Annotated in this window: 113 protein-coding genes (2 of these 113 only partly in view); 43 read left to right on the top strand and 70 right to left on the bottom strand. The window is 40.5% G+C overall.

The features are described 5' to 3' along the window. On the bottom strand, positions 1 to 680 hold the 5' portion of the coding sequence (locus tag ACRRMM_RS09070; RefSeq protein WP_008348846.1) for a lipoate--protein ligase. 310 nt of this gene lie to the left of the window's left edge; 680 of the gene's 990 nt are visible here — the first part of the coding sequence; its start codon is at positions 678 to 680; its stop codon lies off the left edge, out of view. Positions 681 to 682: 2 nt separating this feature from the next. Continuing rightward, the gene (locus tag ACRRMM_RS09075; protein ID WP_057079741.1) at positions 683 to 1,426 is read right to left on the bottom strand and encodes an MBL fold metallo-hydrolase; all 744 of its coding nucleotides are present in this window, start codon (positions 1,424 to 1,426) and stop codon (positions 683 to 685) included. Positions 1,427 to 1,581: 155 nt separating this feature from the next. Here ACRRMM_RS09075 and yhfH point away from each other — a divergent pair, with 155 nt between their 5' ends. Together yhfH and ACRRMM_RS09085 are read left to right on the top strand one after the other, a co-directional pair. Then, entirely contained in the window at positions 1,582 to 1,719 is a 138-nt protein-coding gene (gene yhfH / locus ACRRMM_RS09080; protein WP_008359029.1) for a protein YhfH, read from the top strand. Between the two features lie 339 nt (positions 1,720 to 2,058). After that, a complete protein-coding gene (locus ACRRMM_RS09085) occupies positions 2,059 to 3,348 on the top strand; it encodes a cation:dicarboxylate symporter family transporter (RefSeq protein WP_008348850.1) in 1,290 nt (429 codons plus the stop codon). Between the two features lie 32 nt (positions 3,349 to 3,380). On the opposite strand, the gene ACRRMM_RS09090 is transcribed toward ACRRMM_RS09085, so the two are convergent. From ACRRMM_RS09090 to ACRRMM_RS09120, 7 genes are all read right to left on the bottom strand, one after another. Next, a complete protein-coding gene (locus ACRRMM_RS09090; protein ID WP_116306665.1) occupies positions 3,381 to 4,430 on the bottom strand; it encodes a M42 family metallopeptidase in 1,050 nt (349 codons plus the stop codon). A 143-nt stretch (positions 4,431 to 4,573) separates the two neighbouring features. Beyond that, positions 4,574 to 6,883, bottom strand: a complete 2,310-nt coding sequence (locus ACRRMM_RS09095) for a YhgE/Pip domain-containing protein (protein ID WP_144610754.1) — start codon at positions 6,881 to 6,883, stop codon at positions 4,574 to 4,576. Between the two features lie 64 nt (positions 6,884 to 6,947). Next, positions 6,948 to 7,526 carry a TetR/AcrR family transcriptional regulator gene (locus tag ACRRMM_RS09100; protein WP_007497184.1) on the bottom strand — a complete coding sequence of 193 codons (579 nt, stop codon included), beginning with the start codon at positions 7,524 to 7,526 and terminating at the stop codon, positions 6,948 to 6,950. A 175-nt stretch (positions 7,527 to 7,701) separates the two neighbouring features. Further along, positions 7,702 to 9,114 (bottom strand): protoporphyrinogen oxidase, encoded by a 1,413-nt coding sequence (gene hemY / locus ACRRMM_RS09105; RefSeq protein ID WP_345912186.1) that lies wholly within the window; start codon positions 9,112 to 9,114, stop codon positions 7,702 to 7,704. A 22-nt stretch (positions 9,115 to 9,136) separates the two neighbouring features. Continuing rightward, positions 9,137 to 10,075: a ferrochelatase gene (hemH, locus tag ACRRMM_RS09110; RefSeq protein ID WP_428828854.1), complete on the bottom strand. Its 939-nt coding sequence runs from the start codon at positions 10,073 to 10,075 to the stop codon at positions 9,137 to 9,139. 32 nt (positions 10,076 to 10,107) lie between these two features. Then, positions 10,108 to 11,166, bottom strand: coding sequence for a uroporphyrinogen decarboxylase (hemE, locus tag ACRRMM_RS09115; protein ID WP_008348864.1), 1,059 nt, complete (start codon positions 11,164 to 11,166; stop codon positions 10,108 to 10,110). Positions 11,167 to 11,290: 124 nt separating this feature from the next. Then, complete coding sequence (locus tag ACRRMM_RS09120) at positions 11,291 to 13,426, bottom strand: transglycosylase domain-containing protein (RefSeq protein ID WP_017360307.1); 2,136 nt, start codon at positions 13,424 to 13,426, stop codon at positions 11,291 to 11,293. 127 nt (positions 13,427 to 13,553) lie between these two features. On the opposite strand from ACRRMM_RS09120, the gene ACRRMM_RS09125 reads away from it, so the two are divergent. Next, on the top strand, positions 13,554 to 14,039 hold the full coding sequence (locus tag ACRRMM_RS09125; RefSeq protein WP_007497177.1) for an antibiotic biosynthesis monooxygenase family protein: 486 nt from the start codon (positions 13,554 to 13,556) through the stop codon (positions 14,037 to 14,039). Between the two features lie 255 nt (positions 14,040 to 14,294). Here ACRRMM_RS09125 and ACRRMM_RS09130 read toward each other — a convergent pair whose 3' ends face one another. Then, complete coding sequence (locus tag ACRRMM_RS09130; RefSeq protein WP_008348868.1) at positions 14,295 to 14,651, bottom strand: hypothetical protein; 357 nt, start codon at positions 14,649 to 14,651, stop codon at positions 14,295 to 14,297. Between the two features lie 80 nt (positions 14,652 to 14,731). On the opposite strand from ACRRMM_RS09130, the gene ACRRMM_RS09135 reads away from it, so the two are divergent. Further along, entirely contained in the window at positions 14,732 to 15,919 is a 1,188-nt protein-coding gene (locus tag ACRRMM_RS09135) for a M20 family metallopeptidase (protein WP_008348870.1), read from the top strand. A 28-nt stretch (positions 15,920 to 15,947) separates the two neighbouring features. On the opposite strand, the gene ACRRMM_RS09140 is transcribed toward ACRRMM_RS09135, so the two are convergent. From ACRRMM_RS09140 to ACRRMM_RS09150, 3 genes are read right to left on the bottom strand one after another with little or no spacing between them, the layout of a single operon-like run. Next, on the bottom strand, positions 15,948 to 16,655 hold the full coding sequence (locus tag ACRRMM_RS09140; protein WP_428828853.1) for an EcsC family protein: 708 nt from the start codon (positions 16,653 to 16,655) through the stop codon (positions 15,948 to 15,950). A 46-nt stretch (positions 16,656 to 16,701) separates the two neighbouring features. Continuing rightward, the gene (locus ACRRMM_RS09145) at positions 16,702 to 17,922 is read right to left on the bottom strand and encodes an ABC transporter permease (protein ID WP_428828852.1); all 1,221 of its coding nucleotides are present in this window, start codon (positions 17,920 to 17,922) and stop codon (positions 16,702 to 16,704) included. Then, a complete protein-coding gene (locus ACRRMM_RS09150) occupies positions 17,915 to 18,655 on the bottom strand; it encodes an ABC transporter ATP-binding protein (protein WP_008348877.1) in 741 nt (246 codons plus the stop codon). The genes ACRRMM_RS09145 and ACRRMM_RS09150 overlap by 8 nt, the downstream gene beginning before the upstream one ends. A 487-nt stretch (positions 18,656 to 19,142) precedes the next feature. Between ACRRMM_RS09150 and ACRRMM_RS09155 the strand changes: the two genes are divergently transcribed. From ACRRMM_RS09155 to ACRRMM_RS09165, 3 genes are all read left to right on the top strand, one after another. After that, positions 19,143 to 19,571: an HIT family protein gene (locus tag ACRRMM_RS09155; protein ID WP_008348883.1), complete on the top strand. Its 429-nt coding sequence runs from the start codon at positions 19,143 to 19,145 to the stop codon at positions 19,569 to 19,571. Between the two features lie 158 nt (positions 19,572 to 19,729). Beyond that, entirely contained in the window at positions 19,730 to 20,809 is a 1,080-nt protein-coding gene (gene serC, locus ACRRMM_RS09160; protein ID WP_428828851.1) for a 3-phosphoserine/phosphohydroxythreonine transaminase, read from the top strand. Between the two features lie 125 nt (positions 20,810 to 20,934). Beyond that, the gene (locus tag ACRRMM_RS09165; RefSeq protein WP_008348886.1) at positions 20,935 to 21,453 is read left to right on the top strand and encodes a tryptophan transporter; all 519 of its coding nucleotides are present in this window, start codon (positions 20,935 to 20,937) and stop codon (positions 21,451 to 21,453) included. Between the two features lie 47 nt (positions 21,454 to 21,500). Here ACRRMM_RS09165 and ACRRMM_RS09170 read toward each other — a convergent pair whose 3' ends face one another. Beyond that, positions 21,501 to 21,692: a hypothetical protein gene (locus ACRRMM_RS09170; RefSeq protein ID WP_008348888.1), complete on the bottom strand. Its 192-nt coding sequence runs from the start codon at positions 21,690 to 21,692 to the stop codon at positions 21,501 to 21,503. A 128-nt stretch (positions 21,693 to 21,820) separates the two neighbouring features. On the opposite strand from ACRRMM_RS09170, the gene ACRRMM_RS09175 reads away from it, so the two are divergent. Next, a complete protein-coding gene (locus ACRRMM_RS09175; RefSeq protein ID WP_007497160.1) occupies positions 21,821 to 22,177 on the top strand; it encodes a YtxH domain-containing protein in 357 nt (118 codons plus the stop codon). Between the two features lie 187 nt (positions 22,178 to 22,364). After that, positions 22,365 to 22,979 carry an HTH-type transcriptional regulator Hpr gene (locus ACRRMM_RS09180; RefSeq protein ID WP_008348891.1) on the top strand — a complete coding sequence of 205 codons (615 nt, stop codon included), beginning with the start codon at positions 22,365 to 22,367 and terminating at the stop codon, positions 22,977 to 22,979. Here ACRRMM_RS09180 and ACRRMM_RS09185 read toward each other — a convergent pair. After that, positions 22,957 to 23,301, bottom strand: coding sequence for a YhaI family protein (locus ACRRMM_RS09185; protein WP_007497157.1), 345 nt, complete (start codon positions 23,299 to 23,301; stop codon positions 22,957 to 22,959). The genes ACRRMM_RS09180 and ACRRMM_RS09185 overlap by 23 nt on opposite strands. A gap of 234 nt (positions 23,302 to 23,535) precedes the next feature. On the opposite strand from ACRRMM_RS09185, the gene ACRRMM_RS09190 reads away from it, so the two are divergent. Next, positions 23,536 to 24,054 carry a DUF3267 domain-containing protein gene (locus ACRRMM_RS09190; RefSeq protein ID WP_007497155.1) on the top strand — a complete coding sequence of 173 codons (519 nt, stop codon included), beginning with the start codon at positions 23,536 to 23,538 and terminating at the stop codon, positions 24,052 to 24,054. An 82-nt stretch (positions 24,055 to 24,136) separates the two neighbouring features. Beyond that, positions 24,137 to 24,322: a hypothetical protein gene (locus ACRRMM_RS09195; RefSeq protein ID WP_072368131.1), complete on the top strand. Its 186-nt coding sequence runs from the start codon at positions 24,137 to 24,139 to the stop codon at positions 24,320 to 24,322. A gap of 53 nt (positions 24,323 to 24,375) precedes the next feature. Here ACRRMM_RS09195 and ACRRMM_RS09200 read toward each other — a convergent pair whose 3' ends face one another. Together ACRRMM_RS09200 and ACRRMM_RS09205 are read right to left on the bottom strand one after the other, a co-directional pair. Further along, positions 24,376 to 24,465, bottom strand: coding sequence for a YjcZ family sporulation protein (locus tag ACRRMM_RS09200; protein WP_017360317.1), 90 nt, complete (start codon positions 24,463 to 24,465; stop codon positions 24,376 to 24,378). 145 nt (positions 24,466 to 24,610) lie between these two features. After that, positions 24,611 to 24,697 carry a YjcZ family sporulation protein gene (locus ACRRMM_RS09205; RefSeq protein WP_008361129.1) on the bottom strand — a complete coding sequence of 29 codons (87 nt, stop codon included), beginning with the start codon at positions 24,695 to 24,697 and terminating at the stop codon, positions 24,611 to 24,613. A 161-nt stretch (positions 24,698 to 24,858) separates the two neighbouring features. Between ACRRMM_RS09205 and ACRRMM_RS09210 the strand changes: the two genes are divergently transcribed. Further along, on the top strand, positions 24,859 to 25,734 hold the full coding sequence (locus ACRRMM_RS09210) for a peptidylprolyl isomerase (RefSeq protein WP_007497153.1): 876 nt from the start codon (positions 24,859 to 24,861) through the stop codon (positions 25,732 to 25,734). A 55-nt stretch (positions 25,735 to 25,789) separates the two neighbouring features. On the opposite strand, the gene ACRRMM_RS09215 is transcribed toward ACRRMM_RS09210, so the two are convergent. The 4 genes from ACRRMM_RS09215 to ACRRMM_RS09230 all read right to left on the bottom strand — a co-directional run bounded on the left by ACRRMM_RS09215 (position 25,790) and on the right by ACRRMM_RS09230 (position 31,162). Next, positions 25,790 to 26,020, bottom strand: a complete 231-nt coding sequence (locus ACRRMM_RS09215; RefSeq protein ID WP_017360318.1) for a sporulation YhaL family protein — start codon at positions 26,018 to 26,020, stop codon at positions 25,790 to 25,792. Between the two features lie 108 nt (positions 26,021 to 26,128). Then, positions 26,129 to 27,082, bottom strand: a complete 954-nt coding sequence (gene yhaM / locus ACRRMM_RS09220; protein ID WP_052321011.1) for a 3'-5' exoribonuclease YhaM — start codon at positions 27,080 to 27,082, stop codon at positions 26,129 to 26,131. A gap of 62 nt (positions 27,083 to 27,144) precedes the next feature. Next, on the bottom strand, positions 27,145 to 29,931 hold the full coding sequence (locus ACRRMM_RS09225; protein WP_057079746.1) for an ATP-binding protein: 2,787 nt from the start codon (positions 29,929 to 29,931) through the stop codon (positions 27,145 to 27,147). 16 nt (positions 29,932 to 29,947) lie between these two features. Continuing rightward, on the bottom strand, positions 29,948 to 31,162 hold the full coding sequence (locus tag ACRRMM_RS09230) for a metallophosphoesterase family protein (RefSeq protein ID WP_057079747.1): 1,215 nt from the start codon (positions 31,160 to 31,162) through the stop codon (positions 29,948 to 29,950). A gap of 173 nt (positions 31,163 to 31,335) precedes the next feature. On the opposite strand from ACRRMM_RS09230, the gene ACRRMM_RS09235 reads away from it, so the two are divergent. Beyond that, complete coding sequence (locus ACRRMM_RS09235) at positions 31,336 to 31,524, top strand: YhzD family protein (protein WP_024719988.1); 189 nt, start codon at positions 31,336 to 31,338, stop codon at positions 31,522 to 31,524. 35 nt (positions 31,525 to 31,559) lie between these two features. On the opposite strand, the gene ACRRMM_RS09240 is transcribed toward ACRRMM_RS09235, so the two are convergent. Then, the gene (locus ACRRMM_RS09240; RefSeq protein WP_428828850.1) at positions 31,560 to 32,375 is read right to left on the bottom strand and encodes an enoyl-CoA hydratase; all 816 of its coding nucleotides are present in this window, start codon (positions 32,373 to 32,375) and stop codon (positions 31,560 to 31,562) included. Positions 32,376 to 32,510: 135 nt separating this feature from the next. Between ACRRMM_RS09240 and ACRRMM_RS09245 the strand changes: the two genes are divergently transcribed. The 3 genes from ACRRMM_RS09245 (at position 32,511) to ACRRMM_RS09255 (ending at position 34,626) form a co-directional block, all read left to right on the top strand. Next, positions 32,511 to 32,837: a potassium:proton antiporter gene (locus ACRRMM_RS09245; protein ID WP_234710318.1), complete on the top strand. Its 327-nt coding sequence runs from the start codon at positions 32,511 to 32,513 to the stop codon at positions 32,835 to 32,837. 64 nt (positions 32,838 to 32,901) lie between these two features. Next, positions 32,902 to 33,399 carry a cation:proton antiporter regulatory subunit gene (locus tag ACRRMM_RS09250; protein ID WP_017366937.1) on the top strand — a complete coding sequence of 166 codons (498 nt, stop codon included), beginning with the start codon at positions 32,902 to 32,904 and terminating at the stop codon, positions 33,397 to 33,399. 3 nt (positions 33,400 to 33,402) lie between these two features. Beyond that, positions 33,403 to 34,626, top strand: coding sequence for a cation:proton antiporter (locus ACRRMM_RS09255; protein ID WP_007497140.1), 1,224 nt, complete (start codon positions 33,403 to 33,405; stop codon positions 34,624 to 34,626). Positions 34,627 to 34,663: 37 nt separating this feature from the next. On the opposite strand, the gene ACRRMM_RS09260 is transcribed toward ACRRMM_RS09255, so the two are convergent. From ACRRMM_RS09260 to ACRRMM_RS09280, 5 genes are all read right to left on the bottom strand, one after another. Next, on the bottom strand, positions 34,664 to 35,938 hold the full coding sequence (locus tag ACRRMM_RS09260; RefSeq protein WP_428828849.1) for a lysine N(6)-hydroxylase/L-ornithine N(5)-oxygenase family protein: 1,275 nt from the start codon (positions 35,936 to 35,938) through the stop codon (positions 34,664 to 34,666). Between the two features lie 75 nt (positions 35,939 to 36,013). Next, entirely contained in the window at positions 36,014 to 37,513 is a 1,500-nt protein-coding gene (locus tag ACRRMM_RS09265; protein ID WP_144740661.1) for a coproporphyrinogen III oxidase, read from the bottom strand. A gap of 113 nt (positions 37,514 to 37,626) precedes the next feature. After that, positions 37,627 to 38,493, bottom strand: coding sequence for a Cof-type HAD-IIB family hydrolase (locus ACRRMM_RS09270; RefSeq protein WP_008348923.1), 867 nt, complete (start codon positions 38,491 to 38,493; stop codon positions 37,627 to 37,629). 446 nt (positions 38,494 to 38,939) lie between these two features. Further along, on the bottom strand, positions 38,940 to 39,296 hold the full coding sequence (locus ACRRMM_RS09275; protein WP_008348927.1) for a YlbF family regulator: 357 nt from the start codon (positions 39,294 to 39,296) through the stop codon (positions 38,940 to 38,942). Between the two features lie 122 nt (positions 39,297 to 39,418). Next, complete coding sequence (locus ACRRMM_RS09280; RefSeq protein ID WP_428828848.1) at positions 39,419 to 40,552, bottom strand: DUF445 domain-containing protein; 1,134 nt, start codon at positions 40,550 to 40,552, stop codon at positions 39,419 to 39,421. Positions 40,553 to 40,766: 214 nt separating this feature from the next. Between ACRRMM_RS09280 and ACRRMM_RS09285 the strand changes: the two genes are divergently transcribed. The 7 genes from ACRRMM_RS09285 to ACRRMM_RS09315 all read left to right on the top strand — a co-directional run bounded on the left by ACRRMM_RS09285 (position 40,767) and on the right by ACRRMM_RS09315 (position 47,015). Then, positions 40,767 to 41,873: a YheC/YheD family protein gene (locus tag ACRRMM_RS09285; RefSeq protein WP_428828847.1), complete on the top strand. Its 1,107-nt coding sequence runs from the start codon at positions 40,767 to 40,769 to the stop codon at positions 41,871 to 41,873. Further along, on the top strand, positions 41,830 to 43,188 hold the full coding sequence (locus tag ACRRMM_RS09290) for a YheC/YheD family protein (RefSeq protein WP_428828846.1): 1,359 nt from the start codon (positions 41,830 to 41,832) through the stop codon (positions 43,186 to 43,188). The genes ACRRMM_RS09285 and ACRRMM_RS09290 overlap by 44 nt, the downstream gene beginning before the upstream one ends. A gap of 145 nt (positions 43,189 to 43,333) precedes the next feature. After that, on the top strand, positions 43,334 to 43,543 hold the full coding sequence (locus tag ACRRMM_RS09295) for a YheE family protein (RefSeq protein ID WP_008348933.1): 210 nt from the start codon (positions 43,334 to 43,336) through the stop codon (positions 43,541 to 43,543). Positions 43,544 to 43,563: 20 nt separating this feature from the next. After that, positions 43,564 to 44,439: a helix-turn-helix domain-containing protein gene (locus tag ACRRMM_RS09300; protein ID WP_017360327.1), complete on the top strand. Its 876-nt coding sequence runs from the start codon at positions 43,564 to 43,566 to the stop codon at positions 44,437 to 44,439. Between the two features lie 137 nt (positions 44,440 to 44,576). Then, complete coding sequence (locus ACRRMM_RS09305; protein ID WP_024719977.1) at positions 44,577 to 45,683, top strand: ABC transporter ATP-binding protein; 1,107 nt, start codon at positions 44,577 to 44,579, stop codon at positions 45,681 to 45,683. A 226-nt stretch (positions 45,684 to 45,909) separates the two neighbouring features. Further along, a complete protein-coding gene (locus ACRRMM_RS09310) occupies positions 45,910 to 46,113 on the top strand; it encodes an alpha/beta-type small acid-soluble spore protein (protein ID WP_008348940.1) in 204 nt (67 codons plus the stop codon). A 284-nt stretch (positions 46,114 to 46,397) separates the two neighbouring features. Then, positions 46,398 to 47,015 (top strand): NAD(P)-dependent oxidoreductase, encoded by a 618-nt coding sequence (locus ACRRMM_RS09315; protein WP_008348943.1) that lies wholly within the window; start codon positions 46,398 to 46,400, stop codon positions 47,013 to 47,015. Positions 47,016 to 47,141: 126 nt separating this feature from the next. On the opposite strand, the gene ACRRMM_RS09320 is transcribed toward ACRRMM_RS09315, so the two are convergent. Together ACRRMM_RS09320 and ACRRMM_RS09325 are read right to left on the bottom strand one after the other, a co-directional pair. Beyond that, complete coding sequence (locus ACRRMM_RS09320; RefSeq protein WP_060832207.1) at positions 47,142 to 49,157, bottom strand: ABC transporter ATP-binding protein; 2,016 nt, start codon at positions 49,155 to 49,157, stop codon at positions 47,142 to 47,144. After that, on the bottom strand, positions 49,154 to 50,911 hold the full coding sequence (locus tag ACRRMM_RS09325; protein ID WP_345912179.1) for an ABC transporter ATP-binding protein: 1,758 nt from the start codon (positions 50,909 to 50,911) through the stop codon (positions 49,154 to 49,156). The genes ACRRMM_RS09320 and ACRRMM_RS09325 overlap by 4 nt, the downstream gene beginning before the upstream one ends. A 559-nt stretch (positions 50,912 to 51,470) precedes the next feature. On the opposite strand from ACRRMM_RS09325, the gene ACRRMM_RS09330 reads away from it, so the two are divergent. Beyond that, the gene (locus tag ACRRMM_RS09330) at positions 51,471 to 51,977 is read left to right on the top strand and encodes a universal stress protein (RefSeq protein ID WP_212356599.1); all 507 of its coding nucleotides are present in this window, start codon (positions 51,471 to 51,473) and stop codon (positions 51,975 to 51,977) included. 48 nt (positions 51,978 to 52,025) lie between these two features. Here ACRRMM_RS09330 and dat read toward each other — a convergent pair whose 3' ends face one another. Then, on the bottom strand, positions 52,026 to 52,880 hold the full coding sequence (gene dat / locus ACRRMM_RS09335; RefSeq protein ID WP_224562585.1) for a D-amino-acid transaminase: 855 nt from the start codon (positions 52,878 to 52,880) through the stop codon (positions 52,026 to 52,028). A gap of 295 nt (positions 52,881 to 53,175) precedes the next feature. On the opposite strand from dat, the gene ACRRMM_RS09340 reads away from it, so the two are divergent. Next, positions 53,176 to 54,030 carry a polysaccharide deacetylase family protein gene (locus ACRRMM_RS09340; RefSeq protein ID WP_035703432.1) on the top strand — a complete coding sequence of 285 codons (855 nt, stop codon included), beginning with the start codon at positions 53,176 to 53,178 and terminating at the stop codon, positions 54,028 to 54,030. Positions 54,031 to 54,068: 38 nt separating this feature from the next. Here the strand turns inward: ACRRMM_RS09340 and ACRRMM_RS09345 are convergent, their stop codons facing one another. From ACRRMM_RS09345 to ACRRMM_RS09355, 3 genes are all read right to left on the bottom strand, one after another. Beyond that, positions 54,069 to 54,800, bottom strand: a complete 732-nt coding sequence (locus tag ACRRMM_RS09345; protein WP_373422531.1) for an NAD-dependent protein deacylase — start codon at positions 54,798 to 54,800, stop codon at positions 54,069 to 54,071. Between the two features lie 29 nt (positions 54,801 to 54,829). Then, positions 54,830 to 55,918 (bottom strand): mechanosensitive ion channel family protein, encoded by a 1,089-nt coding sequence (locus ACRRMM_RS09350; protein WP_017360337.1) that lies wholly within the window; start codon positions 55,916 to 55,918, stop codon positions 54,830 to 54,832. A gap of 164 nt (positions 55,919 to 56,082) precedes the next feature. Continuing rightward, positions 56,083 to 56,184: a YhdX family protein gene (locus ACRRMM_RS09355; RefSeq protein ID WP_017360338.1), complete on the bottom strand. Its 102-nt coding sequence runs from the start codon at positions 56,182 to 56,184 to the stop codon at positions 56,083 to 56,085. 306 nt (positions 56,185 to 56,490) lie between these two features. Between ACRRMM_RS09355 and ACRRMM_RS09360 the strand changes: the two genes are divergently transcribed. Genes ACRRMM_RS09360 through crcB (ACRRMM_RS09370) form a run of 3 tightly spaced genes read left to right on the top strand, consistent with a single transcriptional unit; the run spans position 56,491 to position 57,974 of the window. Continuing rightward, a complete protein-coding gene (locus tag ACRRMM_RS09360) occupies positions 56,491 to 57,207 on the top strand; it encodes a glycerophosphodiester phosphodiesterase (RefSeq protein ID WP_250027056.1) in 717 nt (238 codons plus the stop codon). Then, positions 57,207 to 57,608, top strand: coding sequence for a fluoride efflux transporter CrcB (gene crcB / locus ACRRMM_RS09365; protein ID WP_017366925.1), 402 nt, complete (start codon positions 57,207 to 57,209; stop codon positions 57,606 to 57,608). Before ACRRMM_RS09360 ends, crcB (ACRRMM_RS09365) begins: the two co-directional genes overlap by 1 nt. Then, the gene (gene crcB, locus ACRRMM_RS09370) at positions 57,609 to 57,974 is read left to right on the top strand and encodes a fluoride efflux transporter CrcB (protein ID WP_250027057.1); all 366 of its coding nucleotides are present in this window, start codon (positions 57,609 to 57,611) and stop codon (positions 57,972 to 57,974) included. On the opposite strand, the gene ACRRMM_RS09375 is transcribed toward crcB (ACRRMM_RS09370), so the two are convergent. Both ACRRMM_RS09375 and ACRRMM_RS09380 read right to left on the bottom strand, forming a co-directional pair. Then, the gene (locus ACRRMM_RS09375; RefSeq protein WP_024719967.1) at positions 57,971 to 58,363 is read right to left on the bottom strand and encodes a hypothetical protein; all 393 of its coding nucleotides are present in this window, start codon (positions 58,361 to 58,363) and stop codon (positions 57,971 to 57,973) included. The two genes, crcB (ACRRMM_RS09370) and ACRRMM_RS09375, sit on opposite strands and share 4 nt — an antisense overlap. A gap of 90 nt (positions 58,364 to 58,453) precedes the next feature. Further along, positions 58,454 to 59,836 carry a hemolysin family protein gene (locus ACRRMM_RS09380; protein WP_017360343.1) on the bottom strand — a complete coding sequence of 461 codons (1,383 nt, stop codon included), beginning with the start codon at positions 59,834 to 59,836 and terminating at the stop codon, positions 58,454 to 58,456. A 335-nt stretch (positions 59,837 to 60,171) separates the two neighbouring features. Here ACRRMM_RS09380 and ACRRMM_RS09385 point away from each other — a divergent pair, with 335 nt between their 5' ends. Together ACRRMM_RS09385 and ACRRMM_RS09390 are read left to right on the top strand one after the other, a co-directional pair. Next, positions 60,172 to 60,612: a MerR family transcriptional regulator gene (locus ACRRMM_RS09385; protein WP_072368112.1), complete on the top strand. Its 441-nt coding sequence runs from the start codon at positions 60,172 to 60,174 to the stop codon at positions 60,610 to 60,612. Between the two features lie 58 nt (positions 60,613 to 60,670). After that, entirely contained in the window at positions 60,671 to 62,002 is a 1,332-nt protein-coding gene (locus ACRRMM_RS09390) for a hemolysin family protein (RefSeq protein ID WP_350386485.1), read from the top strand. Between the two features lie 39 nt (positions 62,003 to 62,041). Here the strand turns inward: ACRRMM_RS09390 and ACRRMM_RS09395 are convergent, their stop codons facing one another. Further along, the gene (locus ACRRMM_RS09395) at positions 62,042 to 62,644 is read right to left on the bottom strand and encodes a lysophospholipid acyltransferase family protein (protein WP_017360344.1); all 603 of its coding nucleotides are present in this window, start codon (positions 62,642 to 62,644) and stop codon (positions 62,042 to 62,044) included. Between the two features lie 385 nt (positions 62,645 to 63,029). On the opposite strand from ACRRMM_RS09395, the gene ACRRMM_RS09400 reads away from it, so the two are divergent. The 3 genes from ACRRMM_RS09400 to ACRRMM_RS09410 are packed head-to-tail and all read left to right on the top strand — an operon-like array spanning position 63,030 to position 64,850. Next, positions 63,030 to 63,521: a sigma-70 family RNA polymerase sigma factor gene (locus tag ACRRMM_RS09400; protein ID WP_008348979.1), complete on the top strand. Its 492-nt coding sequence runs from the start codon at positions 63,030 to 63,032 to the stop codon at positions 63,519 to 63,521. Continuing rightward, complete coding sequence (locus tag ACRRMM_RS09405) at positions 63,514 to 64,572, top strand: anti-sigma factor (RefSeq protein ID WP_024719964.1); 1,059 nt, start codon at positions 63,514 to 63,516, stop codon at positions 64,570 to 64,572. Before ACRRMM_RS09400 ends, ACRRMM_RS09405 begins: the two co-directional genes overlap by 8 nt. Further along, entirely contained in the window at positions 64,560 to 64,850 is a 291-nt protein-coding gene (locus tag ACRRMM_RS09410) for a hypothetical protein (protein WP_008348984.1), read from the top strand. Before ACRRMM_RS09405 ends, ACRRMM_RS09410 begins: the two co-directional genes overlap by 13 nt. A 244-nt stretch (positions 64,851 to 65,094) precedes the next feature. Here the strand turns inward: ACRRMM_RS09410 and ACRRMM_RS09415 are convergent, their stop codons facing one another. Both ACRRMM_RS09415 and ACRRMM_RS09420 read right to left on the bottom strand, forming a co-directional pair. Next, complete coding sequence (locus tag ACRRMM_RS09415) at positions 65,095 to 66,495, bottom strand: amino acid permease (protein WP_008348986.1); 1,401 nt, start codon at positions 66,493 to 66,495, stop codon at positions 65,095 to 65,097. A 456-nt stretch (positions 66,496 to 66,951) separates the two neighbouring features. Then, complete coding sequence (locus ACRRMM_RS09420; protein ID WP_008348987.1) at positions 66,952 to 67,782, bottom strand: C40 family peptidase; 831 nt, start codon at positions 67,780 to 67,782, stop codon at positions 66,952 to 66,954. Between the two features lie 354 nt (positions 67,783 to 68,136). Between ACRRMM_RS09420 and ACRRMM_RS09425 the strand changes: the two genes are divergently transcribed. After that, positions 68,137 to 69,501: an alkaline phosphatase gene (locus ACRRMM_RS09425; protein WP_331832668.1), complete on the top strand. Its 1,365-nt coding sequence runs from the start codon at positions 68,137 to 68,139 to the stop codon at positions 69,499 to 69,501. 50 nt (positions 69,502 to 69,551) lie between these two features. On the opposite strand, the gene ACRRMM_RS09430 is transcribed toward ACRRMM_RS09425, so the two are convergent. Further along, on the bottom strand, positions 69,552 to 70,976 hold the full coding sequence (locus ACRRMM_RS09430) for a SpoVR family protein (protein WP_007497093.1): 1,425 nt from the start codon (positions 70,974 to 70,976) through the stop codon (positions 69,552 to 69,554). A 67-nt stretch (positions 70,977 to 71,043) separates the two neighbouring features. Beyond that, positions 71,044 to 72,243, bottom strand: a complete 1,200-nt coding sequence (locus tag ACRRMM_RS09435; protein WP_428828845.1) for a globin domain-containing protein — start codon at positions 72,241 to 72,243, stop codon at positions 71,044 to 71,046. A gap of 183 nt (positions 72,244 to 72,426) precedes the next feature. On the opposite strand from ACRRMM_RS09435, the gene ACRRMM_RS09440 reads away from it, so the two are divergent. Both ACRRMM_RS09440 and ACRRMM_RS09445 read left to right on the top strand, forming a co-directional pair. Next, a complete protein-coding gene (locus tag ACRRMM_RS09440) occupies positions 72,427 to 72,858 on the top strand; it encodes an Rrf2 family transcriptional regulator (protein ID WP_007497090.1) in 432 nt (143 codons plus the stop codon). Positions 72,859 to 73,018: 160 nt separating this feature from the next. Further along, positions 73,019 to 74,494 (top strand): catalase, encoded by a 1,476-nt coding sequence (locus tag ACRRMM_RS09445; RefSeq protein ID WP_008348997.1) that lies wholly within the window; start codon positions 73,019 to 73,021, stop codon positions 74,492 to 74,494. Positions 74,495 to 74,539: 45 nt separating this feature from the next. Here the strand turns inward: ACRRMM_RS09445 and ACRRMM_RS09450 are convergent, their stop codons facing one another. Then, positions 74,540 to 74,923, bottom strand: a complete 384-nt coding sequence (locus ACRRMM_RS09450; RefSeq protein ID WP_008348999.1) for a YqzG/YhdC family protein — start codon at positions 74,921 to 74,923, stop codon at positions 74,540 to 74,542. 128 nt (positions 74,924 to 75,051) lie between these two features. Here ACRRMM_RS09450 and ACRRMM_RS09455 point away from each other — a divergent pair, with 128 nt between their 5' ends. Then, positions 75,052 to 75,300 (top strand): YhdB family protein, encoded by a 249-nt coding sequence (locus tag ACRRMM_RS09455; protein ID WP_008349000.1) that lies wholly within the window; start codon positions 75,052 to 75,054, stop codon positions 75,298 to 75,300. Positions 75,301 to 75,458: 158 nt separating this feature from the next. Here the strand turns inward: ACRRMM_RS09455 and ACRRMM_RS09460 are convergent, their stop codons facing one another. The 11 genes from ACRRMM_RS09460 to ACRRMM_RS09510 form a co-directional block, all read right to left on the bottom strand. Further along, a complete protein-coding gene (locus ACRRMM_RS09460; protein WP_007497084.1) occupies positions 75,459 to 76,109 on the bottom strand; it encodes a response regulator in 651 nt (216 codons plus the stop codon). Then, the gene (locus ACRRMM_RS09465; RefSeq protein ID WP_368774960.1) at positions 76,106 to 77,251 is read right to left on the bottom strand and encodes a GAF domain-containing sensor histidine kinase; all 1,146 of its coding nucleotides are present in this window, start codon (positions 77,249 to 77,251) and stop codon (positions 76,106 to 76,108) included. The genes ACRRMM_RS09460 and ACRRMM_RS09465 overlap by 4 nt, the downstream gene beginning before the upstream one ends. A gap of 151 nt (positions 77,252 to 77,402) precedes the next feature. Beyond that, positions 77,403 to 79,148, bottom strand: a complete 1,746-nt coding sequence (locus tag ACRRMM_RS09470) for a phospho-sugar mutase (RefSeq protein ID WP_017366919.1) — start codon at positions 79,146 to 79,148, stop codon at positions 77,403 to 77,405. Between the two features lie 144 nt (positions 79,149 to 79,292). Beyond that, a complete protein-coding gene (gene glpD / locus ACRRMM_RS09475) occupies positions 79,293 to 80,954 on the bottom strand; it encodes a glycerol-3-phosphate dehydrogenase (RefSeq protein ID WP_428828844.1) in 1,662 nt (553 codons plus the stop codon). Between the two features lie 139 nt (positions 80,955 to 81,093). Continuing rightward, complete coding sequence (gene glpK / locus ACRRMM_RS09480) at positions 81,094 to 82,590, bottom strand: glycerol kinase GlpK (RefSeq protein ID WP_007497075.1); 1,497 nt, start codon at positions 82,588 to 82,590, stop codon at positions 81,094 to 81,096. Between the two features lie 15 nt (positions 82,591 to 82,605). After that, complete coding sequence (locus ACRRMM_RS09485; RefSeq protein WP_008349011.1) at positions 82,606 to 83,421, bottom strand: MIP/aquaporin family protein; 816 nt, start codon at positions 83,419 to 83,421, stop codon at positions 82,606 to 82,608. A 216-nt stretch (positions 83,422 to 83,637) separates the two neighbouring features. Beyond that, positions 83,638 to 84,195, bottom strand: coding sequence for a glycerol-3-phosphate responsive antiterminator (locus tag ACRRMM_RS09490; protein ID WP_017360356.1), 558 nt, complete (start codon positions 84,193 to 84,195; stop codon positions 83,638 to 83,640). A gap of 359 nt (positions 84,196 to 84,554) precedes the next feature. Further along, positions 84,555 to 85,892 carry an aspartate aminotransferase family protein gene (locus ACRRMM_RS09495; RefSeq protein WP_428828843.1) on the bottom strand — a complete coding sequence of 446 codons (1,338 nt, stop codon included), beginning with the start codon at positions 85,890 to 85,892 and terminating at the stop codon, positions 84,555 to 84,557. Positions 85,893 to 86,128: 236 nt separating this feature from the next. After that, positions 86,129 to 87,721: a PucR family transcriptional regulator gene (locus ACRRMM_RS09500; protein WP_125589175.1), complete on the bottom strand. Its 1,593-nt coding sequence runs from the start codon at positions 87,719 to 87,721 to the stop codon at positions 86,129 to 86,131. Between the two features lie 28 nt (positions 87,722 to 87,749). Next, positions 87,750 to 88,667, bottom strand: coding sequence for an AEC family transporter (locus tag ACRRMM_RS09505; RefSeq protein ID WP_125589177.1), 918 nt, complete (start codon positions 88,665 to 88,667; stop codon positions 87,750 to 87,752). A gap of 83 nt (positions 88,668 to 88,750) precedes the next feature. Continuing rightward, positions 88,751 to 89,167, bottom strand: a complete 417-nt coding sequence (locus ACRRMM_RS09510) for a VOC family protein (RefSeq protein ID WP_008349030.1) — start codon at positions 89,165 to 89,167, stop codon at positions 88,751 to 88,753. 166 nt (positions 89,168 to 89,333) lie between these two features. Between ACRRMM_RS09510 and ACRRMM_RS09515 the strand changes: the two genes are divergently transcribed. Continuing rightward, positions 89,334 to 89,750, top strand: a complete 417-nt coding sequence (locus ACRRMM_RS09515) for a hypothetical protein (RefSeq protein WP_007497062.1) — start codon at positions 89,334 to 89,336, stop codon at positions 89,748 to 89,750. Between the two features lie 45 nt (positions 89,751 to 89,795). Here the strand turns inward: ACRRMM_RS09515 and ACRRMM_RS09520 are convergent, their stop codons facing one another. The 3 genes from ACRRMM_RS09520 to ACRRMM_RS09530 form a co-directional block, all read right to left on the bottom strand. Continuing rightward, on the bottom strand, positions 89,796 to 91,334 hold the full coding sequence (locus ACRRMM_RS09520; RefSeq protein WP_007497061.1) for a bifunctional GNAT family N-acetyltransferase/carbon-nitrogen hydrolase family protein: 1,539 nt from the start codon (positions 91,332 to 91,334) through the stop codon (positions 89,796 to 89,798). 14 nt (positions 91,335 to 91,348) lie between these two features. Then, positions 91,349 to 92,014 (bottom strand): HAD family hydrolase, encoded by a 666-nt coding sequence (locus tag ACRRMM_RS09525; protein WP_125589179.1) that lies wholly within the window; start codon positions 92,012 to 92,014, stop codon positions 91,349 to 91,351. A 307-nt stretch (positions 92,015 to 92,321) separates the two neighbouring features. Next, positions 92,322 to 92,663 (bottom strand): DUF5365 family protein, encoded by a 342-nt coding sequence (locus tag ACRRMM_RS09530; protein WP_035392580.1) that lies wholly within the window; start codon positions 92,661 to 92,663, stop codon positions 92,322 to 92,324. 108 nt (positions 92,664 to 92,771) lie between these two features. On the opposite strand from ACRRMM_RS09530, the gene ACRRMM_RS09535 reads away from it, so the two are divergent. Continuing rightward, positions 92,772 to 93,674, top strand: a complete 903-nt coding sequence (locus ACRRMM_RS09535) for an RluA family pseudouridine synthase (protein ID WP_125589181.1) — start codon at positions 92,772 to 92,774, stop codon at positions 93,672 to 93,674. A 34-nt stretch (positions 93,675 to 93,708) separates the two neighbouring features. Here the strand turns inward: ACRRMM_RS09535 and ACRRMM_RS09540 are convergent, their stop codons facing one another. The 3 genes from ACRRMM_RS09540 to ACRRMM_RS09550 form a co-directional block, all read right to left on the bottom strand. Further along, positions 93,709 to 94,275: a class D sortase gene (locus tag ACRRMM_RS09540; RefSeq protein WP_025207002.1), complete on the bottom strand. Its 567-nt coding sequence runs from the start codon at positions 94,273 to 94,275 to the stop codon at positions 93,709 to 93,711. A gap of 32 nt (positions 94,276 to 94,307) precedes the next feature. After that, positions 94,308 to 97,214 carry a 5'-nucleotidase C-terminal domain-containing protein gene (locus ACRRMM_RS09545; protein ID WP_125589183.1) on the bottom strand — a complete coding sequence of 969 codons (2,907 nt, stop codon included), beginning with the start codon at positions 97,212 to 97,214 and terminating at the stop codon, positions 94,308 to 94,310. A gap of 82 nt (positions 97,215 to 97,296) precedes the next feature. After that, positions 97,297 to 100,659 (bottom strand): CheR family methyltransferase, encoded by a 3,363-nt coding sequence (locus ACRRMM_RS09550; protein WP_428828842.1) that lies wholly within the window; start codon positions 100,657 to 100,659, stop codon positions 97,297 to 97,299. A 143-nt stretch (positions 100,660 to 100,802) separates the two neighbouring features. On the opposite strand from ACRRMM_RS09550, the gene ACRRMM_RS09555 reads away from it, so the two are divergent. Beyond that, complete coding sequence (locus ACRRMM_RS09555; RefSeq protein ID WP_428828841.1) at positions 100,803 to 101,447, top strand: spore coat protein; 645 nt, start codon at positions 100,803 to 100,805, stop codon at positions 101,445 to 101,447. A 27-nt stretch (positions 101,448 to 101,474) separates the two neighbouring features. Here ACRRMM_RS09555 and ACRRMM_RS09560 read toward each other — a convergent pair whose 3' ends face one another. Beyond that, complete coding sequence (locus ACRRMM_RS09560; protein ID WP_411232440.1) at positions 101,475 to 102,350, bottom strand: hypothetical protein; 876 nt, start codon at positions 102,348 to 102,350, stop codon at positions 101,475 to 101,477. Positions 102,351 to 102,506: 156 nt separating this feature from the next. Next, positions 102,507 to 103,013, bottom strand: coding sequence for a YhcN/YlaJ family sporulation lipoprotein (locus ACRRMM_RS09565; protein ID WP_008349054.1), 507 nt, complete (start codon positions 103,011 to 103,013; stop codon positions 102,507 to 102,509). A gap of 153 nt (positions 103,014 to 103,166) precedes the next feature. Here ACRRMM_RS09565 and ACRRMM_RS09570 point away from each other — a divergent pair, with 153 nt between their 5' ends. Further along, positions 103,167 to 103,583 (top strand): spore coat protein, encoded by a 417-nt coding sequence (locus ACRRMM_RS09570; protein WP_193804194.1) that lies wholly within the window; start codon positions 103,167 to 103,169, stop codon positions 103,581 to 103,583. A gap of 35 nt (positions 103,584 to 103,618) precedes the next feature. On the opposite strand, the gene ACRRMM_RS09575 is transcribed toward ACRRMM_RS09570, so the two are convergent. After that, positions 103,619 to 103,999 carry a hypothetical protein gene (locus ACRRMM_RS09575; RefSeq protein WP_017366906.1) on the bottom strand — a complete coding sequence of 127 codons (381 nt, stop codon included), beginning with the start codon at positions 103,997 to 103,999 and terminating at the stop codon, positions 103,619 to 103,621. Between the two features lie 94 nt (positions 104,000 to 104,093). Between ACRRMM_RS09575 and ACRRMM_RS09580 the strand changes: the two genes are divergently transcribed. Both ACRRMM_RS09580 and cspB read left to right on the top strand, forming a co-directional pair. Further along, positions 104,094 to 105,185 (top strand): GGDEF domain-containing protein, encoded by a 1,092-nt coding sequence (locus ACRRMM_RS09580; RefSeq protein WP_428828840.1) that lies wholly within the window; start codon positions 104,094 to 104,096, stop codon positions 105,183 to 105,185. 211 nt (positions 105,186 to 105,396) lie between these two features. Further along, positions 105,397 to 105,597, top strand: a complete 201-nt coding sequence (cspB, locus tag ACRRMM_RS09585) for a cold shock-like protein CspB (protein WP_008349061.1) — start codon at positions 105,397 to 105,399, stop codon at positions 105,595 to 105,597. 112 nt (positions 105,598 to 105,709) lie between these two features. Here the strand turns inward: cspB and ACRRMM_RS09590 are convergent, their stop codons facing one another. The 9 genes from ACRRMM_RS09590 to queG all read right to left on the bottom strand — a co-directional run. Further along, positions 105,710 to 106,069: a hypothetical protein gene (locus tag ACRRMM_RS09590; RefSeq protein ID WP_017360371.1), complete on the bottom strand. Its 360-nt coding sequence runs from the start codon at positions 106,067 to 106,069 to the stop codon at positions 105,710 to 105,712. Positions 106,070 to 106,082: 13 nt separating this feature from the next. Continuing rightward, positions 106,083 to 106,607 carry a flavodoxin family protein gene (locus ACRRMM_RS09595; protein WP_007497041.1) on the bottom strand — a complete coding sequence of 175 codons (525 nt, stop codon included), beginning with the start codon at positions 106,605 to 106,607 and terminating at the stop codon, positions 106,083 to 106,085. Positions 106,608 to 106,624: 17 nt separating this feature from the next. Beyond that, positions 106,625 to 108,244: a DHA2 family efflux MFS transporter permease subunit gene (locus ACRRMM_RS09600; protein WP_017366903.1), complete on the bottom strand. Its 1,620-nt coding sequence runs from the start codon at positions 108,242 to 108,244 to the stop codon at positions 106,625 to 106,627. Positions 108,245 to 108,283: 39 nt separating this feature from the next. Then, entirely contained in the window at positions 108,284 to 108,916 is a 633-nt protein-coding gene (locus ACRRMM_RS09605; RefSeq protein WP_007497037.1) for an HlyD family efflux transporter periplasmic adaptor subunit, read from the bottom strand. Positions 108,917 to 109,279: 363 nt separating this feature from the next. Further along, positions 109,280 to 110,443, bottom strand: a complete 1,164-nt coding sequence (gene yhbH / locus ACRRMM_RS09610) for a sporulation protein YhbH (RefSeq protein WP_007497035.1) — start codon at positions 110,441 to 110,443, stop codon at positions 109,280 to 109,282. 140 nt (positions 110,444 to 110,583) lie between these two features. Continuing rightward, positions 110,584 to 112,479 (bottom strand): PrkA family serine protein kinase, encoded by a 1,896-nt coding sequence (locus ACRRMM_RS09615; RefSeq protein WP_428828839.1) that lies wholly within the window; start codon positions 112,477 to 112,479, stop codon positions 110,584 to 110,586. A 443-nt stretch (positions 112,480 to 112,922) separates the two neighbouring features. Beyond that, a complete protein-coding gene (trmL, locus tag ACRRMM_RS09620) occupies positions 112,923 to 113,396 on the bottom strand; it encodes a tRNA (uridine(34)/cytosine(34)/5-carboxymethylaminomethyluridine(34)-2'-O)-methyltransferase TrmL (protein ID WP_003211950.1) in 474 nt (157 codons plus the stop codon). A 43-nt stretch (positions 113,397 to 113,439) separates the two neighbouring features. Then, on the bottom strand, positions 113,440 to 114,342 hold the full coding sequence (locus ACRRMM_RS09625; protein ID WP_125589189.1) for an amidase domain-containing protein: 903 nt from the start codon (positions 114,340 to 114,342) through the stop codon (positions 113,440 to 113,442). Positions 114,343 to 114,403: 61 nt separating this feature from the next. Further along, positions 114,404 to 115,343: the 3' portion of a tRNA epoxyqueuosine(34) reductase QueG gene (gene queG / locus ACRRMM_RS09630; protein ID WP_026050065.1), read on the bottom strand. The gene runs 209 nt beyond the window's last position; only the last 940 of its 1,149 coding nucleotides appear in the window; its start codon lies off the right edge, out of view; the stop codon is at positions 114,404 to 114,406.

The raw sequence follows: 115,343 nt of genomic DNA on the forward strand, positions 1-115,343 counted from the left end.
TGAATCTTCTCCCAATCCTTTTCTGTCAGCTGATACTCAGGCACGTCTCCGTTCGTGTCAAAAATATAGCTTAAAAGAATTTTTCTAAATTCTTCTGTTGTCATCTTTTGATCCATCAGTTCACTAATATTCGCAACCCTGCTTCTAATGGATTTGATGCCTTTTGATTCGATCTTTTCTTTCTTCACATTTAATGCCGAGACAACATGTTCGATTTCTGAATCAAATAATAGGGTGCCATGACTGAAGATACGTCCTCGTGTAGCAAATTGAGCATTCCCCGAGATTTTACGTCCATCTGCCATGATGTCATTTCTGCCGCTTAATTCCGCTTTGACGCCAAGCTTTTCAAGCGCTTTGATGACTGGCTCGGTGAATTTTTTAAAGTTATGAAAGCTGTCCCCATCGTCTTTTGTAATAAAACTGAAGTTCAAGTTTCCTTTGTCATGGTAAACCGCACCACCGCCAGATAACCGGCGAACGACTTTGATGCCATTGTCTTCCACATATTTTGTGTTGATTTCTTCTATTGTATTTTGGTTCTTTCCAATAATAATAGACGGCTGGTTGATGTAAAACAGCAAATACGTTTCTTCTGGATCTAAATATTTTAAGCAATACTCTTCAATTGCTAAATTAATCATTGGGTCATAATGTTGCTCGTTATCGATAAACAGCATCTTTATCTTCCTTCCTTGTTCCATCTAAGCCCTGAATGGGCAAGCTGTATATTGCCAGTATATAACGCCTGTGCTTCATTGACTAGGTCTTTATGCCGACCGAAATGAGGCAGATGGGTGATGATGAGCTCCCCAACATTTGCTTCACTAGCCAGCTTCCCTACTTCAGTACTGTTCATATGTCCTGCACCCGATCCGTCTTGTCCGGCGTAAAAGTTGCTTTCGGCAATAAGTAAGTCTGTATCCTTGCTAAAAGGGATAAATGCATCTTGATAGCTGGAGTCAGCTGTATACACCACTACAGCCTCATTTGCCTGAATTCTCATCGCATAGCATTCTGCCGGATGAACCGTTTTCAAAAAATCAATTTGAAATGGTCCGATTTGAATGCCCTCTTCTGGGTGATAAGGTTTTGTCTTTGTATGTACATCATCAGAGAGCCGCTGAAATGCTGCTTGATCCCCGGTATGTCCGTAGATCGTCAGCGGACCACTGCTATTTCCTAAATGATAACCCACTAGCTTCGCATATTGGAGAGGTCCGATATCTGCAATATGATCGTGATGATAATGAGAAAGGAGTACAGCATCTAGTTCTTCTATATCAATGTATTGCTGAAGCTTTGACAGAACTCCACTCCCGCAGTCGACAAGCAGACGAAAACCATCTGATTCAAAAAGATAACCTGATGTGGCTTCACCAGCTGCTGGAAATCCTCCGTAGCAGCCAATCACGGTTAATTTCATCGTCATATTTCCTCCTTTTCAAAAAATCCCCTTCTTACAATATACCCATTTTTCATAAAAAAAGCATTCTTCTTGCCTATTGTTACAAAACAGATTGACAATTACCAATCTGTTATAATACAATGATAGCAATAAAACGTATTGGAGGATGACAAATGCTAGGAAAAATCACTGAGTTTTTTAGAAATTTGCCTTCAAAAAAATGCACAAAATGTGGAAATGATTTAATGGAACAGCACGAGTGTTACGGTAATGAATGTGAGGAATGCTCACAAGTAAGTTATCTTAAATAAGGAAATAAATAGAACAAAAAAGCACTTTTTTCCTCCTTCGTCAGTTGGAGTCAAAAGTGCTTTTTATTTTTTCTGAAAAATAGGTAAAAAGGTAAAACCCTTGGTACAGAAGGGTTTTTTAGTATTTTCATATGATGACTTTTAGTTCTGAAGGCACTTTTTATTGACTTAAAACAACGAAGGGGGTTCGAAGTGTCCATTTTTTCAAATAATTTTGTATTTTCTTAATATAATTTAATCGTGGACGAACCTCTTTAATTTTAGTTATACTTTAATTCATATATTAAAACTTAATATAATGGGAATATTCCTTTAATGAATATGTTAGGGAGGAAATCTATGAAAAAATTAAAATTTGGATTAGCTACTCAAATCCTAATCGGTCTTATTCTCGGTGTCGTGGTTGGTGCGATCTTTTTCGGTAACCCTGGTGTTGAGACATATTTAAAACCAATTGGAGACTTCTTCTTACGACTCATTAAGATGATTGTCATTCCGATTGTCGTATCTAGCTTAATTTTAGGTGTTGCAGGTGCGGGTGATGGTAAAAAAGTAGGGAAGCTTGGTTTTAGAACCATTCTTTATTTTGAAATTATCACAACGTTTGCGATCATCCTTGGTCTTGTGCTTGCGAACTTTGTTCAACCAGGTGCAGGCGTTGACTTTGGACATACAGAAAAACAGGATATTAGCCAGTATGTTGAAACGGAAAAAGAACAAAGCAGTAAATCAGTTGCTGATACGTTCCTTCATATCGTTCCGACGAACTTCTTCCAATCATTGGCGGAAGGTGATTTGCTTGCGATTATTTTCTTCACTGTATTATTCGCACTTGGCGTTTCAGCAATTGGTGAACGCGGCAAACCAGTGCTCGCCTTCTTTGAAGGTGTGTCACATGCGATGTTCCATGTCGTCAATGTTGTGATGAAAGCTGCACCATTTGGTGTGTTCGCGCTCATTGGTGTGACAGTATCAAAATTTGGTCTTGAATCTCTTGTTTCATTAGGTAAGCTCGTAGGTCTTGTTTATTTTGCGCTCGCTCTCTTCCTTATCGTTGTATTCGGAATTATTGGAAAGATGATTGGCGTCAATATTTTCAGATTTCTTGCTTACATGAAAGACGAAATGCTTCTCGCCTTTAGTACATCCAGCTCTGAAACAGTTTTACCGAGAGTCATGGATAAAATGGAGCGCATCGGGTGTCCAAAAGGAATTGTTTCTTTTGTTATCCCAATTGGTTATACGTTTAATCTAGACGGCTCCGTCTTGTATCAAGCCATTGCGGCGCTTTTCTTAGCGCAGGTATATGGCATTGACCTCACAATCGTACAGCAGCTCACACTAATCCTTGTACTGATGGTGACATCAAAAGGAATGGCTGCCGTTCCTGGTACATCCTTTGTTGTATTACTTGCAACACTTGGAACGATCGGTGTTCCTGCTGAAGGTCTAGCCTTTATTGCAGGTGTTGATCGTATCATGGATATGGCAAGAACCGTTGTCAACTTAACTGGTAATGCACTTGCAGCTGTCGTGATGTCTAAATGGGAAGGGCAATATGACCCTGAAAAAGGACACCGCGTGATGACTGGACAAGATGTACCTGAGCCAACACAACTTTCAAGCTAATCAAAAAGAACCCCGCGATGGGGGTTCTTTTTTTATACTGTGATTAATTTGCTTTGAACATAGTGGTACAGTAGATTGGCTGTATGAATCAATGAGTCTTCATGGGTTCTTTCAAAGGCATGCGAAGAGTCAATGCCAGGTCCAATCAGTCCATGAATGATATCATGCCCTGCTCGAATCGCTGCTGACGCATCTGAGCCATAATAAGGGTATATATCAAGGCGGTAATCGATTTTATTTGCCTCAGCTAATGCTGCTAGATGTTTGCGGAGACCATAGTGATAAGGACCGCTAGAATCCTTCACACATATCGACACACTGTATTCATCGGTTGATTGACCGTCACCGATGGCTCCCATATCAACGGCCAAATATTCCACCGTTTCTTCCGGGATATTCGAGTTCCCACCGTATCCGATTTCTTCATTATTTGAAATTAAGAAATGTGTCGTATGCGGCAATGTGATGTTCTCTGTTTGAATGCGGTGAATCAATCTCAGCAACAACGCCACACTTGCCTTATCATCAAGGTGTCTTGATTTAATAAAACCTGAAGACGTCACTTCCACTCTAGGATCAAATGAGATAAAGTCTCCTACTTGAATGCCGAGTGCTTGCACATCGTCTGCATTTTTCACTTTCTCATCTAAGCGAATCTCCATATTTTCTTGATTTCGCTTCGCTTTTCCAGCATCCTCATATACGTGAACGGACGTTTGATGCATCAGAATGGTACCTGTGTATGTACGGCCTATTACTGTTTCAATTTCACAATACTCGCCTTCTATCGAGTTATATTGAAAGCCTCCAATGAGTGCAAGACGCAGCCGGCCATTTGATTTAATTTCTTTGACCATCGCACCGAGCGTATCGACATGTGCTGTCAGCATGCGGTGTTCCTTGTCATCTGTTCCTTTTAGGGTGGCAATTAATCCGCCTTTTCGATTTCGCTTCGTTTCAATATGTAAATCTTGTAAAAAACGTTCGACAAAGCCAATCACTTTCTCAGTATTTCCTGATGGACTTGGGATTGACACAAGCTTTTGAATAAGCTGAACCGTTTCATTTACTTCCGTTGTCATTCGGCATATCCTCCTTCATCTAAAAGAAATTCTTTCCAAGCATGCCTTTTTTCAGCATCCTTCTTAAAATATATCGCTTCGGGTTCCTGATGTCTAATTTCTAATCAAAAAAACCTTTCTCATGGAAGAGAAAGGTTTTTCAATTAAGCTTCTTCTTGTTTCATTTTTCTTATGTTCCAAGCAAAGTATGCTGTTGTTGCAGCCATCATGATGATGGCTACTGTTCCAAGAATCGCTGCTTGGTGCCATAAATAACTGTTATCACCGCTTGCAATGATCGTTCTAAATCCGTTGATGGTATACGTCATTGGAAGCAGACTATGAATGACTTGGAAGAATTTTGGTACAAGCTCAAGCGGGAATGTACCCGCACTTGCTGCAAGCTGAAGAACCAAGATAATGACGGCAATGAAGCGACCTGGATTCCCCATCGTCGTCGCAAGAAGCTGAATGATCGCTAGGAATGTCAGACTGACGATGATCGCAAAGAGATAGAAGCGCCAGAGGCTTTCCACCTCAAGTCCAAGTCCAAAGATGAGCATGGAGCTTGCAATCACTGCCTGCAAGATACCGACTAAGAGGAGCACACTATATTTGCTGACAAACCATTCAAACGCATTTCTAGGGCGTCCTGCAGGATCTTTCATTGGGAATACAACAGTCAGCATAAGAGCTCCAACAAAGAGTCCCATTGATAAAATATATGGTGTGAGCCCTGTTCCATAGTTATCAATTTTTTTCGCTGTATCATTCTCTGTTTTGACTGGGCTTGCAATCATATTGTAATTGTCCTGCCCCGCATCAATGTCTCCTGTTTCATCTGCAGCGCTTTTTAGCTTATCAGAAAGCTTTCCAGTCCCACTTTTTAAGTCGCCTAATCCTTTATCAAGGGATTTTGACCCTTCAGCCAGTTTAGATGAGTTGCTTTGGATACTCGCTGATCCACTTTCTAGTTTATTCAATGCTGCACTAAGCTGGCTTGAACCGTTTGCCAGTTTATCCGCACCACTTTTCGCTGTATCAAGCTTTCCATTTGCTGTTTGCAGGCCATCTTGTAATTTCCCTTGACCCGTTTGAAGCTTCAGTGCACCTTGATACAATTTATTCGTACCGGATGTCATTTGATCAATCGCATTTTGTATGGCGACTGTTGATGTATACAGCTGTTCTGTTTTCTCTGGCAGCTGCTTGACTTGCTGTAGCTGTGCTTTTGCAGATGCAACCGCAGACTGAACTTCACTTGCGTCAGGCAGTTCCTGCAGCGCCGCTAAGCTTTGCTCAAGCCCAGACAAATCAGGCAGTTCGATTGTAGGAAGACTGTCTAGCTGATCCATTGCCGCCTTTTTCTCTTCATCTGTCATCGAGCTGTTTTGAATAATACTTTTTACTTTTGCATCTCGATTAGATAATGCTTCTTTTAAAGAAGCAAGTTTGTTACTAAACGTTTTTGCATCTTTTTTCACCTGATCAATCTTAGGCGCCATCTTTTCAAGATTCGCTAATTCAGGTGAAGACAATACTTTCTCCACAGCAGCGATTTTTTCTGAAAATGACTGTGCTTTATTGTTCAGCTGCTCAATGCCTGCTGTGAATTGCGGCATTTTAGAAGAAAGCTGCTCATGTCCTTCACGGCTTGTGTTTAACCCTTCGGTCAATGTATCAATTCCTGTGCCAAGTTCACCAAATTTCTGATCAATCGTTTGATAGCCTGTTAAGAGCTGACCAAGACCGCTATCAAGAGATTGAATTCCAGTGTTCAGTTCACCCATTTTTCCTGCAAACTGATGAACACCTTCGCTATACGTTAACGTTCCTTCTGCCAATTTCGCCAAATTGTCTTTTAACTTTTGGCTACCGTCTTTTGCGCTTTTTGTTCCGTCATCAATTTTCTTCGCTCCATCGCTTGCTTGATCTAATCCTTTTGCAATCGTTTTGAAGTTATCAAAGATGACCTCTGCATAATTTTCTGTGACTTCCTTTGAAACCGAATCTTTTAATTTGATAATGGCGTTATTCGCAATTTGAGACGCAGCATAGTTTGCGCCTGGATTCGTATAATATTTCAGATTCGATTTTTTCGGATGTTTGTCTAGTACTGTACTCGCATTTTTCGAGAAATCTTTCGGAATCTCGACGACGAGATAATAGTCTTCGTTATTTAACCCATTGATGGCCTTTTCTTCACTATCAACAAAATGCCATTTAAAACTATCGTTTTTCTTCAATTCCTTCACTAAATCATCGCCCACTTGAAGGGTTTTGCCGTCATAATGACTGCCTTCATCCAAGTTGACAACCGCTACAGGTAATTGATCAACTGTACCATATGGATCCCAGTAAGCTTTTAAAAATACACCACTATAAATCAGTGGAATAAATAAGACAGCTAAAATCGGGATCAGTAGTTTTTTGCTCGTCACAATGTCTTTCCATTGATTCCGAATTACATTCATTGCTGTTTTCCTCCCATTGGTGAATGACTAAATTAAGAATTCGGTCATTTGAACTTAAAAAAAATTATGTTGTTGCAGACAGTCCTTTTAGTACATAAAGCTCGAGCGATTCAGCGACCTCTTCTTTTGTTAAAGGCTCATATCGCTTTTCCCAGTCAAAAATAAGTGCAATATATAGTTTCACCATCACAAATGCCGTCAATTCAGGATCACAGGGCTTAATGTCGCCTTTTTCAATCGCTTCTTTTACTTTTGTTTTAATATAGCGAATGATCATCTGTTCCATTTTTTCAATCATTTCTTTCACTGCTGATGTGCCAAGCTCCGCATTTTCCTGAAAGATTTTAATTGTAAGCTGGTGGTTTTTTCGAAATTCTAATATTGCAAAGAGTGCTAAATGAAGGTTTTCTGAGAAACTATTCTTCTCATCTATTGCTTCATCTGCAATTTTCCTCATCTCCATTAACAGTGATGTGAAAATTTCATCGAACAGCTCTTCTTTGTTTTTGAAAAAAGTATAAATCGTTCCTTTTCCAACGTTGGCAAGCTTTGCTACAAGGTCCATTGTCGTGGCTTTATACCCGAACTGGGTAAATGCCTTTGTTGCTCCATCTAAAATCATTTGTCTCCTATCAACACTCATGATCTCACTCCCAAAATGACTATTTGAACGTTTCGGTCATTAAGTACAGAAAATAATATACCACATCTTTTTCCTCAGATGCAACAACTTTGTTCAATTTTATTATTCACCACTCTTTTCTAAACATACGAACATGAAAAACTCCCTTTCCATGACAGAAAAGGGAGTTTGTTTTTTATGAAAATAGATAAGATACAGCTTCTGAGATGGCAGCTTTTCCTTGATCAATACAATCAGGAATTCCAACACCTTCAAATGCAGCACCCGTGATATAAATACCAGGATATGATTGCTTAAACGTTTCTCTCATCGTCGAAATCTGTTTTTGATGACCCACATGATATTGCGGCATGCTTGTTTTCCAGCGAGTCACTGTCGTCAGCTCTGGATCTGCTTTAATATCCATGATTTTCTTCAAATCCTCCAGCACGATGCTCACGATTTGATGATCAGACTGTTCGACAATTGATTCATCGCCAGCTTTCCCAACATATGCACGAAGCAATGTTTTTCCTTTAGGTGCAGTGTGAGGCCATTTCTTATTTGTCCACGTACATGCTGTAATGGAGAAATCACTATTTCTTGAGATGACAAAACCAGTGCCATCATATTCATTGTGAACATCCTCTTCTTTAAATCCGAGTGCAACTGTTGCAACAGAAGTCGATGTCATGTCATGCAAGTACTCAAGCCCTGCTTCTTTTGGAAACATGGAATAGATCGATTGGTGAGGAGTTGTCACAATGGCAGAATCTGCAAAAAGCGTTTGACCGCTGTCTAATTGAACGCCATAACCTCCCTCGGCTTTTTCGATCTGGGTTACTTTTGTCCCTTTGTAAATCTTCGTCAGCTTGAGTTTACTTTCGACCGCTTCAACAAGTGCTTGCAGCCCTTGATTGATTGTCTGGAACTGTCCTTGCTTTTTCGCTGTCACTTGTTGCGCTTTAGCATGCTGCTGTGATTTTTTCATCCCAAGAATCAAACTGCGATGCTTCTGTTCTGTTTGATAGAACTGCGGGAAGGTAGACATTAAGCTCAGGCGATCAATGTCACCAGCATAAATGCCTGATAGTAGCGGTTCAATTAAATTCTCCACCACTTCATCACCCACACGTCTTCTAAAAAATTCCCCCAGAGACTGATCTTCTGTCTGTTTGCTTTTTGGCAAAACGAAATCCATCGCTGCACGTGCTTTTCCGACAACTGAAAAAAGCCCAGTTGTAATGAAAGGACTGATTTGAGTTGGAATGCCCATGACAGCGCCCTTTGGCATCGGATGAAGGGTTTCATTGACTAATACATACGCTTGCCCTGTTTCATTATTGACGAGCTGATCAGATAGGCCAACATCTTTTGCCAGCTGGGGTCCACTGACCTTTCTTTCTAAAAATGAATCGGGTCCACGTTCAATGATATAACCGTCTTTATATAATGTTTGAATTTTTCCACCTAGCCTAGGACTCGCTTCAATAAGAGATATTTGGATAGGAAGGCCTTTTTCTTCAATTTCCTTTTCCAAATAGAAGGCGGCGGCCAAACCTGTGATGCCACCGCCAATGATGACAAGGTGTTTTTGATTGTCATGCATAGGATCGCCTTCTTTTATATGATTACTTGCTTTCATTAAGCTTCTTTAATACGACTGCTGCCAGTGCATCAATAAATGCTGGTTTCGCATTTGGCATTTCTGGACGATAGTAAGCTGCACCAATTTCATCCGTGACGACTTTACATTCATAATCATTGTCGTATAACACTTCAAGGTGATCAGCGACAAAACCAACAGGCACGTATACAAATGTTTTATAGCCTTTTTGCTCAAATAGGTCACGCGTGAGATCCTGTACGTCTGGTCCAAGCCACGGATCAGGCGTATTGCCTTCACTTTGCCAGCCAATTTCATAATGCTCAATTCCTGCACCTTCAGCAATCATTTTTGCAGATTGTGCAAGCTGATCAGGGTATGGGTCCCCTGCTGCAATAATTTTTTCAGGAAGACTGTGTGCAGACACAATCAGCACTGCTGAATCTCTCTCTTCCTGACTCATGGATGCATACGTCTCTTTCACTTGTTTCACCCAATAGTCCACAAACTTCGGCTCATCGTACCAGCTTTCAACAGAAGTAATGTTCAGATGGCCAAGCTTTTCTGCTTCATCTTGTGCACGTTTGTTATACGATTTCACACTAAATGTGGAGAAGTGCGGTGCTAGGACAATACTCACCGCTTCTGTGATGCCATCTCGGTGCATATCAGCGACCGCATCTTCAATGAAAGGCTCGATGTGTTTTAAACCAATGTATACATGAAATTTAATCTCGTCTTGGATCTCATTCAAATGTTCACACAAGCCATTTGCCTGCTGTTCTGTAATTTTTGATAAAGGAGAAATGCCGCCAATTGCCTTGTAGCGGTCCTTTAAATCTTGCAGCATCTCCGGCTCTGGCTTTCTGCCTCTACGGATATGTGTATAGTAACGTTCAATGTCTTCTTCTTTATATGGGGTGCCATATGCCATGACAAGTAGCCCCATTTTCTTTTTCTCCACAACCAACACTCCTTCAGATCATTTGAAATCATTTAGATGGATGTCTTTTTATGTTTAGCTGAATAATCGTGAATAAAATCTGTCAGCTTCTTTAACGTGTCTGGTGAGACATCAGGAAATACCCCGTGACCTAAGTTAAAGATGAATTGATCTGATTTCATCCCTTGATCTAAAATCGCTGTTGCTCTTTCTTCAATCACTTCCCAAGGAGAAAGTAAAATCGTTGGATCAAGGTTTCCTTGTAACGTTTTTGTTAAGCCTTCTTTTCGCGCTTCGTCTATACTCATACGCCAATCCAGTCCAACGACATCAAGCGGCAAGTCATGCCAATCTTTCGCTAGATGGCTCGCACCGACACCATACATAATCATTGGTACGTTTTCAGACTTCAGCTCTGTGAAAATACGCTGCATGACAGGCTTAATGAAGGTCCGGTAATCTGCTGCATTTAAAGCGCCAACCCAAGAGTCGAAGATTTGAAATGCTCGGACGCCTGCTTTTACCTGAGCGCGTATGTATGTGATCGTCATATCGGCTAATTTATTCATCAAAAGCATCCATGTCTCTGGCTCACTGTACATGAGCGCCTTTGTTTTATGATAATTTTTAGATGGACCGCCTTCGATCATATAGCTTGCCATCGTAAAAGGTGCACCTGCGAAACCAATCAGCGGAACATTCAACTGCTCCTCTGTTAACAGCTTGATCGTATCAAGCACATACGGCAGGTCTTCTTCAGGATGAAGCTCTCCAAGACGCTGGATATCTGCCTTTGTCCGAATAGGCGAGTCAATCACTGGTCCAATTCCATTTTTAATTTCAACATCCACACCAATAGCTGGAAGCGGAGTCATAATATCTTTATATAAAATAGCGGCATCTACACCATATTGTTCTACAGGAAGTCTTGTTACGTAAGCACATAGCTCTGGCTGATGCGTAATTTCAAATAGCCCGTATTTTTCTTTAAGGGCACGATATTCAGGCTGCGAGCGTCCTGCCTGTCTCATATACCAAACCGGTACATGGTCTGTTTTTTCCCCTTTGCACGCCTTTAAGAACGTGTCATTAAAAGCCTTCGTTTTTCCCATTACCTTTCATTCCACCTTTCGCCTCACACTCTCTTTGTATAAGGCTCAAACACTGCTTTTACTATACCGCTTTTTCAGGGCTCGGTATACTAAAGCGGCTCAATGTTCAAAAAATCGCCGAATATTAACGTCCAAAAGCCTCTGGCTTGATATAAGCACTGCCTTCGCCTTCTTCTTGTGTTTGAGTATTGTATGGAACAACCTTATACTGCGCATCTGAAAACACATTCGCATACGGCATTGTGTAGCTGTTTGTTCCTGTTACAGAATCGATCAGGGTCTCGCTTCCATTTCTCTTTTCATAAATACGATATTCAACGCGTTTGTCTTCCTGTTCATCCCATGACAGCTCCAATGTAAAGAGCCCTTTGATTTTAAATGCATAACGTGCTTCAAAGCCTGACAGTCCTTCTAAATGGATTGGCGATTGAAGTTCTTTAATTCCCTCTGGTTTTTGGAATGTTTCATTGGTTATTTGGGCTGTCGTTAAAATATCTTTCATTAACTGCACTGGATACTGACTGCCGCCAGTTAAATAATGACTGTTATCCGTTTTGTCATACCCCATCCAGATTGCCCCTGTTGTACTAGGCGTGTAGCCAGCAAACCAAGCATCTTTCGTTGCCCCTTTGACACCGGAATACGTAGTTGTGCCTGTTTTACCAGCCAAATCTCCAGCGTATGATCCGCTCTGAGCGGTTCCGCCTTTGACGACCTGTTGAAGCATTCTTGTCATATTCCAAGCATTTTGTACGCTAAACACTCGTTCTTCTTTGTTTCGATTTTTTTCAACGGTTTCACCATCATCATTCGTGATTTTCTGAATGAAGAACGGCTTTTTATAGACGCCTTCATTTGCAAATGTATGAAATGCTCCAGCTATCTGCAACGGAGAAACCCCTTTTTCTAAACCGCCAAGCGCTATGGCAAGTCCTTTATCCGAAATATCCATTCCCATTTTCTCAAGATAGGATTTAGACGTATCGATGCCAAGCTGGCTTAACGTCCATACGGCAGATGTATTTTTACTTTTCATGAGAGCCTCTACCATCGTGACCCTGCCTTCGTACTGTCCATCGTAGTTCTTTGGAGAATAGCCGTCATAGCTTTTTTCCTTGTCCTCAAGCAGTGAATACGGTCTGAATTTTTTCTCCTGCATCGCTGGACCATATACTGCGATCGGCTTAAAGACAGAACCAGGCTGTCTAACAGCTGTGACTCTGTTATAGCCTCTTGCCTGATATTCTCGTCCGCCTATTGCTGCTTTTACACCACCAGATGCGTTGTCAATAAACACAGCGCTGCCTTCAGGTGACCCGCTTTTTCCCGGGAAATAACGATTGTTTTTCATCGCATCATAGGCAACTTTTTGCAAATTCATATCGATTGGTACCGTAATGGTATAGCCGCCTTGAAGCAATTGTTCATGCGAAATCGAATACTGTGATTCTGCTTCTTTAATCATGAGATCTACATAACTGTCCACCCAAGGGGTTTCTGATTTCTTTTTTAAATGAATACCAAGTGTTCTTCCTTTTGCTTCAACTGTTTCTGTAGAAGACAAATATCCTTGTTCATTCATTAAATTCAGGATGGTATCCCGTCTTTGTTTATTTTTATCTGGGTGTAGAACAGGGGAATACGTTGAAGGTGCCTTTGGCATGGCAGCAAGTGTAGCTCCTTCACTGACAGTGAGATCTTTTACATCTTTACTAAAATAGTAATTGGCCGCTGCTTGGATCCCATAGACGCCATGACCAAAGTAAAGCTGATTCAAATACATTTCAAGCAGCTTGTCCTTTGAATAATCTCTTTCTAAATTGATCGCAATAATGACTTCTTTTGTTTTTCGAAGAAACGTTTTATCATTTGTGAGAAAGATATTTTTGGCGAGCTGCTGGGTGATGGTACTGCCGCCTTCTACCTTTCCACCTGCTAATATATCTCGATAAACCGCCCTTGAAATCGATTGTGCATCAATTCCGTGGTGCTCATAAAAGCGCTTGTCCTCTACAGCAACAAAAGCTTTCGCCACTTTATCTGGGACCTCTTTTAATGACACAGGGTCCCGATTTTCTGAATACATGCTTGTGAGTTCTTTTCCATTCTGATCAATGATTTTCGAGGAAGCGTGAAAAACGAGCTTCTTCTCATCTATGACATAATGTCCTAAAAATAAAATGGTCAGATAGCCAATAAATGAAAGCACGATTGTACTTCCTGCAATGACTAATGGAATGATTATCTTCTTTTTCTTCAAATTAGGTCACCTCATTCCTTTATACGGATAGTATGGGATGTATTGCTTCATAATATGTTTTATGGATTGACTACCAAAGAATTATATATCATTCTTTTGTTATACTATCAAGCAGGAGGCGGTTTAGATGAATTTCTATATTACATATGGAACAGCAGACTTTTTGCAAAAAATCGCAAAAAAACATCATCTTGAAAATCTGCTTTATACGGTCGGTAAGGAACAAGCGGCTCTTTTTCATGAAACGGAGGGTGAGACAGTCTTTAAAGCCCCCCATGCCTATGATGTGATTTATACAAAAGGTGAGCTCGTCCAATCTGGCTTTGTCACGCTGAATCATATCCCTGTAAAGCTCGAAAGCAGAGCACTTTTTGAATCCACCTTTCAGAAAAAAACAAACATGTCAGAACACCAGCGCGGCTTTCAGGCGCTTCGTGTGTTAAGACCAAAAAAGGATGAAGAGGTGTACTTGATTTTGACACTTTGGGAATCTGAAGACTTATTTCAAGACTTTCAAGAGTCAGAAGCGTTCTTTCAGCCGCACGAGGATACTGGCTCCATCTTCTCTCGTCCTGCCTATCTGACATCCTATCATGCCGTCATAGACCATTAAGGAAGTGCTGCTCTTCGCACTTCTTAGATTGTTGACAAAGGGCTAAAATGTTGTTTATTTTAGCCCTTTGTCTTCTTTTCAGCGTGATAGAAAACCTTTGCAGTTTAGGAAGGACGAGTACTGGCGCGGAGCGAATTTCACATTCTTGAGCACCAGCACGCAGGACTGACAAAGAATGCGAGGGTTGGCTACACGCTGGGAAGTGCTGCTCTTCGCACTTCTTTTTTTCATAAAAAAAGCCCTTCTGCTGGGCTTTTAACGCTTTTCTCTAAGCTCGTACCGATGAATGATTGGCTGAAGTACATAAAAATTCAGCAAGATCCATCCTAATAAGATGGGCCATTTGAGCATAGGTGAAGCACCTTTCATCTGAATAAGTAGTACCAACAGTGGAATCAAACAAATCATCAAAAAGCTCATCTTTGAAACGAACGTTTCTTTGATTTGATGCCGGCAGCTTGGACAAAGCATCATTCTCGTATGCGATAAATGAAATTTTTCGACGAAAGAAAATGCTTTTGAACAATTTGGACAGCTTCCCAATGCCACTCCCCCTTTTTCAAGCTTCATACTTAACCTTCGACTTTTATGTAAAATGACCTTTTCTGTCATTCTCGACATCCTCTTCTGTTGAAAGATTCTAACAATTACCATACAATCAGTAAAAGAGCCTAAAGGAGGTTTTCGGATCAATGACAGTATCCACTTTACACAAAAGGATCAATGAACGTCTTGATGAACATTATGAGGAAATGGTTGAAATTAGACGCCATCTCCATATGAATCCAGAACTTTCTTTTCAGGAAGAGGAAACAGCTGCTTACATCGCTCAATATTATGACAGATTACATATCCCAACACGTACACATGTAGGCGGACATGGTGTACTCGCTTTTATTGAAGGAGCTTCCCCTGGACCGACCATTGCACTGAGAGCTGATTTTGATGCACTTCCCATTCATGATGAAAAGGATGTACCTTACCGTTCAACAAAACCTGGCGTCATGCACGCATGCGGTCACGATGGCCACACAGCAACACTTCTCGTCTTAGCGAAGATCTTACATGAGCACCGAGATCAATTAAAAGGAAAAATCGTCCTCATTCATCAACACGCTGAAGAATATGCCCCCGGCGGTGCGAAACCAATGATTGAAGATGGCTGTTTAGACGGTGTTGACGTCATTTTCGGCACCCACCTTTGGTCCTCAGAGCCATGCGGCACTGTTCTTTATAAAAGCGGGAACTTTATGGCAGCCGCCGATCGTTTCTCTATTCAAGTGCAAGGGAAAGGCGGACATGGCGCACAGCCGCACCTGACGAAAGATGCCGTACTCATCGGTTCACAAATTGTAGCCAATCTTCAGCAGGTCGTGGCCCGTAAAGTCAACCCGATTGATTCTGCGGTGGTATCTGTAGGGGGATTTGTCGCTGAAAATGCCTTTAACGTCATTGCAGATTCGGCCGTGCTAACAGGTACTGCACGTTCCTTTGAAGAGAGTGCACGCCATATCATTGAACGTGAAATTGAACAGGTGGTGAAAGGTGTCTGCCACATGCACGATGCCTCTTATACTTATGAATATGTAAGAGGCTATCCTGCAGTCAAAAATCACCCTGCACCAACTGAATATATAGCAGAAATAGCCAAACAGACAGAAGGAGTCACAGAAGTAAAAGAAGCCGAAACCCAAATGGGCGGAGAAGACTTTGCTTACTACCTTCAGCATGTTCCTGGTACTTTCTTCTACACAGGCGCTATGCCAGAAAACAGCCAAGATGTGTATCCACATCACCATCCGAAATTTGATATTAACGAAAACGCAATGCCTGTCGCAGCAAAGGTACTCGCTCATGCCGTCCTTTCCTACGATGAATAAAAAAAAGCCGCTGCCACCAGCGGCTTTTCTATTTCGATTCTTTCAACACTCTCAAGTGAAACACATGGCGTGCGACTTCACCAAGCTGTCCTGTCAGCTGATGATTTGCCACCCCGCCAACAGCGGCACCGACCACAGGCATTAATTGAAACAGCTTCACAAGGTCAATATAATCTCGATATTCCTGCTGAAAGCTATACCAATCCATTTCTTCCCGGGTTGTTTCCCATTCTTCAATGAGTTTCATCATTTTTTGACGGTGTGTACTGCTTGAAAAGGCGAGTTGAAAAATACAAAGCAAAAAGAGCCTTTCCTCTTTTTGAGACAAATCAAATCCATATATACAGGCAAGCTCATAAAGACATTTCATTTTAATACTCAAAAGTAGAGGGAAATCCGCCATTCCGAGAAACAATCCACCCGCACCTGTGCCAATTCCTTCAATCGCAGCGGCCTTTTGATAATATGTCACCTTTTCCTTTGCCAGCTCATTTCGCTCTACAAGAGACAATTGTTCATCAATGACTGTAAATGAAGTAAAATGGCTTCCTGATACGGTGGATTCAACCATTGTTTTCACCGCACTTGTGATGACTTGATGAAATCGAGCAGGGATTCGGCGATTCACTTGCTGCTGAAAACCTTTTGAAAACCGCTCGATCTTGGATGGTTTTCTTAAAAAACGCATTTGAAAAAAAATGGCCTCTTCATACAGTTCCCGTTCAGCTGCATTCATCCCAGTTCCCTCCTTGGTGACATCATACACACGCTGTAAAAAATGCTTATCTCATCTTTTTTAATCTGCTTTGTACGTAAGGCTTGAATAGGACAAGCACAAATACCAATGAAATGAGAAGAGCAAGTCCGCTTCCCTTCCATCCACCTGCTGGGAAAACGGCGGAGCTCAGTACAATTGACTGGATGATGAGTACATTTCGTACGAGAACAAAAAAGCTTCGATCTTTTTCTTGCTGAGACACAGGATAAAGTGCCTGTAACGACAGATGAGCAAAGTGCTTTGTTAACGGGACAAGCTGTACACCTGTGATAAAGACTGTAAACAAGACAAGTAATGCCCCCACCCAGCCTGCTGCACCTGTATACAAGAGGATGAGCACAAACACGACCGTTAACCTAAACACTAGACCAAAATAGTCATTTGAACGTAAAAACGCCCTCACATACATATAAGAAAAAGCTTTACGCTGTTCATAAGGGACAAATTGCAAGACCCAGTCCATATACGCCCTTCTTTTCACTTGTTTCTTTAAATGAGGGACATCCGTAAATAAGTTTGCCAAGCGGTAAAAACGCTGTTTTCGTTTTAACTCATCAGAAATATGCAATTCCCATTGAAAGGGCTGTTTTTTTACTGTATTTGTTAGATAAATGAGATAGACAGCATATAAAAGATAAAAGACGATGGCAATGGCATAAGCTGCTTGTAAAACGGTATACATTAACATTGTATTGAGCAGAAAACGAATCACTGCATCAATCCATCTCACATGTTTCCCTTGAAAATAAGTGATTCTCCACTGAATCGCTGTATTCAGACCTTTTATTAAGATCATTTGCGCCAAAATGAGCACATATAGCATCAGATCGCCTGAGGAGACAGTCGAATATAGCGGAAGTGCAATAATGGACACGGCAATCAAAGGAAATAACTGAGAAATGAAGCTAAAGTTAAACGCTTGTTTTAAATAAGGGTCCATCTTAGCTTCCAAAGGAAGCATAAACACAAGATCTGCCTCTTTGATCAACGTTCGCACGTAAGAACTAGTCAGTACCAATGAGAAAACAACTGCCATGACCCAATAGGATGGGAAGTGAGCTGGAATATGCTTCAGCCAATTACTGTACCAGCTCGCCCCGCCTGCAAGGAAAAAAATGAGCACAATCACAAGATGATCATTGAACATATATTTTAAATATTTTCTTGTTTCTTGTACGTGTTCTTCTAATCGTGATTTCCAAATGGTTTGCGTTGTTTTACTCATAGCTTTCTTCCTTTGTTAATTCCAAATAAAGATCATCGAGTGTCGCATCTCTCATGTTGAACTGTTCTCTTAGTTCTGTCAGTGTTCCTTTCGCTCTAATTTCCCCTTCATGCAAAATAATAAAGGAATCACAATAACGTTCCGCTGTGGCTAAAATATGCGTTGACATCAGAACACTTGCGCCGTTTTGTTTCGCCGCATTCATCCGTTCTAATAGTGCGTTGATCGCAAGCGGATCAAGCCCTAAAAACGGCTCATCGATAATATACAACTCTGGCTCCACAAGAAACGCACACATAATCATCACCTTCTGCTTCATCCCTTTAGAAAAATGAGCAGGGAACCATTTCAATCTCTTCTCCATTCGGAATTCCTTCAGCAAAGACGGCAGACGTTCTTCTAATTGTTCTTTTGAAAGGCCGTAAGCCATCGCTGTCAGCTCTAAATGCTCTTTTAACGTTAATTCTTCATATAAGACAGGTGTCTCTGGAATAAACGTAAATTGTGAACGATACGCCTCTTGATCTTCTTGAAGGGTTCGTCCATTCAGCTCAATGACCCCTTTATGAGGTTTCATTAATCCAATAATATGACGAATGGTTGTACTTTTTCCCGCCCCGTTTAAGCCAATGAGACCAACGATTTGGTTTCTTTCTAATTCAAATGAAATATTTTTCAGAACGGGATTCTTTGTATATCCACCCGTTACATCTTTTACAGTTAGAAGGGACATCAGTTCGTTCCTTTCTTTCTTTTTTCCTTTATAGTACCAAAAACGAAAGACAATTTGAAATGTTTACCTATAGACAACTCATGAATAAAACATCGGCATACTGGTCATCATAATGTATGTAGAAGAAATGAACTTGATGACCAATACGTAAATGAGGTGTTTGTTAAAGGCAATAACCGCATGACAAGTTGGTTTTTCATCTAAAAACCTTAGCTTCTGTTTTGCTTCACTGATTCTTGATTTTTGTGTCCTATACAAATATGTATACGACGAATCAAAACGTCAAATGAGGTGTTTACGGCAGAAATAGCAGGCATATGAATTCTTTATTTCAGTAAATAGAGAATTCAAAAGGCATATCAAATGAAAGCATCAGCATTTCTTCTGCAGGAGCAGGATGAGCGACCAAAGGAGTTCGCTTGTCCTGTTTTCTTTTTTGCTTCTTTTTGTGATACGATAAAGGAAAAATAATGAGGAGTGACATGGCGTGAGCGACTGCATTTTTTGCAAGATCATTGATGGAGACATTCCATGTGCAAAAGTATATGAAGACGAGCATGTATTGGCTTTTCTTGATATCAGCCAAGTAACAAAAGGACATACCCTTGTAATCCCGAAAATACATAAAGAAAACATTTATGACATGACACCAGAAGTGTCTAATCATTACTTCCAAGCGATTCCAAAAATCGCTAGAGCCATCAAACAAGAATTTGAACCAATTGGTTTAAACCTTCTGAACAACAACGGTGAAAAAGCCGGACAATCTGTGTTCCATTACCATATGCATATTATTCCGCGTTATGGCAAAGGCGACGGCTTTGGTGCCGTATGGAAATCTCACCAAGATCAATATACATCAGAGGATTTAAAAGACATTTCTTCTGCCATCCATACGCGCCTTACCTCATCTTAATTGATGAGGTTTTTCTTTTTTTCGCCTCTTTTCTGAGCTTATCCTCTGAATCGTAAGATATTTAGGACGATTCAAATTTTTTGTCCAAATGCTTCAAATTTGTGATAGGATGGTTTTATCTTTTGATCCATTAACGCGAGAAATAGGGAGAGATTGTGATGAAGCGAACGACGAATTTTAATGCTGGTCCGGCGGCGCTGCCGCTAGAAGTGCTTCAAAAAGCACAGGAAGAACTTGTTGATTTTAAACAAACCGGGATGTCTGTGATGGAACTTTCTCATCGCAGTAGTGAGTATGAAGAAGTCCACAATAAAGCGAAAGCACTCTTGGTAGAATTGATGGACATTCCAGAAGATTATGAGGTCCTCTTTTTACAAGGCGGGGCAAGTCTTCAATTTGCAATGATTCCGATGAACTTCTTACATGAAGGCGAAACGGCTCATTTCATCCAAACAGGTGCTTGGTCAGAGAAAGCCTTGTCAGAAGCAAAAGGGTTTGGTGAAACATCAGTGTTTGCCTCAAGTGAAGACGACAACTATTCGTATATTCCAGATGTAGATGCGTCCGTTTTAAATGACGGTGCTTACTTGCACATCACATCGAACAATACCATTTTCGGTACTCAGTGGAAAACGTTCCCGAACACGTCACTCCCGCTTATTGCCGACATGTCCAGTGATATTCTCAGCAAAAAAATAGACGTGTCTTCATTTGATTTCATTTATGCCGGGGCACAAAAAAATCTAGGGCCTTCTGGTATCACGATTGTGATCGCGCGCAAACGTTTATTAGAGAAAGAAAAAAGCGGCACACCTAAAATTTTAAAATATTCAACACATGCCAAAGCCAATTCTCTTTATCACACACCACCGACTTTTGCGATTTATATGCTGTCCCTTGTCCTGGAGTATGTGAAACAGGCGGGCGGCGTAGAAGCAGCAGAAAAACGCAATGAACAAAAAGCAGCGCTTCTGTATGACACGATTGATCAAAGCGGCGGTTTTTACAAAGGGCATGCACGTGCTGACAGCCGTTCGCATATGAATGTCACGTTTACCCTGCGTGATGATGCACTCACTGCATCCTTTGTGGAGAAAGCAAAACAAGAACAAATGGTTGGACTCGCCGGCCACCGTTCTGTTGGCGGATGCAGAGCCTCGATTTACAACGCCGTCTCTATAGAAGACTGCCAAAAGCTTGCGGACTTTATGAAAAAGTTCCAGCAAGAAAATGAGTAAAAAGGCTTTTCTATCGTGAAATAAATTTGTTATAATAACGAGAAATATAAAGTCATGACTCTTGCAATAAATGATCAGCCATATTATTGGAGAGTTCTAAGAGCTTAGCAGAGGAGAGCATAGAAATGAAAACAAAAGAATTAGTGATTATGTCATTGCTTGCAGCAATGGGAGCTGTTTTGCATACGATTTTCCCGCCCATCTTTTTCGGAATGAAACCTGATATGATGCTGGTCATGATGTTTTTAAGCATCATCCTTTTTCCGAAGGTACAGCATGTCGTTGTGATCGCCCTAGTCACGGGGGTCATTTCCGCTTTGACAACAGGTTTTCCAGGCGGACAAATTCCAAATATGATTGATAAACCGGTGACAGCCTTTATCTTCTTAGCCCTTTTCTTATCTTGCCAGAAGATCAAGAACAAAGTCGTTCTGACCGCTGTACTCACCGCTGTTGGGACCGTCGTATCGGGCGTGATTTTCCTATCTGCCGCTTTACTGATTACTGGACTGCCGGCTGCGTTACCAGCACTTCTTGTAGGTGTTGTCCTGCCAGCAACTGTGATCAATACGATAGCTATGGTATTTGTCTTCCCGATTGCTCAGTCCATATTAAAGCGCGCAAGAATGATTGAAGTCGCTTAACGAATAACTGAACCTCTTCATTAGATGAAGAGGTTTTTTTCATGCTTCTATAAAAGAAAAAGGGTAAGCAGCAAAATGGAGAGCGAAATCCCTGCACCTGCTGCACACACAATTGCTTTTTGTCTTAATACATGTTTTGGCGGATAAGACCCCGCATACCCAAGCTGCCTTACATAATGAATAGAACCACCTGCGAAAATCACACACATACACGTAAAAACGAACAGAAAGACAGACAACCTTCTCCCCTCCCTTTTCTTCAAAAGTATGCTAAAATAAAGCAAGCTATGTATGGAAGTTCAATGAAGCTGATCGTCAGCTCAGAGAGAACATGCGAATGTGTAAAATTTGACTAGAGGTGATTGGAATGGCTAGTGGACGTTCTTTATTAACAGGATTATTTGTAGGCGGTCTCCTCGGAGGTGCGGCAGTGCTCCTGACGACTCCCTCTTCTGGCAGAGATGTACGCGGAAAGATGAAAGACGGCTATGACAAATTCGAAGATACGCTGACAAGATTAAAAAGAGATGGACAAGCTTTAAAAGAGCAGATTGTTGAAACCGCAAAAGAAAGTGCTGAGGTCATTAAAGAGGTCGGAACTGAATTGCAAACATCCATTCAGCAATGGCGCGAGGAAATCAAACCTCATCAGCAGGACTTACAAAAGGAAATTCAGGAAATTGAGGAAAAGCTCAAACAACTGGAGAAAACCTTACAAAACTAATATACTCACAAAAAAATATTCGTTTACAAAAGTGTGCGGGGTGCGTATCCCGCACTTTTTTTGTTGAAAAAAGGTTATTTTGTCAATGTTTTTCATGACTTTTAAAAATTCTTGAATTTTCAGCTTTATTAATCTTTATTTTATTGGCATAATAGAATTACAAGAAAAAGAGAAGTAGGTGAAATGGATGAATCATTCGGAACAGCCTTTCGATGTAAAAGAAGCACTTTTATTCAGTCAAAGAATGGCCCAATTGAGCAAAGCTCTTTGGAAATCCATTGAAAAGGACTGGCAGCAGTGGATCAAACCGTATAACCTAAATATCAATGAACATCATATTTTGTGGATTGCGTATCAATTAAAAGGAGCTTCAATATCAGAAATTGCAAAGTTTGGCGTCATGCATGTATCAACGGCGTTTAACTTCTCTAAAAAATTAGAGGAAAGAGGATTTTTAAAATTTTCTAAAAAGTTAAACGATAAACGCAATACGTATATTGAACTAACGCCAAAAGGCGAAGAGACATTCCATAAACTACTCGAAGATTACGACCCGGCCCGAACTGGTATTGTCAAAGGCGCACAGCCGCTCCATGACATTTACGGAAAGTTCCCTGAAATTTTAGAAATGATGTGTATTATCCGAAACATTTATGGTGAGGATTTCATGGAGATTTTTGAGAAATCGTTTTCAAACATTGAGAAGGACTTTTTGAATGAACGTGGGAAAGTCACGAAAAAGCCTGAAGAACTTGAAGACTCAGCGGAGGAAAAAGCGGCTAAAGCAAATCAAATTGTTTAATGATCTTTATAAATTCATTCATTAACGGCTGAAACAGCCCTTGATCATGCAAAGCAAAAATCGTCTCATGAACATCCAGCTTTTCAATTAACTGTCCCGCAAACAGCGCAAGGAGATCGTCGAACATGACGTAGCCTTGTGCTTTTTGCTTGTCCATTTCATCTGAGAGCTCAGCACAAATACGCTCAATGTCCTTTGCCTCTTCTTTCGATACACGCTGCCGGATCAATAGCGCATAATATGGATAACGGCTCATATCTGTCGCCGTCAGTAACAGTTCCATATAATATTCGAGCTGGCTCATTCGTTCCTCAATACTCATGTACGTTCCCTCTTTCTCTTAGTCACTCTATTTTAGCCGAAATTACTCATTGACGAAAGAGACGAACCTCCCCCTTATGTCTTTTTTTCTTGAAAAACCCAAAGTTTCCTCTCTTTATTCCATATGAATGTAACAATTTATTTTTTTTCATGAAAACCATTGATTTTTATCCTCAGGAAGAGTAAATTATCTTGAGATATTCAATTAGTTTTTTTGAGATTGGAAGGATGAAAAATGAATTGTTGGAAGACCATTAATCTTGAAAAGGATTATGGTTATACGAGAATGATGATTTCAGCCATATGTCTTACTGTATTTTTTTTCATTATGGCATTTTTATGTTTTCAACTGACTCATCCTGAAACGAGACTCAGCAGTCACAATGCACCACTTTTTGTCGTGCTTTTACTTGCGACATTGCTTGTCCACCGCGTGGTTCACTTGATCCCAGTCATGAAACATAAGAAAAAAATGACGTTATTTAAACGAAATTGCTGGCAGCGCGTGCCTAAGAGAGTGATGCTTTTCTCACTGCTCAGCCCGTTTTGTGTCATCTCACCTGTTTACTTTGTTTTAGGAATGGCATTTCCAATGTACGCACACTATTTTATCATGATCGCAAGTATTCATGCAGGCTATTGTTTGCCTGACTTTTTATTTGCTTGGAAACTGCTCAAAGCGCCAAAATCATGCATCATTGATCAAGCCCAAGACGAGTTTGATATTTTAGTTGACCCAACTTCCTCATCATGAGGTTTTTAAAGCCAACTTCTATCTTTTTCATAAAAAATTTGGTAATGTAGTATGGGAATAGCATAGAGAGGGGGGATCTCCGATAGTTTTATTTTACTTCATCGTCTTTGCCGCGTTTATTGTGTATTCAATAAACAGGCTTACTAATACATTATGCCTTGTCAGAGAGATTCCTGAAGAACGGCAAGATAAGGTGTTTCGCTTTATCAATGTATCGATACTGATCTTACTGATCTCATCATTTGTTGAAATTACCATATCTATTTAAGATCAAAGCAAAAGCTGCCTGTTTGATGGCAGCTTTTTGTGTATGATGATCTATTAGCAAATCCAAGATGCACCGATAATGATCAATAAGATGAATAATACGACGACTAGTGCAAAACCGCCAGCAAAGACTTCTCCTCCCATGTGAAAACACCTCCTGCCAGTTCTTCCTCTGTTCTAAGCTCAGTGTATGCAGAAAATTTTAAAACGTTTAGGCACTTGTCATCGTTTTAAAAAAGAACCGCCCGCACGCATGGCAGGACGGCTCCTTTCTGTAACAGCGATTTAATTAATAAAGATATGCTGCACCAACGATGATCAGCAAAATGAATAGCACGACCAATAAAGCAAACCCATTAGAATATCCTGCTCCCATATAATTCAGCCTCCTTTTTGTGATCAATATATGTGTATGTTGGTCGCAAAAATTTGACTAGACGAATGCCCTCCCATTTGCATTTCTTTTTACAGCATGTCACAATATGTTATGATACAAGCAATGATAAATAAATTGGAAAGATTAGGAGTGTTTTTTGAATGAAAAAAATGGCTTTAGCAGCTGTAACAGCAGTAAGTGTTTTAACTCTTGGCGCATGCAGTAGCGGTGACAAAGAAGTGATCGCAACAACAAAATCAGGAGATGTCACAAAAGAAGAGCTTTACACAACACTTAAGAAACAAGCAGGTGGAGATGCTTTAAACCTACTTGTTCAACAAAAGGTTCTTGCTGACAAATACAAAGTATCAGATAAAGAAATTGATAAGAAATTGGAAGAATATAAAAAGACACTTGGTGAAGATCGTTTAAAACAACTTCAAGATGAATTCGGAAAAGATTACATCAAAGATCAAGTAAAATATGAGCTGCTGACTCAAAAGGCTGCCAAAGCTAACATCAAAATCACTGACAAAGAAGTAAAAGCGTATTACGATGACCTAAAAGGGAAAATCCGTGCAAGCCACATTTTAGTTGCTGACAAGAAAACAGCAGATGAAGTAGAAAAGAAATTAGATAAAGGCGAAAAATGGGATGACCTTGTATCTGAATATTCAACTGACACTGCTTCAGCAGCACAAGGCGGCGATGTAGGCTGGTTCGCAAAAGATGGCCAAATGGATGAGAACTTCAGTAAAGCTGCCTTCAAACTAAAAGTAAATGAAATCAGCAAACCAGTAAAATCTCAATTTGGTTACCATATCATTAAAAAGACCGAAGAACGCGGTAAATACGATGACATGAAAGCAGACTTGAAAAAAGAACTGCTTGATCAAAAACAAGCCGATAACAATGAAATTCAAACGATCTTAAACAAATTGGTGAAAGATGCTGATGTGAAAGTAAAAGATAAAGAACTTGAAAATACATTCAAAGAAAAATCTGAGCAAACCACACAACAAACAACAAACCAATAATGAACGAAAAACCCCTCTACATGAACTTGTAGAGGGGTTTTTTTATTCTTATTGATTATGCAATCGAATGGTCCTCATGCTTCGCCGTTTCCTGGGATCGTTTCATTTGCTGTCCTTGACGTCTACGCTCTCTCTCCTGCTCCATTCGTTCGATAAAGATTTCTCCCTCTTTTTCAATAAAGGATTGATCAATCTCTTGCTCCTCTTTGGCTGTCGTCATTAATTTATAGGCACAAAAGATAATACCAATGATACATGCATATACCCACCATGGAAAAAATAACATTGTCTTCCCCTCCTTTTTCAGGACTAATCTCTCTTCCTTTGTGTTACATGCTTATGCGAAAAGAAGACAAGTTATGAAAAAAAACGCCCGCATCAAACGGGCGTTTTATCATGATGATTCATTGTGAAAGGTTGGTTTATAAAACGAACGATTCTCTAGTGCAAAAATACGCTCTGTATATTCTCCTGGCTTCACATGCTCAAGCGCACGATCCATCATGTTCATTTTTGCATCTAAATTATCTATATAGTGGAGAATTTCGGCTTCCTTCACCATTGGTGGTTTAGGACTGCCCCACTCCCCTTTTCCATGATGACTCAGCACTAAATGCTGCAGAATCAGAATTTCCTCAGAATCAATGCCAAGCTCCTCTGCGGCTTTCGCAATTTCTGTCACCATAATAGAAATGTGGCCAATTAAGTTCCCTTCTACTGTATATGTGGTGGAGACAGGACCCGAAAGCTCTTTGACTTTCCCTAAATCATGTAGAATGATCCCTGAATATAAAAGATCTCGATCTAGTGATGGGTATAGATCAACAATGGATTTCGCTAAATGAAGCATCGATACCACGTGATAGGCAAGACCCGAAACAAACTCGTGATGGTTTTTCGTAGCTGCTGGGTAATCAGCGAATTCCTGTCCATATTTCTTCAGCAAATGTCTTGTGACACGCTGAATATTAGGGTTTTTCATATCAAAAATATATTGCATGATGGTATCCATCATATCGTGCTTTGGAATAGGAGCTGTTTCTAGAAAATCATCAATGCGGATTTGCTCGTTTTCAGCAACAGGACGTATATTCCTAAGCTTCAGCTGATTCCTTCCGCGATAATGATGAATATCACCTACTACCTTCACAATGGTTTGCGCAGCATATGTGATTTCATCATTCTGCTTTGCATCCCATAGCTTCGCCTCAATATCTCCACTTTGATCTTGAAGAATTAACGTTAAAAATGGTTTGCCATTACTCGCAATCCCTTTAGTAGATGATTTAATTAATAAATGCAGGTCAACTTGTTCGCCGACGTCATAGGTCATGATCCCTTTAGCCATTCAATAAATGCTCCTTCCATGTTTCTGCTCATATAAGTATAACATAAGTCATAATTTGTCAATCATTCCACTACTAAACTCGTAATCTGCCCGTCTTCCGCTGCTTGTTTCATATAATGATGACAAGTGAAATAAAACAGCTGTGTTTCAAAACGAGTGAGTTCACTCATCAGCTCCAGCACCCTGTCTAGACGGACATGATCAAAGTGAACGAAACTGTCATCCATCATAAATGGGAGCTGACAATCTTGCTGGTGGGACAAAGCAAGTGCAAAACGAATCGAGAGATAAATTTGCTCACATGTTGCTTGTGAAAGCTCCTCCGGGCGGAATAGGCGTCCATCCCTCCGTTTCACAATCAGACGGTCATCTTCGGCAGAAAATAAAATCACTTCATAACGATCATTCGTCAACGGCTGAATAAATCGGGAAGCTGTTTGGAGGAGTGCTGGTAGCCTCGTTTCTTTATGCTCATTGAGTTTCTCTCGAATGACGGAACGAACGAGCTGAATAGCCGCCCATTTTTTCGCTAGATGCTTTGCCTGCTCCTGCTCTACAGCAAGCTGATGAGTCAAATCAGACACCGTACCTGATGCTTCTATTTGGCGTATTTCTACTGCTAATTCTGCCAAGCGTTTTTTCATATTCGTCACATTCTCTTGCATGTCATTCAGACGCCTTTTTGCTTGTGCACACTGCTCCTCAAGGGTGCGTAAACCTTTACGGACAATGACCTCTTCCTCATCTATATAACCGCTTTTGTGCAGCTCTTGGTTCAGCTGCTGCAAATTGTACAGCCGCTCCCGGTATTCTTTTGATAGATGAGATAGGACATGATAATCTTCTTTTGACGCTGCTTCTACTTTTCGAAAAAGCTCGTCCGTTTGTTTTTCATAATATTGAACTTCTCCTTCTAATGTTGTCAGCTGCTGCTCTACATGTTGAATGGATACGTGCAATGTCTGACGTTCTTTTTCTCTTTTTTCCTCATCTTTCAATATCTCTTGAAAAGCTGAGATATTCTCTTGAATGGTCCCTTCTTTTCTTTGAAGGAGACTCATGAGCGCTGAAACTCTTTGCTCGTAGATCGATTGCTGCTGTGTGAGCATCTCTATTTCCTTGTTAAGCGCCTCATATGCCGCTGTATTCGCTTTTAATTGTTTCAAGATATGGAAAGCTTCCACAAGGAATGAGAGCTCTGAGGACAACCCCAGCTGCCTTCTCATACCTTCTACTTGCTGCTGTACAGGTTCCAGTTCCCGCTCCCAGTCTTCATATTGCTGTATCATTCTTTCGTATAAAAGCTCCTTTTGCTTCACTAGCGTTTCAGCTGAAGCTGTTTGAACTTGAAAAGAATGATAGGCGTTACTGTCGTTTGCTTCCTTCAGCTGAGTCTGTTTAAGCACTGGATAAATAGCAATCAAGATAAATACGGAAAATCCTGCAAACAGTAACGTCACCCAGCTCTCTGCTAAAACGAATAAGACCGTGAGAATGATAGCACATAGCACGAACATCAGCGGGAATAACCACACTCTGGAATGCTTCTGTTTCACTGTAGCCCTTGTGCCCCTGACATCTTCTGCATCTTGCTCTTTAACGGGCTGTTCCTTTAATCCTTTTAGAGCGGTTTCCGCTTCTTCCAGCTCATGTCTTGCATGATCAAACCGGTCATCGAGCTGTGTTTTCCTATCCATTAAACGAACGTATTGGCTCACAGCCTCTTTTAATTCCCACTCAAAGTCAAGTGAATCATCCAGCTGGTCAAGCTTGATTGGACGCTGCCACTTCAGCTTCGCTGATGCTTCTTCTATTTTTTGTTTCAAAGAATTCTGCTCTGTTTTCCCTTCTGCTAAGCGTTTCTTCACAAGTTCAGCATCAGATGATTCAGCTATGACTCGCTTCATCTCCAATACCGTATCCTTGTCATAGAGTGGCTGAACTTGCGTGAGCGACGTTTGCAAATGATCTAATTTTTGTTTCAGTGCCGTCACTTGCGCCTTTTTTGGGTGAAGGTGTGATTCTAATTTATCAAGTTCATGCGCGGTTTCCGGTCTAAACCGTTTGACTCGTTCTGGATAACTAGCCAAATCTTTTTTTAACTCTATCTTGTTTTCTATCATAGGATAAAGTCGAATATGTTCCGTCAAAAGCTGAATCTCTTCTTCAGTCTGTCTCATTTCATGCTGAAGCATTTCTACCTTTTCGGTTAATTCAGCTTGTTCTTTTTTCTTTGCGGTATAACGACTTTCTACCAATTTGGCCTGTTTCAACTTACCTGACAGCTCTTTTACATGATCAAGCTGCTGATTTAATTCAGGCTTACGTCCATTCGGTTTAAAAAGCTGCTCCTGCTGTTTTAGCAGCCTACTGTCCATTTTGGATGCCGCATCTGAGCCAAACAAACTTGAAAAGAGTAGAAATTCCCCTATTTGATCTTGATTTAATGCTTGTACATTTTGCAGACCAAACACGTCAAAAGAATAGATCGATTGGTATAATCTGCGATCCGTTCCCTTTAACATCGCATGTAGAAACGCTTCATCTTTCACTTCACCATTTGGCAGCAACACCTGAGCTTGGCCGCCATGATCAGATGTTCTTTCAATATGAATCACACCTAATTCCTCATCTAAACATATAAGAGAACCACCATAAAACGAGCCATGCTTTGGCTTATACATATGGCTTTTGGAAAAACCAAATAACATCGATTCAATAAACGCCTTCAATGTCGTTTTCCCCGATTCATTCAGGCCATAAACTAACTGAAAACCGTCATCAGAAAAGTGGAAGGTTTGATTGGAAAATTTCCCGAAATTCGCAATATGGAGTGAACGTATTTTCATCATGCCTCTCCTTTTCTCATAATTGCTTCAGCTGTTCTGCCAGCAGCCTTTGTGCCTCTTCTTTAATATCGATCTCGTCCTCTTTTGTAAGAGCTTTTCCTGCTTTTCTATAGGTTGGATGACGCTTGATCGGTAAAAGCAGCTCATCATACGCATCAAACTCGGCAATTTCTGCTGTTAGTTCTGTCAAAAAAGAATCTTCTGGATAGACGGCATCTTCATGTGTCCGGCAGTCAATCGACATCACCCAAACAAACAAGTCTTCATCTTCCTCCTGTTCATGAAGTACAGCCATCAGCTCCTCAAGCACTTCAAGCTGTGTGAGCTCCATATAAGCAGGAGCATCGCCAGTTAGTACGATTTTCACAAAATGAGGAACACCTCTCTCTTTCAGTCCACTCATCTTTTTGTCCACAAGTGTCACAAGATCGGTCATATGAGCGGTATGTGTGATATCTATTGTCAATGTCTCAAAGATGACATCTGAACAGCTCATAAACTCCGCTCTTTGAGCATCTTCAGATAGGTAAACGACATAACAGCCTTTCTCTCCTGTTTCTTTTATATGTCTTCCTTGTACGTTTCCAGGATAAATCACCATTGGGTCTTCATGCAGAAGAGCCCGCTTATGAATATGTCCAAGCGCCCAATAATCAAAATCCCGCGCTAGAAGCTGCTGTAGCTGAAATGGTGCATATGCATCATGCCCTTCTTGACCTGCTAAAGTGCCGTGAAGCATTGCAATATGATAGGGGGCATTTGTTGTTTTTTCATAATAAGGTGTCATATTTTCATGGACAGCTCGCTCTTTGTAGCTGAACCCGTAAATACTTGCCACAAGCTGACCTTCTCTATAAAAGGCTTGCTCACTTGGCGTACTGCTCAAAAAAACGTGAACATTCTCTGGCCACTCAATTGGTGTCCATTCACCACCTAAATGATCATGATTACCATAAATAATAAACACTTCAATCCCGTGTGATTGTAGCTTAAGAAACTGATTTCTTAAAAAAAGCTGTGCTTTTAGGCTACGGTTCGATTCGTCAAATATATCTCCGCTAAGCAGCATAAAGTCTACTTCTCGATCAATTGCAAGTTCAAACATGTTCTTGGCACTTTGAAATGTACTTTCTTTCAACCTCTTAAAAATTCGGTTCGGTATATTGGACATTCCCGCAAACGGACTATCTAAATGAAGATCTGCGGCATGAATAAAAGTGAGCTTCGTCAAACGTCTATCTCCTTGTACGTTACTGTAGTTGTCCATATTTTATCACGCCGTTTTTACGAATGCACGTTCTATCGCTCTCATTCTAAAAAACACATTTTTAGGGGTGAAAAAAGAGGTTTTAACTTCCTCCTTGTATAATTCATTAAAAAACAAGAAGGAAGGGAAGATCAGAGATGGAGAAAACCTACTATTTGACTGTATTTGATTCGTCAGGTGAAACCTTATTAAACGAAAAAATCACCACAGATAGTGATGAAAAAGCAAAAGAATTAGGACGTCATCGTTTAATCGAACAACAATACACAAAGCATTCTCACCGGCTCGTAAATGATGCAGGTAAACTTCTTTTATTTGAACGTTAAAAAAGCCGGCATCCGCCGGCCATTCAATCTTCTATTTAATGAAACACAGGACGTCTTTTTTCCAAAAACGCTTGAACACCCTCCTGATGATCACGGCTTTGTCTCAGTCTAGCTTGTGCAGCACGCTCTTTTTGAAGAACGGCTAACAGCTGTGATTCTGACTGCTGAAAATAAATCATCTTTGTTTCAACAAAGGCTTGAAGCGGCATATTTAAAAATGGCTTGACGCACGCTTTTTGATACGTATCCACCTCATCTTGAAACACGCCGTCTGCAAGGCGAAGCTTGAGCGCTTCTTCAGCCGGCAGCTTTTGTCCGCTCCAAATCAATTGTTTAGCGGTTTGTTCACTAACTCTTTTGGTGAGGAAAAAATGCCCTCCGCCATCTGGGATTAACCCGATTCCATTAAAGTTCATGGCAAGTTTAGCATCTTGATGCATAAACAAATAGTCACAGCTAAGGGCAAAGCTAAAAGCAAGACCAGCCGCTGCCCCGTGGACAAGTGCAATCGTCACTTTTTTCATACCGGCTAAAGAAAGTGTAATTCCCTCGATCAAATCCATCACGCGATGAAAATCTTCTTCACGATCTTGCTTTAGCATCATGCCAATATCTCCGCCTGCTGAAAACCCTTTGCCCATCCCCTTGAGTACAACAATTTTCGCACTGCTCTCACTCGCTGTATCACACGCTTCCTTCAATTCAGCAAACATGTCAACATGAAACGAATTATACGCTTCAGGTCTATTGAAAGCGATTTCAAAAATATCCCCATCTACCTGACAATTGATATATCTCATCATCCATTCCCCCTCTTTCTTTTCAAGCTCATGACTTACTTCAATTTCCATCAAGCAATTCCTTTTCCTCTACACAAAAAATTTCAAGATCAACTGATACTAAAATAAGCATAATTGTTGAAACGAGAAATATATTTTTATATAGTAAAATAAGAAATAAAACATCATATGAAAGGGGGAGAATGGTTGATAAGAAGTTCCATATGTATATTGATTAGCTGCATCGTCATGTTTTCTCCCTTTTCAAATGTCGTTTTTGCTTCACAAGCAGAAGCGAGCACACCGAGCCTGATTTCTCCATCGATTTATGATGAAGAAATCAACGCTGTGAAGACACCTCCATTTTCAAAAAAACATGCATCATCTCTTCTGTTAAAACAGAGGTTATCAATGGGCGCTTCAAAAGCTTTTCTTGTAAAGCTTGCACCAGCCACTGCGTTATCCATTGATTTATGTTTTTTAGAAATGAAGTGTGCAATCCCCATTATGTACCAATCAAATTACCTCGACTGATTCATTTTATTTCATCCGTACTCACTATATGAAAAACAAAACCTATCATATTCGGAGGGATAAAATGAACATTAAAGAAAATGATCTTCCTGGGATTGGAAAGAAATTTGAAATTGAAACGAGAAATAGAGAAAAGATGACGATTGTGATTCATGATGATGGCAGACGGGAGATTTATCGTTTCGACGATGAAGATCCAGATGAAGTACTGTCCACCATTTCTCTCGATGATGCTGAAGCCCGGCAAATTGCTGCCATTATTGGCGGTATGGTGTATAAGCCGCAAGCACTTGAAACGATTGAAATGGCGTTCAATGATTTGATCATTGAATGGTTTAAGGTAGAAAAAGACGCAAAAGCGGTTGGACATACACTCGGCGATTTAGATGTGAGACAAAATTATGAAGTCACCGTCATTGCGATCATTAAACATACAAATGAAAAATTACTCAACCCCGGTGCCGATTCGATTATTCAAGCAAATGATACGATGGTCATTTCAGGCGAAAGAAAACACTTGAAGCGATTGATACGTGATTTTCTTTCTAGAGGGGGAGAGTGATGAATGGATCATTTAGTCTTTGAAGTTGGAACGGCGCTTATTCTCATCGCCATTGCCAGCTTAATCGCCAATAAAATTAAATTTTCTATCATTCCTTTTCTCATTGTCCTCGGGATGATTGTTGGTCCGCATGCACCAACCATCGGGATCATTGATTTGAAGTTTATCGAGAGCACCGAGATTATTTCATTTTTTGGTAGAATGGGTGTCCTGTTCCTTCTATTCTACCTTGGGCTTGAGTTCTCTGTCGGCAAACTCATAAAATCGGGTAAATCCATTGCAGTCGGCGGATCTATTTATATTTTGATCAACTTTAGCTTAGGATTGCTTTATGGGTTTATCACAGGCTTTGGATTCCTTGAAGTTCTCATTATGGCAGGCGTTATCACCATTTCATCCAGCGCCATTGTCGCCAAAGTCCTTGTCGATTTAAAACGGACAGCGAACCCTGAAACAGAGTTAATTCTTGGGATTATTATGTTTGAGGATATTTTTCTCGCCGTCTATTTATCTGTTGTATCCGGTCTTGTCCTTGGAGATGCCACGTCCGTTGGCGGTGCCTTATTATCTATTTTAATCGCTTTTGGTTACATGATGATTTTCTTTATCATCGCACGTAAGCTGCCAAAACTATTAAACAAACTATTCGATATCCGTTCAAATGAAGTATTTATCATTGTCATTTTTGCCGCTTTGTTCTTCGTGGCTGGTTTTTCAGAGACGATTCATGTCGCAGAGGCCATTGGCGCTCTCTTACTCGGTCTTGTGTTTTCAGAAACAGAGCACTCAGACCGCATTGAACATCTCGTTGTTCCTTTTAGAGATTTCTTTGGCGCCATGTTCTTCTTCAGCTTCGGATTGAGTATTGATCCATTTACATTAGGAGATGCCTTCTGGCTTGCGATCGGTGCTGTCATTCTCACCTTGATCGGGAACTTTACCGCCGGGATGTTTGCTGGAAGAAGAGCCGGTTTCTCTCATAAAGCCTCTTCTAATATTGGATTAACCATCGTATCAAGAGGAGAGTTTTCCATCATTGTAGCCGAACTTGGGATTGCAGGCGGGCTTGCCGCTACATTGAAGCCATTTGCTGCATTATATGTATTAATCCTTGCGATTTTAGGACCGCTAGTGACGAAAGAATCAAAGCGTATCTATCAAATCCTAAACAAAATCTTCAAATGGAAAACTGAAAAACCAAAAGTAAAAAGAGAAACAACCATTTAATTGAAAAGGGCCCTGTGCTGGGGCCCTTTTTTTATATCTATTCAAATTGCTGAAATGCCGTTTCTTGCTTCACTTGTTCTTTCGTATCCCCGCGAATGGTTCGGATGACTTTCTGATTGCGGTAGATCGAAAGTTTTAAATTGGTCGCCGCTGTTCCATGAGAGTGATCGAGGTTCGTGAATGTAAAGAAATGATGAGACCGTTTGTCTTTAAACACAAGCCTGAAGTCGTCTGTCACTTTAAAATGCTTATCGCTCTCCCATTCAATCAATGGTTCATATACGCTAAACCATTCCGGAATATTAGGCGTATATCCTGTAGCCAATACCACATGATCGGCTGTGATTTTCTTTTCTTTCTTCAGCTGCCATTGTTTCAAATGCAGCTCTAACTGCTGCTCATCCTCCATATGTATCGCTTCAAGCTCCGTCATTGGCTGAATGAGTACAGATGGCTCTTCTCCTGAAACGGATCGATGGTACAATTCCTGATAAATGTGAGAAAGCGTCGATGCATCTATGCCATTCCTTAATCCTGCCAGTCTAGGCAATGTGTTCATCCGTTCTTCATAAGGAAGGGAATGAAAATATTCAACATACTTAGGTGTAAATAGCTCCTGACCAAGCTCCGCTGTCTCTAGTTCTCTAAATTCACTTGAACGTGTAAACCATGAAAGCTGCTTTCCTTTCTTCTGATGCTGAAGCAGGTCTAAGAAAATTTCAGCTGCACTCTGACCTGAACCAATCACCGCCACCGTTTCAGCTTCATGAAGTTCTTTTTGTTGATCCACATAACGGCTGCTATGGGTCACATGCGGCAACGCAGCTTCTGGCACATCGACAGGAATCATCGGCTTGCTTCCAGTACCAAGGACGACATGCTTTGCACGATATTCAGAAAGCACCCCATCTTTCAACCGCCGAACTTTTACAAGATACCCGTCTTCACAGTCGGTCACTTCTTCCACCTTCATCCCGAACTGACAGCTATCCAATTCACCTGCAACCCATGATAAATACTCATTGAATTCTCTCCGGGGGATATCAAATTGTTCAAATGTATAAAAGCGGTGAAGCCTGTTTGATTCATGTAAATAATTTAAAAATGTATACTTGCTCCTTGGATTAGCCATTGTCACAAGGTCCGCTAGAAAGGAAACTTGTAAGTCCGTTCCTTTGATGAGCATACCAGGATGCCAAGCAAATTCGGTTTCCTGTTCAAAAAAACAGCATGTCACATCTTCATACTCCTCTAATAAAGCGGCCAATCCTAAATTTGCTGGCCCAATCCCAATTCCGATCACATCCATCATATGTACACCTGCTTTATCTTTTTACCCCCTATATACCCTTTTACAAATGAAAAAAACACTGCGTCACCGCAGTGTTTACATGTGAGAAACAAATAATGACTCAAGAAACTGAATCTTCTCCTCCGTATAGTGCTCATAACGATCATTATAAGACTTTGGATCTTTTGGATTGGCATACTGCGTAATTTTTCCGGTTCGCGGATCAATGAATTTACTCGCAGCGCCGCATCCAATGCCAATGATCGTCTGCACCTCTTCCATAATGATAATATTATACAAACTTTCCTGTCCATCTAACGAATACCCGACATTTTCGAGATTCCCCAAAATGTTTTTTTGTCTGTATAAATAGTACGGATGATAGTCATGTGCCTTTGTCCAAGCAACCGCTTCATCCATCATACGTGTGATCTCTTCTCGGTCTGCCACTTGATACTTTTCCTTATTGCGGGTCATTTCAGACGCTCTCTTAAAGGAAAGGGTATGCACCGTTAAAGATTCAGGCTTCAGTTCTTCTGTCTTGTTCAAGGAATGTTGGAATTCCTTTAGCCCTTCTCCTGGCAGCCCAATGATTAAGTCCATGTTAATATTATTCATGCCATACTGCCTTGATAAATGATACTTTTCAATCGTTTCTTCCACACTATGGTGCCGGCCAATCGCTTTCAATGTTTCATTCTCATATGATTGCGGATTGATACTAATCCGGTCAATATGATAACGGTTGAGCACTTCCAGCTTATCAGGTGAAATCGTATCAGGTCGTCCCGCTTCTACAGTGACTTCCCGAATATGTTTCACATCTGGAAAAGAGCGATACATCTCCTCATATAGCAAATCCATTTCTTCTGCTGTAATACTCGTTGGAGTACCTCCGCCAAAATAAACAGTCGTCACTTTAATCCCATGTTCCTTTAACCATTCGCCCATTTTTTGCATCTCATAATGCAGCCCAAAAAGAAACGTTCCCACTCTTCCAGCTTGTCCTTGAATGGCATAAGCAGGGAACGTGCAATAAGCACATTTTGTTGGACAGAAAGGAATACCGATATAAATACTCACTTCCTCCTGTAGATCGTACAGATCTGGAATGGCTTTGATTTGACGATCAACAATCTCCTGCATCAAATGGATCTTTTCATCATGAATCAAGTAATCGCGCTTTAACGCTGCATGTGCTTCTTCCTTTGTCATGCCTTCTCTTAGCATCTTATGAAGTAATTTCGTAGGGCGTATCCCCGTAAGAATCCCCCATTTTTGCGTCATTCCTGTATATTCCTGAAGCAGATGTAAATAAACAGACAGCACAGTGTTTTTGATTTGCTTCCAGCGCTCTTTTTCATTCAAGCCCTCTGGCATCTCTCTTGTAAAACGACTCGTCATATCTGATCCAGCAATATGGCCAGAAGCCTCCACCCTACCATGGGTTTCTTTCCAATCAAACACCATCACTAGGCCATCATCCACTTCACCGGAATCAAACAGCACTTCACTATCTTCTTCAAATAAATTGGCTATATTGACAAGCGGTCGATGAAATCGTTCATCAGACAGCCCTTTAACTAAAATTCGCATCGTATCACCTTTATCTTCAAACTTGTTTCATTTTACAAAATTCATCTAGGAAAAGCAATGAAGAGAACAGACGAAGGCCCTGCCATTTCTTAATAGACAGGGCCTTCATTATATTATCGTTTAATATCAAATTGATGTAAAAAACCTTCCCTTTGCTGCATTCTAAAGTATTCTTTGATCATATAAGCAACACCCTGTTCATCATGAGAACGTGTCACCCAATCGGCTTTACGTTTGACCGAATGAGGTGCATTCCCCATCGCAACGCCTAAGCCAGCTAACTCAAGCATCGGGATGTCGTCTGTCCCGTGACCGATCACGACCGTATCTTCTAATGTAAAACCTAGTGCTGAAGTTAAAAGAGAAAGTCCTGCTTCTTTCGATACCCCTTTGCATACAATGTTCATTTTCTCATCACTGATCTTAATCAGATCCACAGATGGGAATGCTTGTTGAATGGTTGTGTGGATTTCAGGCTGAAGTGCTGCCGTCGAATACACTTCAATGACAGGTGTGCTAACCGGTTCATCCATGAGCATATCACTTAATGATTCAACAAATTGAACGGGATAGAAAATGGGATCAGATGGATGAATCAACGTTTTTCCCATCAGTTGAGACTGTGTTTTTTTCCGATTGCCGATTGAGAATTTTTCATGTAACAAGCGAACATTACAATCAAAGCTTTCAAGGATCTGCACAAGATTAAATGTTTTCTCTTCCGTTAATTTCTTCACATGGAGCGGCTCATCAAGCTTATCAGCGATAAATGCACCACTATGCGTCACAAGAGTTGAAGTCGGTATTTTCAACGCCTTGGCAATTTTTTGCGCGGATCGAAAATGACGGTTGGTGACAATCGTCACGTAAACCCCTTTTTTCTTAACATATTCCACAGCTTCTTTTGTAGCGGAATGGATTTTCCCATTGGAACGAAGTAACGTTCCATCTATATTGAGTGCAAGTAGCTTTTTTGACACTGAGGCATCCCCCTTCTTGATGACTGTACTTACGATGAGGATATGCCCTAGCTTATCGCTTTAGAACATGCAGTTGAAGCAGCCCTTGTTTTATGCCTCAATCGCAAATAAAAAAAGCCTACCCCTAGGCTTTTTTTTATGTATGGTTTGGATGCGTAACAATGGCGTGATGAAGCTCCCCATGATCCCCTCATCTTTCACACACCAAAGCATTGCTTATATCATATCCCCTTATGCTTTGCTTTTCTCCCAGAAGCGCTTCTCTCTCATTTGGCTCATCGCCGTAAATCCAAAGTGGAACGCACCCAATTCATCACGATAGCGCTTTTTGAAAGCACTTTCAATAAGTATTATCGCAGAATTTACGAGCTTCGACAACCCTTTTTTTAAAGATATACAAGCGGCGATATGAATGAAAAAAAGGGCGAATATGATCGCCCTTTCAATTAATTTTCTTCTGTATTTCCATAAAGCTCTTCAAGAGGCTTCATGATAATTTTATTTAATTCACCGATGAGAACACTTACGCGTTGTTCTGCTTCCATCAACTGAGAGATTTTATCGTGTTGCTGCACAAGTGCAACCGTTTTTTGCGCTTGCTCTACTTCTTCTTGTGTAATCTCTTGACCAGTCATTTGTTTTTGTTGAAGGTTTACTTGAATGTCACGGAAGTTCTCAAACATTCTTTTAGAGGACTCATCCCCATTTACCTCATCATAAAGATTTCTTAAAGCTGAATATTCTTCGCTATGACGCAGTGCTTTTTCAAGGTCATATGCAACATCATAAAGATTTACAGACATGTTATGTCTCCTTTCTATCCGTTATCACCGATATGGATCGGCGGACACCACTCCACTATAACAAACTATGGCTTTCGTTTCACATATATACAATAAATTCATCGAAATTTCTCGATCTTGCCTTAGAATAAGGTGACAAAAATCGCTTGGACAGCACCGATCAATCCACCTAAAAGACCGCCTAAAAATGTGATCATCTTCAGCTCCTTATTAGATATGCTGATCACAAGCTCTTCCATTTTTTCAAGCGGGAAAAGTTCAATTTGTTCACGAATAATTTCTTCAAATTGGAGCTTTGCGAGCAGTCCCTCAAGCGCATTAGATGCGGCTTCAATCCCTTTATCAATGAGAGATGGAGCAAATTTGGTCTTAAGATCATCCGCTACTGCACTGATGTAAACTCCTACTGGTCTATCTAACAGCACCTTTATAGAAAAATGTGAAAGCAATTGCTTTTTCACACTAAATAGAAGCTCTTTCACATTCCATTTTTTATCAAGCTCATGTAAAGAAAATTGCTTTACCTTGTCCCATTCTTGAACAAGTAGATCTGATAAAAACCTTTTTGTCTCTGCATTCTTTAAGAACTTCATCATTTCAGGATGTACGCGATCAATTAAGCTTGAATTCCCTAAAAACATTTGGACCATACTGCCAAGCATTCCTCGTTCTTTTAAGAAATCATCTATCATATGACCGAGTCTTGCTTTTCCCTCATCACTTTCAAAGTAATGAATGCCTCTCTTTAAAATATAATCTGCGGCATCTGGAATTTTGGATGCAAGCTTATTTTCTACATCCTGTGGCAGCAGCTCAGACAACGTTTGCTGATCATACTTTTCAAGCAGTGAGTGGAGCTTATGATCAGTCCACTGATGAAGCCATGCGTCAGCTTTAACGTCAGCCTCTGAAAAACCGTATTTTTCTAACATAGAGAAAACCGTCATTTCCATATCAGCACCTTTATCAATATATCGGTGCACTGCCTGCAATATCTCTTGCTTTGCCTCTGATGATTCAAATCGTTTTTTAATACCCTCTGGCGTTAGTAAATGCTCCATCACCATGACGCCAACCTGCTTGGCTACTTCATCTCTTCTTTTAGGAATGAGACCCGGTGTAAAAGGGAGCTGCTTCCCAAATAAATAATATGGCTTATACGGACGAAAAAGCATTTTAATTGCGAGATGGTTTGTTGCTGCCCCTATCACTGCACCTATCACAATCATAAAGAGAAACGTTGTGAATATATCCAAAGTCGTCATCTACCTTTCAAACAACACCTGAAGTTTATTGTTTTTATCTATACGTATTATAGTTGTTGTCAAGAGTCCAAGCAAATGAAGCATTCAATGTGACATATGAGACAACGATCTGTCGTAATGATATAGGAACGCCAAGTTTATGTAAAATCAACAAAAAGTGTTTTTCAGATGTTAAAAAATGAATTTGAAAAGTAGGTGTTGTTTCATGATGTCAACGCTCGGCATTGTCACTCTTTCTCCGAAGCATGAAGAAGCATTCACACATCAGCTTGCCAAAGCAGCCTCTTCTTTTGAATTAGAAGTTGTTCGTTTTTCACCTCTAGATTTAAAGCCTGCTTCAAATGTCATTCACGGTCAAAAATTTAAGACTGGCAAAGGATTTGAAGCGTCAGAATTTCAGATTCCTGACTTGATTTATGATCGTTGTCTTTATCAGCATGACGCACAATCAAAAAAAGCAAAACCTATCATGAATTGGTTAAAAAAGTATCCAAAAACCGTTTTTTTGAATACTGGAATTTCAAATAAAATGCGGCTATTCGAGCAGCTCCGTCTCCTCCCTTCTTTACAACCATACTTACCTGTCTGCTCTCTATTGACAGAGCCTTCAGACCTTCTCAACTTGGTCAGAAAGGGCGGATATTGTAAAATACAGCCGCTTTCTCAACAGCACGCAGCACCCTCTTGCTTCATTTCTTTAAGAGACAAATCACTCATTACTGTGCAGCTAAACGCTAAGCAAATCATCACCTTTTCACATTCAGCAGAGGTTGAGCGTTGGTGCAAAAAGTATATCGGCCGATCTTTCCTTCAATTTTTTAACACGAATGATCAAAAAGACGTTATTTTCAATGAAATTAGGATTTTTCTTATAAAAAATTCACAAAACCAATGGAATAGCATGGGGATTCATACAAAACCATCAGTAGAAAACAGCCTTTTAAGCAATACACAAAATTCCATTCATGTGGTAGCCTTTGATCACTATTTAAACTCATTAAAGCCACACATCAAGGAGCTGCTGTTAGATGATATTGCCTCCATTCAGTCATCTCTTCCAGCGTTTATAGACAAAACTTTCTCACCGTGTATTGAATTCGCTATAGACTTGCTTCATACAAATGAAGGCAGACTTTTCATCTCAAATGTAAGATCAAAGCCAGGACGATCCTCTTTTTTAAAAGCTTACCCTGAGAGGGAGAATCAATTGATTCAGACCATACTTGAACATGCCAAATCGATGATGGCTGAAGAAAAGGAGGTTCCTTATGAAGAGAAAACGCTACATCATCGCTCCTCATTCAGCAAGTGAAAAAACAGTACATCTCCCTGCTCAGTTTAAAGAGCAGGGGGCAATTTTATCTATTGCTTTAGGTTCTTGTTTAGTAGATGATTTCACCATTTCCTATCATCATCAATCACAAAGGATTTTATTATCAGAAGACCTTTATCGCGCTTTACTCATTCCATACAAAACGAAAGCTGATGTCATATTAGTTCAACATACACTCTATATAGGACCTCTCATCGGCATTTTCACTGCAGGATTCGAACAAAATACAGCACCTTTAGGCACTAGGTCTTCCTATTTTATGAAACTGTTGCAATCTTGCAGGCAGCATGCTGGTTTTGCATATCTTTTTGGTACTCATTCTATCGATTGGGATAAAGGAATAGTAGACGGTTTGCTTTACCAAGAGGAGCGCTGGGTAAAAAAGCAGATGCCCCTCCCATCCGTTGTTTATGACCGGCTGCCTAATAGAAAGGCTGCTCAGTCGGCATTCATTCAAGAAACAAAACGAAAACTCACTCAAGACTACGATATCCCTTGGTTCAACCCTTATTTTTTTAATAAATGGGACATTCATGAACAGCTATTAACAGATGAAAAAACAAGCTTTTTCTTACCACATTCCATACGATTAGATCCTTTTGATGCTTTAATTAAAATAGAAACACTCCTTCATCTGCATCATGTCATTTATTTAAAACCAACAAACGGCAGTCACGGAGACGGTATTTATCAGTTAAAGAAGACGGAAAACGGGATCACTGTCTGCTCAAATAAAGGGAAATCCACTTCATATCATTCCGTAGACCATTTCGTGAAAAAACTGCGAAAAGATTGTGCAATGCAAGACTTGATTGCACAACAAGGCATTGAGCTTCTTCAAATAGACAATCAACCACTGGATTTCAGAATTCATACGAATAAAAATAAGTATGGTCATTGGACTGTTACAGCCGTTGCTGGAAAAGTTTCAGGAGATCACACTGTCACAACCCATCAACTGCATGGTGGTTCAGTAAAAACACTGTATGATATCTTTCCTGATGCAGAGAAACGTTTGAAGATTTTGCAAGAGCTCTCTGATACTGCCCTAGCACTTAGTCGTGTGATAGATGAAAAAATGCCTGGTCTGATTGGGGAAATTGGCTTTGACTTAGGTATTGATCACTTGGGTGCTATCTGGATGTTTGAAGCCAATTCTCGTCCAGGCCGCGAGATTTTTCTGCATGCACCATTGAAAAACTCAGAATGGCTGATTGGGAAAAGAATCGTTGAATACGCATCTTACCTAACACAAATGGCTCTTACTCCTATAGACCATGCAAACGCCTACTGATGTTTTCTTTTCATGTCTCTGAAATCTGTGCTTTCCCTATGCTCTTTTCATCAGATGAGATACAATAAAACCAAGTTCAAGGTTGTTTCCGGATTGTCGTGTGTATTTATTGTTTCATCAATAAAAGCAAGGAGGCAATGATGATATGATTTCTCATTTTCAATGGAAACCTCTCTTTAAAAAAGCGCAATTACCTGGCTGGAAAATATCCTTTTTTCATAATGGTTCACACTATGAAGGCATTTATCACAAAACGGGTGATATTGAATGGGGCTCTCAGCTTCCGCCTCATGAAGTTGAACCAACCTTAAAAGAAGAAATCCACGAATTAATGCTATTCCATGTGTATGATTAAACTGTTTAAGGAGCCTCGCCATGTTAGAAAAACTAAAACTTGTTTACGGACACCATATCATCAGTTCACCAACAAATGATAAACAAATTCTCTGGTATCAAACAGACGAAGGCGAAATTTTCGGAGTAAACAAAACGGAGCTAACAGAAAGAGAAACGCTTCTTCTCAATTCATTCCTCACACCAATTGATGTACCTCATACGCAGGAGACGGAAGAAGAACAGAAATGGTACAGCTATCTGTTTGAAAACAAATCAATCACCATTGATCAATCTGTCCGTGTTCATTTTTTTAAAATGGAGCACCAAGCAGAACAAAGACAGCAAATAAAAGAGGCTGTGAACAGCAGCCTCGAACATATTCATTTCATATGGACAGGCACTGAAACAGCTATGCTCATTCAAACAAATGCTACATCAGAAAATGGTCAACTTGAACAGCTACATGATTTGTCTCAAGCCATCACAAGTGATTTTTTAACAGACGTTGTCTTCATGCAAGGACAGCTGCATTTGCCGAATGGAAATTTAAAAATGAGATTATTAAATGAACATCAGCTCTTTTTATGGCATCTGAAGCAAGGAAAACTTAGGTCAGGGGTTGCAACATTTTATCAATGTCTACCTGCTTTCATTCGCCATGATACAGACATGGTTTCTGCCGCTATTTCAGATGCATTTATAGAAACAATCTTTGATCGGGACGTTTACCGGACTCTCACGACCTATATGCAGTGTAATTTAAATGCATCGCAGGCAGCAAAAGCGTTATATGTTCATCGAAACAGCCTTCAGTATCGGATTGATAAATTTATTGAACGGACAGGGCTAGATATACGGCATTTTCAAGAAGCGTCAGCTGCTTATTTCATGATGAATCTTCTCGATCTTTCTTAAATGATCCTATCATGAGCACCTTGCCTAAAAATGAAAATAAGATGTTGTGCACGTTGTCCATTTACAGACACCCTTCCTTTTTATACACTTCATTTATAAGTAAAGCGCTTTCAAAAAGGACTGGGAGGCTACCACCTATGGCTGAAATGATGCTGAATCAAATTTATAAAGTGTACGATAACAAAGTAACAGCAGTAGATAACTTTAATCTACATATTGAGGATAAAGAATTTATTGTGTTTGTTGGTCCATCTGGGTGCGGAAAATCAACAACCCTCCGCATGATTGCAGGCCTTGAAGAAATTTCACAAGGAGATTTTCTATTAGACGGCAAGCGAATGAATGATGTGGCACCAAAAGATCGGGATATTGCGATGGTTTTCCAAAACTATGCCTTATACCCTCATATGAATGTGTACGATAATATGGCTTTTGGATTAAAGCTTCGAAAATTTCCTAAAGCAGAAATTGATGAGCGGGTACGAAACGCTGCAAAAATATTAGGGCTTGAACAATACTTAGATCGAAAACCTAAGGCATTGTCTGGAGGTCAAAGACAGCGTGTTGCACTTGGAAGGGCCATTGTGCGCGATGCCAAAGTCTTTCTTTTGGATGAACCTCTCTCTAATTTAGATGCTAAACTTCGTGTTCAGATGCGTGCCGAAATTTCTAAACTTCATCAGCGGCTGCAGACGACATTCATCTATGTCACACACGATCAAACAGAAGCCATGACAATGGCTACTCGGCTTGTTGTCATGAAAGATGGCTTTATTCAGCAGGTTGGCGCACCAAAGGATGTGTATGAAAACCCAGAGAATGTCTTTGTAGGAGGATTTATTGGCTCTCCAGCGATGAACTTTTTTACAGGAAAACTGTCTGACGGAGCCATTGCCATTGGGAATACGCACATTCGTGTACCAGAAGGAAAAATGAAAGTATTACGCAGTCAGGGCTATATCGGAAAAGATGTGATTCTAGGCATAAGACCAGAAGATTTCCATGATGAGCCTGTGTTTATAGAGGCTTCAGAAGGAACAAAAATTGAAGCAAACGTAGAAGTGGCTGAATTAATGGGAGCGGAAACGATGCTTTATTCTTCTCTCGCTGGTCAAACGTTTATTGCACGTGTTGATTCTCGCACAGATATTCAGGCAGGTCAGACGATCCCTCTTGCCATTGATATGAATAAAGCGCACTTCTTTGATACAGAGACTGAGCTCCGCATTCGCTCAGCTGAATGAGAAGACGTTCCACAAACCATCACCATTGGGTGGTGGTTTTTTGTATATGAAAACAACATTTACCATGTTCTTTTTCCGTATGTTTTTTTCGTTGCGAACCATAATATTTAGTACAAAGCAGTTACCGCATTGGGTTTCGCCAAGTGGCAAATGACTTGGTCATTTCGCTGGTGCGATTCCAGCAAACCCAACCAAAAAAATCATATATAAAAAGGAGATTCACATCATGGCAAATTCTAATAGTTCAAATCAATTACTAGTTCCTGGAGCAGCGCAAGCAATCGATCAAATGAAATACGAAATCGCTTCTGAGTTTGGTGTAAACCTTGGAGCAGAAACAACAGCTCGTGCTAACGGTTCAGTTGGTGGAGAAATCACGAAACGTCTTGTATCTTACGCTCAGCAAAACCTTGGCGGAACAAAAGCTTAATTTCATATCTGGATCATAGAAGGCACCTCTTATGGTGTCTTCTTTTTTTGGTTTTATCCCTCACCGATTCCTTTTGAATTCATATGATGTATTAGAAAGGAGCGGATCTTCATGGACATTATTTCAGGTGTGAATTTTGAACTTCTACAATTTGTTGGTCTCTCTCTATTATGTGAATATGCTCATAGTATTCGGTCCTTTCATCTTTATAAAAAAAGCATGACATAAAACTGTACCATTTTAAGTTCTTTTCACTTATAGTATGTAGTGGAGGGATCGATCAGATGAAAATAGCTCTTTTCGGTGCTCATGGACGTGTAGGACAAGCATTTCTTCGTTTCGTAAAAGAAGATGATCGTTACATGGTTCGCTCGTTAATTCGGACAAACCGGGAAGAAATGCTTGCGGGTATGTTTCAAGTCACCGGCAATTCCAGAAATCAAGAGGATGTTCTTGAAACAATTAAAGGATCAGATATTGTCGTGAGCTGTCTATCAACAGATGGTGATGATACTTTATCTGTTTCAATGGAGCATATCGTACAAGCCATGAAGCAAACAGGAACATCAAGAATTATAACGATTGGTACAGCAGGGATTTTGAAAGCAAGGCAGCAGCCTGAGCTTTACCGCTTTGAAACAAATGAATCAAGGCGAACCACTTCCCGAGCTGCTAAAGAACATGCCAAAGCATTTGAAATTCTTCAATCAACTGAACTAGATTGGACAATCATTTGTCCAACCTATTTACCAGATGGAGAAGTGACACGGTCATATCGCTATGAAAAGAATTTTCTCCCTATAGATGGACAGAAAATCTCAGTTGAAGATACCGCACACTTTTTGTATCAGCAGTTAAACTCAAAAGAATTTGTGCATCAACGCGTCGGTATCGCTTATTGACCATTTAGTTCGTGTAAATGATATACAACCAGTAAAAGTCGAGATCATTTCATGAAGCCTCGACTTTTTTCATTGCCATGAAAAAAGCCTCTTTCAAATTGAAAGAGGCTTTTTCTACTCATCCTATCAGCTACTCGTCACAGCTCCCTTTTGTAATTCGTACATTTGCGCATACAGTCCGCTTTGCTCCATGAGCTCTTCGTGGCTGCCGCGTTCGACAATCTCACCCTTTTCTAACACCAAAATCATGTCAGCTTTCTTAATAGTCGATAATCGGTGTGCAATGACAAAAGTGGTTCGTCCTTCTTTGACGACATCTAGTGCCCGTTGAATGATGGCTTCTGTTTCTGTATCGATGTTAGCCGTCGCTTCATCTAGAATTAAGATCGCTGGATCGTATGCCAGTGCACGGGCAAATGAAATCAATTGACGCTCCCCAGAGGAAAGAGTACTCCCCTTTTCAACAACTGGTTCATCAAAACCTTCAGGCAAATGCTTTAATAGTTCTGCTGCGCCCACTTGCTTTAAGGATGTTTCAATCGTTTCTCTTTTAATGTCTTCATTTCCTAAACTGACATTGGACGCAATCGTTCCAGAGAACAAATAAGGATCTTGTAGTACAATGCCCATTTGCTTACGCAGCGTTTGGCGCGACTGATCATAGATGCTTTCTCCATCAATGAGGATGTCCCCATGCTGAATATCATAAAAACGTAGCAGCAAATTCATGATCGAACTTTTCCCAGAACCGGTATGTCCAACGAGTGCCACCGTCTGACCTTTTTTCGCCTCAAAGGTGATGTTCTTTAATACATTTTTCCCTTCATTATACGCAAAGGTAACATCCTGAAATTGGACGTGTCCCTCTAGTTTCTTCTGAATTGGTTCTTCCACTTCAGTACCTGGCTCATCTAATAATCGAAAGACCCGTTCAGATGAAACCCTGGCTAATTCTAATCTAGAGAATTGATTCACAATGCCTGTAATCGGCTGGAACAAACGATTTAAATAATCGACAAATGCATAGAGCACCCCAATCGACACAATGCCCGTCGCACTTAAGGACGCGCCGCCAAAATACCAAATGAGTGCGACATATGCTAAGTTCCGAAGCAGATTCACCAAGTTATGTGAGAGCAGTGAATTTAAATGAAGCATCTTTCGCTGATATCGAAAGTGATTGTTATTCAGCTCATCAAACTCTTCTTTCGTTGCTTGTTCATGTCGAAACGCCTGAATGATCGTCATTCCTTGAATGGCTTCATTTAGCTTGGCATTAATTTCACTAATGATGGAACGAATGCGGTGATTGTAAACCGACGCAAACTTTCGATAAGTCATCGACCATAGGAAAATAATCGGAACAGCCACTAAACAAATAAGCGCCAGCTTCACATTTAATAAGAACATGGCGATATAAATTCCAACCATGTAAATGGCACTTGTGACGAAATTAGCGAGTACTGTTACATATAAATCACGAATGGTTTCTGTGTCATTCGTAATCCGCGCGACAACCTTTCCAGCCGGTAAATTATCAAAATACCGTATCGGAAGCGTTTGAATATGTTCAAATACGTCCACTCGCATTTTTTGAATAATGCGATTTGCAATACGCTGGAGTAAATAGTGCTGCCCATATTGAAAGAAAATCGCAATGACGAGCATCCCAAAATAAAATAGAACAAGCTGTACCAAACCACTGATTTCCGGCTGATAAAAAGCAAAGATTTCCTCTTTGGATAAACGCTGTACCTGATACGTCTCACGCTCGCTCCCATTTTCAATGGTGAGCTGATCCCCTTTTATTGTCCGGCTCCCGTCAAATCGAATCGGTTCATTCACAAAATAGTAACCAAATCCGACTTGCACGACATTGATTTGCTTTCCAGCTTCATTTTGATTCTGTAGCCGGTCACTTCTTATATAGTTATTTCCCTGGTAATAAACCGTTTTATCTGTTTTTTCATTTACCTCAACATACGGTTTTTCTACACCTAAAATATGATCATCAATCATTTTTTTCCCAATGAAAGGTCCTGTCAACTCAGCACCAACTGCAATGATCAGAAAGATCAAAGCAACAGACAATACTTTTTTATACAGGAGTGCATAGGCAAGAAGTCTTCTCCCTGTTGTCATGCCTCATCCCCTCCTTCCAGCTGATTTGTCAGCTGTTGACGCAGAAATTGCTCTTTATACCATCCATCCTGCTGAATAAGCGCTTGATGGGTTCCCTTTTGAACAATACGCCCTTCTTCCATGACAAGAATGAGATCCGCATGCTCAACAGCTGATAGACGGTGGGTTGTAATAAATGTCGTTTTCCCATGACGATTTTGTCTTAAATTCTCTAAAATAGCCGTTTCTGTTTTTGCATCAACTGCAGATAACGAGTCATCCAAAATCAAAATGTCTGGATCAATTAATAAAGCACGTGCAATGGAAATCCGCTGCTTCTGTCCTCCTGACAGCGCCACTCCCTTTTCTCCAACCATGGTTTCCAAGCCTTCTGGTAAAAGGCGTAAATCCTTTTCAAAGTAAGCATCTTTAATCGCTTGTGCTAATTCAGCTTCTCTCGCGTCTCTATGACCGAAACGCATATTCTCTTCTACACTTTTAGAGAAAAGGACATGATCTTGCGGAACATAGCCAATCCATTGGAACAGTTGATCCAATTCAATGTCCTCAATTGGAACACCTGAAAACAAGATCTTTCCATCACCTGTCGGATACTGACGAAGAAGCTGTTTGACAATCGTTGTTTTTCCGCTTCCCGTTTTTCCTGTAATACCAATCGTTTGCCCTTTTCGTACAGTAAAGGAGACATCCGTTAGATTATCTTTAGAGGAAGTTGGATACCTAAATGTCACATGTTCAAATCGAATATCGCCAGGCTCTTGTAATGTTTTTGGCTTGGCTACGTCAGTTACATCCGGTTGATAACTGAGTGTATGATTCAACCGGTCTAATGAGGCATTTCCTCTTTGCATGATATTAATCAATTCACCAATGGCAAACATTGGCCAGATCATCATCCCCAGATAGACGTTAAATGCAACAAGCTCACCAATGGTTAAATCACTTTGGAACACAAGATATGCGCCGTAACCGATACCGATTAAATAACTGATCCCCACAAGCAATTTCACCGTCGGCTCAAACAATGAATCAATGATCGCCACTCTCATATTTTTTTGAAAAACATCATCTGTCATTTCTCGAAAGCGATTCACATCTTGTTTTTCCTGTACAAAAGACCGAATCACCCGAACGCCGGCAACTGATTCTAATACACGATCATTCATATCACCAAATGCATCTTGAGCGACTGTAAAGCGTTCATGAATTTTACTGCCATAAAACGCTATCAAAATCGCCATCAGCGGCATCGGAATAATGGCCATTAAAGTTAATTTCCAGCTGATCGTCAGTCCCATCGTAAAAAAGATCATCAGCATGTAAGCAGTGGAATCGACTAATGTTAAAACGCCAAAGCCTGTTGTTAAAGCCACAGCATTCAAATCATTTGTACCTAACGCCATTAAATTTCCGGTGTTTTTCTTTTCATAAAAGGTGGGTGTCATCTTAAGTAAGTGGCGCATTAATTTTCCGCGCATCACACGCTCCATGACATTCGCGCCGCCAAATAACTGATACATCCAAAAGTAGGTGAGCGCATAGACACTGACACCAAGTAAGCAAAAAATGGTTACGTAAAATAAGATACTGGATGTTGTAAATTGACCAGACCGAATGTCATCAACCGCTTGACCTAGATACCTCGGTGGCAGCATTTCAAGCACATTCACAATGAGCAGCAGCGTAATGGCGATTGTATAGCGCCTCCACTCTTGTTTAAAGAACCAGCCTAATTTCACAAATACTGAAAACATGTTTGTCTCTCCTTTTAAAGCTAGCCGCTTTCTATATTTTCCTGATTGTCACCTTGTTTCGTTTTTTGAGCTTTTGTCATTTGTCTTGCCTTTGGCATGTTCACATGCTTTCACTCCTCTTCATTTAGTTGTTGATGCATTCCATTATTTCGAGATACGAAATGTATACAACAAAAAAAGAGGCAACCAGCTGACTGGTACGCCTCTTTTATACATGATAAAAAGGCGCATGTTGACAAATACGCAACATACGCCTTGATTCATCCGATCAATTGGAACATACGAGTCCCTTTTCAATGACCAATGAAGGTGTAATTGTCACGTGAATCAACCCATTCATGCAGTTTGATTTCATTCTTCCAATGATGTTGCACATGACATTTCCTCCTTTTGGCTCTTGAATCTTTTTTTATCTTATAGTGGCTGTCACCATTTTGTCAATAAATATTTTTCAATAAATGAAATTTTCTAACAAAAAGTTCACACCCTTTATGTGTATCTTTTTCAGATATCGGGTATACCATGAACGTATAGACTCCTTTTGAAAGGAATGAGGACATTGTTTCAAGCTGATCGGATGGTCGTTGCGTTTGATGGACATGAAGACAGTAAGAAAGCATTAAAGAAGGCAATCGCTTTAGCCAAAACGTTGCATGCCGAGCTAACCGTTGCCTACGCTCATGATGGGAAATCCAGCAGACAGGTGTTTGATGCACCTCGCCCAATGACTGGCGGCGCTTATATCGGAGGCGGCATGGCAGACCTTCAAACACCCCCTGTGTATGTACCTCATGATGAACAGCAAAGTCCCTTGATTTTTGAAGATCATACAGAAGAGGTCGTTGCAGAAGCAAGAATGCTGTTAAATGAAGAGCAGTTTGAAGCTACGATCGAAATTGTTGAAGGGGAGCCTGCAGAAGCGATTATCGAATACGCTGAAAAGATTTCAGCAGACCTCATCGTCATGGGAGCACGTGACCAAAGCAGATTGAAAAAAATGCTCTTTGGCAGTGTAAGTGAAAAGTTATCGTCCAAATCAGATATACCTGTACTGATCGTGAAATAAATATGAATCACAAAAGGCTGTAAACCAATGTTTACAGCCTTTTTCTTTTTACGAAGAAATAGATGCTTCGCTTTCATGCTTAATTTTCTTCTGGAACCCTTCCTGTACACGCTTCGTGATCTCCCCTGGAACACCTTTCCCAACTGGCTGACCATCTATCTCTACAATTGGAATCACTTCAGCTGTCGTTGAACTAATGAAAATTTCCTGCGCATGCAAAAGTTCGTCTTTACTCATGCGGGTTTCTTCCACACGACATCCTTCTTCCTGACAAACCTCTAGCAGCTTTCTACGTGTAATGCCGTTTAAAATCAGGTTATTTGCTGGGTGTGTACGAATGACACCGTCAATGACGGCATATACATTCGAGGACGTCCCCTCTGTCACAAAGCCGTCTCTTATTAAAATCGCTTCAAACGCACCAGCTTCAGACGCTTTCTGCTTTTCCATGACGTTATATAAAAGGTTTAAGCTTTTAATATCACATCTTAACCAGCGAAGATCTTCAGACAATAGAGCTTTCGCACCAGCTGTCTGCTCTTGAATAGGCTTTTTCACTTGAAATGTATATGCCGTAATCTGAGGGGTAAGTGCACCATATTGATGTTTACGAGGTGCGACGCCTCGCGTGACTTGAATATACACGCCGCCATCAATCACTTGATTATCTGCGACTAGCTTCTTCAAATTCTCTTCCATATCGGATACTGTACCTTGCAGATGAATGCCGATTTCCTTTGCACTCTTGAATAGACGCTCAGTATGCTCTTTTAATGTAAACAAAGTTCCATTATATACGCGGATGACCTCATAGACTCCGTCGCCAAATTGATAGCCTCTGTCTTCAATATCAACATGTGCATCTTTTTTTTCAATAAAATCCCCATTGTACAATACTTTCATATGGAATCTCCCCTTCGCTTTGCTTAATGGTTGAATCTGATGCTATCTTAGCGGATAAATGTAAACGTTTCAATGATTATTCAGAATTATTTCATATCCATTTGACTGGATAACCTTCTATTGTAACAAATATAGATTCATAACCAAAAAGATTCCAATTTTTTAGCATCTTCTATATTCATAGGCTCTTTTTTCCTGTATACTTACTCCATATGAGCACGACAAAAAACAGCGAAAAAAGACAGAATCCACTACATGATTCGACACAAACTACTGATTTATTGGAGCGATTGTAATGCAACGGGTTACGAAAAAACAGACACCTTCAAACACGATGCTGCTCTCAAAGGCAATTGGTCTAGTCATTCTGACATTGATCCTTTTTTTCATTTGGGATATATCTAAAACCAATATGCAGGCAGCAGATCAACCGAATGAAGTGTCTGCGAGCAGTCCATTTCGAGACACAAGTACAAGTCTGAAAGCAAAAGATGATTCGCCAAAAACATTAGATGCACATTTTAAGATCAATCCAAACAAACATGTAACGGATCAAACGATCTTTTTGACCTTTGATGATGGCCCTTCTGCTACATCAAATCAGCTGTTAGATGTGCTAAAATCACAGCAAGTGAAGGCCACATTCTTTATGCTCGGGCCGCAAATCAAAGAACACCCAGCAGCTGTGAAAAGACTTCATCAAGAAGGTCATCAACTAGGACTTCATGGCATCACGCATGATGTGAAACGCTTTTATCAAAAAAGTGATTCCCCTGTAAATGAGATGAAAGAAGATCAACGTATATTGGCTTCTGTTACTGGTGAATATACACATCTTGTGAGAACACCTTATGGCAGTTCTCCAAACTTAACAGACCAGCAAAAAACACGTTTAAAACAAAAAGGCTTTGTATACTGGGACTGGACCATTGACAGTCTTGACTGGAAATATAAAAGCTCAAAATATGTACCAGAAGTATTAAATCAGCTGCAAGTGCTTGAAACCAAGTACCCTAAAGAGCCAAAAATCATCTTAATGCATGATCAGCCAGCTACCGCAAAATACTTAAACAGTCTGATCACACAATTAAAGGCGAAGGGCTACACGTTTGAAGTCCTTGATGAAACAATGAAGCCACTACAACAATAAAGTAAACCCGCACCTATTGGATGCGGGTTTTTTATGATTTATAAAGCATTCACAAGCTCGCCAATTCGTTCGTGAAAGACAAGATCAAACAGCGGATCGAATTCCGTTTCACTTAAATTCATCATGACCTTAAAGATGGATGGATGATGAGCAGCATCTTCTGGAATATATCGGGCTGGTGCCACTTCTAAGGAAGTTCCCATGACGAGTAGCATGTCCGTTTGCTGGAGCGATTTCTCCACTTGATCAAAGTGCTTCACCATGTCCCCAAAAAGGACAACATCTGTTTTGAGCACTCGCCCACACGCGCGGCCGTCTGATGAAATCCGCTCACAAACCGGTACCTCTTCTTGTAATAAATAAGGCAGTTCGTATGTTGACCCGCATGATGGACATGTAGCTGTTTGAATGGAACCATGCAGTTCATACACATGCTGGCTTCCCGCTTTTTTATGCAGACCATCGATATTTTGCGTGAAAATATCCACGCGTTTTCCTTGCTTTTCTAAATTGGCTAAAAAAGCATGTCCAGCGTTTGGCTCGTACTCTCCACTCATCTTCATTTGAAACAATTCTTTGAATTTCGGCCAAAATTGATGCGGATGTGATAAAAAGTAGGACCGGCTCATTGCCTCCATGCGAGAAGTATCTTCTGTCCATAGTCCACCCGTTGATCTAAAATCGGGAATTCCCGATTCTGTGCTCATCCCAGCACCTGAAAGGACTGTAATATGTGAGGCCTTTGATAATCTCTCTCTTAGCGCTGCCACTTTTGTTTGATCCAACCACCATTCCTCCTTTATTCACCGAGCTGTTTCTCACCTTTTTGTTTCATATAAATGGTCTGTCCAGGGAAAGCAAATTCTACCCCTTCTTCATGGAAAATATCAATAATGCGATAGTTAATATCCTGCTTAATATCCAGGTTTTCAGACCAAGCCGTTGTGTTTGTATAAAAGTTAAAGAATAAGTTTAAATAGCTGTCTGCCAGCACATCGAAATTCACCATAATCGTTTCCTTATGAACCCCATCATGCTCATAAAGCATTTGCTTCAGACGTTTGATGCACTTATCAATGTTTTCTTTCGGTGTATTGTAAGATACGCGAACGGAGAACGTAATTTGACGTTTATTCATTCTCGTCCAATTTGTGATCGGCTCCTTTGAAAGGGTCGAATTTGGCACGGTCACCACCGCTTCAGCAGGTGTTCTAAATTTTGTGCTTCGGAAGGTAATGTCCTCTACAGTTCCAAGTACACTTGGAGTCTCTACAAAATCGCCCATTGTAAAAGGCTTCTCTGTAATAATCACAATTCCTCCAAAAAAGTTTGCCACTGTATCCTGCGCAGCGAGCGCAAAAGCAAGACCACCTAGACCAAGCCCTGCCACAAGTCCGTTCACATCATAATTAAACTCTTGTGCAATGACGCTAATACTCAGTGCAATAATAATAAAACGAAGAACCTTTGATAAAAATGGCGCTAAAATATCATCCATCTCTAATTCAAATTTTGAATTCACTTTTTGAAATAAGAAAGAAGAAGCTGCAGTTAGATTACAAAGTCCCCACGTCAGCATCAAAATAATAGAGGATCTATACAATTTGACAATGACATCCATATGGTGCTCAAAGTATGGGGCTTGTCTTAACGCAAAATATAAACCTAGTGCCACAAAAAACAGTCTCGCAGGTTTTTCAAACGCCACGACAATTTGATTAATGACTTCGGTTTTAGACCGGTTTGTCAGCTTAAAGAGCAGGTGAAACAAGTACTTCGTAAATACTTTTCGAAGTAATAAAAAAAGCAATAAAATACAAAGGCTAATGCCTATTTGGATCGCAATATCGACTGTAAAATATGTATCCATCCATTTTTGTGTAAACATCTCTGTCTCTCTCCTTTAAAACAATCCTCTCTAGTTTATAATATAACCTTCGTTTATGTCCTCTCTTAAATGTCTGACCTCTATATAAAAAGCCTCGGGACCTATCCCGAGGCATGATGTTCAATTATGAAATTTTGGCTTGAGACATATCGACGGGCAACAAACTACTTTTTCTTCTGAGCCTGATCAAGGAGAGTCGCTTTAAACATTTCAGCATCCGTTTCGGCCTTAATACGTTCTTCCACTCTAATTCTCCCTTTACCCAATCATCTCGCCTCCTTTTTATCATTATAAAACATCAGAATTTTCAGTCAACATGACGAAAGCACTAATATTTTGACGAACGCTGACGATTTGGACAAAATTGATCGAAGAAAAATTGATGTAATTCAGGTTTACTCAATCAAAGCTTGCTCTATTCCTGTAAACTTTTCAAAATGATACATCAAGCTTTTTCAGTACATGAGGTTCCATGATAATACGGCGCTCTTCTTCTCCATATAGTAAAGAAGGAAAACCACCAAAGCATTTGATATGATAAGACCAGAACTTATGTCAGGGAGCTGGAGCAAGTGTATATTATCGCACATAGAGGGTCATCAAGTGCAGCCCCAGAAAATACAATCGCTGCGTTTGATGTAGCTGTCGAGCAAGGAGCAGATTATATTGAATTAGACGTACAAATGACCATGGATCAGCACGTCGTCGTCATCCATGATGATACCGTTGATCGAACGACGAACGGAAACGGTTTAGTCAAAAGCTATACACTTGATCAGTTGAAAAAATTGGACGCAGGAAGCTGGTTTGACCACCAGTATACGAATGAACGAATTCCAACATTACAAGAAATTCTTGAAAGATACAGTCAGCGGATTGGGATATTGATCGAGATCAAACACCCAAAACGGCAGATAGGAATCGAAAAGGCCGTTGCCCGCATCATCAATCGGTTTGCCTATTCTCGTCATATCATGATTCAATCTTTTGATGTTCATGCACTGCAAAGAATCAAAGCATTCGCCCCTTCTCTTCGCACAGCTTTGATTATAAAGCCTGATGCATTTAAACTAACGAAACGAAAGTTAACGACATACAGCTCGTTTGCAAATTGTCTTAATATGAAGAAAACGATGATCAATAGATGGTGGATAGACCGCATCCAAACATTCGGGATGGATGTGTTTATATGGACTGTAAAAGATCAAAAAACAGCGGATCGAATCAAAAAATATCCAATTGATGGTGTGGTAACCGATAACCCGCTATTTTTTCAAAAGGAGAAATGATGCAGATGAAAACTTATTTCGCCGTTTTTATCGGTGGATTGATTGGTACACTTTGCAGATATGAACTAAGTCAAACTGTCATCAGCCAGACATTCCCCTATGCAACGATGATTGAAAACATTTCCGGCAGCCTGCTTCTTGGTTTTGCGACAGGATACTTTCTATTTCAGAAAGGAAAAAAAGATCTTGCAGCTTTGATTGGAACAGGGTTTTGCGGCGGGTTTACGACCATGTCCACCTTTTCTAAAGAGACAGTTCTTCTGTTACAGGCAGGGCAGTTCAATTTAAGTATGATGTACATCCTGCTCTCAGTCATTGCTGGAGTAGCCGCTGCTTTAGCTGGCCTGATCCTTGCTGAACGGCTCTTTCATCAAAATAAGCAGCAGAAAGGAAGCAGATAAATGATTGTTTTTTATACAGCTGTAGCTGGAGGGATCGGTAGTGCATGTCGTTTCTTCATCAGCCAAACAATCCAGAAAACTCCATCCCATGCCCTTTTCCCGTACAGTATTATTTGCATTAATTTATTAGGTGCAGCCGGTTTAGGTTTTCTCACAGGCGCTGTAACGTCCAATCATCCACTGCTAGTGATCATAGGAACCGGTTTTTTTGGCGGCTTTACCACATTCTCTACGTTTAGTGTAGAATCTGCGACGATGCTGATGCAGCGTAAAATTGGGAAACTTGCTGCCTATTTACTTGTGACAATTATCGGCTCTTTATGCCTTTTTGCGGCGTTTTATCAAATAGGACAACTTCTGTTTTAAATATCTGTGATGGCAGCTAGGCTGATGAGCAGTTGATCCATCAGCTGGCGCTTCATTAAAAATAGTGTCTTCTCACTATAGCCGATTTCAATTGCACATTTTGCCATGCGCCAATCTCGAAAATACTTATAATCAATGAGCTGCTGCTCTATTTCATCCAATTCTTTTAAAGCCGTTTCAATACAAGCAACAATCAGTTCATACTGGCTTTTCTGCTCTTCTAATTTTTGACGTGCCATATGATGATGTTGGAGAGAACTTCGCTTTTCAAGCTGTCTTTCAATATTTAAAATGGCTGCTTGATAGTTCTTGAAATTTTTCAAATGAAACTCAATACGTTTCATTGAGGTTTTTTTCTCCGCAATACTTGCTGTTTCATACCAGAGCATGTCCATCCCCCTTTTACGAACGTTTGTTCTTATTGTATACGAACATACATTCTCAAAAAAGAGGCTAAATACCTAAAAAAAACCTTGAGCTTATTTTTCGCTCAAGGTCATTTCATTTACTAACAGCGGCTCTTTTATATCAAGCCCTGTGCGTGTATTTTCTTTTTCTGATGATGTGACGCCTTTTTTCAGGTCGATCTTTTTCACATAGCGCCCATCCATCTCCAAGACCTTCATCCGAATATCATCAAGGTAAATGGATTGTCCTTCTCGGATATCAATGTTCTCATTTAAGATTAGCCCGCCTATCGTATCAATTTCTTCATCATGATATGACATTTCGATCAAATCTTGAACTTCCTCTAATCTCACTTTTCCATCTAATATATAATGATGCTCCGCTCTCTTTTGAATGACAGGCTGCTCATCTTCATCGAATTCATCTCGAATGTCTCCAACAATCTCTTCTAAAATATCCTCCGTTGTGACAAGTCCAGATGTCCCGCCATATTCATCCGTTAAAATCGCCATATGCATTCGATCGCGCTGCATTTTGACGAGAAGCTCTTGAATTGGAATCGTGTCAATCACTTCAATCACTGGATAAATATAATCTTGAAGCTTCAGTTGATCTTTTTCTCCTTGATACACAATATCTGCAAAGAGCTGCTTTTTGTTGAGCATGCCAATGACATGGTCTTTATCCCCTGAAAACACGGGGAAGCGTGTATACTTTTCCTTTGTCATGATCGCCAGTATTTCGTCTAACGGCATATCTTCTGGAATCGCACAAATTTCTCTTCGCGGTATCATGATTTCTCTTGCGATTCGATTATCAAAATCGAATATCTTGTTCATATAATTATACTCTGATGAGTTGATTTCCCCATTTTTTAAGCTTTCAGATAATAAAATCTTTAATTCCTCTTCGGAATGGGAATGTTCTTTTTCAGACCCCATATCGATACCCATCATTTTCGTTAGTACACGGGCTGACCCGTTCAACACATAAATGAAAGGGTACATAAGGATATAAAATGCATGCAGCGGTCCTGACAGCCAAAGCGTCATTTTTTCTGCCTTTTGTATGGCAAGTGTTTTTGGTGCAAGCTCGCCAACAACTACATGCAAAAAGGTAATAATAGAGAACGCAAGTGTTGCTGAGATCAGGCTGATTGCTGAATCAGGAATGTTTGTCAAACCAAAACCTCGAACTAAAAGTTCTTTTACTGCCGGTTTACCGATCCACCCTAAACCAAGGGATGTCACTGTAATACCGAGCTGGCAGGCTGACAAATATTCATCTAGCCTTGATGTCACCTTTTTCGCCATGATAGCCTTTTTGGACCCTTCGGCAACAAGCTGATTAATTCTTGAACTTCTCACCTTTACAATGGCAAATTCAGATGCAACAAAGAAAGCTGTTAAAGCAATCAAAACTCCGACTATACTCAGATTAACAATATCGTCCATTTAACCTTGCTCTTTCTTAGAAGAACAAGGAGTCACCTCCTGATTGATGATGTTGTCTTTTGCAAAACGGTTAACTGATTAAATAAGACTACTTTGAGGGCCCCACTTAACCACCTCCGGTTCACGTAAAATCCGTCTCTCTACATATATATGAAACGGTATTCATTTTATCTTACCATAAATAATCTGAAAATTCCTGTATCGCTACAGTATTTTAGAGATGACAACCTAAATTGATGGAAATGCCCTTTGTTTCTTCATATTGGCAGGAAATCTGAACAATTATCTTGTATTTCAGACTCGAATTATATTAAACTATTTTCATAAACTATAACGTGACGGTTAGGAGGAGATGTTCAGATGGGGCTGAGAAAAAGTATCGTATTGGTGAACTAGCACAGATTGCACAGGTGACGAAACGAACTGTAGATTATTATACGAATCTAGGGTTGCTTGCGCCTGTTAGATCTTGCTCTAATTATCGTTATTACGATGAAAATGCTTTAAAACGATTACAATTAATCGTTCTTTGCAAACAGCAGAGATTGGCTCTTTCTGACATCAAATCCAGATTAGATGAACAATTCCCTTCTCAAAAGGAAGAACATGACGAACTTGTCCATTTAACCTCTGATATCGATCGGATGAATGAGCATATGGACCGCATTTTGGCACGTTGTAAGCAGCTTCAGCCAGAACAACGTGAAAAACTAAAAGAGCAGCTTACTCCTGAAAAAATGACGACTGTCCAATCATTTTTACTGCTGTTAAGTTAAAATTTTTACTAAACAGGAGGTGTTACCTTCGTTCTCAAAGTCAGAACGAAGGCCTTAATTGGACATAGTGAATTTACTCATAGTTGCTTTACTTATAGCTTTAACCGCGTTTTTCGTTGCATCGGAGTTTGCGATCATTCGCTTAAGAAGCTCAAGAATTGATCAATTAATTGCAGAAGGTAATAAAACAGCAGTTGCTGTCAAGCACGTCACGACTCACCTTGATGAGTATCTGTCGGCCTGTCAGCTCGGTATTACCATTACCGCCCTTGGGATTGGTTGGTTAGGGGAAGAAACAATTGCGCACATGCTTGCTCCACTATTTGTAGAGCTGTCGATTCCTCAATCAGCCAGTCATATTGTCACTTTTATTATTGCGTTTAGTATTATGACGTTTTTACACGTCGTGGTTGGAGAGCTTGCACCAAAAACACTCGCCATTCAAAAGGCTGAGCAAGTGTCCCTTCTATTTGCTAGACCGCTTATGATTTTTTACAAAGTGATGTTCCCTTTTATCTGGGTATTAAATGGATCTGCTCGTTTGTTAACAAAAGCATTTGGTCTTCAACAAGTTTCTGAGCATGACATGGCGCACTCTGAAGAAGAATTGCGGATTATTTTATCTGAGAGCTATAAGAGCGGCGAGATTAACCAGTCTGAATTCAAATATGTGAATAAAATTTTTGAATTTGATGACCGTCTGGCGAAAGAAATTATGATTCCTCGTACCGAAGTTGTCAGCTTCCCGCACGATATTACGATTGAGGAAATGCTGAAAGTGACCAAGGTCGAGAAATATACACGTTATCCAATTGAAGATGGCGATAAAGACAACATTATCGGTGTTGTGAATATTAAAGAAGTACTCACTGCATGTATTAGTGGTGAATGTTCCACAAGTGATACGATCGAACATTTTGTAAACCCGATTATTCATGTAATTGAAACAGTTCCTGTTCATGATCTACTGCTTAAAATGCAGCGTGAGCGTGTACACATGGCCATTTTATCAGATGAATATGGCGGTACAGCAGGACTTGTAACAGTTGAAGACATCCTTGAAGAAATCGTCGGTGAGATTCGTGATGAATTCGATATTGATGAAATCAACGAAGTGCGTAAACTGGGAGAAGACCACTATATCTTTGATGGAAAGGTCCTTGTAGATCAAGTTAACCTGCTACTAGGTATTCAGCTTGATAACGAAGAAGTCGACACAATCGGCGGCTGGTTCCTTACACAAAAATATGAAGTCGAGAAAAATGACGCGATTCGTGAACAAGGCTATGAATTTATCATTAATGAAGTCGATGGACACCATGTGGCATACATCGAAGTCAAAAAACTAAACGAACAACTAATAGAAGCAGCTGAAGAAGGCGCTTCTTAAGAAAAAAACGACCCTTGCCTTAGCAAGTGGTCGTTTTCTTTATCCCTTTTCGATTAACTTAGCTTCAAGTTCTTTGATTCTTGTGTTTAATACTTCTGTCATCGCACCTAATCTTTCTTTTGGCGGCAGATGATCAAATTCAGACAGCTCAATCGGTTCACCAATGATTAAGCGCATTTTCCCCTTCTTAAAAAGGCTTTTCGCATTAGAAGGTCCTTTGTACGCTGCTGGTACGATTGGTGATTTGCCGAGCTGCGCAATCGTAACGGCCCCTCTTTTTAAAGGAACATCTTCTGTTGTACGTGTTCCGCTTGGAAAAATCCCAACGATTTTCCCCTCTTTTAATAATTTAATGGGCGTTTTAATACTGCTTGGCCCAGGATTCTCTCGATCAACTGGAAAAGCATGAATCTTCTTTAAAAATCCGCCGATCCATTTATTTGCAAACAATTCTTTTTTCGCCATGTAGTGGATCTCAAACGGAAGAATTCCTGCGCCTAATGCAAGAACATCCACAAAACCCTCATGCGTACAAGCAATGACAAACCCCCGGTCTGTTGGCAGATTCTCTTTTTGATATACTTTGATTCCGCCTCGGAGAGCAAAAAATGCTTTGACGGTATAGCCTGAAAATTTATACATAGTGCACTTCCTTTGTTTGAAGAATGAAGGATTTGTTTCTATTATAACAAATTTTTTATTACCTGGTACTAAAAATTTTCTCCTGCTGATAAAATAGAGACGGTTCACTAAAATCATCTTTTCACTTAAGAGACCGCTCCTTCTGTATTCAAGTATGTGTTTTTAGGAGAGAATAGAGGAAGAAATGTGTCCAAAATTGTCGTTTTTTGAGTTTTTTTCCTGATTTGTTCTATTGAAAACACTTTATAAATGATGCAAATTTCGCTATGATAAGGAGAAATGATTTTGATTCGGTGAAAGAGATGAGTAATGTACGGCCTATGAGAAGTTTCGTGCAACTTTATGCCTTTCTTATGCGTGTATAACATAGAGGGGAGAAAAATCAGTGACGATCGATGAAATTTATCAAATGTATATGAACGATGTTTACAGGTTTCTGCTCTCCATGACAAAAGACAAACATTTGGCAGAGGACTTATTGCAGGAAACCTTTATGCGTGCTTATATACATATTCATTCCTACGACCATAGCAAAGTGAAACCTTGGTTATTTCAGGTGGCACGAAATGCTTTTATTGATTATGTCAGGAAACATAAAAAAGAAGTGACCATATCGGATGATCTCATTGGCGGCCTTTTACAAACGTCTGTACAAAGTCCCGCTGAACAGATTGAAATAAAAGAAGTTCTCAACATGTATTTGGAGCAGCTTCCAGATAACTACAAGGAAGCGTTGACATTGTATTATTTAAAAGAACTAAATTACAAAGAAGCATCCAAGGTCATGAATATTACTGAAGCAAATTTTAAAAGTGTTTTATTTCGTGCAAGGCAGCGCCTAAAAGCACTATATAACAGAGGTGTTAATGATGAATGAAGAGTTTAATAAGCGATGGGAACAATATAATAATGGCGAGATGAACGAGGAAGAAATGATGGCGTTTGAAGAAGAGCTCGAAGAAAATGAAAAACGCTTAAGCCAAGAACTGAATGACTCAGATTGGACAGACTTCTCCATCAGTCCTGAAAAACAAAAAGCCATTTTACAATACGGAAAAAGAAAGTCCTATTTACGTATTTCTGTGCTTGCTGTCATATCTACACTGATTATTTTACCGCTTTGTACACTAGGTAGTTATCTATACTACGGCGTTGGCGGAGCAGACAGTAAAGGCAATCATTTTATGGAAACGGCCGCTGTAACAGTCGCCCTAACAAAACCGAATGTCGCCATTGATATGAAGGATTTAAAAGGGCAAGTCAAACTATTTGGTATGAACACAGAACTTAAGCTACAAAAACAAATTGGCAATAAAACAGAAGCCATCGGCAGTGAACAAATCGAAATGTTTTTCGATAAATTAAAGCAGCCTACGATCTCTTATTATGGCGACAGCGCACGTAATACGGAGGATTTCTTTACGCACCCTTCGTCTCAGGCAGATACATCAAAAAAACAAACACTCACTACTCTAGACAAGCTACCTGAAGGAACAGTGAGTGAAGTGTATGTATCCTATGACAAAGCATACACACCGAAAGACGTGTATTCATTTGCTAAAAAATATGATATGAAAGTGCTTTGGAATGCGATAAAAACAGAAGATTCATTAAGTGGAAATCAGCGTCCAATCGGTTTTCCCGGGAAAGACTCTGAATTTTTAAAAGAGCTTCAGCACACATCAAAAACAGAGGTTGATCAGTTCAAAGATGCCCTCGCCTATGTCAACCAGCATCCATCCTGGGCAAAAACGATCTCTGGCAGACCTGAACTTGACCTCTCTAACCGAATACGCTACATCAATCAAAATGGTGTCACGGTTTACGGTTCTGTTGTCACAGGTCCTTCTAAAGAAATAGAGAAATTTGTGAAGACAAAACGCATTAAAACGGCCAAAGTGAGCGAGGTGGAATTATGGAATTGGTAAGAATTTTTAAAGAGCATAATGTGTTTGGCTGGATTTCGGTCGGCACCGCTATTTTATCGCTGCTCATGCTGAACCTCGCCATTATCAGCAATGTGACATTTTATTCGTTTCAAATGCTTCCTTTTGCAATGGCCGCAGTTCCATTCGGTGTGATTGAACTGTTCATTAAAAAAGGCCGCACTGGACCAGGTTTCCTAGGCGTCGTTCTGAATATTTTTGTCATCGTTTGTGTCTATGCGATCGTCTCCATTGATGTCGATCTTCAATTAGGTTTTTAATACTAAAAAGCCAGTCATACTTGACTGGCTTTCAGATTGTTGACAAAGGGCTAAAATGTTGTTTATTTTAGCCCTTTGTCTTCTTTTCAGCGTGACCTGAAAACCTTTGAAGTCTATGAAGGACGAGTACTGGAGCGGAGCGAATTTGACATTCGTGAGCACCAGCACGCAGAACTGACAAAGAATGCGAAGGTTTGTCTACACGCTGAGCCAGTCATACTTGACTGGCTTTTTCTGTACACTCTTATTTTTTGTTTAATTCGGAGTGCTTTCTTGAATATAAGAAATAGACAACAAGCCCAATGGCAAGCCAGATTAAGAAACGAACAAATGTGATGGTGCCAAGCTTATAAATGAGCAGTCCGCAAGATAGAATAGCCAAGATTGGAATGAGCGGCACTGCGGGGCATCTGAATGCTCTCGGTAAATCAGGCTGTGTTTTTCTCATGACAATGACAGCAACTGAAATCAAAATGAAAGCTGAAAGTGTTCCGATGTTCACTAGACTTGCCAGCTCATCAAGCGGAATGAATCCACCCATTAATGCTGACAATGTTCCAAAGAAAAGAGTATTGATATAAGGTGTTTTATGTTTTGGATGAACCTTTGAAAGAACCTTTGGTACCAAGCCATCACGAGACATGGCAAACATGACACGTGTTTGGCCGTACAGCATGACAAGCATGACCGTGGTCATCCCTAAAATCGCCCCAACATCTACAATACCCGCCACCCAATTTTGACCGGCTACTTGTAAAACAAGAGACACTGGATGGGATACTCCCTCAAAGTTCATAAATGGAACAATGCCTGTCATGATCGCACTGACTACCACATACAACACGGTACAAATCAATAAGGAAGTGATGATTCCTCTTGGCAAGTTGCGGGATGGATTTTTTGTTTCCTCTGCCGCAGAAGCAACTGCATCAAATCCGATAAATGCAAAGAATACGAGAGCTGCTGCACTTAACACGCCTGAAGTTCCAAAAGGAACGAATGGTGTCCAGTTTTCAGGTTTTACATATTTCACAGCGACTAAAATAAAGAGCAGAATCACCGCAATTTTCATAATGACCATAATGTTGTTGACTCGTTTTGATTCTTTAATACCGAAGTACAGCAAGAAGGTGATGATCATTAAAATAATAAATGCAGGAAGATTAAAATATGTCACTTGACCCTTTAAACCACCTGGTGCTGCTGTTAATTCAACCGGTATATGAATCCCTATCCCATTTAAAAACGACACAAAGTAGCCTGACCAGCCTGCTGAAACGGCACTAGCGGCTAGCATATATTCTAATATCAAATCCCAGCCAATGATAAACGCTAAAAATTCTCCCATAGATGCGTACGTAAATGTATAAACAGATCCTGATACTGGCACTGTGGAAGCGAATTCCGCATATGACAATGCCGCAAATAAACATGCAAGACCTGCAATCACAAATGATAAAACAAGTCCTGGTCCTGCTGTGACGGCGCCTGTACCTGTCAGAACAAATATCCCTGTACCGATAATCGCTCCAATACCAAGCATCGTTAAGTCAAATGAACCTAATTCCTTTCTTAACGCTTTTTCCCCTTGTGTTGCCGCAATTAGCTCTGAAATGCTCTTCTTTCTAAACAACGAATTGCTCATACCATCACTCCCAAAACTTAGTATCCGTCTAAAGACGCCACCACTTCGTAATTCACTTTATTTTCTGAATATTTAGATTTAATTTAGCGCAATAAATTAGTGGCGTAAAATTATTATATATGAAAATTAAAAAATGAAAACACTTTTTTTCGAAATAGAGTGAAAATTCTTATTTATCAACAAAATATTTGTCAATCATCAGGGTAGATTTTCTTCAATCTTTATTCAAATCATAGCTTGGCTTCTTCTATTTATTATACAACATACAAAATTATACTTTTTTGATATAATTTTTATAAAGTGAAAATAAAATTATTCTTTTGATAACTTGTCTTCACTTTTGCTTATTTAAAAGCCTTTAGACTCATAGAGAGCTATGATAAAGGACTGATTGAGCTGCGCAAACGATATACAAAAAAAGAGACTGCCTAGTAAGCAGTCTCTTAAGATCCATTATTAGTTTACAAATGTCTTTGCGCCAAGGTAAATTGGCTTCCAATAGCTTGAAGTCATATCGCTGATCGTCACACCATCAGAAGCAGCGTGGATAAACTTGTTGTTCCCAAGGTAGACACCCATGTGAGATGGGCCAGATTTATAGGTTGTAAAGAAGACAAAATCTCCAACTTTAGGTGTTGAGACGCTTTTCATTGATCCCCAAAAACCTTCAGTTGTTTGTCTTGAAATCTTTGTTTGTTTGTTAATGATATACCACATAAAACCGCTGCAATCAAAGCCTTTCGGTGTCGTTCCACCCCATTTATATGGTGTACCGTTTTGTGCTTTCGCATCTGCTACGAGTTTAGACGTGTTTAAAGAAGAAGTAGCAACTGTTTTTTCTTTGACAGGTGTTGGTTTCACTTTGGATGTCTTTTTCACTTTCAGCTTTTGTCCAATTTTAATCAGATCTGTTTTGAGTTTATTTAACGATTTCAGCTCTTTCACTGTCATTCCATATTTTTTGCCGATTTTAGATAAAGTATCACCTTTGACAACTTTATGAGTGGCTGTCGCTGAAGACGCTTTTACTTTTGTTGTTGTTTTTGATGTTTTCGTTACCTTTTTTGAAGAAGTACCATTCACTTTTAAAGTTTGTCCAACATAAATCGTGTTAGATTTCAGTTTATTGTCTGATTTAATCTTACTCACGGTTGTTTTGTATTTTTTCGCTAGAACAGAAAGAGAGTCACCTTTTTGAACCTTTACTGATTGTGCTGAGGCAGCTCCGGCAAATAATGTCGTCCCAAGTAGAACTGCACTTGCAGCTGTGATCAATTGTTTTTTCATTTGTTCCTCCTGTATGTATCTATCGTGATCCGAATTTTTATCTACTTTCTATTATAAGGATCGAATACCAGAAGAAATAGTCTTGACTTCCTACGACATTATGCTTATTAATTCGGCAAAAATTATTTTTTTTTAGGGTTCTTTTTATTTCATTTTTATTACACAATCATGACAAAACAAATGCATCTTGTCATAGATAAATCATACATTCATTTCTCTTTTTGGTTCATTCTATGTAAAGTGGACCTTTACAATTTTAAAGTGAACTTTACGGTGCTGTCATTTGGAATCCACACTTCTGCTCTACCATTGTAAACGTGAGAGCGATACATAAACAATGAGGAGGCAAAATGAATGAGTGTGTTGAAAAGCTCGAAAACGAAAATAGCTGCAATCGCAGCCGCATCAGTGTTATCGATTGGTATTTTTTCAGGAATTGAATTTGGACAGGCTGACAAAGCTGAGGCTAAAAAGAAACCAAAAAATGACGTACAAAATGTGATCGTGCTCATTGGAGATGGCATGGGAACACCTTACCTTTCAACTTACCGCTCATTTAAACACAACGGTGATCTTTCCAAGCAAACAGCGTTTGACCCTTACCTCACTGGCATGCATAAAACATACCCTGATGATTCTAAAAGTAACATTACTGATTCAGCAGCAGCTGGTACAGCCATGGCAACTGGTCAAAAGACATACAACAACGCCATTGGTGTAAACAAAAATGGCAAAAAACTAAAAACAGTATTAGAAGAAGCAAAACGCAAAGGAAAGTCTACTGGTCTCGTCGTCACATCTGAATTAACCAATGCGACACCTGCTGCGTATGCCGCCCACGATGTGTCTAGAAAAAACACAGCAGCCATTGCTGATGATTTCTTCGATGAGAAAATTGGCAAACAGCATACAGTCGATGTCATGCTTGGCGGAGGACTGATCGATTTTGTCCGCAAAGATCGTGATTTGACGAAAGAATTTCAAAAAGCAGGCTATCGTTACGTAACCAATAAAGCTGACTTACAAAAAAACAAACAGCAAAAATTGTTAGGCATTTTTGCTGACGGTGGTCTCGATAAAGCAATTGATCGTGATAAAATTACCCCTTCCTTGCAAGACATGACATCCTCAGCCATCAAACAGCTGTCTAAAAACAAAAAAGGATTTTTCCTCATGGTTGAAGGCAGTCAAATTGACTGGGCTGGACATGACCACGATATTGTCAGTGCGATGAGTGAGATGAAGGATTTTGAAAAAGCATTTGAAGAAGCCATTCGTTTCGCAAAAAAGGATAAAAACACATTAGTCATCACGACAGCAGATCATTCAACTGGCGGCCTTTCCTTCGGGGCAGACGGCTCGGGCAGCTGGGATTATCAGCCTGTCAAAGCAGTAAAAAAGACACCTGATTTCATTGCAAACAAAATTGCAGGGGGTATGACGGTCGAGACTGCGCTCAAACAATACATCGACCTTGATTTTACAAAAGAGGAAATCGCCTCTATTCAAAAGGCAGCTGAAACAAAAGATCCTGTTCAAATTGATGATGCCATCGAAAAGGTCATCAATACGAGGTCTCATACAGGCTGGACCACATCGGGTCATACAGGGGATGAAGTACCATTTTATGCTTATGGACCAACAAGTGAGCAGCTAAAAGGGCTCATGGAAAATACAGATCAAGCGAAACACATTTTCAAACTGCTGAAAAACCAATAAAGTGCTAATCACAAAAAAAGATGTCTAGTCGTAGACATCTTTTTTGATCATTAAGTGAGATACTTCCTATGAACCCCTTTTCCATCGTATGAAAACATCACTTCTTTTCCTTCAAGAACTGACTCGATATGCACACTTCTTCCCCATAGCTGATACAAATATGGAAGCACCTTTTCTAAGTATTTGAGATCAAGCTCAATGCCTTCATACCAATGTTTAATATAGAGTTCATTGTTTTTTAAATAGTCACCATCGATGACTGTCAAATACGGAAAGCCGCCATTGACCCTCATGCTGACTAGCTGATCACGGACTGCCTTCCATTCTTTATCAATGACTTTATAGTCTCTCCCCTGCTTTTGAAACAAGTACAAATCTTCCCTCATCACAAGGTCTTTCGTTAAGTAATTTCGAATAAAAGAAATGTCTGATTCAATTTCCCGCACTTCAAACATTTTACTGCGACCGGACCCTTCCGTCACTCCTGCTTTTTTTAATTCCTCGCATGGATGATCGTAGCGCTCTTCAATATCTTCAAAAATCTTCAGCCCTAAATAGTAAGGATTGATTCCTGTCTTAGATGGCTGCACGACACCTGCATTTAATTTGGCAAATTCAATCGATTCACTTGAATCTAAATCAAGTTCACGCATAATCCGCTGGTGCCAATACGATGCCCAGCCTTCATTCATGATTTTCGTTTCTAGCTGTGGCCAAAAATAGAGCATTTCCTCTCTCAGCATCGTCAGCACATCCCGCTGCCAAGGCTCTAGCTCCCGGGAGTGTGCCTCGATAAAGAGCAAAATATCTTTTTCTGGCTTTGGGGGGAATTGCTTGATCGTTTTCTTTTTCTCACGTGTTTTTGGTTCATCCATTCCCCACAAATCATCATATGGCGTTTGACGTTTTGGTTTGTCCTCTTCATATTCATCTTCATCGTCGAGATTCCAGCTTAATTTTGAACGAACAAGCGACGGATCAATATGCTCCTGCAATGCCAATACAGCATCTAAAAAGGACTCGACTTCTTTTGTACCGTGGATATGTTCATATTCTTTAATTCGCTCTGCTGCCGCTGACATACTTTCCACCATATCTCGTTTTGTGTTTTGGAAACGGCAGTTGTTTTTAAAGAAATCGCAGTGTGCCAAGACATGAGCCACAATTAGTTTATTTTGAACAAGCGAATTGTTATCAAGGAGAAAGGCATAGCAAGGATTTGAATTAATCACAAGCTCATAAATTTTGCTTAATCCTAAATCATAATGAAGCTTCATTTTGTGAAATTGCTTTCCAAAGCTCCAGTGGCTAAATCGTGTTGGCATGCCATATGCACCGAATGTATAAATAATCTCCGCGGGACAGATTTCATACCTCATCGGATAAAAATCCAGACCAAATCCTTCTGCAATTTCTGTAATTTCATCAATGGCTCGTTGTAAAAGACGCTTTTCAGATACGCTCAAAGAAACCATCCCTCCTCATCGGACTTATCCCTACTATATGAGCGTACCTAAAAAAACATGATGTTCAGCCAGTTGTTTAGACGACTTCCATTTCTTTCATGGACTGCCCGCCGAACGCTTCAAAATGGATATTCTCTTCCGGAATGTCCAACGCTTTTAGAATAAGGATCATCTCTTGAGTAAATACTGGGGAACCGCAAACATAAAATTGGCCTTTTCCTTCACCAATGACTGATTGAAGGAAAGGTCGGTTAATCCGCGTAGCCACCTTCTCAACCAGCTCACTCTTTACACTCTTTTCAAATTGTTCGTTACAAAGGATAATACGCCCCTCTGGAGATGAAATGAGAACGTGTTCAAACTCTTGTTCAAAAGCAGTTACATCCTCTAGTCTGTCTGCATGAATCATCGTGAATGGTTGATTGTTATGCGAAGCTGTTTTCACTAAACCAATCAGTGGTGTGACACCAGAACCAGCACTAATCAAATAAACGGGTTCTTTTGTGTCATCTTTCAAGCAGAACATTCCCTGCGGCATACTGACGTGAAGAATATCGCCTTCTTCCATTTCATCATGCAGGAATGTGGATACATGCCCATCTCGTTTCACGGTGATGCGATAGTAAGATGGGTGATATTGATCTGATAAACTGTATTGTCTGCTGCATACATAGGCTTCACCCGGCATATCTACCTGCACCGTAATGTATTGACCAGCTTCATACATTGGTAGCTCAGATTCATCTTCTGGTACTAAATAAAAGGAAATGAGTGATGGAGATTCTTGTTTCTTTTTCTTCAGAATAAACGGTTTGACATCTGTCCATCCACCAGTTTGTTTCACATTTTCAGCCATCATTTCTGCCTCAATGGTGATGAATATATTCGCAATGATTTCATATGCAGCCTTCCAAGCCAACAATGTGTCATCTTCCTCTGATAACCCAAATACCTCTTTCATTGCTTCAAGAAGGTGATATCCGACGATTGGGTACTGCTCTTTTTTCACCATGACACTGACATGCTTATGGGCAATTTGTTTCACAGCAGGAAGCAAGTCTGCCAAGCGATCAATGTGCAGTGCAGCTTGATAGAGTGTTGCGGCAAGCGCCTCTGGCTGGCTTCCATTCATGAGATTTGTTTTATTAAACTGATTGAGTAGCTCTGGGTGCTGTCTAATCATATTTTGATAAAAAACAGTCACAAGTTTTGTTCCCTCAGCTTTTAGAAGAGGGGCTGATTGTTTAATGGCATTCATTTGATCTGTGGATAACATCGTTATTCCTTCTTTCAAAAGATGTATTTTGAATACATCTTTATCGTAATGGATGACAGCTTATAAAAGCAATATTTAAAATGCATGTTTTAAATGTTGTCACATTTAGTACTTTCTCGAACAGTTTTTGTCTAAAATGTGTTACGATGATACAAAACTCTATTAGGTTTAGAGGTCGTCCAAATGAAACTTACGAATTATACAGATTTCTCATTAAGGGTACTCATTTATTTAGCTTCGAGAGAAAACAATGAACTGTCAAATATTCAGCAGATTGCCGATATTTATGGCATTTCGAAAAATCACCTGACAAAGGTCATTTACCATCTAGGAAAACGTGGTTATGTAGAAACGATCCGCGGAAGAAATGGTGGGATTAGGCTGGGGAAAAGCCCAGAAAGCATTAATATTGGTGAGGTTGTCCGCTATACAGAGGATGATTTAGTCATGGTGGAATGCTTTGATCCGAAGAAAAACAGCTGTATTATCTCCCCGATTTGTTCATTAAAGCACGTACTTCATGAAGCACTCACTGCTTATTTACGCGTTCTTGACCAATACACATTAAGTGATTTAACACAAAACAAAGATGCTCTAAGAGAGCTTCTGCTCTAAGGCGAAAGAATTTATTTCTTTCGTCTTTTTCTTTACCTCCTTGTAATAATAATTTATTTAAAATTATTATAAATAAATATTGACTATCATGTTTGATTCAATATAATTAGGGTATATAGATTGCTAGAAACCATTTTTTGTTTACAGGAGGAGAAAAAGAATGACAAATTCTAATCATAAAAATTTGACGACGAATCAAGGCGTGCCAGTTGGCGATAATCAAAACTCAAGAACTGCTGGTCACAGAGGGCCTTCATTTCTTGATGATTACCATTTGATTGAAAAACTTGCACACTTTGACCGTGAACGTATTCCAGAGCGTGTTGTTCATGCAAGAGGCGCTGGCGCTTATGGTGTGTTTGAAGTAGAAAATAGCATGGAGAAACATACAAGAGCAGCTTTCTTAAGTGAAGAAGGAAAACAAACAGATGTTTTTGTCCGTTTCTCAACGGTTATTCACCCTAAAGGTTCACCTGAAACATTACGTGACCCTCGTGGTTTCGCTGTCAAATTTTATACAGAAGAAGGCAACTATGATCTAGTTGGGAACAACTTGCCGATCTTCTTCATTCGTGATGCACTCAAATTCCCTGACATGGTTCACTCTCTTAAGCCAGATCCTGTAACCAACATTCAAGATCCTGACCGTTATTGGGATTTTATGACGTTAACACCTGAATCCACTCACATGCTCACATGGCTCTTCTCTGACGAAGGTATTCCTGCGAACTACGCTGAAATGCGCGGTTCTGGTGTTCATACGTTTAGATGGGTAAACAAATACGGAGAAACAAAATATGTGAAATACCACTGGAGACCATCAGAAGGCATTCGCAATTTATCAATGGAAGAAGCTGCAGAAATCCAAGCAAACGACTTCCAGCATGCGACAAGAGACTTGTATGATCGTATTGAAAAAGGAAATTATCCAGCATGGGATCTTTACGTTCAGCTTATGCCGCTCAGTGATTATGATGAACTAGATTATGATCCATGTGATCCGACGAAGACGTGGAGCGAGGAAGATTATCCGCTGCAAAAAGTGGGCCGCATGACACTGAACCGCAATCCAGAAAATTTCTTTGCTGAAACAGAGCAAGCTGCTTTCACGCCAAGTGCCCTAGTACCAGGAATTGAAGCATCTGAAGACAAACTGCTTCAAGGTCGTTTGTTCTCTTATCCTGACACGCAGCGTCACCGCCTAGGTGCAAACTACATGCGCATCCCAGTGAACTGTCCTTATGCGCCTGTACACAATAACCAACAGGATGGCTTTATGACAACAACTCGTCCAAGCGGTCATATTAACTATGAACCAAACCGTTATGACGATCAGCCAAAAGAAAACCCTCACTACAAAGAAAGTGAACCCGTTCTTCACGGTGACCGTATGGTGAGACAAAAAATTGAAAAACCAAATGATTTTAAACAAGCTGGAGAAAAATATCGAAGCTACTCTGAAGAAGAGAAACAAGCATTGATCAAAAACCTGACAGCTGACTTGAAAGGCGTAAATGAAAAAACGAAATTACTTGCGATCTGCAACTTCTATCGTGCAGATGAAGATTATGGACAGCGTTTAGCGGATTCACTCGGTGTGGATATTCGTTCATATCTTCAAGGAAGCATGAAATAAATCTTCTTTTCAGCTGGAGCACCTCTTTTTAAAAGAGGTGCTTTTTTATAACCGAAATATGTTAATACTAATCAAATGACCCGTCACTGGATGAAAATAAATTTCTGCATGTGCTGCAAATCGTGTGGAGCCTTCCTTCACGGTCACGCGAAACACATCTTTTGTTTGATCTTCATTCACTTGTGTACGTCCAATGTAATGATAATCGTTTAAAGCGGCGCCTTCATATTCATCTTGCAAGGCAGTATACGCAAGTCTTTCCCAATTCTCTGCCGGCTGCACAGCTGCTTGTGAAGATGGATGAACCATGAGACTGCCAAATAAAACAATTCCTGCTGCAAAAAGCATCCATAATTTCGGGTGCATAATATCAATATTCTCACTTTCATGTCTATTTTGTTTAGGTTTTGCTGGTTGGTTCTTTTTCATACATCAAGCATTTATTCAGCCTATAATTCCCGGTACCCAGTTTATGCAGACACCAACTTTTCCCCTGAAAAAGTCGACCTGATCCGAGCAAACTAATGAGGACTTCTCAAGGGAAAGGAGAAGGTTTAATGAATGTGGCAGATTATGATAAGGCACTTTATTATACGCATCGCTCGCAATGGGATAATTTACTTATTCTTATGGTCCGTACGCAAGATGATTTGCTCTCAAAACGTATTGAGCATTTCTTACATGCGTATCAATTTAACCGGAACGATGCAGATGTTGAAAAATGTTTATATGGACTCCTGCAGTATATCGACCATGCTTCAGAGGCTGCCGTTGCTGAAGCATATGCAGAACCGATGTACACATAAAGAAAAAGGCTGATTTTCTTTCAGATTGTTGACATAGGGCTAGAATGAACTTTATTTTAGCTCTTTGTTTTCACCCTTTTACTGACCGCCTTTCATAAAGAAGAAAAGACTTCATGAGAAATACTCATGAAGTCTTTTGAAATGTCCACCATGACTGTTTACAACAGCTCTTTCGGCTGATTTTTTTGATAATCTACCGCATAGAGAGCGGCCTGAGTTCGATCTGCCAGCTCTAACTTTGATAACACATGAGACACGTGAGTTTTCACAGTCTTTTCAGAAATAAACAGCGATGAGGCAATTTCTTTGTTACTTTTCCCTTTCGCAATCTCAAATAAAACATCACGTTCCCTATTGGTCAACTCGTTCATCAATGCCCATTTCTGCTCTTTAGGTTCAGTTAGATGCTGGACAAGAAACGCTGTAATATGACCATCTAGCTGGTACGTACCATTTTGCACCTCAATCATTGTCGTGAGAAGCTTTTCAGGTGCTACATCTTTAAGCTGATAAGCCTTTGCTCCCGCTTGGATAGCAGGGATCACATAGTCCTTATCTGCATAGCTTGTCAAAATGACAATGCGGACATCCGGCATATCCAGCGTCATTTGCTTTGTCGCCTCAATCCCATTCATTACAGGCATAGAGAGATCCATCAAGACAATGTCAGGCTTTGTCTGCCTCACTACCTGTAGTGCCTCTTCTCCATTGGATGCTTCACCAACGATGTCCACATCTGGCTGGGTTTGCAAGAAAAAGACCAGTCCTTTTCGGACAATGTGATGATCATCTGCAATGACTACCCTCATGACAATCCCTTCCTTTCTTGAGAAAATGGCACCTTTACTTGAATAGTGGTTCCTTTACCAAGCTCAGACTCTATACAAAATGTCCCTCCAGCTCTTTTGATGCGGTCAGACATACCTTTCAGACCGAGTGAAGGAAGACTCATTTGTTCATCATACTGAAATCCCTTTCCCTGATCGATGATTTTCATACCAAACGTATCTCCTGATTGCTCTAGTTTGACCTCTACTTTCTCAACGCCCGCATGCTTTTGGCAATTATTGAGAGCTTCTTGGCATACGCGAAATAAGGTCTCGTGCTTTGAATGATCTATTTCCATACAGCCTGATAAAGACAATGAACAATTTAGACCTAAAAGCTGTGCATACTCTTCAATCGCTGTCGTAAATCCTTTTTCAAGTCCTTTTGGTCTTAACTGCCATATGAGTGAGCGCATTTCAATGAGGGCATCTTGTGATAAATGCTGAATAAAATCAATCATTTCACCTAATTTTTGATCACTTGTCATTTGACGCGCTGCCTTTGCAGTCAAACTCACGGAAAACAGCATTTGATTCACAGAATCATGTAAATCCTGCGCAAGCCGGTTTCGTTCTTCTAGCAGTGCATGCTGCTGCTCATTTTGCACAAGCTTCATACGCTGAATAGCCGTACCAATTTGCAGTGCAATACTTTCAAGCAGATTCAGCTCCTCCTGTGTAAATGTGACCTTCCCTTTTGCCGCCACATTTAATAAGCCAAACGTTCGCTTGCATGCTTGGAGCGGAACGGTTGCATGATGGGTAATTCCTTCTGTATCTCCAAGCTTTTGCTCAATCGCCGTTTCAATCCGTTTACAATTGATGATATTGGTCGCTGATTGCAGTGAGCCTTTTGTGTAGCGGTTGATGCAATAGCAATCGTTTTGACACATCAATTGCTTTCGATCCTTTGCCAGTGCTTCAGGTAAGCATACTTCTGCCATTAGTTCATACGATCCGTCTTCTTCTATAAAATAAATCCATGCTGTTTGAAAGCCTGTCACTTCCATAAGCATATGAAGCACTTCATGAAGCGTTTCCTTCATTTCCATCCCTTCATTTAGCTTTTCAGCAATTTCTTTTAACGTTTTTAATGTTTTGACTTTTTCTTGGTAATCTCCCATCGTGTGTACCCCCGGCTTTTACTGCCTCTCTGATCAATATGTTGATTATACCATGAGCATCTGTGCGGCTCTTTCTCAAAAAGGATGATTTTTTCTCATCCTTTTGACTGAGAAAAAGCCATCATGCATGACATGATGGCTTTTTGATATTTTATTTAGCTGTTTCTTCCACAATGTCATAGACGACTTTCATGACTTCTTCTGATAAGTGTTTCAGCTTTTCTTCGCTGTCTGTTAACGATGTGCCTTTGACTGCAATATAAAATTTGACTTTAGGCTCCGTACCAGAAGGTCGTAAACAAAACCATGAGCCATCTTCAAGGAAATATTTCAGGACGTTTGATGCCGGCAGATGAATCGTTTCTTCTTTCTTTTCAGCCACAAGGTGCCTTTGACTTGATTGATAATCCTCAATGATCGTAATGCGCTGACCAGCGATAGAAGCTGGAGGGTTTGATCTAAAGGTATGAAGAATAGCAGAAATCTGCTCTGCTCCTACTTTCCCCTTTAAGGTTAATGACTTTAACCCTTCTCTGTAAAATCCAAATTCCTTAAAAATATCAACAAGCGCATCGTATAATGACTTCCCTTGTTTCTTATAAAAGGCTGCGACCTCAACTGCTAATAACGCCGCTTGAACTGCATCTTTATCTCGTGCAAAATCACCGATCAAATAGCCGTAGCTTTCTTCATAGCCGAATTGAAACGTGTATTCTCCGCTTTCTTCAAACTGCTTGATTTTTTCTCCGATAAATTTAAAGCCAGTGAGCGTATCAATCGTGTCAGCTCCAAATGCTGAGGCAACAGCACGCCCAAGCTCACTTGTCACAATCGTTTTCATCACAACGGGGCGAGGCGGCAGCTGACCTAGTTTTTGTTTTTCAGATAATAAATAATGAAGTAGTAAGGCGCCTGTTTGGTTGCCAGTCAAAACGGTAAATTCACCATCATGATTTTTCACAGCGATACCTAATCGATCTGCATCTGGATCTGTCGCAATCAACATATCAGCATTTTGCTTTTCGCCAAGCTTGATGGCGTATTCAAAAGCGGCATGCTCCTCTGGATTTGGAGACGTAACCGTCGAGAATTGCGGATCTGGTTTCTCCTGTTCAGGTACAACCGTCACATGCTTATAACCAAAGGCCTGAAGTCCGTTTCGGACAGGTTTATTCGCCGTCCCATGAAGCGGGGTAAACACCACTTTAACATCGACTTCTTTTGCAAGCTCAGGGTGCACACGAATCGTTTTTAATTTTTCCATATACGCTTGATCGATTTCTTCACCAATCATGCGGATCAAACCATTTTGCTTCAATACTTCTTCTGATTCCACTGAAATGGCTAATTCATTTTCGATGGCATCTACTTCTTTAATGACTTGATCTGCTTCAAATGGGGGCATTTGGCCTCCATCTTCTCCATAAACTTTATAGCCATTATATTCTGGCGGATTGTGACTTGCTGTCACAACAATCCCTGCAAAGGCATTCAGTTCTCGAACTGCAAAAGAGAGTTCTGGTGTCGGACGCAGTTCGTCAAATACGTATGTTTGAATGCCATGCGAAGCAAGTGTTTTGGCCGCTTCCATCGCAAATTCAGGAGATTTATGGCGTGAATCATAGGCAATGGCGACGCCTCTTTTTTTTGCATCCTCTCCATGTGCTGCAATATACGCAGCAAGACCAGCAGATGCTTTTCGAACAGTGTAAACATTCATTCGGTTCGTTCCAGCACCAATTTCTCCGCGCATTCCTCCAGTACCAAACTCAAGGTTTTTGTAGAAGCAGTCTTCAAGCGCTTGATGATCATCTTGATGTGCCTCCAGCCATTCCCTTAGCTCAGTATCCAGGTGCTTCTCATTGATCCAACGCTCATAATTCGTATTCCAACTCATGGTCGTCCTCCCAGCTCTTATCATCAATAAAATAACATCTACTGTTATTTTATATGGAATTATCCTTCATGTCATGTTATATCATGAACATATGAAAAAACGATGAACAAAATAAAAAAAGCCGATACACGATCGGCTTTTTACTTATTCAGCATCAAGCGGTACGACTGCTTCATGGAATAGTCGGTCTAATTCAGTTTGATGTTTCTGTTTTGTCGCTTCATCCCAGCCAAAACGATCTGCCATATAGTCAACAACAGGCTGTGCATACGTTTTTGCCCAATTGATATTAAATAATAGGCTGCCTGTTCTTCTCAAGAAGAAATCGACAGGTGTTACAGCCAATTCTTCTTCGATCGAATAGACTAGTTCAGCCAACACATATGCGGGAATGTTTCGTTTGTCTGCTTCCCCTTGAAGCTGCTCTACACGCTTGAAGACATTGCTGACGTTTGAGCCATATTTCTCAGCTAATTTTTGTGCAATCGGTTCTGTCAAACCAACGGATGCTCCTTCTGCCGTTTTCGCTTGAACAAAGGATGCCATATTTTTCGAACCGCCTACATGCCCACCTGAAATTGGCATATGTTTCGTTTTACATGGTCCGAAATCTTTTCCAGTTTCCTCTTTCAGTCCATCACGTACAAGATTCACAATGTGTTCAGCCATTTTACGGTAACCTGTTAATTTACCGCCGGCAATCGTGATTAAGCCTGAAGATGATGTCCATACCTCATCCTTACGAGAAATTTCTGAAGGATCTTTCCCTTCTTCATGAATGAGTGGACGAAGACCAGCCCAGTTAGATTCAACGTCTTTCTCTGTAATATGAAGATCTGGGAACATATATTGAATGGCTTTGATCACGTAATCACGATCTGCTTTTGTCATACGCGGATGTTCTAGCTGTTTTTTGTAAACGGTATCTGTTGTTCCCACGTACGTTTTTCCTTCTCTTGGAATCGCAAAGACCATTCGTTTATCAGGTGTGTCAAAGTAGATTGCTTGTTTTAATGGGAAAACAGATTGGTCAAATACTAAGTGAATTCCTTTTGTATGCTGTAAATGTTTCCCCTCTTTTGAGTGGTCCTTGTCTCTTAGCTGATCGACCCATGGACCTGTCGCATTGACGATTTTTTTCGCATATACATCGTATGTTTTCTGTGTTGTGACATCTTCAATGACAACACCGACAACTTTGCCTTTATCATAAATAAATTCTTTTACTTTCGCATAGTTGACCGCTTCTGCCCCGAATTTCACAGCCTCTTTCATGACTTCAATTGTCAGACGTGCATCATCTGTACGGTATTCAACATAGTAGCCCCCGCCTTTTAAGCCATCCTTTTTCACAAGCGGTTCTTTTGCAAGTGTTTCTTTCGCACTTAGCATACTTCTGCGTTCACTATGCTTAACGCCAGCTAAAAAGTCATATACTCTAAGTCCGATTGAAGTTGAAAACTTACCGAATGTCCCGCCTTTATGCATCGGAAGAAGCATCCATTCTGGCGTTGTCACATGAGGACCGTTTTCGTATACGATGGCACGCTCTTTACCGACCTCTGCGACCATTTTCACTTCAAATTGTTTTAAATAACGAAGTCCACCGTGCACTAGTTTCGTTGAGCGGCTAGACGTACCTGCTGCGAAATCCTGCATTTCCGCAAGACCGACACGCATTCCACGTGAAGCCGCATCAAGTGCCGTACCTGCGCCTGTAATACCCCCACCAATGATAAACACATCATATGGTTTTTTTGTCATGTCCTGAAGCATTTGTTCTCTTTCTAAGCTAGAAAAAGTCATCTCTTGTTCCTCCCATGTTGTACGGTAAAGAAAAAGAGACCGCAAACACCCAAAGCGTATTTCTACACTTCGGTGCTTGCGGTCTCTCCAGTTCTCCAACCGTTCTATTAACTTACTTGAAGTATACCATACTTTTTGTTTATTTGAAAGCTTGAGCTGCTTTTACAGCCTTTTTCCACCCGCTGTATAACGAGTCACGGCTGTCTTCTTCCATTTTAGGTTCAAAGCGCTTGTCAAGGTTCCATTGTTTTGCAATGTCTGAACGGTCGTTCCAGAAGCCAACTGCTATTCCCGCAAGATAGGCCGCACCGAGTGCCGTCGTTTCATTAATTTCTGGACGTTCTACTGGTACATCGAGCAAATCACTTTGGAAGCCCATTAAGAAATCATTCTTTACAGCCCCGCCATCGACACGCAATGTTTTAAGTGAGATGTTTGAATCTTTTTCCATCGCATCTAAAACATCTTTCGTTTGATAAGCAAGTGATTCTAACGTTGCACGAACAAAGTGCTCTTTAGAAGTACCGCGTGTTAAACCGAATACTGCACCTCGGACATCACTATCCCAATATGGTGTGCCTAAACCAACGAATGCTGGTACGACATATACGCCGTCTGTTGACTCAACACGCTCAGCATAAGCTTCACTGTCTTTTGAGTCTTTAAACATTCTAAGTCCATCACGCAGCCACTGGATCGCTGAGCCAGCAACGAAAATACTTCCTTCTAAAGCATATTCAACTTTGCCGTCGATGCCCCATGCAATCGTCGTTAACAATCCATGATCCGACTTAATTGCTTTTTCCCCTGTATTCATCAACATGAAACATCCTGTACCATATGTGTTCTTCGCCATTCCTTCTTCAAAGCAAGCCTGACCGAATAACGCAGACTGCTGATCTCCCGCCGCTCCTGCAATCGGAATATTTTTACCAAAGAAGTGATAGTCTGTTGTTTCACCATAAATGTGTGATGATGGTTTGACGTCTGGCAGCATGGAAGCTGGAACACCTAAGATATCAAGTAGTTCTTCATCCCATTTCAGATCGTAAATATTGAACATTAACGTTCTTGATGCATTTGAATAATCTGTCACGTGTGATTGCCCGCCAGTCATTTTCCAAATGAGCCATGTATCGATTGTGCCAAACAGTAAGTCACCATTTTCTGCTTTCTCACGAGCACCTTCGACATTATCTAAAATCCATTTCACTTTAGTACCTGAGAAATAAGCATCAATGAGTAGACCCGTTTTATTTCTAAACGTTTCATCGTGCCCTTGCGCTTTTAGCTCATCACAAATACCAGATGTTTGTCGTGACTGCCAAACAATTGCATTGTAAACAGGTGCGCCTGTATGTTTATCCCAAACAACAGCTGTCTCACGCTGGTTCGTAATTCCGATACCGGCGATTTGATCTGCTTCAATTCCTGATTCGATTAAAGCAGTTGAAATAACTGATAGAACAGAGCTCCAAATTTCATTTGCATTGTGTTCTACCCAGCCTGGGTTCGGAAAATATTGATTGAATTCCTTCTGAGCTGTATGGGCAATTTTACCTTCTTGATCAAATAAGATCGCTCTTGAGCTTGTTGTCCCTTGATCTAATGCGAGAATATATTTTTCTTTTGCCATGGTGTTTTCCTCCCCTTACATACTTTCATTGACAGCATTTGTCTGGTTTTTCGTAGAAACATAGAGTCCTAACAATACCACAACTAAAATAACGCTTACAATCCAAAAGGCTGGTGTGACGTTCGCTTTAAAGGCTGCATTATAGAAAACACCGCCAAATGCACCGCCCAAAATTGGACCAACAACAGGAACCCAAGCATATTTCCAATTTGATGGACCTTTACCTGGAATCGGCAGAATGGCATGTGCGATTCTTGGACCTAAATCACGTGCAGGGTTAATTGCGTAACCAGTTGTACCACCTAATGAAAGACCAATCGCGACAATTAAGAAACCAACAATCAGCGGATTGACTCCGTCTGCAAATTTATTTGCACCAATCGCTAAAATTCCTACCACCAATACAAATGTACCAATGACTTCACTGAGCACGTTTGCAAAAGTATGCGGAATCGCAGGACCAGTTGAGAATACGCCTAGTTTTGCACCTGGATCGTCTGTCGCTTTCCAGTGTGGTAAGTAATGTAAGAAGACAATAATAGCTCCGAGTAATGCGCCAAGCATTTGACCGACAATATACATTGGAACATCAGCCCAAGGAAAACTTCCTTCTAATGCAAGACCTATTGTCAGCGCCGGGTTTAAATGTGCACCGCTAATTCCTCCAGTGGCATAAGCTGCAATCGCTACTGCAAATCCCCATCCGAAAGCGATTACAATCCAACCGGACTGATAAGCGAGCGATTTCTTTAAACTGACTGCCGCACACACACCGCCTCCAAAAATAATCAGAAGCATTGTACCAACGACTTCACCCCAAAATGGTGTCATGAAAAATTCCTCCTCTGGTTCAGTTGCCATCCCCTATAAATGTGTAGAAAAGATACAGAAAAAAAGATCCACAACAAACATACTTTACATCAGGGTCATTTGTCACCTAGTAAAGTGTCGTTGTGGATCTCCGTTTCTCCATCACATGATATTAACTTAGTGCTATAGTATCAGAGGATGAAAACGTTGTCAATCAATTTTCACATTTTATCTTTTTCACTTTTGGAATGCTTTCCAAAGCTCTGTATTCGATGTGGTGACTGCTGTCGCCCCTGCTGCAAGCGCCCGTTCTACATCTTCTTTTGTTCGGATAAATCCTCCTGCAAATATTGGTATTCCAGCTCTTTCGCGCACTTCTGTAATTAAATCTGGCACGACACCCGGCAATACTTCAATAAAATCTGGACGATGTTTTCCGACAAACTCCATGCTTTTTTCCATCGCACTTGTATCAAGTAAAAACATTCGCTGGATGGCATATACCTTTTTCTGCTTGGCTTTTACTATGACAGAAGACCTAGTAGAAATAATACCAGCTGGTTTCATTTCCTGACAAATAAATTCCGTTCCGTACTCATCATGTTTGATTCCGTGAATGAGATCGACATGGACAAACATTTTTTTATGATGTGCATTCGCCTCATTCATGATGCCCTTAAGCCGCCCTAAGTGAACATCTAGTAAGACCCCATATGTAAATGGACTTTTTAAAAATTCCTCAAATTGCTTCATATTGCGAACAGCAGGTAGAATGGGTTGATCATGAAAACTCATATGCCGTCTCCTTCTAATGTGTATTGGTTCTATCTTCTCCTTACAGTAATAGAATCGCATGTTTTTTTCAATACACCTAGTGTGCCCATTGACCATTCAGCCTAGCAGATCAATTAAAACCTGATCCTTTCTGGACATAGAAAAAAGCAGAGAAACCTCTCTGCTACAGCGTGTAGGCAAACCCTCGCATTCTTTGTCAGTCCTGCGTGCTGGTGCTCACGAATGCCAAATTCGCTCCGCGCCAGTACTCGTCCTTCCTAGGGCTGCAAAGGTTTTCTATCACGCTGAAAAGAAGACAAAGGGCTAAAATAAATAATATTTTAGCCCTTTGTCAACAATCTGAAGCAGAGAAATCTCTGCTATAATTGTGCCATGCTTTCTTTTAAAGTATGAATAATGAATGAGGCGTCTTCATCAGTGATATTTAGCGGTGGGGCGAGCTGTGCCACGTTATTATAGCCAGCCACTGTATCGCCATTTTTCCCGATGATCAATCCTCGCTTTTTACATTCTGCAATCAATTGACCGACTACACTTGGATCAGCTGGCTTTTTTGACGCCTGATCCTGCACAAGCTCAATTCCAAACAGCAGGCCTTTTCCTCTCACATCACCGACAAATGGATGCTCTTTTAACTCTTGCAAACGTTCGAGCATGTCTTGGCCAAGCGTGCCTGACCGCTCCACTAATTGCTCGTTTTCCATGATCTCTAGATTAGCAAGTGCCACCGCACAGGAAGCAGGGTGACCGCCAAATGTATTCACATGCCGTAGCCTGTCATACGTATCTTCTCCTGCATACGCTTCATAAATGTCTCGTTTCACGCACGTTGCAGATAGCGGTAAATATCCACTTGTGATCCCTTTTGCCATGGTGATGATATCTGGTTTCACTTCCTCATGCATAAATCCAAACCGCTTTCCTGTCCGGCCAAAGCCGCATATGACTTCATCTACAATGAGAAGCGCTCCATGGGCTTCACAGATATCTTTGACCTTCTTCAAATACCCTTTTGGCGGCATTAAGATACCGCCTCCTGTAATCATCGGCTCCATGATGACGCCAGCAATGGTCTCACTTAATTCCCACGTCATTGCTTGATCGATTGCATCAGCACTTGCCAAGCTCTCTTGATCTTCAGGGTGCCGGTACATATCAGGCGGTGCGACATGGATAAACCCCTGTCCTAACGGTTCATATTTGTACTTACGCTGCGCTTGACCCGTTGCGGCAAGAGCTGCTGCTGTATTGCCGTGATACGATCGATATCGGGAAATGAATTTTGTTCGTGTACTCTCTCCCTTTTGCGCATGATATTGTTTGGCAATCTTAAATGCCGCTTCATTCGCTTCAGAACCACTGTTAGAAAAGAAGATCACATAGTCCCCGTCTAGCCATTCATTGAGCTTCTCAGCCAGCTGAATCGCTGGCACATGGCTTTGTGTCAGTGGGTAGTAAGGCATCGTATTTAATTGCCTATACGCCGCTTCTGCAAGCTCTTTACGTCCATATCCGGCATTTACACACCATAGTCCTGACATTCCGTCTAAATAGCGATTTCCATGAATATCTGTCACCCATGCGCCTTCTGCCTCATGAATCACCATACTTTCATTTTCTTTGTTTGTCCCTTTCATATGATGCCAAATGTACTGATCATCTTTCGCTTGAAGATCTTGTGCGTTATGTGTTTTCATCTTCCCACGCCCCCATGTATCCGTTTTCATCATCAAAGAAACTTAAACCGGTCCTGCATATGACCTCTCCATTCATTATATGGATAAAAAGTGAGGCATATGAAAACAAGACCGCCCGTGTCGTTACTCTCATTATAAAAAAGGGGCCAGACACATTACATTAGACAGATCGTCAACTGATTGAAAAGAACGATGAGACACTCTACTTGATCCCTTGGCAAATCTAACATATACCGTTAATGGCGATTTCCCTGTAAAAATTCATAAGCAATGATCGCAAATTCAAGCGCTTGACGTTTTGGCGCTTGCATCATATCCTCACCAAGTAAAGCATGAAGCTTATCCAATCTGTGATAAAGCGTCTGCCTCACAATATAGAGCTGGCTTGCGGTTTCTTTTTTAGAACCGTTTGTCTGTAAAAAGATATTCAGCGTCTGATAGAGCCTGCCGCTATTTTGTTTATCATATAAAATCACCGGCTCCAAATACTCTTTCACCATGCATTCTAATAACCCGCTTTCTTTCATGACAGGCATCAATCGAAGCATATGTAAATCTTGATAAAATGGGCTTTTTATCCGTTGCGGCATCACTTTCTTTAAATGCAGCACTTCTTTCGCTGCTTGAAAACTTTTTCTCATGTGCTGAAATTGCTCACAATATGAACCGATTCCATAATTGATGACTGCCTCGCCGGGCTTCTCACGGTCATATAATTGCGTGATGTCGTTTGCCGCTTTTTCTGCACGCTCTTTCCAGTCCTCAACTTTTCTTGTATTCAATAAAATAAATAAGGTTTGTCCTTGATGCTCGTACACAATCAAATAGAAACCAGCACGCTGAAAAATAGAACGGCAAGAGACAAGAAAATAAAGATTCCCTGCGATTTCTTCTATTTGGTGGTTTTTTTGAAAGAGCATCACCACACAGCCGGTCGGTTTTTTCAGCCCTTCTGTCTCCTCAAGGTGTTCTATGATCTCTCTTTCTGTATGATCTTCATGAAACCATTTTTGCAGCCATTCATTCTCTTTTGTCTTCTTCAGCTCTTCTGTATACAGCTCTCTTAAAGTTTGCTGGGCAAGGGCATTCGCTCCTTTATCCATCACAAGCAGTTCAAATTCCGAGAGTGTGTTCGATTGATGAATGAGGACGAGGTCTGCAAAGGTTTGTTTGAGTGCAAGGACTTGTTTTTGCGTCACTTCATATCCTTTTGGTAATGAAGCATATTGCAAATAATTCATCACCAGCTCTTCTGTTTGTTTGGAAGAATCACATAAAATAATCGGCTCACCTTGAACAGGGATCAGCAGTAGTATCCCTCTCACATGCTGATACACTTGATCCAAAATATCCATCTGCGGATGAGGAGTTAGTAAAAGCTCATTCAACTTTGACGACAAGGCTTCTAAATCTGCCATCATCTGATACTGACGTTCAATCATCATCGTATGGAGATGCTGTGTAATATTGACGAACTTCACTTCTTTTGTAAACAGAATTAGCGGAAAATCACGTTCTTCTGCATAAATAATCAGTTCTTCCGGTACATCAAACCGGAGCGGTACAAACTCAATACATAATCCAGCCGCACCTGAGTCAATCAACTGTCTTAAAAACGCCTGAAAGACTTCCAATTGATCATGGAAGCCTGCGGCCGTCGTTAAGATCAGCTCGCCTCCGTTTAACAAATCCTCTACAGCAGGCACTTCAAGTACATGTACCCATTTTACCTGCCGAAACAATCCCTTTTCCCCAGCTAACACTTTCGCATGCGTAAAATGCTTCGTTTTTAACACATCACTTACTTGAAAATGAACATCTACATTCATTCATAAGTCCCCCTTTGTTTGCCGTCCCCTATCCCAGAGGGTGCATGGATAAAATCCATAATAAAACAGGTAAAGTCACAATACTGAAAATCGTACTGAGAAACGTCGTGCTTGAGACAAACTCAGGTTTCGTTCGAAATTGCACAGCCATCAGCGTGGTATTCGCCGCAGTCGGCATCGCTGCAACTAAAATCATAATTTGTTTCACCAAATCATCTACCGGTAAAATAAGCGTAAAGCCGAATGCGATGAGTGGTGAGATAAACAGCTTCAGCAGCACCGCATAGGAAATATTACGATAATCCACTTGTTTAAAAGAAATCACTGCGAGCTGCATACCTAAAATCAGCATAATCGTCGGTATCGCTGCATCCCCGACCAGCTGAACACCTGTCATAAGCTCTTTAGGTAATGAAAGGTCAATGAGCTGAAATAATAGACCAAGAAGAGCCCCGTAAGCAACAGGCATACGCAGCACTTTTTTTAGAACGACCTTCAAGTCTCCCGCGTCCTCTCCACCTTTTGCTGCATAATACATGCCGATCGTACTCATGACGAGCTGCTGAAGGACCATTAGCACAATCGCAATATCTAAACCAGCTGCTCCAAAAACAAGAAGGACAACAGGCGTGCCATAATTTCCATTATTCATAAATGCTGATGACAAAATCATGGCACAATACGTTTCATTCGAATACCCGTAAATTCGAGATAAAATGAAGACACATAAAACAAGTGAAAGACAAAGCCCTACGACAAATATTGATAAGTACACATAGTCCATCGATACTTTATTTTGATAAAAGGTTTCAAACGCAAGAAATGGTGACATTAAATATAAAGACATTGATGAGAGCGTATGTATATCAAAACCAATTGTCTTCTGCCCAATATACCCTATAAGGAATATGCCGAACACTGGCATTAAGACAAGTAAAAACTCCATGTAGCACCTACTTTTCTCTAGATGAATTCCTTCTTTTTTACCCTCTTATCATACCACTGATCATCAATAAAAAAGAAGCTTCCTTATGAAAGGTCGCTTCTCTCCTCATCCATATAAAACACTTCCCATAAATGACCATCACGATCCTGAAAGCTCCAGCCATACATGAAATCATGGTCTTGTTTTTCTTTAAACGGTGAACCACCAGCTGCAATCGCACGCTCCACAAGCTCATCAACCTCTTCCCTCGTCTCGACCTGTAAAGAGATAATGACCTCTGCGCCATTTCTGGCATCTACCAATTCCTTCTCTGAAATGGATTGGAAATGCTTAAGTGATAACAGCATGACTGTGATCGTCTCATTCATCACAAAACAAGCAGCATGTTCATTCGTCAGTTCTTGTTGAAAGTCAAACCCCAGCTGTTCAAAGAAAGCCTTTGACTCATTTACATGCTTAACCGGCAAATTGATATACAGATGTTTAGATTGTCGCCCCATATCCCTCTCCCTTTGTAAAACATCATTTCCATTCAGTATATTCGTCTTTTCATTTGGCATCCCTTTGTCGCATGAAAAAATAAGCGGTAAGTCTCATTACCTTATTTTAACAAAAATGTATAATAAATCTCGTGCACAATACTAAATGAACTAGGAGGTTTTCTTAATGAAAACAATCGCAAAATCTTTGATGCTCTCCACCACTGTCCTTTTATTCGCTTCACCTATTACACAGACAGCTGATGCTGCATCTATTCAAACGAAGCAGGTGACAGCAGAAAGTGATTTTCAGCTTCCTTCAACAACAGACACCATTAAACAAAACATCGAACAATCTTTCCAAAAACAAGAAAAGTGGCTACAAAAATTAGAAGTGATTGCCGGACAAGAAAAACGTGAACAATTTGAACAGTTTTTCAACCAGCATGTAGGACCTGATTTAAAAAATCTTTTAGAAGAGTCTGATCTTACATGGAAACAAGTAGAAAAAACGATTTATCAATCTCTTGTTAAATCAGACGTTCCATTTTTAGCTGCCAAAAGCATTGCCCATTTTGCTACAGTGGCATTAAAGAAAATGTAAACATACAGAAAAGCGCCTCGCATAACTGCGGGGCGCTTGTTTTGATTATTTCTTATATTCAATATGGTACACGTCTCTTCTTCGGTCTTTCAGCTGACGAACCGTCCCATCTTGACGCTGCCTTCTTAATATTTCTAAGTCGACATCACCGACAACCACCATTTCAATATTCGGGTTGCATTCCCCTACAATGCCATCTCTTGCGAATTCAAAATCAGATGGTGCAAAGATGGCTGATTGTGCATATTGGACATCCATGTTTTCTGTTTGCGGAAGGTTTCCGACTGTTCCAGAAATGACCGTATATATCTGATTTTCAACCGCTCTCGCCTGCGCACAGTAACGCACTCGTAAATAGCCTTGACGGTCTTCTGTACAGAATGGAGTGAAAATAATTTTCGCTCCTTTGTCAGCTGCAATTCGAGCAAGCTCAGGGAATTCAATATCGTAGCAAATTTGGATCGCAATTTTACCGCAGTCCGTATCAAATACCCGGACTTGGTCACCAGCTGAAATCCCCCACCATTTTCTTTCATTCGGCGTGATATGCAGCTTATATTGCTTTTCAATCGTTCCATCACGTCTAAATAAATAGGCGATATTATAGATTTTCCCTTCCTCTTCAACGAAATGAGAACCACCAATGATATTAATGTTGTACTTGACCGAGAGATCTGTAAACAAATTGATGTAGTCCTCAGTATATTCTGTGATCCGCTGCACTGCTAGACTTGGTGATCTCTCTTCTAAATATGACATAAGCTGCGTTGTAAAGATTTCCGGGAAAACGGCAAAGTCAGCTGACGCATCTGATGCCACATCCACGTAATACTCCACTTGATTCATAAACTCTTCAAAGGAATGAATTTGCTTCATTGCATATTGAATGACACAAATACGTACTGGGAACGCCGATTTATAATATCTTTTCGATTGCGGGCGATAATCGACATTGTTCCATTCCATTAGCGTTGCGTACGTGCTGGAAGCTTTATCATCCGGCAAGTAATTCGGATTGATCCGCATCAGGCTAAATTCATTTAACAGCTGAAAAGATAGCACAGGATCATAAATTTGGTGCAGCATAACTTGCTCTACATATTGGCGAGGCGTCATTTCCTCTTGATATTTATGATAATTCGGGATACGTCCGCCAATAATGATGCTTTTTAAATTTAATCTTCTCGCTAAGTCTTTTCTTGCTTCATATAAACGATGACCGATTTTCATCCGGCGGTACTCAGGACTGACCATTACTTCAATTCCGTACATATTCATCCCATCTGGATTATGGTTTGTGATATATCCATCATCTGTGATGTCCTGCCATGTGTGACGATCATCGTATTCATCAAAGTTAATTAATAAACTTGAACATGAGCCAATAATTTCTCCCTCGAATTCCGCACAGAACTGGCCTTCTGGGAAATGTTCAAGGTGGCTTTCAAGGTGCTCTTTTTTCCAAGGGTCCATGCCTGGAAAGCATACCTCTTGCAATGCAATGATTCGGTCGATATCTTCTTCTCTAATATTTCGAATCACCATTCTTTTTTCAAATCGCGTTAAATCTAGTTTTTCTGCCATGATGTATTGCCCCCTTACTGATCCTCTTTTTCAAGCTGATGGAATAGCTGGAGCAATTCGATTTCAGCCATGGATTCTAATCTCGCGTCATATTCTTCAAACTGCAGTGTGCTCGTCACTTTATTTGGCACGATGACACATTTCATACCCGCTCGTTTGGCAGCGATTGACCCATTCACAGAGTCTTCAAATGCCACGCAATCCTTTGGCTCAACGCCTAAGCATTGTGCGGTTTGCAAATAAAGTTCTGGGTGAGGCTTCACTTCTTCCACATCGTCTGACGTGCGGATACATTCAAAGTAATCGAAAAGTCGAATTTGTTTCAGGTGATCAGACACCCATTTATAATCTGAGCTGGAAGCAAGTCCAATCTTAATTCCAAGCTCCTTTGCCGCTTCTAAATAAGCTTCTACACCAGGTCTTGCTGCTTCGTCCTTCATTCTCTTTTGAAAACGTGAACGCCGGTCTTCTGTGAGTGCCTCATGATCTAATGTCTTCCCTAACTGCTCTTCCAAATATTCAAAAGGCTTAAAACCTGCCTGCGTTCCAATCACATTTCCCCATACAGATAGAGGCAGCTCCGATTCATGCTCCGCAAACATTTCCTGCAGAACCTCATATTCATGTGTTTCTGTATCTAAAATTAATCCATCAAAATCAAATATAATCGCCTTTACCAAAGAGGCCACTCCTTTTTTCCGAAAGTCTGAAATATCTTCCATACTGCTATCATATCGTGAATAAAATTGACTTTCAAAGATGAATGTCTGCTAAAATGATTATGTATAAAAGGAGCCTGCATCGTTTTGTCAGGCTCCTGTCATGTTCGATTCTTTCTGCAAGAGATCCAAGCGCTCCGATTCGTGGAGAATAGACATTGTTGAAAAAGAGCGGAATTGGTATTACAGATCTTGAAGGTTTCTCCGTTCCCTTAAAAATAGTATGTGCGACGACCTTGTAAGTTAACAAGGAAGTTCACACCAACTTTTACGCATTTTGAAGGTGACGGCCTGCAAAATCATCTAAATCAAACGGGAAAGAAAAGCCGCACGCATTAACTTGTTCACGGTTGAGTTCAAATAACTCACGATCTCGTTTTGTGATATGTCGCTTCGGCTTTAAAATAATGGTATGTAATAGCTGAAGACCTGATAAGATACGAAAAGCATCATCCATTGTCCCGTTATACACACCATCAATGAATGTAAGCGGGGATTGTTTTTCCTGCTCTTCTCCATTGACAGAATGGGATAAAAGATCTTCGATTTCCTTTGATACTTCTTCAATTGCCTGCTCTTGAAGGTCTGTCGCAGCTTTCATTAATCTCACGTGGCATCTACCTCTCTGTCGTTATTACTCCATTCAGAATAGCACAGAAAAAAAGGCATTCGCTAAGGTAAGTGTTTCCTATATATACCCAAAGAGAGGACGAATATCATGATCATAAAAGGACACACGCTCTCCCTAAAAGTAGGTGAGCAGCAAAATGGCATTTCCTTAAGTCAATTTTTAAAAGAGGAAGTGTCTGCCTCTAAACCGATTATCCATTTTTGGATGGAGCACCAAAAAGTCCGTCTCAATCAAAAACCTGCACACCATGCTGCAAAAGTGAGTACAGGTGATCAGATTCTCATTGATTTATTTGAGACGGAAGAAAGTGATGTAACGCCAGAATACGGTGAATTAGAGGTACTCTTTGAAGACGAGCATTTATTAATTGTCCAAAAGCCTGCTGGAAGGCCGACGCATCCAAATGAAAAAGGACAAACAGGTACGCTGGCGAACCTAGTCGCTTTCCATTTTCAAGCAAATGGAGAAGAAAAGCGGGTCAGACATATACATAGGCTGGATCAAGACACAAGTGGCACCGTCATTTTTGCCAAACACAGGTTGGCACATGCTGTACTCGATCAAATGCTTTCAAAAAAAGCAATTAACAGAACGTATCTTGCCATCGCACAAGGACTGTTTAAGAAAAAGAAAGGAACGATCCAAGCAGCCATTGGACGTGATAAACACCATGCCGTCAGAAGGAGGGTTTCTCCTACTGGTCAAAGCGCCAAGACTCATTATGAGGTCTTCCATCTCAATAAACGTTTACAGATGACGGCCGTTAAGCTGCGATTAGAAACAGGCAGAACGCATCAAATTCGGGTCCATCTTAGCAGTCTCGGGCATCCTTTAGCTGGCGATACATTATATGGCGGGAAGCGTGACCTGATACACAGATGCGCCCTTCATGCCAAACAAGTAGACATGAACCATCCATTCACAGGTGAAAAGCTGACGATAGAAGCACCGCTCCCACCTGATATGGCTGAATTAATTGACAATATGTAGAAAAAAGAGCCTGATCATACAGGCTCTTTTGACGTTAGACAGATGCTCTTTTCGCATAAATAATGTACCGCTCTGGTGCGTTGCCGACAAAATGAAATGGATAGCATGTGGTTAACACAAGCTCTTCTTTTTTATTTTGTAAGGTAATAATGGATGTATCATGCTGATCCACAATTTTCGTATGCGTAATTTCATAAACAAACTCACCATACGGTACAGTGATTTTCAGCTGATCCCCAATATCCAGTTCACCAGTCCGGCGGAAGACCGTATCCCTGTGTCCCGACAAAACGATTTGTCCATTTTGATCAGGATAATAACTGCCTTTATAATGACCGACGCCTTTGGCAAGGTCGTCCGCATCTGTCCCTTCAACAATCGGCAAATCGGCTTTTAATTTCGGAATGGTCAGAATGCCAGAGGCTTTCCCCATTTCAGGTGAAAATTTTTCCTTTGTCATCCCTTGATCAGTTTCTACGACCTTCTTTGCTTCCTCTAACGAATGTGCTGTTTGTAAGTGAGTAGAAGCGATTTGCCAAATTCCCCAGCCAAGCACCACAATCCCCGCTGACATAACAATCACTGCAAGCCATTTTTTCATGCGTTAACTCCTTTGTCTTTGCTGATGATTCTTTAGCTTGCTGCTGCCTTTTCTTCTTGTTTTGCTTGTTGAATTCGGCCCTCTTTTTGATACACAATAGAAGCTCCCTCGAAGCTCTTTACAAAAGCAACCGTTGCTTCTAAATCTTCTGGGCCTGTTTCCGGATTTTTCCCTAGCCGCCCAATCGGTGCATACTTACTTCCAGTGGCAGTCGCCATGAAGTTGTTCACTGTGAGTGTATACGTTTTATCGAAATCAACGGAAGAACCATCAGGCAGTTTTAAGTCGACTACTTTATATGTTAACGGATCGTACGAATAAGAAAAGCCTGAAATGCTATAATCTGGTCCAAATTGAGGAGATATTTGAGCTTCAATGATATCAACTAAATCTTTCCCCTTGATGTCCAGCTTTACTAACACATTTCCAAATGGCTGAATATTAAAGAGGTCTCCCCAAGTAATGGGTCCTTTTTCGAGATTTTGTCTGATACCGCCGCCATTCATCATGGCAAAGTCACTTTTCATTGAATATCTCATACCATCAGCAATGAGGTTGCCAAGTGGTGTATCACCATCATTGGAATAGCCACCTTCCATCTTGACGCCAGCTTCTCCAACAACCTCACTAATAATCGGCTCCACTTCTTTTCCGTAATGGGCTAAAATGTCCGCTGCTTCCTGATCCTTTTCAATACCAGCCTGGTCTACATACTGGATGTTTGCACTCTTTTTGACAATATCTTTTGTTTTCCGGTCAAGTGTGACATTGACTTCTCCAATTGCCTTTCCGTATTCAAAGGCTTGGACAATTAATTTTCCATTCACTTCTCCATTAACCACTTCGTGATTATGGCCAGCGAAAATGACATCAATTTCGTCATCACCTTCTTTGGCGAGCCTTGCGCTTTCTCCAGTAATGGTATCGCCATTTTGAGAGGCGGTCATATGAGCCAGAACTGCGATCGCTTTAATTCCTTTTTGCTTTAATTCTTTCGTTGCTTCATTGACAGCTTTGACTTCATCAGTAAATTGAATGTCTTTAATTCCTTCTGGCATGACCATGCCTGCCGCTGATGTTGTCACAACCCCGATAAAAGCCACAGGAATTCCTTCGACATCCATGATTTCATAGGCTGGTAAAAGTGGTTTGCCAGTATCCTTGTATTCACAGTTTGCACAAACAAGCGGGAAGTTCTGCCCATCGTATCCTTTTGTGCCTTTCGGGTGATCTCCACCTTTTAAGATGCGCAATAGTTCATCCACACCTTCATCAAACTCATGGTTGCCAACTGTCCCAACGTCAAAGCCGATGTTCTCCATTAGTTCAACGGTTGGTTCATCTTGTAAAAGAGAAGATATTGGCGAGCTTCCGCCTATCATATCTCCTGCATGAACTGTCAGTGTATTTTTTTGCGCAGCTTGCTTTTGTTTTATATAAGCCGCCACATAATCCATCCGTCCATATGTTCCTTTACTGCCATCACCTTTTACATCCAGCTCATATTGCTGATCAATTTTCCCATGCAAATCATTCATGCTTAAAATGGTTAATGGAACTTCACGGGTTGATTCTGACGCCTGATATCCAGCCTGCTCTGCTTCTTCTTTAGAAACAAAAAAGATACGTTTATCCACATCGATCTCATTCCAGCTGTCAGGTGATACGTAGGTTTTTGCAGATGAATCACCCACATAACGTGTGAGCCCTTTTTTCTGCTCGCGTGCTCTAAATTCAAACGGCTGTTCTAGCAGAGGGTCTTCTTCATTCCAAATACCAAGCCCTTTTTCCTTGGCATCTTTCACTGCTTGCTGGAACATCAGATACTCTTTTTCATCTCCAACAGGCCAAATGAAATAAGTAGGGGCATATCCTTTTTTCACAAGCTCTAGGTTCGTATTCAGCCCTTTTTTGGTTTTGACTTGAGCTAAAAGACGTCCATATCCATCCTTTGCTTCCGGGCCAATCTTTAATGTGACTCGATCACCACTTGAAAGAAGGGTTTTTAAATAATCCGTCGCTTTTTGTCCAAAACGCAGCTGGTTTTGATCTAATTCATTTTTTGGCTTGTGGTAGGTTTCTGGTGTGTCCATATTCACGAAGCGTACCTTTGTTGTGCCGAGCACAGGCTTCTTCAAATGAATGGTATCTCCATCCACAACACGATCTACCGTTGCCTCATATTCTTTTTTGATTTTTGGCGGCTTTGGCTGGTGCTTCAGCAATTTGACATCGGTTTTATGTCTTGGAAGTACTTGCAACGTATCGTATCTGCTTAAAACGCCAGTAAACTCATACCATTTTCCGGTCTTCACTTGATCAATGGCACCCGTATCAACCATGACTCTAAGGACTGTGCTATGATATTTTTTATCGATGATGACCACATTGTATCCACCGCCAGCTGGCTGATCTGGCGCTTGTTCTACATAGCCTTTTATCTTCACTAATCTTCCTTCATATTTACCTGCCTGATCCGTTTCCAATTGTTTCACTGAAACTCTCTTTGGCGAAGGCAATGGTTGATTCACAGCATCAATCTTCAGATGGTCTTGATCTGGCACAATTTCAATGAGCCCTTTATAAGTCGTGATCTTGCCTGTCACCGTGACCTTCATGCCAGCTTTCAGTTCTGGAAAATTCTTAGGCTGCGCAGAATAAATATTGAGACCAGCTGTTTTGTCTTGAATATATGTTGATAGTTTCCCATTCCCTATAGCGGATTGATCTGCTGTTACGATTCCGCTCACTGTTACCGTTTCTCCTATCAGTTTTCGGGCTTTTTTTATGTTCATCGGCTTTGTTTGTTTCCATAAAGTCTCCTTTTTCTCAGAAGAAGAAAACGCCTCAGCAGTCATCATACTAGGCAGTAAAGATTGCAGACTAAATATCACCAAAATCAAACAACAGACCATTCGAATGGATTGTATACGTTTCATTAGATTTCTCCCCTTTGAACTTCATCTCTTCTATTGTACAAAGCAATTATTGAGACTGGATGGATTTCATGTAAAACTGATCTCAATTACTTGGAAACGTAATAATCACACGTGTCCCTTCAAAGCTTTTGCTCTCAAAACGAATGGTACCGCCATGGCTTTCAATAATCTTAATGGTCATCATTAATCCAAGACCCGTGCCTTTTTCTTTCGTTGTGTAAAAAGGTTCGCCTAATTTCCCAATCTCCTCTTCTGGTATGCCCTTTCCTTGGTCTTCAAATATCAGCATCATTTGGTCGTTTTTCAATAATGAAGTCACTTGGATCACACCTGTTACTCCATCCATCGCTTCAATTCCATTTTTAAGAATGTTAAGGAACACTTGTTTCAGTTCATTTGGAATGCCTTGAATATGTGGCAGAGAGGGAGCCAAATTCTTTTGAATCGACACTCCTTTTAAGACCGCCTGAGATTCAACGACCATAATGACTTCTTCGAGGAGAAGGTTCACATTCACCGGTTCAAATTTAACAGATTTGCTTCTAGAGAGCACAAGGAACTCGTTAATAATAGACTCAAGCCGATTAAACTCTGACATCATCACATCGGCATAATCCTTCTGATACTTTTTACTTTGAATCATTAGCTGTAAAAAGCCTTTTAACGACGTAAGTGGGTTACGTATCTCATGGGCAATACCAGCTGCAAGCTGTCCAACTGCTGACAGCATTTCAGACTTCATCAGCATTTTCTCAGACTGTTTTTGACTTGTAATATCCTCCGAAATCCGCATGACAGTAGACTGCATTTTGTCAGGGTCATCGATTCGGTGTAAAGAGACTCTTTCCCATCGCTCACGCCCTGATAAGTCCTGAAAATACAACTCACCTGTCCAGCTGCCCTCTCTTAAACACACGTCCCATTGTTTCACTAGATCATCACATTGACACAACGCATAATAGACAGAAAAAATATCTTTTCCGATCAAATCATATTCATGCTGCTGTACAAACTGACAAAAGCGCTGATTGACACACTGAATAACACCTTCTCCCGTTGCAACCACAATATGAATATGGCTGTTATCAAGTGCTGTCACCGCAAGATGAAGAGCCTGCTTCAATTTCGTCATTTCGGTCATTTTGATCCAGGTCATCACCGCTCCCTCGCGATCTTGATCATAGAAAGGCGTCATATGAACCGTGAATTGTTCTCCTTCGTTCGTTTCAATTTCACGTTCGATCACGCGCCTATCTGAAATGACAGATTGAATATCCTGATAGAGCATTTCCTTCGATAGCTTCTTCACCATCGACTGAAAAGTTTGCTGGTGCCGGGTTTGAGCTGAAGTAAATAAAGAGGCAGCTGTAGGAGTGTGATAGCGAATATTCATTTCCCGGTCCACAAACAACGTGGCAAGTTCTGGCTTCACAGACGGCCGGTACAGTTCTTCTCTTGTCACCTTTAAGTTGTTTATGATATTAATAAAATGCTCGTTTGTTTTCTCGCGCACTTCTATTTGCTTGTTTTTTTCTTTTAATTGAGCCCTTGCTTCTTGCTCCTTTTGTTTGACCTCATTGAGCTCATTTTCTAAATCGACAATTCGCTGTTGATAAACCGAATTCTGCTCTGACATCCCTTTGTCCCTGCCGTTCTTTTGATTTTTTCCTCTCTCACTCATCCGAATGAGAATGACGTATACTCCTTTAAAACGGCGATCAAAATGTTTCACTGTAAAATCAGCATACTGCTTTCTGTCATTTTCCGAAATGAGGACATGTTGAAAAACAACCTCAGTCTCTTCAGTCCACACCTTTTGAAAGCTTTGACTTAGTATCTCTTTCATATAATCAGGGGTTACATATTCACATAATTCATCTGAGACTTCTGCATGCGCTAAGAAAGAATAGGCACCGTTTGATATCGCGAGGATTTTCTCGCAATCGTCTATGATGAAACATGCATCATACTCCTGCTCTACTTCTTTCATATATTGGACAGCTCGTTCTTTTAACTCCGTATGACCTGCATTGTATTTAGGAACGTTTGAGTGGGTGTAAATGTTCCACTTTTCATTTAACAAATGAAATAAACGAGGGATATTGGGTACCTTTTCATTCGGTCCTAATATCAACATCCCTTGATCCTTTAGTGCATATTGGAATCGAGATAAGACTCGTTTTTGTACTTCTGGCTGGAAGTACATCAGAACATTTCGGCAACTGATAAAATCGAGGTGGATAAAAGGTGAATCGATCAATAAATTGTGAGGAGCAAAGACAATATGTTTTCTAAGCGACTGCTTCACAATAAAAGCGTCACCTTTTTTTTCGAAATATCGCGCCCTCCATTTTTCTGGCATCCGTGCCATAGACTCAAGCGAATAAACACCTTTGCTTGCACTTTGAATGGCTTTCCGGTTGATGTCTGTTGCAAACACTTGAAGTTCAATGGACACTTGTCTTCGTTTCATTTCTTCTAAAAATAACATCGCAAAAGAATAGGCTTCTTCACCTGTAGAACATCCTGCAATCCAAATTCGGCATCGAGATTTCCCATTTTTTAATGTATTATCAATGATCGACGGAATGATGTGATGTTCACATACTCGAAAGGCTTCCATATCTCTAAAAAAGGAAGTCGTGCCGCTTAAAAGCTGTACATGCAGGCGATCAAGCTCATCTGGTTCTCTCTCTAATAAACGATCGTACTCGGACAACAAGGAGATCGATTGGTTCGCACTCCTCATTCTTTTTTGAATGACAGAGAGCAGTCTGCGCTTCTCATAGGTTGAAAATGCAATTCCTTTATGCATTTCAAGACGTTCAATGATTCTGATCAAAAAAGGGTCTGCAACATCTGTATGCGGAACGTTGATGATGTTGGCTATATATGACGCAAGTGCAGAAGGGTCTTGAAATGTTTGATGATACATACGATCAAACCCACTATTTGTCTCACTGCACGATATGGCTGTACCGCCTTGCTCAACGATTTGAAGCAGACCACTTCCTACACAATAGCCTTTTTGAAAAAAGATCGCATAGGCCTCTTCCTTTTGCACATTGGCAAGTGACTGAAACAACGAATTCACAGCACACGCCTTGTTTGTAGGATGCTGCTCTGTTATGTGTAGCCGTTTGTCTTCTGTCAATGTCACAGCTGCATGCTGCGGACAAACATAAATCGTATTTTTCATGACTTTCTCACCATGCTTAATCGGCTTTGCCCGGTAGCCAATCGGTAAAACAAGTGCTTCCAAATCAGTTACACAATCGCCTGTCACATGATTTTGCACAACAATAAAAGAGGCATTTAATTCATGCGGAAATGATTGAAAAAAAGCCTCAAGATGATGCTGTTCAAACGGCGAAACACCGATGCCAATCACTGGTGCCTGCACATGTTCGTCTTCTATCAAACGATTAATGATTTTGTCCTGCATCTGGTACCCCCATGTTCATTCGTCTGATACATTTTTTCGACAAAAAGGAAGAAAACCCTCTAATTGTAAATAATGTTTTTGCATGAAAGGAGGAAAACTTCCTCACATTAAAACAGACTGTATAAACAGAAGGAGGATTCTTTATGCAAAACGATCAGCAGACAAACGTTCAAGGACATGCCCAGCAGCCCCAATTCAATCATGGCGGGCATGAGTTATTTGATTTACATGAGGTATTGGCAGGGACCATTAATATTTTGGATCAATACATGATCTTTCGGCAATTTATCCAAGATCCCGCATTATCCGACATGTTAGATCGACAATATCAATTTGTATTGTCCCAGTACAACGTCACGGTAGATTGCTTTTCTACTGGTCAAAAGCCTAGTGAAGAAACATCTACTTATATGATGAACGAACAGACACAGGTGACATACGGAATAAAACCATCTCAGCCTAAGAAGCCAAATCAATCATTACAGGATGTAAAGGATGCGGGAATTACAGGGCATATGCTTGGTCTTATGAAATCTCATGCTGGATTACTCTCAATGACTGCATTAGAGGTCACAAACCCTGTGGTACGACGTGTGCTTGCAGCGCAAATCCCGAACTTTATTGAAATGGCGTATGAAATTTTCTTATATCAAAACAAACATAGCTATTATCAAGTTCCGCAGCTTACAGCTCAAGATATGCAGGCGATGACATCTACATTTGCCCCTATGCAGGGACAAGTGCAGATGCCGCCGAGCAAAGCCAACCAGCAAAAACCGCTTCATTAAACAAAAAACGGCTAACCGATTTTCAGGTCAGCCGTTGTTTCTTTGATAATTCAGTTTAAATTGCTCTTCAAAATCTGTGAGACGTTGTCCTGTCGCTTGTTCAAACCCTCTATCAAAACGACTAGTTTTCGCCGTTTCCTCCATGATCTCATGTATGACATCTCGTCCATAAAGCTGCACAAGCTCATAGATCATATAGTAGCTTTGTAAATAAACATCTGTCTCATACGTCGTACGAGATTCTTGCCAGTCTTGATCAGAATAAAGAGATTTAAAAGGAATGACGTCAAACCGTTCAGACGTGGCGTTCAGCACATCATAGGCCGTCCATTCTGCTGTTCCTTCATGGAACCAAAGAGGAAAGACGACTGGAGATACATTGTATGCATGCACCTTTTCATAGAAAACAAAATGGGCATACTCATGAATGAATAACGTGTTGAAAAAGTATAAAGGCAGTGTCTCTTTCTTCAACAATTCTTCCCGTTTATCTGGGTATAATCCAATCATATGATCAACATCAGAATAAAAACCTGTAATATGCTTGATACCGGCAAATTGCTCAATCGTCTCTTTATCATCAAAATAAATGATATCTAACGGTTTATCAGCTTCATACTGAAACACTGACATCGTCCTCTTCTTTGCCTGCTCAAGCGCTTCTATGGTCAGATCGACAAAGGCGCCCTCATCCTCTGCATAGTAGATTCGAATATGTTCATAGACTTGCTTATTGAGTCCTTCCGTTAAGACCGTTTTAGGCGAAGAATGCTGCTCTAGATATTGCTCTGCCAGCTGGAACGCTACATAAATCAAGTACGCAGTGAACGCATAAAAAATCAAACCTGCTGCAATCATTCCGCTTACAAGTTTTTTATGAATTAATGACGGTTTTGCTTTCATTTACTCCCCACCTGAATTCATCCTGCAACCTCTTTCTCTTTCTATGAAAAAACAAAGATCAACAAGAGGTGATATATTTTTTACTTTATGCAGTCAGGTGCGCAAGGTGCGGTTCCAAACAAAAAAGCCGCATATGACATACGGCTTTTGTCGTAGCTATTTTGATTCAGGGAAGACACGTCGAACCGTTTCAGTAAACTCGTCGAAGAATCCTGAAATTGGCTCTCCACTTCTAATACGTTTTCCGTACCCTGCCATACGATCGACAAAGTCTGGATTAGCAGATACATACACATTATCAATTTGTTGATCCGTCGATTTGACTTTGTCAGAAATTTTCTTTTTCAAATCGTCTGTTACATCTCCGCTTTTATTGCCTTCAAGCACGACAGCAACAAATGCATTTTTCCCTGTGACAAGTACGTTCGCTGTTTTCACTTCAGACATGTTGGCAACAAGCTCTGATGCCTTATCTGCCACTTTCACCTTCTGAGGTGTTTGCACATTTGGTTGATCCTGTCTCATGTTGTCGTTCTTATATGTGACATTTTCATACTGTCGTTTCATTGTTCCTCTTCGTTCATCGCCTTGGTTGTTCATTCCACACCCAGCAGTGATCAATGTTGGAACGAGTAATAAAGATAGCATCCATTTCTTATTCATCAATTGATTCCCTCCTTTTGCTCATAGGTTTTTCATCCAGCAGACTTTTTATGCACACATCCTCTATTTCAGCAATGAATTCATAAATCAGCCTTGATTGGTCATCCTAAACATGATGAAGAAGTATCATCACGATCAAATGGAGGGATTCGTTTGTTTAAAAAGAGAAAAGGTATGAGTACTGGTGCAATGATCGCAGCATCAACAGCCATCATTGCATTATTTTCACCACTATTACGGAGAAGACTAAGCAGCATGACTCAAATGAATTTGTCCTCAATGATGAAAGGCAAAGATCAACACCATCAAGAGTCATCTCGTCATGAGTCCCATTCACATTCACGTAAAGACTCAAAAGGCACAGCTGAAGTAGGACAAGTGATCAAGCAAGCATTCACCGCTGTCCAGCCTAATGAAACAAGCCAGCATCAAACATCATCAAAAACATATCAAACTCATCAGCCGCCGAGAGAGTCTTACGCCCAGTCTCTTCACATTGATGAAAGTGTCATGAATGTAATGGATGATGAATCCATTCAGCAAGTGCTCAATGACATCGAGCACAAATAACTAAAACAGGAGCCTTTTTTTCAGAAGGCTCCTGTTTATTCTCCTGAAAAATGCTCTTTCACCATGATGCAGAAGGAAGGCAAGAAGGTGATTTCGATCGTGATAACAAACCGTTCCACACCATCTAATAGTATCAACAGCTCTTTTTCATGCTGCCGGTCCTTTTTTATTTCTACATGTCGCACAGTTTTAAAGGCATATACTCCTAAAACGGATGCGTCCTTTTTACGAATAGCCTTCAAAGAAAATTCTTGTACTCCAAGAGACATCGTCACCACAAATCGCTCTTCCTCATTCTCAAACCGAAACGTTAGATCTTGATATTCAATGGGCATATCTCGTTCAAATCCTTCATCAGGCCACGTCTCAAAAAAAGAAAGCCAGTCCGTTCGATCAGGAAATTGTTTTCTCCTCATTTTAAACCCCTCACAAGTGAAATTTTTATTAATTATCTTGTTTCCCCTTTTCTTTTGCAACAAATTTTAGTAATTTTAAAAAGGTGATTTTATTTTGCTAAGAGACCTCTTTATTAATTTAACAATTCTTGTCACTTTCCATTATTTATTGATGCTTGTGTTTAAAGAGAATTTTTTAAAAAAGGAAGACACCTTGCTCAGACAAATTTTTAAAGGAATCATTTCTGGGTTACTCGGTGTCCTCTTAATGTTTTTCTCTATTAAAGCAGGACCAGCCATCATCGATTTAAGACATATCCCCCTTATTTTAACGGCATTTTATGGAGGCATTGCACAAACGTTCATTGCAGCCTGTGTGATCATTATTGGCAGATTATTAATCGAAGCCAATGTCGCTTCTTTCATTAATATTTTTTCCATGATATTTATCGCCACAGCTTCCTTTTTAATTGCTGAGCGTCATATCAATCACGTCGTAAAAATGCTGTTATCTATTACCATGAGCAACGTCATAGCGACTAGTTTATTTATCTCCATCGTCAATGAAAGATCGTTTGAACTGCATGCTGCCTATTGGATTTTCTCGTATATTGCCGGTTTATTTAACTTTTATGTCATTGAGCATCAAACAAAAGCGTATCAGATGTTAAATTTGTATAAATTCCAAGCTCATTATGACTTTTTAACTGGTGTTTTAAATAAACGGAAATTCGATGAAATATTAAGTGATGCTTTTTCTCTGAACTTAAAGCAACCTATCCATCAAATGTCCTTGATTTACCTAGACATCGATTATTTCAAAACCATCAATGATCAGTATGGACATCATGAGGGAGATATCGTTTTAAAAGAAATCGGAACAAGGCTAATTAAGAACACAAGAAGCTCTGATTATATTGGGCGAATCGGCGGTGAAGAATTTGCTGTGCTTTTACCGAATTGTTCCGTTGAAAAAACATGGCAAATTGCGGAACGTTTACGAAAAAAAATGGCGGATCAGCCAATTTATTTACAAAACGGAACATCGATTCACATTACGGTGTCAATTGGATGTGCTTATGATGCAGGAACAAGTGAAAACATCAAACAATTACCGATTATTGCAGACCAGGAGCTCTATAAAGCGAAGCAGTCAGGCAGAAACCAAGTGAGCTTTTCTGGACGTAAAAGAGAACACTTAACATAGGCTTTTTCCTCAATTTGTTAGCGCTAATTATTTTTAAAAAAGTTTTCGTATAACAGTTGTTTTTTCCCGCAAACACTGGTAAAGTAAAGGTAATTATTTTTGTTCGTATCATCTTTAAGAAGAAAGTTTTGAAAGAGTTTTCGTCTTTGAAGTTTGTGTAAGAGCAAGAATAGTGAATTTAAGCGTTAAGATCGCTTTAGGAGGAAATTTCATGTTAGAAGGTAAAGTAAAATGGTTCAACTCTGAAAAAGGTTTCGGATTCATCGAAGTAGAAGGTCAAGACGATGTATTCGTTCACTTCTCTGCTATCCAAGGCGAAGGCTTCAAAACTTTAGAAGAAGGTCAATCAGTTTCTTTCGAAATCGTTGAAGGTAACCGTGGACCACAAGCTGCTAACGTTAACAAAGCGTAATTTAAGAGCATCTGCTCTTTTAGCACTTTATAGAGTGAAGGAAAACCGCTCGGCTTATGCCGGCGGTTTTTTTGTGTAATAAAAAAAGAGAACCTGACAAGAGGTTCTCTTTTTATTTGTCCTTCTGCTTTAGTTTCTGTAAAGCAGAACGATACATATCATCATTCATTTTCGTCTCTGGTTCTTCTTCTTTGACAGGTGGTTCTGGCTGTTTAAACTTTTGAAGCGCCTGTCTATAGAAATCATCACCTGACGGAGCATCATCTGTCTGAGAAGGCTCTGACGCTTTTTCTTCCACTTCAGGCTCTACAGGTCTCGCCGCAACTTCTGGCTCGCTATGCGGCACGTCAGGATGATTCGATACATCTTCTTTGATCTCTTCCTTCTCGGCCGAAGCGTGTCTGACATTGAACGCTACTAATCCGATAATGACTAGAACAGCAGCTACTAACGCTACAATAATCGTCGCCAAAAGAACCCTCTCCTTATCGCTTAAATGACGCAGTGACTGATGCTACACGTCTTCCTAATGCTTTCCCTAGCTCAATGCCTTCTGAAGAAATCACTTCATCAGAATCAATCGGGCACGTCACACCTGCTCCATAATAAGAGCCGTATAACGCATTTTCTGGAACATTTCCAGGAAGGCCGACCACAAGCATCCCTTGATGGAACATCGGCGTAATCAAATTGTGCATCGTCATTTCTAATCCGCCGTGTGTTGTTGCAGTGGTACAGAAAACGGCACCGACTTTATCGATGAGTTTTCCTTCTGCCCATAAATACCCAAGACGGTCAATCCATGTCTTTAATCCAGAACTAATGGTACCAAAGTGACCAGGGCAGCCCCAAATGATTGCATCCATTTGATCAAGCTTGCGGATATCCGCATCTTTCACATGATCAATGAACACTTCAGCTTGCTCTGTTTCACCTGCGCCAGCTGCAATCGCTTCTGCAAGTGCTTTTGTATGGTCACCTTCACTATCGTATACGACATAAATTTTCATGTACGGTCCCTCCACACTTATCTTGCATCTTGGTTTGCTTCCTTAGGTGCTGGAAGCAATGTCATTTCTTGTTTCTTATCCTGCTTTTCTTTTCGCTTTTTATCCTTACGTACATCTCGCAGGAATAAGCTAAGAATCACACCAGCTGCACAGAATAATGTCACCCACATGTAAGCATCATTGATGCCCATCACATTTGAATCAACTTGTGCTTTCGTAAAGAGCTGGGTAGACACATATTTTTGAGCAGCTTCTGCTGTCATGCCCATATGGTGCATCACATTAGAGACAGCCGCCTGGAATGAATTCATAAAGAACGGGTCAGCTGTATTCGTTTGATCTGCCATATTGGAATAATGGAATGTCGTGCGATTTGTATAAATCGTCGTGATCAAACTCGTACCGATCGAACCACTGATTTGTCTCAGTGTGTTTGACATCGCTGTACCATGACTGTTTAAATGCTGCGGTAATTGGTTCATCCCAGCAGTCATGACTGGCATCATCAAGAGTGACATACCAAAGGCACGTACTGCATACATGAGCACAATGTGACTATAAGATGTATCAATCGTTAGCCTTGTAAACTCGTATGTGGTGACAACTGTAATCAGCATCCCCACAATGGCAAGTGGACGAGGTCCAAATTTATCAAACAAGATCCCTGAAATTGGGGACATAATGAGCATCGCAAGTGCCCCTGGAAGCATTAATAGCCCCGATTGCAATGCAGTAAACCCAACGAGGTTCTGCAAGTAGATCGGAAGTAAGAACATCCCAGTGTATAAGGCAACGGTAATAATAATGTTAATAACACTTGATAATGAGAAAATGCTGTATTTAAACACGCGGAAATCAAGCATCGGATTATCCGCTTTTAGCTGTTGGAAAATAAAGAGAATAATCGCAATCGCACCAACAATAATCGTAGATAGAACAATTGGATCTGTCCATCCATCACTTCCCGCTTCGCTCACCCCGTATAGAAGCGAAGCAAAACCAACGATCGACAGAATCGCACCAAGGCTGTCCAGCTTGATTTTTTTAGGCTCTACAATATTTTTAAACATAAAGAAAGCCGCGATAATGACAATCGCACCGATTGGTACAAGTCCATAAAACATAATACGCCATGAATAATGTTCAATAATATAACCAGATAGCGTTGGTCCAACAGCTGGCGCAAACATCATCGCAAGACCAAAAATCCCCATTCCTTTCCCTCTGTTTTCTGGAGGGAAAATAAAAAGGATTGTTGTCATGACGAGCGGCTGTAAGATACCGCCACCGACTGCCTGAATCAAACGACCAATCAGCATCGTAGAAAAGTTTGGCGCAATACCGCAAATAAAAGTCCCTAGTGTAAATGAAATCATCGCCACGAGGAATAAGCTGCGCTGGCCAAAACGTGTGATTAAAAACGCAGATAACGGAATGAGCACACCGTTGACAAGCATGTAACCTGTTGTAAGCCACTGAATTGTCGTCGCACTCACATTAAATTCAGTCATTAAATGGGGCATGGCTACGTTCAAAAGCGTTTGGTTTAAAATCGCTACGAACAAACCGGCCATTAAAATGATCAGTAAAGACAAGGAGCCTGCTCCCTGTTTTGTCGCTGCAGGTTGATTTGCCATCTCAGACAACCTCCTTTCATTTTTTGATATCAGTCATCATTAAGATGAAATTTTGACAGAAGCATTCATACCTGGAAGTACTTTGTCAGATGGATTTTTAATTGAAATTTTCACTGCTACTTTTTGTGTCACTTTCGTGTAGTTACCACTTGAGTTTGTTGCTGGCAGCATATTGAATGTTGAGTTTGTTGCATAACCAATTTGTTCAACTGTTCCTTCAAATGTTGTATCAGGATCGCCGTCTACAACGATGTCCACTTTGTCGCCTTTTTCAATGTTCTTAATGTCTGTTTCTTTAATATTCGCTGTAATGTAAAGCTTGCTTAGGTCAATCGTTTCACCAAGAACTGTCCCAGGCTGCACTTGTTGGTTGTTTTGTACTTCTTTTTTGACTAATGTGCCATCAGCCACTGCTTTAATGTTTGTTTTTGCTTCTCCTTCAACTTTTGCAACTGTGCTGTCTTTTTGCACTTCGTCACCTTCATTGATGTCCCAGCCTTTGATTTGTCCAGCTGCTGGCGCTGTAATTTGGTACATGTCACCTGTCACTTTTGCTTCATCTGTTTTTACGAAGTTTGTGCTTTCGTAGTAGTAATAAGCACCTCCGGCAATAATGGCAAGAATCACAATAAGGCCAATAATATTTGTTAGCAATAAACGCCCTCTGTTCATGTTTTGTTTCTCCTTTCATGTATAAAAATATAGTGTCATCTGCTTTAGCAAACTTAGAATGCCCATCATCTGACAGATTATGAAACAAGCTCATAGAGCTGCCTGTTTCCACTTTTTCTACTCTGCTGAAAATGGTGTGCAGCCCATTTATACTTATTGTTCACTTATGAGCAAAAAGCAGAAAAAGAAGAAAAGACGATCGGCATCTTTTTTTGAAAAACTTATATTTAACAAGATTAAATATTAATAAATGAAAATTGAAATGTCAAAGAGAAAGTTTTACTTTTTTTCTGGTGATCCCTTCCTTCTCCACACAAAAAACCTTTCAGCCCTTATGCTGAAAGGTTTTTTTGAATGTTCTCTTTAAGAAAGAACTTCTTCCTGCTGAAAAAATTTTTTTAATGCGAGAAAAACGTCTGATTTTTGCTTCAAAATATAATGCTTAAATTTCTCATCCTGAATATGTTTATATGCTGACATTAACGTAGAATGCCGATTATATTGATTCACTTCACCATAACAAAATAAATTGGCTTTTTTCATAATTTCAGAAACGAGCTTCACGCACCGTGCATTATCAGAGGTCAAATTGTCACCATCAGAAAAATGGAAAGGATAAATATTATATCGTGACGGAGGATATCGTTCGTCTATGAGCTCTAGTGCCTTTCGATAGACAGAAGAACAAATGGTTCCCCCGCTCTCTCCCCGAGAAAAGAAGTGCTCCTCATCTACGACCTTCGCCTCTGTATGGTGGGCAATGAATTCGATCTCGACTGTCTCATACTTTGTCCGCAAGAAACGTGTCATCCAAAAGAAAAAGCTTCTCGCCATATATTTTTCCCAAAGCCCCATACTTCCGCTCGTATCCATCATCGCTAGGACAACCGCTTTCGATTCTGGTTTGGTGACTTCATTCCACGTCTTATACTTAATATCCTCTGGATAAATGGGATAAAAGGAAGGGCTTCCTGTCATGGCATTTCGTTTAAATGCTGACAGCATTGTGCGTTTTTTATGGATATTACCGGTTAACCCCGTTTTGCGAATATCATTAAACTCAATTTCCTCGACAACGATATCATCAAGTTCCTTTTGTTTAAGATTTGGTAGCTCCAGCTCACGAAACAGCGCTTCCTCTAAATCCATTAATGAGACTTCTGCTTCGTAATAATCATCACCGGCTTGATCTCCAGCACCTTGCCCTTTTCCCTGCCCTTGCTTACTGTCAGATCCATCCCGAGCGACCACATCGCCAACCTGGCTGTCTCCATCCCCCTGACCTACATGCTTATTCTTATCATAGTTGTACCGAATTTTATATTCATCTAAAGAACGGATCGGAATTTTGACCACATCTTTGCCATTAGACATGATGATGCTTTCCTCTGTGACAAGATCCGGCAAATTGTTTTTAATCGCCTCTTTGACTTTTTTCTGATGACGCTGCTGGTCATCAAAGCCTTTTCGATGGAGGGACCAGTCTTCCTGAGACACAATAAACTGACTTTTTTCTTGCCGGGACATCCATCCCCCTCCTCACCTTTTTGGACAATTCTTGTACCCATCGATTCCATTATCGTATGCTGGCCGTCGTCGAAATGACGACGATTTCTAAAAAAGACATTACTGGTGCTGGTTTGCCCCAATAATGCCTCCTTCATTTATTAACGATTCAGAAGACTACCTACATATTTTAAGAGTTCATTTGCACTTGTGGAATTATAGCCATGCTCATCAATCAATCGCGCCACTACTTCATTGACCTTCTTCAACTGCTGCTCATCCGGGGTTTTCGTCGATGTCGTAATTTTCACGACATCTTTCAAATCGGCAAAGAGCTTCTTCTGAATGGCTTCTCGTAATCTCTCGTGAGAATTATAATCAAAGCGTTTGCCCTTTCTCGCATAAGCCGAAATCCGAATGAGGATTTCTTCTCTGAATGCCTTTTTGGCGTTTTCAGAAATGCCGATCTGTTCCTCAATTGAACGCATGAGCTTTTCGTCAGGATTCATTTCTTCACCTGTTAACGGATCACGCAGTTTGTTTTTATTGCAGTACGCCTCAACATTATCTAAGTAATTATCCATGAGAGTTTTCGCAGACTCCTCATAGGAATACACAAATGCCTTTTGAACTTCTTTCTTCGCCATATCGTCATACTCTTTTCGTGCGACAGAAATAAAATTCAAATAACGTTCCCGATCTTCACTTGAGATCGATGGATGCTGATCGAGTCCTTCTTTTAAGGAACGGAGGACATCCAGTGCATTGATGGATTCCATGTTCTTTCGAATAATGGTGGATGAAATGCGGTTAATGACATATCTCGGGTCAATTCCGCTCATTCCTTCGTCATGAAATTCCTTTTTCATCTCATCAATATCAACAGATTGGAAACCTTCGACACTTTCCCCATCATACAGTCGCATTTTTTTCACCAAATCGATATCAGATCGCTTCGGCTCTTTCAGCCTTGTCAAAATAGAGAACATCGCAGCCACCTTTAGCGTATGCGGTGCAATATGAACATCTGAGACATCACTTTCTGAAATCATCTTATGATAAATGCGTTCTTCCTCTGTCACCTTTAAATTATAAGGGATCGGCATCACAATAATTCTTGAGTGTAAAGCCTCGTTCTTTTTATTCGAAATAAATGATCGGTACTCCGTTTCATTCGTATGTGCAACAATCAATTCATCCGCACTAATCAACGCAAAACGCCCCGCCTTAAAATTTCCCTCCTGCGTTAATGAAAGAAGATGCCATAGAAATTTCTCATCACACTTTAACATCTCTTGAAATTCCATCATTCCACGGTTCGCTTTATTGAGCTCTCCATCAAACCGGTACGCACGCGGGTCTGACTCTGAACCAAATTCAGCAATCGTTGAAAAATCAATACTTCCTGTTAAGTCGGCAATGTCCTGAGATTTCGGATCAGACGGGCTGAAGGTACCAATGCCGGTCCGTTTGTCCTCTGAGAAAAAAATTCGTTCCACTCTCACATCCTCAATGCGGCCGCCATATTCCTCTTCGAGCCTCATCAAGTTCAAAGGTGATAAATTCCCCTGCACACGTATGCCGTATTCTCTATAGAAATCCTCCCGCAGATTTTGCGGAATGAGATGAAGCGGATCTTCATGCATTGGGCAGCCTTTAATCGCATAGACTGCGCCATGATCTGTTAGTGAATACTCTTCCAGCCCTCTTTTCAGCCTTGTGACAAGCGTCGATTTCCCGCCGCTGACTGGACCCATTAACAATAAAATACGCTTTCTGACATCTAAACGTTTAGCCGCAGGGTGAAAATACTCTTCCACTAGCCTTTCCAATGATTCCTCTAAACCAAAAAGCTCCTGATCAAAAAATTTGTAGGTTCTGACCCCATTCTCCTCTTCAATCCCGCTATCCTTAATCATATGATAAACGCGAGAATGAGCAGATTGAGCGACACGTGGATTTTCTTTAATAATATCTAAATATTCGCTGAATGTGCCTTCCCATTTCAGTCGCTGCTCTTCTTCTCTGTGCTGTTCAATTTTCTTTAAAATATCCATATGAACCTCCTCTTTCAAGATTGAAGCTAGAAATCAGATACTGTTTTACAATCTATGCGGAGGCGTCCTATTACATGCTTTCGTTCTTCAAAATGACGAATTGGCAAACTGAATTGACAACCATCCGCAAGACCCTTCATAATAAAGGAAAAACAGGAGAAAAATGATCTTCATCTCCTGCTTTTCAAGGCGAACATCACAACATATGAAACCGGCAGCAAAGGAACAAAGGGATAAGGGGGAGCTTATATGAGAACGGTCATTATGATGGGCGTCATCATTACGTTTTTAGTATCCATTTTCACAGCTGGCTACGAAGGCAAGCCTGGTAAATGAAAAAAAGGATGTTCCATCAGCGGAACATCCTTTTTGATTTCGTTCATATTTTCAGCACTTACATATTCACTGAAAGCGAGATGGGATCTCGGCTTTTTATCATGTTCTTATATCAAATCTCGGTATTGTTGCTGGCGAAGCGCCTCATACACAAGAATCGCTGCCGTATTCGATAGATTCAGTGAACGAACATGCTCTGTCATTGGTAAACGTAGACAGCGATCCATATTCCGTTCAATCAAATCTTTTGGCAATCCACTTGTCTCTCTGCCAAATACAAAGAAGTAGTCTTCATCTAGCTGCGAGTAATCGAACGTTGTATGCGGCTTTTGCCCAAACTTTGTGATATAGAAAAATTGCCCCTTCGGATGAGCCTCAAACAATTCATCTAATGAATCATGATAGACGACATTGGCATATTTCCAATAATCGAGTCCTGCACGCTTCAGCATTTTATCATCTGTCGAAAAACCAAGCGGACGAATCAGATGAAGTGTTGTATTTGTTGCTGCACATGTTCGCGCAATATTTCCAGTATTAGCTGGAATTTCTGGTTGATATAAAACGACATGAAGTCCCAAAAAAGTTCACCTCTAATTTTCTTTTCCGCTCAACATTATACCATTAACTATCCTTCGGAGCATCGTCCAAAATGTGAAAAAACGTATAAAGAATACTAGGTGTATAAGCCGTTGAATCTTCATACGACCAGTAACGCATACGGCTGTCATACGTTTGTGCATTCACAAGAGGCATTCCGCCTTTATCATGATCAACAACAATGGTTGTATGATTATACCTACCGTCACCCTCAAAATCGTAGCAAATCACATCACCTATTTGAAGCTCCTGCGGCTCCTTGAGCTTCTTCGCTCTCAACCCCGCTTTGGAATTCGCTAAATAATTTTTCATCGAATGTGCCACCGTCCAGCTGTAGCTCCATGTATGTGGACGAACCCACCAGCCAGATCCACGGTTCGGATATCCTCTCGTTGGCGCATTCCCTGCTTTTAGACATTGTGAAATAAAATTCGTACAGTTATCTTCGAAATTTTTATATGCTGGATTTCGTTTATTCCAATACGTCTCAGCATATTGAACAGCAGCACGCCGGTCATAGTGAAAAGCTCTTCCAAATTGGTCTTCGTTTTGGAAGCGCTCATCCACCTGATCTTCCTTTTGTCGTTCTTCTAACATCATCCGATCTTTCACAAGCATGTCGTTATAAAGAAACGCTTCTCTTTTCTCAACCTGTTCCTCTAAATAAAAAGAATCGTCTATATCCTTACAGACATAAGTGAGGTGAGCGAGATATTGTACTTGCTGAGCTCCATCATCTTGAATAGCTGAATCGAGAAGTTTTGCTTTTGCTTTCGCCTTGACAATCTCAACTTGTCTTCTTGCAAACAGCTCTTTCTTTCGCTCCACAGCGTCCACATCAGACATCAGCTGCGGCTGTTTGATCGTACTGCCATTTAATAAATATGCCAGTCTGTCTTCTAACGTTTGTTCTAATAATTGTTTCACACAGACACCACCAAACTTTTTTTAACATCTCTGTTTGGTTCATTCTATGTTCAATGGGAGGTTATTTAGTATTTAAAGGTGTTTGTAACAATTCAATCCCTTTGATGATCTCTTGTTTTGCTTCTTCATCACTTTCCCGCTCAAGGGCTTTTTCGAGTTCTGAAAGCTGCTGACCATCGCCAATTTTACCGATTGCCCAAGCAGCCGTGCCTCGAATGACCGGTCTTGGATCTTTATGCATCAGGTCAACCAAATCTGGCAAAGCAGATGTATCTTTAAAGTGAGCAAGTGCCAAAATGGCATTCCGCTGAATAGGCTTTTTCCCTCGCCATGATCCAGAAACATGACCATACTTCTCTTTAAATTCACGATTGCTGATTGTCAGCAGTGGCTTTAAGAGCGGCTTTGCAATTTCAGGGTCCGGCTCCATTTCAGGATGTAGATGAAAGTCTTTCCCTTTATTAATTGGGCAGACCGTTTGGCACGTATCACATCCATACAACCGATTTCCTATTTTCGAGCGAAATTCGTCAGGTAAAAACCCTTTTGTCTGTGTTAAAAACGAAATACACCTTTGAGAATTGAGCTGGCCTGGATTCACAAGAGCACCCGTTGGGCATGAATCCACACATTTATTACAAGTTCCGCACTGGTCTTCTATTTTCTCATCCGGTTCAAATGGAACATTTGTAATCATCTCAGCCAAATAGACATAAGATCCGAACTCAGGTGTGATAATCATACAGTTCTTTGCACTAAAGCCAATGCCAGCACGTTCGGCTACAGCACGGTCAGACAATTCACCTGTGTCCACCATTGATTTTGTACGTATATCTTCGTGTTTACTGCGCAAAAATTCTTCAAGCATGTCGAGCTTTTTTTTCAGCACAACATGATAATCAGTTCCCCATGAAGCCCTGCAAAAAATCCCTCTTCTTGCATCCTTTGTACTTCGGGGAGCATCTTTCATTTTAGAAGGATATGCGAGCGCAATGGCGACA

The organism is Bacillus sp. XT-4 (genome assembly GCF_050864245.1).
GTDB lineage: Bacteria > Bacillota > Bacilli > Bacillales > Bacillaceae > Bacillus > Bacillus altitudinis.

Coding starts and splice junctions, on each gene's coding strand:
- hemE (WP_008348864.1), bottom strand. CDS start 11,166: ATGGGAAAAACGAAGGCTTTTAATGACACGTTCTTAAAGGCGTGCAAA.
- ACRRMM_RS09555 (WP_428828841.1), top strand. CDS start 100,803: ATGCAAAACGATCAGCAGACAAACGTTCAAGGACATGCCCAGCAGCCC.
- ACRRMM_RS09090 (WP_116306665.1), bottom strand. CDS start 4,430: ATGACAACGGAAGTAAATGAAACGGTTCAGCTTATTCAAAAGCTTGTG.
- ACRRMM_RS09265 (WP_144740661.1), bottom strand. CDS start 37,513: ATGCGAATTTTAGTTAAAGGGCTGTCTGATGAACGATTTCATCGACCG.
- ACRRMM_RS09550 (WP_428828842.1), bottom strand. CDS start 100,659: ATGCAGGACAAAATCATTAATCGTTTGATAGAAGACGAACATGTGCAG.
- ACRRMM_RS09545 (WP_125589183.1), bottom strand. CDS start 97,214: ATGAAACGTATACAATCCATTCGAATGGTCTGTTGTTTGATTTTGGTG.
- ACRRMM_RS09250 (WP_017366937.1), top strand. CDS start 32,902: ATGAACATTAAAGAAAATGATCTTCCTGGGATTGGAAAGAAATTTGAA.
- ACRRMM_RS09320 (WP_060832207.1), bottom strand. CDS start 49,157: ATGACAACAGGGAGAAGACTTCTTGCCTATGCACTCCTGTATAAAAAA.
- glpK (WP_007497075.1), bottom strand. CDS start 82,590: ATGGCAAAAGAAAAATATATTCTCGCATTAGATCAAGGGACAACAAGC.
- ACRRMM_RS09085 (WP_008348850.1), top strand. CDS start 2,059: ATGAAAAAATTAAAATTTGGATTAGCTACTCAAATCCTAATCGGTCTT.
- ACRRMM_RS09215 (WP_017360318.1), bottom strand. CDS start 26,020: ATGTTATTTTTTCCATGGTGGGTATATGCATGTATCATTGGTATTATC.
- ACRRMM_RS09255 (WP_007497140.1), top strand. CDS start 33,403: ATGGATCATTTAGTCTTTGAAGTTGGAACGGCGCTTATTCTCATCGCC.
- ACRRMM_RS09205 (WP_008361129.1), bottom strand. CDS start 24,697: ATGGGAGCAGGATATTCTAATGGGTTTGCTTTATTGGTCGTGCTATTC.
- glpD (WP_428828844.1), bottom strand. CDS start 80,954: ATGACTTTTTCTAGCTTAGAAAGAGAACAAATGCTTCAGGACATGACA.
- ACRRMM_RS09500 (WP_125589175.1), bottom strand. CDS start 87,721: ATGAATGTAGATGTTCATTTTCAAGTAAGTGATGTGTTAAAAACGAAG.
- ACRRMM_RS09310 (WP_008348940.1), top strand. CDS start 45,910: ATGGCAAATTCTAATAGTTCAAATCAATTACTAGTTCCTGGAGCAGCG.
- ACRRMM_RS09455 (WP_008349000.1), top strand. CDS start 75,052: ATGAATGTGGCAGATTATGATAAGGCACTTTATTATACGCATCGCTCG.
- ACRRMM_RS09465 (WP_368774960.1), bottom strand. CDS start 77,251: ATGGGAGATTACCAAGAAAAAGTCAAAACATTAAAAACGTTAAAAGAA.
- ACRRMM_RS09150 (WP_008348877.1), bottom strand. CDS start 18,655: ATGTCCCTTCTAACTGTAAAAGATGTAACGGGTGGATATACAAAGAAT.
- ACRRMM_RS09430 (WP_007497093.1), bottom strand. CDS start 70,976: ATGGTTTCTTTGAGCGTATCTGAAAAGCGTCTTTTACAACGAGCCATT.
- ACRRMM_RS09300 (WP_017360327.1), top strand. CDS start 43,564: ATGTTAGAAAAACTAAAACTTGTTTACGGACACCATATCATCAGTTCA.
- ACRRMM_RS09200 (WP_017360317.1), bottom strand. CDS start 24,465: ATGGGAGGAGAAGTCTTTGCTGGCGGTTTTGCACTAGTCGTCGTATTA.
- ACRRMM_RS09435 (WP_428828845.1), bottom strand. CDS start 72,243: ATGTTATCCACAGATCAAATGAATGCCATTAAACAATCAGCCCCTCTT.
- ACRRMM_RS09470 (WP_017366919.1), bottom strand. CDS start 79,148: ATGAGTTGGAATACGAATTATGAGCGTTGGATCAATGAGAAGCACCTG.
- ACRRMM_RS09510 (WP_008349030.1), bottom strand. CDS start 89,167: ATGGGGCGACAATCTAAACATCTGTATATCAATTTGCCGGTTAAGCAT.
- ACRRMM_RS09135 (WP_008348870.1), top strand. CDS start 14,732: ATGACAGTATCCACTTTACACAAAAGGATCAATGAACGTCTTGATGAA.
- yhbH (WP_007497035.1), bottom strand. CDS start 110,443: ATGTCCCGGCAAGAAAAAAGTCAGTTTATTGTGTCTCAGGAAGACTGG.
- serC (WP_428828851.1), top strand. CDS start 19,730: ATGAAGCGAACGACGAATTTTAATGCTGGTCCGGCGGCGCTGCCGCTA.
- ACRRMM_RS09540 (WP_025207002.1), bottom strand. CDS start 94,275: ATGAAAAAATGGCTTGCAGTGATTGTTATGTCAGCGGGGATTGTGGTG.
- ACRRMM_RS09615 (WP_428828839.1), bottom strand. CDS start 112,479: ATGGATATTTTAAAGAAAATTGAACAGCACAGAGAAGAAGAGCAGCGA.
- ACRRMM_RS09180 (WP_008348891.1), top strand. CDS start 22,365: ATGAATCATTCGGAACAGCCTTTCGATGTAAAAGAAGCACTTTTATTC.
- ACRRMM_RS09440 (WP_007497090.1), top strand. CDS start 72,427: ATGAAACTTACGAATTATACAGATTTCTCATTAAGGGTACTCATTTAT.
- ACRRMM_RS09410 (WP_008348984.1), top strand. CDS start 64,560: ATGGAATTGGTAAGAATTTTTAAAGAGCATAATGTGTTTGGCTGGATT.
- ACRRMM_RS09515 (WP_007497062.1), top strand. CDS start 89,334: ATGAAAACAATCGCAAAATCTTTGATGCTCTCCACCACTGTCCTTTTA.
- ACRRMM_RS09140 (WP_428828853.1), bottom strand. CDS start 16,655: ATGAATGCAGCTGAACGGGAACTGTATGAAGAGGCCATTTTTTTTCAA.
- ACRRMM_RS09095 (WP_144610754.1), bottom strand. CDS start 6,883: ATGAATGTAATTCGGAATCAATGGAAAGACATTGTGACGAGCAAAAAA.
- hemY (WP_345912186.1), bottom strand. CDS start 9,114: ATGCATGACAATCAAAAACACCTTGTCATCATTGGCGGTGGCATCACA.
- ACRRMM_RS09145 (WP_428828852.1), bottom strand. CDS start 17,922: ATGAGTAAAACAACGCAAACCATTTGGAAATCACGATTAGAAGAACAC.
- ACRRMM_RS09275 (WP_008348927.1), bottom strand. CDS start 39,296: ATGTCTGTAAATCTTTATGATGTTGCATATGACCTTGAAAAAGCACTG.
- ACRRMM_RS09260 (WP_428828849.1), bottom strand. CDS start 35,938: ATGATGGATGTGATCGGAATTGGGATTGGGCCAGCAAATTTAGGATTG.
- ACRRMM_RS09495 (WP_428828843.1), bottom strand. CDS start 85,892: ATGAAAACACATAACGCACAAGATCTTCAAGCGAAAGATGATCAGTAC.
- ACRRMM_RS09340 (WP_035703432.1), top strand. CDS start 53,176: ATGCAACGGGTTACGAAAAAACAGACACCTTCAAACACGATGCTGCTC.
- ACRRMM_RS09485 (WP_008349011.1), bottom strand. CDS start 83,421: ATGACACCATTTTGGGGTGAAGTCGTTGGTACAATGCTTCTGATTATT.
- ACRRMM_RS09190 (WP_007497155.1), top strand. CDS start 23,536: ATGAATTGTTGGAAGACCATTAATCTTGAAAAGGATTATGGTTATACG.
- ACRRMM_RS09600 (WP_017366903.1), bottom strand. CDS start 108,244: ATGGCAAATCAACCTGCAGCGACAAAACAGGGAGCAGGCTCCTTGTCT.
- ACRRMM_RS09420 (WP_008348987.1), bottom strand. CDS start 67,782: ATGAAAAAACAATTGATCACAGCTGCAAGTGCAGTTCTACTTGGGACG.
- ACRRMM_RS09295 (WP_008348933.1), top strand. CDS start 43,334: ATGATTTCTCATTTTCAATGGAAACCTCTCTTTAAAAAAGCGCAATTA.
- ACRRMM_RS09490 (WP_017360356.1), bottom strand. CDS start 84,195: ATGAGTTTTCATGATCAACCCATTCTACCTGCTGTTCGCAATATGAAG.
- yhfH (WP_008359029.1), top strand. CDS start 1,582: ATGCTAGGAAAAATCACTGAGTTTTTTAGAAATTTGCCTTCAAAAAAA.
- ACRRMM_RS09240 (WP_428828850.1), bottom strand. CDS start 32,375: ATGGAAATTGAAGTAAGTCATGAGCTTGAAAAGAAAGAGGGGGAATGG.
- ACRRMM_RS09165 (WP_008348886.1), top strand. CDS start 20,935: ATGAAAACAAAAGAATTAGTGATTATGTCATTGCTTGCAGCAATGGGA.
- ACRRMM_RS09290 (WP_428828846.1), top strand. CDS start 41,830: ATGAAGAGAAAACGCTACATCATCGCTCCTCATTCAGCAAGTGAAAAA.
- ACRRMM_RS09350 (WP_017360337.1), bottom strand. CDS start 55,918: ATGTTTACACAAAAATGGATGGATACATATTTTACAGTCGATATTGCG.
- ACRRMM_RS09100 (WP_007497184.1), bottom strand. CDS start 7,526: ATGAGTGTTGATAGGAGACAAATGATTTTAGATGGAGCAACAAAGGCA.
- ACRRMM_RS09535 (WP_125589181.1), top strand. CDS start 92,772: ATGATCATAAAAGGACACACGCTCTCCCTAAAAGTAGGTGAGCAGCAA.
- ACRRMM_RS09130 (WP_008348868.1), bottom strand. CDS start 14,651: ATGACAGAAAAGGTCATTTTACATAAAAGTCGAAGGTTAAGTATGAAG.
- cspB (WP_008349061.1), top strand. CDS start 105,397: ATGTTAGAAGGTAAAGTAAAATGGTTCAACTCTGAAAAAGGTTTCGGA.
- ACRRMM_RS09405 (WP_024719964.1), top strand. CDS start 63,514: ATGAATGAAGAGTTTAATAAGCGATGGGAACAATATAATAATGGCGAG.
- yhaM (WP_052321011.1), bottom strand. CDS start 27,082: ATGGCTAAAGGGATCATGACCTATGACGTCGGCGAACAAGTTGACCTG.
- ACRRMM_RS09450 (WP_008348999.1), bottom strand. CDS start 74,923: ATGAAAAAGAACCAACCAGCAAAACCTAAACAAAATAGACATGAAAGT.
- ACRRMM_RS09375 (WP_024719967.1), bottom strand. CDS start 58,363: ATGCTCTGGTATGAAACAGCAAGTATTGCGGAGAAAAAAACCTCAATG.
- ACRRMM_RS09415 (WP_008348986.1), bottom strand. CDS start 66,495: ATGAGCAATTCGTTGTTTAGAAAGAAGAGCATTTCAGAGCTAATTGCG.
- ACRRMM_RS09325 (WP_345912179.1), bottom strand. CDS start 50,911: ATGTTTTCAGTATTTGTGAAATTAGGCTGGTTCTTTAAACAAGAGTGG.
- ACRRMM_RS09425 (WP_331832668.1), top strand. CDS start 68,137: ATGAGTGTGTTGAAAAGCTCGAAAACGAAAATAGCTGCAATCGCAGCC.
- ACRRMM_RS09380 (WP_017360343.1), bottom strand. CDS start 59,836: ATGGACGATATTGTTAATCTGAGTATAGTCGGAGTTTTGATTGCTTTA.
- ACRRMM_RS09445 (WP_008348997.1), top strand. CDS start 73,019: ATGACAAATTCTAATCATAAAAATTTGACGACGAATCAAGGCGTGCCA.
- crcB (WP_250027057.1), top strand. CDS start 57,609: ATGATTGTTTTTTATACAGCTGTAGCTGGAGGGATCGGTAGTGCATGT.
- ACRRMM_RS09315 (WP_008348943.1), top strand. CDS start 46,398: ATGAAAATAGCTCTTTTCGGTGCTCATGGACGTGTAGGACAAGCATTT.
- ACRRMM_RS09175 (WP_007497160.1), top strand. CDS start 21,821: ATGGCTAGTGGACGTTCTTTATTAACAGGATTATTTGTAGGCGGTCTC.
- ACRRMM_RS09285 (WP_428828847.1), top strand. CDS start 40,767: ATGATGTCAACGCTCGGCATTGTCACTCTTTCTCCGAAGCATGAAGAA.
- ACRRMM_RS09560 (WP_411232440.1), bottom strand. CDS start 102,350: ATGAAAGCAAAACCGTCATTAATTCATAAAAAACTTGTAAGCGGAATG.
- ACRRMM_RS09210 (WP_007497153.1), top strand. CDS start 24,859: ATGAAAAAAATGGCTTTAGCAGCTGTAACAGCAGTAAGTGTTTTAACT.
- ACRRMM_RS09520 (WP_007497061.1), bottom strand. CDS start 91,334: ATGGCAGAAAAACTAGATTTAACGCGATTTGAAAAAAGAATGGTGATT.
- ACRRMM_RS09575 (WP_017366906.1), bottom strand. CDS start 103,999: ATGAGGAGAAAACAATTTCCTGATCGAACGGACTGGCTTTCTTTTTTT.
- ACRRMM_RS09505 (WP_125589177.1), bottom strand. CDS start 88,667: ATGGAGTTTTTACTTGTCTTAATGCCAGTGTTCGGCATATTCCTTATA.
- ACRRMM_RS09395 (WP_017360344.1), bottom strand. CDS start 62,644: ATGTATAAATTTTCAGGCTATACCGTCAAAGCATTTTTTGCTCTCCGA.
- ACRRMM_RS09460 (WP_007497084.1), bottom strand. CDS start 76,109: ATGAGGGTAGTCATTGCAGATGATCATCACATTGTCCGAAAAGGACTG.
- ACRRMM_RS09125 (WP_007497177.1), top strand. CDS start 13,554: ATGAATTTCTATATTACATATGGAACAGCAGACTTTTTGCAAAAAATC.
- ACRRMM_RS09075 (WP_057079741.1), bottom strand. CDS start 1,426: ATGAAATTAACCGTGATTGGCTGCTACGGAGGATTTCCAGCAGCTGGT.
- ACRRMM_RS09235 (WP_024719988.1), top strand. CDS start 31,336: ATGGAGAAAACCTACTATTTGACTGTATTTGATTCGTCAGGTGAAACC.
- ACRRMM_RS09605 (WP_007497037.1), bottom strand. CDS start 108,916: ATGAACAGAGGGCGTTTATTGCTAACAAATATTATTGGCCTTATTGTG.
- ACRRMM_RS09225 (WP_057079746.1), bottom strand. CDS start 29,931: ATGAAAATACGTTCACTCCATATTGCGAATTTCGGGAAATTTTCCAAT.
- dat (WP_224562585.1), bottom strand. CDS start 52,880: ATGAAAGTATTGTACAATGGGGATTTTATTGAAAAAAAAGATGCACAT.
- ACRRMM_RS09595 (WP_007497041.1), bottom strand. CDS start 106,607: ATGAAAATTTATGTCGTATACGATAGTGAAGGTGACCATACAAAAGCA.
- crcB (WP_017366925.1), top strand. CDS start 57,207: ATGCAGATGAAAACTTATTTCGCCGTTTTTATCGGTGGATTGATTGGT.
- ACRRMM_RS09185 (WP_007497157.1), bottom strand. CDS start 23,301: ATGAGTATTGAGGAACGAATGAGCCAGCTCGAATATTATATGGAACTG.
- ACRRMM_RS09565 (WP_008349054.1), bottom strand. CDS start 103,013: ATGAATAAGAAATGGATGCTATCTTTATTACTCGTTCCAACATTGATC.
- ACRRMM_RS09305 (WP_024719977.1), top strand. CDS start 44,577: ATGGCTGAAATGATGCTGAATCAAATTTATAAAGTGTACGATAACAAA.